The sequence below is a fragment of the Pseudomonas sp. KK18 genome, assembly GCF_037094675.1.
GTDB lineage: Bacteria > Pseudomonadota > Gammaproteobacteria > Pseudomonadales > Pseudomonadaceae > Aquipseudomonas.
On sequence record NZ_CP146605.1, the window covers coordinates 2390964 to 2501155 of the forward strand.

The 110192-nt window shown below is 58.5% G+C and carries 121 protein-coding genes, 1 tRNA gene and 5 pseudogenes (2 of these 127 cut by a window edge); 53 read left to right on the plus strand and 74 right to left on the minus strand.

The features are described from left to right. The 5 genes from V6607_RS10870 to V6607_RS10890 form a co-directional block, all read right to left on the minus strand. Positions 1-1211: the 5' portion of a heavy metal sensor histidine kinase gene (locus tag V6607_RS10870; RefSeq protein ID WP_134326088.1), read on the minus strand. Its footprint begins 202 nt before the window's first position; only the first 1211 of its 1413 coding nucleotides appear in the window; its start codon is at positions 1209-1211; its stop codon lies off the left edge, out of view. Next, entirely contained in the window at positions 1208-1879 is a 672-nt protein-coding gene (locus tag V6607_RS10875) for a heavy metal response regulator transcription factor (RefSeq protein ID WP_003219986.1), read from the minus strand. Before V6607_RS10875 ends, V6607_RS10870 begins: the two co-directional genes overlap by 4 nt. A 51-nt stretch (positions 1880-1930) precedes the next feature. Beyond that, the gene (locus V6607_RS10880; protein ID WP_003219985.1) at positions 1931-2188 is read right to left on the minus strand and encodes a DUF2790 domain-containing protein; all 258 of its coding nucleotides are present in this window, start codon (positions 2186-2188) and stop codon (positions 1931-1933) included. Between the two features lie 111 nt (positions 2189-2299). Next, positions 2300-3070 carry an alpha/beta hydrolase gene (locus V6607_RS10885; RefSeq protein WP_102368533.1) on the minus strand — a complete coding sequence of 257 codons (771 nt, stop codon included), beginning with the start codon at positions 3068-3070 and terminating at the stop codon, positions 2300-2302. A gap of 161 nt (positions 3071-3231) precedes the next feature. After that, the gene (locus tag V6607_RS10890) at positions 3232-3444 is read right to left on the minus strand and encodes a phage infection protein (protein ID WP_134326089.1); all 213 of its coding nucleotides are present in this window, start codon (positions 3442-3444) and stop codon (positions 3232-3234) included. 243 nt (positions 3445-3687) lie between these two features. Between V6607_RS10890 and V6607_RS10895 the strand changes: the two genes are divergently transcribed. Continuing rightward, positions 3688-4362 carry an HAD-IA family hydrolase gene (locus V6607_RS10895; protein ID WP_134326090.1) on the plus strand — a complete coding sequence of 225 codons (675 nt, stop codon included), beginning with the start codon at positions 3688-3690 and terminating at the stop codon, positions 4360-4362. A 16-nt stretch (positions 4363-4378) separates the two neighbouring features. Here the strand turns inward: V6607_RS10895 and V6607_RS10900 are convergent, their stop codons facing one another. Further along, positions 4379-4693, minus strand: a complete 315-nt coding sequence (locus V6607_RS10900) for a hypothetical protein (RefSeq protein WP_008438700.1) — start codon at positions 4691-4693, stop codon at positions 4379-4381. A gap of 159 nt (positions 4694-4852) precedes the next feature. Next, positions 4853-5113 (minus strand): hypothetical protein, encoded by a 261-nt coding sequence (locus tag V6607_RS10905; RefSeq protein WP_003219977.1) that lies wholly within the window; start codon positions 5111-5113, stop codon positions 4853-4855. Between the two features lie 170 nt (positions 5114-5283). On the opposite strand from V6607_RS10905, the gene V6607_RS10910 reads away from it, so the two are divergent. After that, the gene (locus tag V6607_RS10910) at positions 5284-5742 is read left to right on the plus strand and encodes a DUF2214 family protein (RefSeq protein WP_102368535.1); all 459 of its coding nucleotides are present in this window, start codon (positions 5284-5286) and stop codon (positions 5740-5742) included. A gap of 120 nt (positions 5743-5862) precedes the next feature. Here V6607_RS10910 and csrA read toward each other — a convergent pair whose 3' ends face one another. Continuing rightward, positions 5863-6057 (minus strand): carbon storage regulator CsrA, encoded by a 195-nt coding sequence (csrA, locus tag V6607_RS10915; RefSeq protein WP_003192511.1) that lies wholly within the window; start codon positions 6055-6057, stop codon positions 5863-5865. A gap of 263 nt (positions 6058-6320) precedes the next feature. Here csrA and V6607_RS10920 point away from each other — a divergent pair, with 263 nt between their 5' ends. Continuing rightward, positions 6321-6698: a hypothetical protein gene (locus V6607_RS10920; RefSeq protein ID WP_032899812.1), complete on the plus strand. Its 378-nt coding sequence runs from the start codon at positions 6321-6323 to the stop codon at positions 6696-6698. Between the two features lie 43 nt (positions 6699-6741). Here the strand turns inward: V6607_RS10920 and V6607_RS10925 are convergent, their stop codons facing one another. From V6607_RS10925 to V6607_RS10935, 3 genes are all read right to left on the minus strand, one after another. Next, positions 6742-7431 (minus strand): endonuclease I family protein, encoded by a 690-nt coding sequence (locus tag V6607_RS10925; RefSeq protein WP_134326091.1) that lies wholly within the window; start codon positions 7429-7431, stop codon positions 6742-6744. A 4-nt stretch (positions 7432-7435) separates the two neighbouring features. Beyond that, positions 7436-7687, minus strand: coding sequence for a DUF1654 domain-containing protein (locus tag V6607_RS10930; protein ID WP_023659007.1), 252 nt, complete (start codon positions 7685-7687; stop codon positions 7436-7438). A gap of 230 nt (positions 7688-7917) precedes the next feature. Continuing rightward, positions 7918-9006 (minus strand): asparaginase, encoded by a 1089-nt coding sequence (locus V6607_RS10935; protein WP_003219965.1) that lies wholly within the window; start codon positions 9004-9006, stop codon positions 7918-7920. A 566-nt stretch (positions 9007-9572) separates the two neighbouring features. On the opposite strand from V6607_RS10935, the gene V6607_RS10940 reads away from it, so the two are divergent. Genes V6607_RS10940 through V6607_RS10970 form a run of 7 tightly spaced genes read left to right on the plus strand, consistent with a single transcriptional unit; the run spans position 9573 to position 16541 of the window. Further along, complete coding sequence (locus V6607_RS10940) at positions 9573-10532, plus strand: sugar ABC transporter substrate-binding protein (protein WP_003219963.1); 960 nt, start codon at positions 9573-9575, stop codon at positions 10530-10532. A 58-nt stretch (positions 10533-10590) separates the two neighbouring features. Beyond that, positions 10591-12144: a sugar ABC transporter ATP-binding protein gene (locus V6607_RS10945; RefSeq protein WP_008438693.1), complete on the plus strand. Its 1554-nt coding sequence runs from the start codon at positions 10591-10593 to the stop codon at positions 12142-12144. After that, a complete protein-coding gene (locus V6607_RS10950) occupies positions 12141-13118 on the plus strand; it encodes an ABC transporter permease (protein WP_003219960.1) in 978 nt (325 codons plus the stop codon). The genes V6607_RS10945 and V6607_RS10950 overlap by 4 nt, the downstream gene beginning before the upstream one ends. Before the next feature lie 3 nt (positions 13119-13121). Beyond that, positions 13122-14144: a LacI family DNA-binding transcriptional regulator gene (locus V6607_RS10955; RefSeq protein WP_003219958.1), complete on the plus strand. Its 1023-nt coding sequence runs from the start codon at positions 13122-13124 to the stop codon at positions 14142-14144. Positions 14145-14167: 23 nt separating this feature from the next. After that, on the plus strand, positions 14168-15085 hold the full coding sequence (gene rbsK / locus V6607_RS10960; RefSeq protein WP_008438691.1) for a ribokinase: 918 nt from the start codon (positions 14168-14170) through the stop codon (positions 15083-15085). After that, positions 15082-15486, plus strand: a complete 405-nt coding sequence (gene rbsD / locus V6607_RS10965) for a D-ribose pyranase (RefSeq protein WP_008438690.1) — start codon at positions 15082-15084, stop codon at positions 15484-15486. Before rbsK ends, rbsD begins: the two co-directional genes overlap by 4 nt. Before the next feature lie 26 nt (positions 15487-15512). Next, positions 15513-16541, plus strand: a complete 1029-nt coding sequence (locus V6607_RS10970; RefSeq protein ID WP_003219953.1) for a nucleoside hydrolase — start codon at positions 15513-15515, stop codon at positions 16539-16541. A 33-nt stretch (positions 16542-16574) separates the two neighbouring features. On the opposite strand, the gene V6607_RS10975 is transcribed toward V6607_RS10970, so the two are convergent. Beyond that, positions 16575-16787, minus strand: coding sequence for a hypothetical protein (locus tag V6607_RS10975; RefSeq protein WP_003219951.1), 213 nt, complete (start codon positions 16785-16787; stop codon positions 16575-16577). Between the two features lie 142 nt (positions 16788-16929). On the opposite strand from V6607_RS10975, the gene V6607_RS10980 reads away from it, so the two are divergent. Continuing rightward, complete coding sequence (locus tag V6607_RS10980; RefSeq protein WP_008438689.1) at positions 16930-17235, plus strand: hypothetical protein; 306 nt, start codon at positions 16930-16932, stop codon at positions 17233-17235. A gap of 147 nt (positions 17236-17382) precedes the next feature. After that, complete coding sequence (locus tag V6607_RS10985; RefSeq protein ID WP_008438688.1) at positions 17383-17703, plus strand: I78 family peptidase inhibitor; 321 nt, start codon at positions 17383-17385, stop codon at positions 17701-17703. A 73-nt stretch (positions 17704-17776) separates the two neighbouring features. Here V6607_RS10985 and V6607_RS10990 read toward each other — a convergent pair whose 3' ends face one another. Beyond that, positions 17777-17989 carry a cold-shock protein gene (locus V6607_RS10990; protein ID WP_003179963.1) on the minus strand — a complete coding sequence of 71 codons (213 nt, stop codon included), beginning with the start codon at positions 17987-17989 and terminating at the stop codon, positions 17777-17779. A gap of 289 nt (positions 17990-18278) precedes the next feature. Continuing rightward, complete coding sequence (locus V6607_RS10995; RefSeq protein ID WP_080673250.1) at positions 18279-18593, minus strand: hypothetical protein; 315 nt, start codon at positions 18591-18593, stop codon at positions 18279-18281. A gap of 364 nt (positions 18594-18957) precedes the next feature. On the opposite strand from V6607_RS10995, the gene thrS reads away from it, so the two are divergent. The 17 genes and pseudogenes from thrS to V6607_RS11080 form a co-directional block, all read left to right on the plus strand. Further along, positions 18958-20880 carry a threonine--tRNA ligase gene (thrS, locus tag V6607_RS11000; protein ID WP_003219944.1) on the plus strand — a complete coding sequence of 641 codons (1923 nt, stop codon included), beginning with the start codon at positions 18958-18960 and terminating at the stop codon, positions 20878-20880. Then, complete coding sequence (gene infC, locus V6607_RS11005) at positions 20880-21431, plus strand: translation initiation factor IF-3 (RefSeq protein WP_169875357.1); 552 nt, start codon at positions 20880-20882, stop codon at positions 21429-21431. Before thrS ends, infC begins: the two co-directional genes overlap by 1 nt. A gap of 59 nt (positions 21432-21490) precedes the next feature. Next, complete coding sequence (gene rpmI, locus V6607_RS11010) at positions 21491-21685, plus strand: 50S ribosomal protein L35 (protein WP_002553160.1); 195 nt, start codon at positions 21491-21493, stop codon at positions 21683-21685. Positions 21686-21713: 28 nt separating this feature from the next. Continuing rightward, a complete protein-coding gene (rplT, locus tag V6607_RS11015; protein WP_003219940.1) occupies positions 21714-22070 on the plus strand; it encodes a 50S ribosomal protein L20 in 357 nt (118 codons plus the stop codon). Between the two features lie 109 nt (positions 22071-22179). Further along, a complete protein-coding gene (gene pheS / locus V6607_RS11020) occupies positions 22180-23196 on the plus strand; it encodes a phenylalanine--tRNA ligase subunit alpha (RefSeq protein ID WP_003219939.1) in 1017 nt (338 codons plus the stop codon). Positions 23197-23222: 26 nt separating this feature from the next. After that, positions 23223-25601, plus strand: a complete 2379-nt coding sequence (gene pheT / locus V6607_RS11025; RefSeq protein WP_003219937.1) for a phenylalanine--tRNA ligase subunit beta — start codon at positions 23223-23225, stop codon at positions 25599-25601. 3 nt (positions 25602-25604) lie between these two features. Continuing rightward, positions 25605-25907, plus strand: a complete 303-nt coding sequence (gene ihfA / locus V6607_RS11030) for an integration host factor subunit alpha (RefSeq protein WP_002553164.1) — start codon at positions 25605-25607, stop codon at positions 25905-25907. Continuing rightward, complete coding sequence (locus V6607_RS11035; RefSeq protein WP_003219935.1) at positions 25888-26244, plus strand: MerR family transcriptional regulator; 357 nt, start codon at positions 25888-25890, stop codon at positions 26242-26244. Before ihfA ends, V6607_RS11035 begins: the two co-directional genes overlap by 20 nt. Before the next feature lie 90 nt (positions 26245-26334). Further along, positions 26335-26411: transfer RNA gene (locus V6607_RS11040), tRNA-Pro, on the plus strand. A gap of 238 nt (positions 26412-26649) precedes the next feature. Continuing rightward, complete coding sequence (locus V6607_RS11045; RefSeq protein WP_338743782.1) at positions 26650-26847, plus strand: hypothetical protein; 198 nt, start codon at positions 26650-26652, stop codon at positions 26845-26847. Positions 26848-27500: 653 nt separating this feature from the next. After that, positions 27501-28487, plus strand: coding sequence for an ATP-binding protein (locus V6607_RS11050; protein ID WP_338743783.1), 987 nt, complete (start codon positions 27501-27503; stop codon positions 28485-28487). A gap of 25 nt (positions 28488-28512) precedes the next feature. After that, the gene (locus V6607_RS11055; RefSeq protein ID WP_338743784.1) at positions 28513-30939 is read left to right on the plus strand and encodes a S8 family peptidase; all 2427 of its coding nucleotides are present in this window, start codon (positions 28513-28515) and stop codon (positions 30937-30939) included. A gap of 334 nt (positions 30940-31273) precedes the next feature. Then, the gene (locus tag V6607_RS11060) at positions 31274-32653 is read left to right on the plus strand and encodes an alpha/beta fold hydrolase (RefSeq protein ID WP_338743785.1); all 1380 of its coding nucleotides are present in this window, start codon (positions 31274-31276) and stop codon (positions 32651-32653) included. Between the two features lie 86 nt (positions 32654-32739). Then, positions 32740-33171, plus strand: coding sequence for a pyrophosphatase (locus V6607_RS11065; protein WP_338743786.1), 432 nt, complete (start codon positions 32740-32742; stop codon positions 33169-33171). A 21-nt stretch (positions 33172-33192) separates the two neighbouring features. Next, positions 33193-34338, plus strand: coding sequence for a hypothetical protein (locus V6607_RS11070; protein WP_338743787.1), 1146 nt, complete (start codon positions 33193-33195; stop codon positions 34336-34338). Then, a complete protein-coding gene (locus V6607_RS11075; RefSeq protein WP_338743788.1) occupies positions 34338-36545 on the plus strand; it encodes a hypothetical protein in 2208 nt (735 codons plus the stop codon). Before V6607_RS11070 ends, V6607_RS11075 begins: the two co-directional genes overlap by 1 nt. A 543-nt stretch (positions 36546-37088) precedes the next feature. After that, positions 37089-37226 (plus strand): annotated as a pseudogene (locus V6607_RS11080) (transposase); the annotation flags it as partial. 268 nt (positions 37227-37494) lie between these two features. Here V6607_RS11080 and istB read toward each other — a convergent pair. Both istB and istA read right to left on the minus strand, forming a co-directional pair. Next, entirely contained in the window at positions 37495-38250 is a 756-nt protein-coding gene (gene istB, locus V6607_RS11085; RefSeq protein WP_027976742.1) for an IS21-like element ISPsy14 family helper ATPase IstB, read from the minus strand. A 20-nt stretch (positions 38251-38270) separates the two neighbouring features. Then, positions 38271-39785 carry an IS21 family transposase gene (gene istA / locus V6607_RS11090; RefSeq protein WP_338741807.1) on the minus strand — a complete coding sequence of 505 codons (1515 nt, stop codon included), beginning with the start codon at positions 39783-39785 and terminating at the stop codon, positions 38271-38273. A gap of 207 nt (positions 39786-39992) precedes the next feature. On the opposite strand from istA, the gene tnpB reads away from it, so the two are divergent. Then, complete coding sequence (tnpB, locus tag V6607_RS11095; protein WP_338743789.1) at positions 39993-40328, plus strand: IS66 family insertion sequence element accessory protein TnpB; 336 nt, start codon at positions 39993-39995, stop codon at positions 40326-40328. Between the two features lie 61 nt (positions 40329-40389). Continuing rightward, positions 40390-41958, plus strand: a complete 1569-nt coding sequence (locus V6607_RS11100) for an IS66 family transposase (protein WP_338743790.1) — start codon at positions 40390-40392, stop codon at positions 41956-41958. Between the two features lie 340 nt (positions 41959-42298). Here V6607_RS11100 and V6607_RS11105 read toward each other — a convergent pair whose 3' ends face one another. Next, positions 42299-43747 (minus strand): SulP family inorganic anion transporter, encoded by a 1449-nt coding sequence (locus tag V6607_RS11105; protein ID WP_338743791.1) that lies wholly within the window; start codon positions 43745-43747, stop codon positions 42299-42301. A gap of 939 nt (positions 43748-44686) precedes the next feature. Here V6607_RS11105 and V6607_RS11110 point away from each other — a divergent pair. Beyond that, entirely contained in the window at positions 44687-46174 is a 1488-nt protein-coding gene (locus V6607_RS11110) for a SulP family inorganic anion transporter (RefSeq protein WP_338743792.1), read from the plus strand. Between the two features lie 153 nt (positions 46175-46327). After that, positions 46328-46813: a hypothetical protein gene (locus V6607_RS11115; protein ID WP_338743793.1), complete on the plus strand. Its 486-nt coding sequence runs from the start codon at positions 46328-46330 to the stop codon at positions 46811-46813. A 593-nt stretch (positions 46814-47406) separates the two neighbouring features. On the opposite strand, the gene V6607_RS11120 is transcribed toward V6607_RS11115, so the two are convergent. Together V6607_RS11120 and mobH are read right to left on the minus strand one after the other, a co-directional pair. Further along, positions 47407-47907, minus strand: coding sequence for a hypothetical protein (locus tag V6607_RS11120; protein ID WP_338743794.1), 501 nt, complete (start codon positions 47905-47907; stop codon positions 47407-47409). A gap of 88 nt (positions 47908-47995) precedes the next feature. Further along, complete coding sequence (gene mobH / locus V6607_RS11125; RefSeq protein ID WP_338743795.1) at positions 47996-49747, minus strand: MobH family relaxase; 1752 nt, start codon at positions 49745-49747, stop codon at positions 47996-47998. Positions 49748-49985: 238 nt separating this feature from the next. Between mobH and V6607_RS11130 the strand changes: the two genes are divergently transcribed. Continuing rightward, complete coding sequence (locus tag V6607_RS11130) at positions 49986-50183, plus strand: hypothetical protein (RefSeq protein ID WP_004407526.1); 198 nt, start codon at positions 49986-49988, stop codon at positions 50181-50183. A gap of 115 nt (positions 50184-50298) precedes the next feature. Beyond that, positions 50299-50664 carry a histone-like nucleoid-structuring protein, MvaT/MvaU family gene (locus V6607_RS11135; protein ID WP_338743797.1) on the plus strand — a complete coding sequence of 122 codons (366 nt, stop codon included), beginning with the start codon at positions 50299-50301 and terminating at the stop codon, positions 50662-50664. Positions 50665-50747: 83 nt separating this feature from the next. On the opposite strand, the gene V6607_RS11140 is transcribed toward V6607_RS11135, so the two are convergent. The 3 genes from V6607_RS11140 to V6607_RS11150 form a co-directional block, all read right to left on the minus strand. Beyond that, entirely contained in the window at positions 50748-51680 is a 933-nt protein-coding gene (locus tag V6607_RS11140; RefSeq protein ID WP_338743798.1) for a zincin-like metallopeptidase domain-containing protein, read from the minus strand. A 98-nt stretch (positions 51681-51778) separates the two neighbouring features. After that, complete coding sequence (locus V6607_RS11145; protein ID WP_338743799.1) at positions 51779-52081, minus strand: hypothetical protein; 303 nt, start codon at positions 52079-52081, stop codon at positions 51779-51781. 462 nt (positions 52082-52543) lie between these two features. Then, a complete protein-coding gene (locus V6607_RS11150) occupies positions 52544-52906 on the minus strand; it encodes a DUF3085 domain-containing protein (protein ID WP_338743800.1) in 363 nt (120 codons plus the stop codon). Between the two features lie 427 nt (positions 52907-53333). Between V6607_RS11150 and V6607_RS11155 the strand changes: the two genes are divergently transcribed. Continuing rightward, positions 53334-53711: a hypothetical protein gene (locus tag V6607_RS11155; protein WP_338743801.1), complete on the plus strand. Its 378-nt coding sequence runs from the start codon at positions 53334-53336 to the stop codon at positions 53709-53711. Positions 53712-53717: 6 nt separating this feature from the next. On the opposite strand, the gene V6607_RS11160 is transcribed toward V6607_RS11155, so the two are convergent. From V6607_RS11160 to V6607_RS11175, 4 genes are read right to left on the minus strand one after another with little or no spacing between them, the layout of a single operon-like run. Continuing rightward, positions 53718-55262: a conjugal transfer protein TraG N-terminal domain-containing protein gene (locus tag V6607_RS11160; protein WP_338743802.1), complete on the minus strand. Its 1545-nt coding sequence runs from the start codon at positions 55260-55262 to the stop codon at positions 53718-53720. 11 nt (positions 55263-55273) lie between these two features. Beyond that, positions 55274-55576, minus strand: coding sequence for a hypothetical protein (locus tag V6607_RS11165; RefSeq protein ID WP_338743804.1), 303 nt, complete (start codon positions 55574-55576; stop codon positions 55274-55276). Beyond that, on the minus strand, positions 55576-56958 hold the full coding sequence (locus V6607_RS11170) for an integrating conjugative element protein (RefSeq protein WP_338743806.1): 1383 nt from the start codon (positions 56956-56958) through the stop codon (positions 55576-55578). The genes V6607_RS11165 and V6607_RS11170 overlap by 1 nt, the downstream gene beginning before the upstream one ends. Next, on the minus strand, positions 56955-57926 hold the full coding sequence (locus V6607_RS11175) for a TIGR03756 family integrating conjugative element protein (protein ID WP_338743807.1): 972 nt from the start codon (positions 57924-57926) through the stop codon (positions 56955-56957). Before V6607_RS11175 ends, V6607_RS11170 begins: the two co-directional genes overlap by 4 nt. 518 nt (positions 57927-58444) lie before the next feature. Here V6607_RS11175 and V6607_RS11180 point away from each other — a divergent pair. Genes V6607_RS11180 through V6607_RS11190 form a run of 3 tightly spaced genes read left to right on the plus strand, consistent with a single transcriptional unit; the run spans position 58445 to position 60323 of the window. Next, a complete protein-coding gene (locus V6607_RS11180) occupies positions 58445-58738 on the plus strand; it encodes a metal-sensing transcriptional repressor (protein ID WP_338743809.1) in 294 nt (97 codons plus the stop codon). Between the two features lie 7 nt (positions 58739-58745). Further along, complete coding sequence (locus V6607_RS11185) at positions 58746-59873, plus strand: nickel/cobalt efflux protein RcnA (protein ID WP_338743967.1); 1128 nt, start codon at positions 58746-58748, stop codon at positions 59871-59873. A 9-nt stretch (positions 59874-59882) separates the two neighbouring features. Continuing rightward, a complete protein-coding gene (locus tag V6607_RS11190; RefSeq protein ID WP_338743810.1) occupies positions 59883-60323 on the plus strand; it encodes a YqaA family protein in 441 nt (146 codons plus the stop codon). A 47-nt stretch (positions 60324-60370) separates the two neighbouring features. Here the strand turns inward: V6607_RS11190 and V6607_RS11195 are convergent, their stop codons facing one another. The 3 genes from V6607_RS11195 to V6607_RS11205 all read right to left on the minus strand — a co-directional run bounded on the left by V6607_RS11195 (position 60371) and on the right by V6607_RS11205 (position 63802). After that, on the minus strand, positions 60371-61402 hold the full coding sequence (locus V6607_RS11195) for a YncE family protein (protein ID WP_338743811.1): 1032 nt from the start codon (positions 61400-61402) through the stop codon (positions 60371-60373). 104 nt (positions 61403-61506) lie between these two features. Then, positions 61507-62865: a chromate efflux transporter gene (gene chrA / locus V6607_RS11200; protein ID WP_338743812.1), complete on the minus strand. Its 1359-nt coding sequence runs from the start codon at positions 62863-62865 to the stop codon at positions 61507-61509. Continuing rightward, entirely contained in the window at positions 62858-63802 is a 945-nt protein-coding gene (locus tag V6607_RS11205) for a chromate resistance protein ChrB domain-containing protein (RefSeq protein ID WP_338743813.1), read from the minus strand. The genes chrA and V6607_RS11205 overlap by 8 nt, the downstream gene beginning before the upstream one ends. 119 nt (positions 63803-63921) lie before the next feature. On the opposite strand from V6607_RS11205, the pseudogene V6607_RS11210 reads away from it, so the two are divergent. Together V6607_RS11210 and V6607_RS11215 are read left to right on the plus strand one after the other, a co-directional pair. Beyond that, positions 63922-64168: pseudogene (locus V6607_RS11210) on the plus strand (site-specific integrase); the annotation flags it as partial. Between the two features lie 209 nt (positions 64169-64377). Further along, a complete protein-coding gene (locus V6607_RS11215) occupies positions 64378-64701 on the plus strand; it encodes a chemotaxis protein CheB (protein ID WP_338743814.1) in 324 nt (107 codons plus the stop codon). A gap of 176 nt (positions 64702-64877) precedes the next feature. Here the strand turns inward: V6607_RS11215 and V6607_RS11220 are convergent, their stop codons facing one another. Next, entirely contained in the window at positions 64878-65771 is an 894-nt protein-coding gene (locus V6607_RS11220) for an AraC family transcriptional regulator (protein ID WP_338743815.1), read from the minus strand. 138 nt (positions 65772-65909) lie between these two features. On the opposite strand from V6607_RS11220, the gene V6607_RS11225 reads away from it, so the two are divergent. The 3 genes and pseudogenes from V6607_RS11225 to V6607_RS11235 all read left to right on the plus strand — a co-directional run bounded on the left by V6607_RS11225 (position 65910) and on the right by V6607_RS11235 (position 68039). Beyond that, the gene (locus tag V6607_RS11225; protein ID WP_338743817.1) at positions 65910-66653 is read left to right on the plus strand and encodes an SDR family oxidoreductase; all 744 of its coding nucleotides are present in this window, start codon (positions 65910-65912) and stop codon (positions 66651-66653) included. Positions 66654-66671: 18 nt separating this feature from the next. Beyond that, positions 66672-67073, plus strand: coding sequence for a VOC family protein (locus tag V6607_RS11230; RefSeq protein WP_338743818.1), 402 nt, complete (start codon positions 66672-66674; stop codon positions 67071-67073). Then, positions 67070-68039: pseudogene (locus V6607_RS11235) on the plus strand (saccharopine dehydrogenase NADP-binding domain-containing protein). The gene V6607_RS11230 and the pseudogene V6607_RS11235 overlap by 4 nt, the downstream one beginning before the upstream one ends. A 16-nt stretch (positions 68040-68055) precedes the next feature. On the opposite strand, the gene V6607_RS11240 reads toward V6607_RS11235, so the two are convergent. Continuing rightward, entirely contained in the window at positions 68056-68949 is an 894-nt protein-coding gene (locus V6607_RS11240; protein WP_338743819.1) for an AraC family transcriptional regulator, read from the minus strand. 178 nt (positions 68950-69127) lie between these two features. On the opposite strand from V6607_RS11240, the gene V6607_RS11245 reads away from it, so the two are divergent. After that, positions 69128-69877 (plus strand): glucose 1-dehydrogenase, encoded by a 750-nt coding sequence (locus V6607_RS11245; RefSeq protein WP_338743820.1) that lies wholly within the window; start codon positions 69128-69130, stop codon positions 69875-69877. 47 nt (positions 69878-69924) lie between these two features. On the opposite strand, the gene V6607_RS11250 is transcribed toward V6607_RS11245, so the two are convergent. Beyond that, positions 69925-70836: a LysR substrate-binding domain-containing protein gene (locus V6607_RS11250; RefSeq protein WP_338743821.1), complete on the minus strand. Its 912-nt coding sequence runs from the start codon at positions 70834-70836 to the stop codon at positions 69925-69927. Between the two features lie 149 nt (positions 70837-70985). On the opposite strand from V6607_RS11250, the gene V6607_RS11255 reads away from it, so the two are divergent. Continuing rightward, positions 70986-71735: an SDR family oxidoreductase gene (locus tag V6607_RS11255; RefSeq protein WP_338743822.1), complete on the plus strand. Its 750-nt coding sequence runs from the start codon at positions 70986-70988 to the stop codon at positions 71733-71735. A gap of 35 nt (positions 71736-71770) precedes the next feature. Here the strand turns inward: V6607_RS11255 and V6607_RS11260 are convergent, their stop codons facing one another. Beyond that, positions 71771-72370: a TetR/AcrR family transcriptional regulator gene (locus V6607_RS11260; RefSeq protein ID WP_338743823.1), complete on the minus strand. Its 600-nt coding sequence runs from the start codon at positions 72368-72370 to the stop codon at positions 71771-71773. A 172-nt stretch (positions 72371-72542) separates the two neighbouring features. On the opposite strand from V6607_RS11260, the gene V6607_RS11265 reads away from it, so the two are divergent. From V6607_RS11265 to V6607_RS11285, 5 genes are all read left to right on the plus strand, one after another. After that, a complete protein-coding gene (locus V6607_RS11265) occupies positions 72543-73283 on the plus strand; it encodes an SDR family oxidoreductase (RefSeq protein WP_338743824.1) in 741 nt (246 codons plus the stop codon). 205 nt (positions 73284-73488) lie between these two features. Then, the gene (locus V6607_RS11270) at positions 73489-73974 is read left to right on the plus strand and encodes a nuclear transport factor 2 family protein (RefSeq protein ID WP_338743825.1); all 486 of its coding nucleotides are present in this window, start codon (positions 73489-73491) and stop codon (positions 73972-73974) included. Between the two features lie 127 nt (positions 73975-74101). Next, a complete protein-coding gene (locus V6607_RS11275; RefSeq protein WP_338743826.1) occupies positions 74102-74356 on the plus strand; it encodes an SDR family NAD(P)-dependent oxidoreductase in 255 nt (84 codons plus the stop codon). After that, complete coding sequence (locus V6607_RS11280) at positions 74320-74829, plus strand: SDR family NAD(P)-dependent oxidoreductase (protein WP_338743827.1); 510 nt, start codon at positions 74320-74322, stop codon at positions 74827-74829. The genes V6607_RS11275 and V6607_RS11280 overlap by 37 nt, the downstream gene beginning before the upstream one ends. 372 nt (positions 74830-75201) lie before the next feature. Further along, positions 75202-75492 (plus strand): hypothetical protein, encoded by a 291-nt coding sequence (locus V6607_RS11285; protein WP_338743828.1) that lies wholly within the window; start codon positions 75202-75204, stop codon positions 75490-75492. 280 nt (positions 75493-75772) lie between these two features. Here the strand turns inward: V6607_RS11285 and V6607_RS11290 are convergent, their stop codons facing one another. The 28 genes from V6607_RS11290 to V6607_RS11425 all read right to left on the minus strand — a co-directional run bounded on the left by V6607_RS11290 (position 75773) and on the right by V6607_RS11425 (position 97047). Then, entirely contained in the window at positions 75773-78511 is a 2739-nt protein-coding gene (locus V6607_RS11290; RefSeq protein WP_338743829.1) for a conjugative transfer ATPase, read from the minus strand. Beyond that, positions 78511-78927, minus strand: a complete 417-nt coding sequence (locus V6607_RS11295) for a TIGR03751 family conjugal transfer lipoprotein (RefSeq protein ID WP_338743830.1) — start codon at positions 78925-78927, stop codon at positions 78511-78513. The genes V6607_RS11290 and V6607_RS11295 overlap by 1 nt, the downstream gene beginning before the upstream one ends. Beyond that, positions 78890-80401, minus strand: coding sequence for a TIGR03752 family integrating conjugative element protein (locus V6607_RS11300; protein WP_338743831.1), 1512 nt, complete (start codon positions 80399-80401; stop codon positions 78890-78892). Before V6607_RS11300 ends, V6607_RS11295 begins: the two co-directional genes overlap by 38 nt. After that, positions 80391-81206: a TIGR03749 family integrating conjugative element protein gene (locus V6607_RS11305; RefSeq protein WP_338743832.1), complete on the minus strand. Its 816-nt coding sequence runs from the start codon at positions 81204-81206 to the stop codon at positions 80391-80393. Before V6607_RS11305 ends, V6607_RS11300 begins: the two co-directional genes overlap by 11 nt. Continuing rightward, positions 81203-81844 carry a TIGR03746 family integrating conjugative element protein gene (locus V6607_RS11310; protein ID WP_338743833.1) on the minus strand — a complete coding sequence of 214 codons (642 nt, stop codon included), beginning with the start codon at positions 81842-81844 and terminating at the stop codon, positions 81203-81205. Before V6607_RS11310 ends, V6607_RS11305 begins: the two co-directional genes overlap by 4 nt. After that, positions 81841-82242, minus strand: a complete 402-nt coding sequence (locus V6607_RS11315; protein WP_338743834.1) for a TIGR03750 family conjugal transfer protein — start codon at positions 82240-82242, stop codon at positions 81841-81843. Before V6607_RS11315 ends, V6607_RS11310 begins: the two co-directional genes overlap by 4 nt. Positions 82243-82249: 7 nt before the next feature. Further along, complete coding sequence (locus tag V6607_RS11320; protein ID WP_236470415.1) at positions 82250-82627, minus strand: TIGR03745 family integrating conjugative element membrane protein; 378 nt, start codon at positions 82625-82627, stop codon at positions 82250-82252. Between the two features lie 18 nt (positions 82628-82645). Then, positions 82646-82885 carry a TIGR03758 family integrating conjugative element protein gene (locus V6607_RS11325; RefSeq protein WP_200656396.1) on the minus strand — a complete coding sequence of 80 codons (240 nt, stop codon included), beginning with the start codon at positions 82883-82885 and terminating at the stop codon, positions 82646-82648. Next, entirely contained in the window at positions 82882-83208 is a 327-nt protein-coding gene (locus tag V6607_RS11330; protein WP_338743836.1) for an RAQPRD family integrative conjugative element protein, read from the minus strand. The genes V6607_RS11325 and V6607_RS11330 overlap by 4 nt, the downstream gene beginning before the upstream one ends. Positions 83209-83327: 119 nt before the next feature. Further along, positions 83328-83576 carry a hypothetical protein gene (locus V6607_RS11335; RefSeq protein ID WP_200656394.1) on the minus strand — a complete coding sequence of 83 codons (249 nt, stop codon included), beginning with the start codon at positions 83574-83576 and terminating at the stop codon, positions 83328-83330. 124 nt (positions 83577-83700) lie between these two features. After that, complete coding sequence (locus V6607_RS11340; protein WP_338743837.1) at positions 83701-84162, minus strand: hypothetical protein; 462 nt, start codon at positions 84160-84162, stop codon at positions 83701-83703. 217 nt (positions 84163-84379) lie between these two features. Beyond that, positions 84380-85126: a TIGR03747 family integrating conjugative element membrane protein gene (locus V6607_RS11345; RefSeq protein ID WP_338743838.1), complete on the minus strand. Its 747-nt coding sequence runs from the start codon at positions 85124-85126 to the stop codon at positions 84380-84382. An 18-nt stretch (positions 85127-85144) separates the two neighbouring features. Further along, the gene (traD, locus tag V6607_RS11350; protein WP_338743840.1) at positions 85145-87268 is read right to left on the minus strand and encodes a type IV conjugative transfer system coupling protein TraD; all 2124 of its coding nucleotides are present in this window, start codon (positions 87266-87268) and stop codon (positions 85145-85147) included. A 10-nt stretch (positions 87269-87278) separates the two neighbouring features. Further along, positions 87279-87752 carry an integrating conjugative element protein gene (locus V6607_RS11355; protein WP_338743841.1) on the minus strand — a complete coding sequence of 158 codons (474 nt, stop codon included), beginning with the start codon at positions 87750-87752 and terminating at the stop codon, positions 87279-87281. Continuing rightward, positions 87749-88303 (minus strand): transglycosylase, encoded by a 555-nt coding sequence (locus tag V6607_RS11360; protein ID WP_338743842.1) that lies wholly within the window; start codon positions 88301-88303, stop codon positions 87749-87751. The genes V6607_RS11355 and V6607_RS11360 overlap by 4 nt, the downstream gene beginning before the upstream one ends. Next, positions 88285-88998, minus strand: coding sequence for a TIGR03759 family integrating conjugative element protein (locus V6607_RS11365; RefSeq protein ID WP_338743843.1), 714 nt, complete (start codon positions 88996-88998; stop codon positions 88285-88287). The genes V6607_RS11360 and V6607_RS11365 overlap by 19 nt, the downstream gene beginning before the upstream one ends. A gap of 9 nt (positions 88999-89007) precedes the next feature. Beyond that, positions 89008-89682 carry a hypothetical protein gene (locus tag V6607_RS11370; RefSeq protein WP_338743844.1) on the minus strand — a complete coding sequence of 225 codons (675 nt, stop codon included), beginning with the start codon at positions 89680-89682 and terminating at the stop codon, positions 89008-89010. Beyond that, on the minus strand, positions 89679-90200 hold the full coding sequence (locus tag V6607_RS11375) for a PilL N-terminal domain-containing protein (RefSeq protein WP_338743845.1): 522 nt from the start codon (positions 90198-90200) through the stop codon (positions 89679-89681). The genes V6607_RS11370 and V6607_RS11375 overlap by 4 nt, the downstream gene beginning before the upstream one ends. A gap of 172 nt (positions 90201-90372) precedes the next feature. Beyond that, positions 90373-91089 carry a hypothetical protein gene (locus V6607_RS11380; protein ID WP_338743846.1) on the minus strand — a complete coding sequence of 239 codons (717 nt, stop codon included), beginning with the start codon at positions 91087-91089 and terminating at the stop codon, positions 90373-90375. A gap of 73 nt (positions 91090-91162) precedes the next feature. Continuing rightward, positions 91163-91720 (minus strand): hypothetical protein, encoded by a 558-nt coding sequence (locus V6607_RS11385; protein WP_338743847.1) that lies wholly within the window; start codon positions 91718-91720, stop codon positions 91163-91165. Positions 91721-91794: 74 nt separating this feature from the next. Further along, positions 91795-91917 (minus strand): hypothetical protein, encoded by a 123-nt coding sequence (locus V6607_RS11390; protein WP_338743848.1) that lies wholly within the window; start codon positions 91915-91917, stop codon positions 91795-91797. A gap of 21 nt (positions 91918-91938) precedes the next feature. Next, positions 91939-92082: a hypothetical protein gene (locus tag V6607_RS11395; protein WP_338743849.1), complete on the minus strand. Its 144-nt coding sequence runs from the start codon at positions 92080-92082 to the stop codon at positions 91939-91941. Between the two features lie 14 nt (positions 92083-92096). Continuing rightward, the gene (locus tag V6607_RS11400; protein WP_338743850.1) at positions 92097-92360 is read right to left on the minus strand and encodes a hypothetical protein; all 264 of its coding nucleotides are present in this window, start codon (positions 92358-92360) and stop codon (positions 92097-92099) included. A gap of 95 nt (positions 92361-92455) precedes the next feature. Next, entirely contained in the window at positions 92456-92944 is a 489-nt protein-coding gene (radC, locus tag V6607_RS11405; RefSeq protein WP_338743851.1) for a DNA repair protein RadC, read from the minus strand. 87 nt (positions 92945-93031) lie between these two features. Further along, positions 93032-93289 carry a hypothetical protein gene (locus V6607_RS11410; protein WP_338743852.1) on the minus strand — a complete coding sequence of 86 codons (258 nt, stop codon included), beginning with the start codon at positions 93287-93289 and terminating at the stop codon, positions 93032-93034. A 66-nt stretch (positions 93290-93355) separates the two neighbouring features. Beyond that, positions 93356-93859: an STY4534 family ICE replication protein gene (locus V6607_RS11415; RefSeq protein ID WP_338743853.1), complete on the minus strand. Its 504-nt coding sequence runs from the start codon at positions 93857-93859 to the stop codon at positions 93356-93358. Positions 93860-94618: 759 nt separating this feature from the next. Beyond that, on the minus strand, positions 94619-96601 hold the full coding sequence (locus V6607_RS11420) for a DNA topoisomerase III (protein WP_338743854.1): 1983 nt from the start codon (positions 96599-96601) through the stop codon (positions 94619-94621). Positions 96602-96702: 101 nt separating this feature from the next. Continuing rightward, positions 96703-97047, minus strand: coding sequence for a helix-turn-helix transcriptional regulator (locus tag V6607_RS11425; RefSeq protein WP_008374264.1), 345 nt, complete (start codon positions 97045-97047; stop codon positions 96703-96705). Between the two features lie 188 nt (positions 97048-97235). Here V6607_RS11425 and V6607_RS11430 point away from each other — a divergent pair, with 188 nt between their 5' ends. Beyond that, positions 97236-97493, plus strand: a complete 258-nt coding sequence (locus V6607_RS11430; RefSeq protein WP_008374261.1) for a DUF4880 domain-containing protein — start codon at positions 97236-97238, stop codon at positions 97491-97493. Positions 97494-97568: 75 nt separating this feature from the next. Here the strand turns inward: V6607_RS11430 and V6607_RS11435 are convergent, their stop codons facing one another. The 12 genes and pseudogenes from V6607_RS11435 to V6607_RS11490 all read right to left on the minus strand — a co-directional run. After that, complete coding sequence (locus V6607_RS11435) at positions 97569-98012, minus strand: single-stranded DNA-binding protein (protein WP_338743855.1); 444 nt, start codon at positions 98010-98012, stop codon at positions 97569-97571. Beyond that, on the minus strand, positions 98009-98518 hold the full coding sequence (locus V6607_RS11440; RefSeq protein ID WP_338743857.1) for a DUF3158 family protein: 510 nt from the start codon (positions 98516-98518) through the stop codon (positions 98009-98011). Before V6607_RS11440 ends, V6607_RS11435 begins: the two co-directional genes overlap by 4 nt. After that, positions 98515-99267 carry a TIGR03761 family integrating conjugative element protein gene (locus tag V6607_RS11445; protein ID WP_338743858.1) on the minus strand — a complete coding sequence of 251 codons (753 nt, stop codon included), beginning with the start codon at positions 99265-99267 and terminating at the stop codon, positions 98515-98517. The genes V6607_RS11440 and V6607_RS11445 overlap by 4 nt, the downstream gene beginning before the upstream one ends. Positions 99268-99526: 259 nt before the next feature. Then, entirely contained in the window at positions 99527-100711 is a 1185-nt protein-coding gene (locus tag V6607_RS11450) for an STY4528 family pathogenicity island replication protein (protein WP_338743859.1), read from the minus strand. 35 nt (positions 100712-100746) lie between these two features. Continuing rightward, complete coding sequence (locus V6607_RS11455) at positions 100747-101295, minus strand: DUF2857 domain-containing protein (protein ID WP_044321336.1); 549 nt, start codon at positions 101293-101295, stop codon at positions 100747-100749. Further along, the gene (locus V6607_RS11460; protein WP_338743860.1) at positions 101292-102869 is read right to left on the minus strand and encodes a ParB family protein; all 1578 of its coding nucleotides are present in this window, start codon (positions 102867-102869) and stop codon (positions 101292-101294) included. Before V6607_RS11460 ends, V6607_RS11455 begins: the two co-directional genes overlap by 4 nt. Before the next feature lie 12 nt (positions 102870-102881). Continuing rightward, positions 102882-103091, minus strand: coding sequence for a hypothetical protein (locus V6607_RS11465; RefSeq protein ID WP_157213084.1), 210 nt, complete (start codon positions 103089-103091; stop codon positions 102882-102884). A gap of 30 nt (positions 103092-103121) precedes the next feature. Next, positions 103122-103967 (minus strand): ParA family protein, encoded by an 846-nt coding sequence (locus V6607_RS11470; protein WP_338743861.1) that lies wholly within the window; start codon positions 103965-103967, stop codon positions 103122-103124. Positions 103968-103969: 2 nt separating this feature from the next. After that, positions 103970-104194 (minus strand): AlpA family transcriptional regulator, encoded by a 225-nt coding sequence (locus V6607_RS11475; protein ID WP_004407625.1) that lies wholly within the window; start codon positions 104192-104194, stop codon positions 103970-103972. Between the two features lie 122 nt (positions 104195-104316). Continuing rightward, positions 104317-105057, minus strand: coding sequence for a hypothetical protein (locus V6607_RS11480; protein ID WP_338743862.1), 741 nt, complete (start codon positions 105055-105057; stop codon positions 104317-104319). Positions 105058-105489: 432 nt separating this feature from the next. Further along, positions 105490-106650, minus strand: a pseudogene (locus V6607_RS11485) (IS3 family transposase). 82 nt (positions 106651-106732) lie between these two features. Continuing rightward, positions 106733-107059 (minus strand): annotated as a pseudogene (locus V6607_RS11490) (GNAT family N-acetyltransferase); the annotation flags it as partial. Positions 107060-107414: 355 nt separating this feature from the next. Here V6607_RS11490 and V6607_RS11495 point away from each other — a divergent pair. Beyond that, the gene (locus tag V6607_RS11495; RefSeq protein WP_338743863.1) at positions 107415-108461 is read left to right on the plus strand and encodes a hypothetical protein; all 1047 of its coding nucleotides are present in this window, start codon (positions 107415-107417) and stop codon (positions 108459-108461) included. Positions 108462-108804: 343 nt separating this feature from the next. Here V6607_RS11495 and V6607_RS11500 read toward each other — a convergent pair whose 3' ends face one another. Further along, a protein-coding gene (locus V6607_RS11500) for an NAD(P)/FAD-dependent oxidoreductase (protein ID WP_338743864.1) crosses the window boundary here: on the minus strand, positions 108805-110192 show its 3' portion. 301 nt of this gene lie beyond the right edge of the window; the window shows 1388 of its 1689 coding nt (coding positions 302-1689); the start codon falls outside the window, past its right edge; its stop codon occupies positions 108805-108807.

The following is a 110192-nucleotide window of genomic DNA, read 5'->3' on the forward strand; positions in this document are numbered from 1 at the left end:
GCCGGGATGGTCGCGCCGTGGTTGGTCACCGTCAGGTTGATGCCTTCGGCGCAGGGTGTGGCCTGGATCAGCAGTTCAGAGGCGGGCGCACCATATTTGATGGCGTTGGCGCACAGGTTGGCCAGGGCACGGCGCAGCAGCATCGGCTCGGCCCAGATCACACCGGCGCCCTGGGCGAGGATGCTGATGTCGACATCGCCCGCCAGGCCTTCGAAGTAGTCGGCCATGCGTTCCACTTCATCGGCCGCGTCCAGTTCCTGGCGCTGGCGCAGTGCACTGGCCGGGTCGGTGCGGGCCAGGAACAGCATGTTGTCGAGCATGCGCGCCAGGCGTTCGAGTTCTTCGACGTTGGAGGCCAGCAGTTGCTGGTAGGCCTCGATGCTACGGTGTTGCTGCAGCGCCACCTGGGTTTCCCCGAGCAAGTTATTGATCGGCGTGCGCAGTTCGTGGGCCATGTCGGTGGAGACCTGGCCCAGTTGCACAAAACCCTTGGCCAGGCGTTCGAGCATGGTGTTGAACGAATCAATCATCGGCAGCAGTTCTTTGGGGGCGCCTTGGCTGTCGAGGCGCGCGGCGAGGTTGCCGACGCCGATGCCCTGGGCATGCACGGCCAGGCGCCGCAATGGCAGCAGGCCGCGATGCACCATCAGGTAACCGACCACCGCCAGTACCAATGCCGCGATGCTGGCGAGGATATAGACACTCAGCCGGTAGCTGGCGAGCACTGCGGTGCGCTCGGTCATCAACCGCCCGGTAGTGACTTGCAGGCTGCCCAGGTCGCCTGAATCGATGGTGGCGGCGAGGGTGGAGAAGGGGACGCCATTGACGCCGGGTAAATGCTGCACGTCGGCGAATTCCAGGGCGTGGTCCCGGGGCACCGGTGCAACGTCGGGCATGTCGATGTTGCCGGGGTTCACTTCCAGCAGCGGTTTCTGCCCGGGTGCGGCGATGCTCAGCACCGATTCGCGGTTGCCCAGCATATTCTGGAACAGTTCGGGCTTGGTCTTGATCAGGTCCAGGGTGTTGCTGTCGTTCAGCAGGTTGCGCAGTTGGTCGACGCGGTAGATCAGCGCAGCGTCGTCACGGTGGATCAGTTCGCGCTCAAGGTCGCGGTACAGCGCCACGCCGAGGGTCGCCAGCAGGGCGAACGCCAGCAGGGCGAAGATCAGCGCCAGGCGCAGCGTCAGGGAGTAATGCCGGGGCTTGCTCATGGTTGCGTATCGAAGCGATAGCCGATGCCGCGCACGCTATGGATCAGCTTGAGCTGGAACGGGTCGTCGATTTTCAGGCGCAGGCGGCGCACGGCCACGTCGACCACATTGGTGTCGCTGTCGAAGTTCATGTCCCACACCCTTGAGGCAATCAGCGAGCGCGAGAGTACCTGGTCCTGATGGGTGGCGAACAAGTGCAACAAGGCGAACTCCTTGTTGGTCAGGGTGATGCGCACGCCGCCACGGCTGACGCGGCGCTTGAGCACGTCGATCTGCAGGTCGGCGATCTGCAAGTGTTCTTCTTCACGGCTTGGCCCGCGCCGGGTCAGGGTGCGCAGGCGCGCCACCAGTTCGGCGAAGGAAAACGGCTTGATCAGGTAATCGTCGGCGCCCAGTTCCAGGCCCTTGATGCGGTCGGCAATATCGTCCCGGGCGGTCAGGAACAGCACCGGCGTGTCGGCTTCCTTGCGCAGGCGACGCAGCACTTCCCAGCCGTCCATCTTCGGCATCATCACGTCCAGCACGATCACGTCGAACGGGGTTTCCAGGGCCTGGTGCAAACCGTCCACGCCATCGCGGGCAAGGCTCACGGAGTAACCCAGTTCCTGCAGGCCGTTAAGCAGGTAGTTGCCCGCCTTGGGCTCGTCTTCGACTACGAGGATATTCATGGGATTCGCCCTGGTGATGTGCAGTTCTTGCGTGGCGCAAGTGTAGCCCGATCAATTGTCATTGGGGCAGCCGATGCCCTGTACTTGATAGTCCAGCACGTGTTCGCGGCCCTGGCTGTCGAGGTAGTCGAGGCGCGCAGGGACAATGCCGCACTGGCCGTAGGTATCGGTGCTCGACAGTACTTTGGCCACGTCCATGTGCATGAAGAAGCCGGGGGTGTCATGGATCACCGAGGTGGTGGCGGTGGTATCGGCAAAGGCCGAGCCGGTGGCGAGGAGGGCAGCAAAGCCGAGGATAAACAGTTTCATGGCGGTATCTCTCTTTAAGGGTTGGCTGCCGGTATCCGGCAGTGAGTTCACAGTAACCAGGCGACACAAACAGCCAGCCAACAGGATGATGACAAGATAGTAATGAAGGGCTTAAGGCTGGCGGCCGGACGCTTCGAGGATCAGGTCGGTGATTTCCTTGGCGTGGGAAACCAGGGACAAGTGGCTCGATGGCACCTCGATGGTGGTGGCGTTCATGCGCTTGGCGAGAAAGCGTTCCAGGTCCGGGTTGATGGTCTGGTCATTGCTGGACACCGCATACCAGGACGGCTTGGTGTGCCACGCGGCGTTGACGGTGCGACCGCTGAACAGGGTCTTGGCGATCGGTTGTTGCACGGCGTACAGCTCCATGGCCTTGGCGTGGGGTACATCGGCGGCAAAGTACTTGAGGAAGGCGTCCTGGTTCAGGGTCAGGTAACCGTCGTGCTCCACCACACCGGCCCGCACGGGTGTGCTTGGGTACTTGGCGGACAGGGCGACGAAGTCTTCGTTGGCGTCCGGAGCGCGGGCGGCGACGTATACCAGGGAGCTGACCTTGGGGTTGACCCCGGCGTCGCTGACCACGGTGCCGGCGTAGGAATGGCCGACCAGCACGGTAGGACCGTCCTGTTGATCGAGTACGCGATTGGTGGCAGCGACGTCATCCGCCACCGAGGTCAGCGGGTTTTGCACGGCGGTTACATGCAAGCCGGCGGCCTGCAGGCGGGTAATCACTTCGGACCAGCTGGAACCGTCGGCCCAGGAGCCGTGTACCAGCACTACGTTATTGGCTTTCACCGGTGCAATCGGGCCGGCCACGGCGGCGCCGGTCCCCAGCATCAACAGGCTGGCGGCGATCAGGCAGAGTTTGCTTGCAGGTTTCATGGGCGGGCTCGCTTCATTTTCAGTGGGAAGTTGGGTCACCCGCTGTGGGTGACTGACGACTTCACTGTATGAAGTGAGGGTGAGGGCAACACTGACAGCTTGATGACAAGTTTGTAATGCAATGGGCAGCCGGAAGGCTGCCCTGGTTGGACGGTGACCCATCAGACAGTACGGGTTGCTTGCAGGCGTTCAGCGCCGCCTTCCGCCAGGCCGCGTTCGTGCAGGCGATCTGCGCCGCCCTCGGCGAGCAGGTGGGATGACTGGTCTTTGACCGCGCCAGCGTGGGTGTCGGCCGACGCCATGGATGACAGCCCGAGGCCCGCGATGACAGTCAGGCCGAGTACCAGGGACGAAGCTTTCGAGAGATTGAACATGATGAGGCTCCTACGCGTGAGTCAGCCGGATTGGCTGGTGGTCGTAGTTAATCGCCGGGGTGTATCTGCCATGTGTGCCCAGGCGTGGCGAAATGCGGGTTCGCGTATCCAGGCGGGGTTCCCATACAGTCCGATACAAACCACGGGAAGGTTTACAGCGTTTGGGCCGATCCGTAGATTGCACCAGGCAAGTGGTTCGTCAGCGCCCAAGACCGGGTGACGAAAGCAAGAGGAAGCCGAGCAGTGTCCACCCGCGATTCAGCTGTATTCGCCCACCGTTACCGCGCCTTTCTGTTCGATATGGATGGCACACTCCTGAACTCCATTGCCGCCGCCGAGCGCGTATGGGCCACCTGGGCTGAACGCCATGGGCTGGATGTCGAGGCCTTTCTGAAGACCATCCATGGTGCCCGGGCCATCGATACCATCACCCGCCAGGCGTTGCCCGGTGTGGACGCGCAGGCTGAGGCGCAGTGGATTACCGAGGCTGAACTTGAGGATGTGGAAGGGGTGGTGGCGATTGCGGGCGCAGTGGAATTCCTCAACGCATTGCCCGGCGATCAATGGGCGCTGGTTACGTCTGCCCCCAAGGCACTGGCTCTGCGCCGTATGCAGGCGGCCGGGATCAACCCGCCGGCGGTGCTGGTCACCGCGGAGGATGTTGCGAGCGGCAAGCCGGACCCTGCCTGTTATGTGCTCGGTGCGCAACGGCTGGGAGTACCGGTACAGGACTGCCTGGTGTTTGAGGATGCCAGCGTCGGGATTCGCGCCGGCGAGGCGGCGGGGGCCGATGTGATGGTGGTGACGTCGACCCACCTTGTGCCCATGGTCACCGCGCATCCGTCGATTGACGGGTATGAGCATCTACAGGTTCAGCGGGACGAAGCCGGGCTGTTGCATCTACAGCGCCTGGCGTAAAAAAAGGCCGACCCGGTTACCCGGATCGGCCTTCTTCGTATAGGGGCGGTTCAACGTTGGAGCCGTTTCCAGTCAGCGTCTGCAGGCGGTTGCCCTTGAGCCCCTGGCGGGACAAGACCATTTCCTTGAGGATTTCGCTGGCAAGCCTGGCAATCGCCTCCGGCCCTCGATGGTGGGCGCGGACGATGCCGGTCACTGCAAAGTGATCAGCTTCCGGGCCGCTGAGAATCGCGGAAAGCGTGCCATCGGCATGCAGGGTGCAGACGATTTTGTAGCTCGGCAGGCGCGCTGCCAGTGCTGATTCGATTTCGCTTTTACTCAGTGTGTCCATCAGCGCTACAACCTTTCACCGACCGTGCATGCCCAAGCATAGGTTGTGTCGCGCAGCTGTAAATACCGGCGATCTGATAGCAACTGCGGCGGCGGTTTCAACCCGCTTGCGGGATACACCGCGCTGGGGCAACGAACTTCAAGATGAAACCCAAAGCCGTCAGGATGAGGCTTTGCGGCGATCACTGTGAGGCGCGCGCCGGCACAGTCTGCGATGGACGGCGACCTGAATGGGCTTGAGGCAGAAGAAAAACAAGTACGCGCTCAGGAACAGCGTCAGGTCCAGCCATGAGTAGGCTTTGTCGGAGGAGCCTTCGATTTCGAACTTGAGGCCATACTCCAGCGCCACAAACGCCACGCTGATCAGCGTGACAATCAACCAAGACTTGGATAAGTAAGGCTGTTTAACGGTACGCCTCATCAACGTGCTCCTTGGCGCGCTGCAGACTGTAGGGGATTTGTCACGAGATTCGGCCCTGGAAAACTCCACAAGTTCCCTTTGTTTGCAGGCTGTTTCATGCGTTGAACGCAGCCAGCGACTATTACTGAGAAGTGTTCCTGCCATGTGTCATACAAAAGGGAGTACGCCTTATGTTGGTTCAGTGGTTTCTTGCAGCAGTCCATTTACTGGCATTCGCCATGGCTTTGTCGGCCGTGCTTGCGCGTGGCAAGGCATTGCGCGGTGTATCTGATAGTGACCCATCCACCCTGCGCCGCGTATTGATCGCGGACAACATCTGGGGAATCAGTGCCCTGGTGTTATTGGTAACCGGTGGCCTGCGGGCCTTCGGCGGCTACGAAAAGGGCAGTGATTATTACCTGCACCAGCCGTTGTTTCACGTGAAGATGACGCTGCTTGTATTAATTTTGTTACTGGAGCTCGCGCCGATGATTCGCTTTATCAAATGGCGCATCGCGTTGGCGCGTGGCACGCGCCTCGATTTGCACCAGGCAGGTCTTTTTGCGCGCATCAGCCATGTGCAGGCGTTACTGCTGGTGCTGATGATGATTGCAGCGAGTGGCATGGCACGCGGTATCGGCCTGGGATGACGCTGGCCTGACGCTGGAACAAGGGAATAGGGCGCGCTGGCCGCGGGAAGCCGCGAGCAGGCTGAAAGAGGTTTTCGCCAGCCGTTACAGTGAACGAAAGGGCTGGCTACTGGAGGCGCTTCAAGGTGTCTGGTTTTTATCCGGAGCCGTCAGGCCCGCCTGGATACGTTGGTAGATCTCCTCGCGATGCACGGCAACGTCCTTTGGAGCATTGATGCCGATTCTTACTTGCTGGCCGCTAACGCCCAGGATGGTGATCGTGATGTCATCACCGATGTTTATGCTTTCACCGACTTTGCGGGTGAGTATCAGCATGGACTTCTCCTTGATTGCTTTGAAGGACACATGTTTCAGACAGGGCAGATGTCGGATGTGTGTAGCTTACTGCGAAGCGCTTCCCTGTGGCTGCCTCTTTTAGGACGCATAGAGGCGGCATTAATTCCCATGCCGCCATCATACAGGTCTGCGATACATCATTCGCATTGTTTAAGCCAACGTTTATGACGGCCAGAATAGACAGTGAATGATAAAGTCGCCTCTTTGATCCTCTAAGGAGCAGGGTAGTGCGTAAAGTAGCGATGGCAATTGCGGTGTTGGCATTGGCCGGTTGCGGTGAAGGTAAAAGTGTCGACGCCCCCAAGGCCAGGCCTGCCGTTGCCGAGGCGCCCGCCCAGGCGCAACCTGCGGTCGGCGCGATCGCCTCTCAAGAATGGGATGTATGGGTGGGGCCGCCGGATCACAAGCTGCAGGCGATGACTGACCTGACCGCGTGGTTGCTGGAACACGGTTTCAGTTTCTATCTGGCGAAGGAAGACGGTAAGGACCAGGTGCTGCTGGGCCCATTCAGCACCAAGGCCGAGGCCGAGGCGAAACAAGCGCAGTTGACCGAGAAACTGGCCACTGCGAAGAAGAATGACACGGTGTCCGAGGTCATCGAACACAAGGTTGCGCAGTAAAGAGTCGACAAGCGGGAGGCCATGGCGCTCCCGCTTTTTTCGTTCAGCCGCAGGCTTTCAAGTTCACCGGGCCGACAAATTCATTGCCGCGCCCCATCACGCACGCCACGGTTTGATTGCGCTGGCGTTCCCAGGGCTGTACCGGGTAGGTCTTGTTCCAGGCTTCATACAGCTGGCGATCCTGTTTCGACAGGCGCAGGCCATACTGCTTACTCATATAGAAATAGGTTCGGGCGATCATGCCGCGAATGGAAGGGCGGGGCATGACCTTCTTGGCCTTGAAGTCCACCTGGGTCAGGCATGATCCATATTGGCCGCTTTGTACCGGCAGCCAGCCAAAACTGAAATTGTTTCGGTCGCCATTCACCTCGCCGATGCTCGGCACCAAGTTGTGCAGGTCGGCTTCGGCCCGCTTGTAGACCGCGTCCTTGCGGGTGCAGTTCTTGCGCCCGCCATCCTGCCAGCACTGGCGCTGATGGCCGATCTGCCAGGCCGGAACAATGTGTTCCCATTCAATACGTGCCGCCCGGTTGGCGTTTTTGCGCGGGATATAGCCGCAGGCTTTCAGGTCTACCCGGTTGCCGTTGTATTTGCAGCCGCAATAGAACTCCGTGGATTGCGGTTCATACAGTTTCCAGGCGATTTTCTTGGCTTCGCTGAACGTCCTGGGGGCTTGGGCTTGAGCGGTAACAGCAAAAAACACGAACAACACACTGATAAAACGGACACTCATTGACTCAATCTTCCTTCGGCACAACCCAGAAAATCTGCACGCCGCCGTCATCGCGATAAGCGAGGGTGACGTTATCGTTTTCTGCTATCTCTTCCAGTAGTCGTGCCCACTCGTCTTCCGGTTCCTCCGGCAAACGAAAAATCAACGCCGCCTTGTTTTTTTGGGCATTGGTGGAGTTGATGATTTTCTGCACACGAACGGCCAGTCGTTGGTAGGCATCAGGAGGTGTTGGTGCTGCGGAAGAGGGCTTTGCCACGGAGTATTCCTTATTAGGCTGTACGTGCATACAGTATTTAACTGTGGGCAATTTCGCAACTGCTTAAAATTCAAGAATTTCTTCTGACAGTGGTTTTGCCGATTTGGTGTAGGAACGCTTTGTTTTTCAAAGGTTTTTTTGCGCGGGGGATAAAGCGGGGGAAATCAGACCCGCTCGCGGTACGCCACGAGCGGGATGGCCCAACCGTTGCCGGCCGGGCCTGGGAGCGATCAATATTCCCAGAACATCCGTTGCAGTTCCTTGCTGTCCTGGGTCTTGGTCAGGGCGACCATGGCCAGGATGCGGGCTTTCTGCGGGTTCAGGTCATGGGCAACTACCCAGTCGTATTTGTCGTCTGGTTGTTCGGCGTTACGCAGAACGAAACCACCGGCATTCACGTGGGAAGAGCGAATGATCTGTACGCCTTGCTTGCGTAGTTCCTGCAGGGCAGGCACCACCTTGGACGACACCGAACCATTGCCGGTACCGGCATGGATGATGGCTTTCGCGCCGGCCTGGGCCAGGGCCTTGTAGGCGGTGTCGCTTACGTTGCCATAGGAATAGGCGATTTCGACGTCCGGTAGGCTTTTGATGGTCTTGATGTCGAATTCCGAGTTCATGGTGTGACGCTTGGCTGGCAGGCGGAACCAGTAGGATTTGCCTTCAACCACCATGCCCAGCGGGCCCCATGGGCTCTTGAACGCTTCAGTCTTGATGTTGATCATCTTGCTGACGTCGCGACCCGACTGGATTTCGTCGTTCATGGTCACCAGTACGCCTTTGCCGCGGGCGTCCTTGCTGCCGGCGACGGCAACGGCGTTGTACAGGTTGAGCATGCCGTCAGCCGACATGGCGGTGCCTGGGCGCATCGAGCCGACCACGACGATTGGCTTGTCGGTCTTTTCCACCAGGTTGAGGAAGTAGGCAGTCTCTTCCAGGGTGTCGGTACCGTGGGTGATCACGATGCCGTCGACGTCCTTGCTGTCGGCCAGTTCGGCGACACGACGACCCAGTTGCAGGAGGTTTTCGTTGGTGATGCTTTCGGAGGCAATTTGCAATACTTGTTCGCCGCGGACATTGGCGATCTGGCTAAGCTCAGGAACACCGGCGATCAATTGTTCGATGCCGACCTTGGCGGCCTGGTAGGTCGCACTGTTGGCCGCGCTGGCGCCGGCGCCGGCGATGGTGCCGCCGGTGGCAAGGATCACCACGTTGGACAGTTTTTGCTGGGTTTCAGCTTCTTTTGCCTGAGCGGCAACGGGGAACAACAGCAGGAGGGCTAACGCGCCCGGTACGAAAGTTTTCAACGCAGATTTCATTATTCTTCTCTCTAGTTTTGATGAGTGCTGATGCAGGTTCATCTAGAAACACCCGGGCGGTTCTGAACGCCACGAGGTGCTGAGTAAGAGCAGGATTTGTACCAGCGGGATTTTGTTGGGCAATAGAATTTAACCTATTGATTTATATCTATATTTGTTTGATTTGTAAGTAAATGGCTTGGTCTTCTGTCCGGCTTTCCGAACAAAGCGGTGCGCGGGTGTTCGGTTGTCCGAAAAGGATGACGGAAAAGTTTGGTTTTAAACGCAGGAGGCACGCCGCGACCTGTCGTTTCAGAGAACGATCCAGCAACGCGGATGTTTAAAGGGGGTACCGGATGGCTTCGAGGGCAGGGCGTAAAGCGGATTCATCAAAAGGCTGTTTTCTCCCGTTGACAAATCTCGACAAGCTTCTCATAGTTTGATCTAACGCAAACGTTTGCGAGATGTTTCACGGGGTGCTCCTCGAGTGTCGTGAAAGCTCGTATCAGCCGCCCGGGTGGGTTGGCTGCCGAAGCGTTCTTCGGTGCAAGCGTTGCTCACAATAATCATAAGATCGGAGTGAACCCATGAAGCTGCCATTTGCTGGACGTCTTCTTGCTGTCGCTGTGCTTGCTGCCGCATCCGCTGCCCTGCCTCTTTCCTCTGCATTTGCTGCCGAGACCGCCGCCAAACCCAAGGTCGGCCTGGTCATGAAATCCCTCGCCAACGAATTCTTCGTCACCATGCAGGACGGTGCCAAGGAATACCAGAAAGCCCACGCCGCCGACTTCGACATGATCACCAACGGGATCAAGAACGAAACCGATACCAGTGCACAGATCGATATCGTCAATCAGATGATCCTGTCCAAGGTTGACGCGATCGTCATTGCTCCCGCTGATTCGAAAGCCCTGGTCACCGTGCTGAAAAAGGCCTCCGACAAAGGCATCAAGATCGTCAACATCGACAACCGTCTTGATGTGGATGTACTGAAAAGCAAAAACCTTGATATCCCGTTCGTAGGTCCAGACAACCGCAAGGGCGCGCGCCTGGTCGGTGAAGAACTGGCCAAGCACCTCACCAAGGGTGACCAGGTTGGCATCATCGAAGGTGTGTCCACCACCACCAACGCCCAGCAGCGTACCGCTGGCTTCAAGGACGCGATGGATGCCGCCGGCATGAAGATCGTCTCCACCCAATCCGGTGAGTGGGAAATCGACAAGGGCAACGCGATTGCCGCTGCCATGCTCCAGGCAAACCCGAACATCAAGGCACTGCTGGCCGGTAACGACAACATGGCACTGGGCGCAGTATCCGCCGTACGTGGCGCCGGCAAGGCTGGCAAGGTGCTGGTCGTAGGCTACGACAACATCGAGGCCATCAAGCCGATGCTGCAGGACGGCCGTGTCCTGGCCACCGCCGACCAGGCTGCTGCCCAGCAAGCCGTTTTCGGTATCCAGAACGCTCTGAAGCTGGTCAAGGGTGAAAAAGTCGATGCCGTGGATGGCATGATCGAAACCCCGGTCGAACTCATCCTCAAGAAGTAATTCCCCGGCAGCACAAAACAGCGTCCGCTCACCCGAGCGGACGCCTGGAGACGTTCCTATGTCATCTTCCGCACCGAACGCTGTCCTCTCGGTCAGCGGTATCGGCAAGACCTATGCCCAACCGGTTCTGTCCGACATCACCCTGACGCTCAACCGTGGGGAAGTGTTGGCGCTTACCGGTGAGAATGGCGCGGGGAAAAGCACCCTGTCGAAAATCATCGGCGGGCTGGTCACCCCGACCGACGGCCAGATGCAGTTCAATGGCCAGGCCTACACGCCAGGCAGCCGGACCCAGGCTGAAGAGCAGGGCATCCGCATGGTCATGCAGGAGCTTAACCTGCTGCCAACCCTGACGGTCGCTGAAAACCTGTTCCTCGATAACCTGCCCAGCCACGGTGGCTGGATCAGCCGCAAGCAACTGCGCAAGGCCGCCATTGAAGCCATGGCCCAGGTCGGCCTGGACGCTATCGACCCGGACACCCTGGTCGGCAGCCTCGGCATCGGCCACCAACAGATGGTCGAGATCGCCCGCAACCTGATTGGCGACTGCCACGTACTGATCCTCGATGAACCTACGGCGATGCTGACCGCCCGTGAAGTCGAGATGCTGTTCGAACAAATCACCCGCCTGCAGGCCCGGGGCGTGGCGATTATCTATATTTCCCACCGGCTCGAAGAACTGGCCCGGGTTGCCCAGCGCATTGCGGTGCTGCGTGACGGCAAGCTGGTGTGTGTCGAGCCGATGGCCAACTACAACAGTGAGCAACTGGTCACGCTGATGGTGGGCCGCGAACTGGGCGAGAAAATCGACCTGGGCCCGCGCACCATCGGCGCGCCGCTGTTGACGGTAAAAGGCCTGACCCGCTCGGACAAGGTCCGCGACGTGTCGTTTGAAGTGCGTGCCGGCGAAATCTACGGCATCTCCGGCCTGATCGGTGCGGGCCGTACGGAGTTGCTGCGGCTGATCTTCGGCGCCGACCTGGCCGACAGCGGCACCGTGGCCCTGGGCACACCGGCGCAAGTCGTCAGCATTCGCTCGCCCGTCGACGCGGTTGGCCATGGCATCGCCCTGATCACCGAAGACCGCAAGGGCGAAGGCCTGCTGCTGACCCAATCCATCGGCGCCAACATTGCCTTGGGCAACATGCCGAAGGTGTCCAGCGGTGGCCTGGTGAACAGTCGTGACGAAACGGCCTTGGCCAAGCGCCAGGTGGACGCCATGCGTATCCGCAGTTCCAGTCCGGCGCAGTTGGTGTCCGAGCTGTCGGGTGGCAACCAGCAGAAGGTGGTGATTGGCCGCTGGCTGGAGCGCGATTGCGCGGTGATGCTGTTCGATGAACCGACCCGAGGCATCGACGTCGGCGCCAAATTCGATATCTATGCGTTGCTCGGCGACCTGACCCGCCAGGGCAAGGCGCTGGTGGTGGTGTCCAGCGACCTGCGTGAGTTGATGCTGATCTGCGACCGCATCGGCGTACTTTCCGCCGGGCGCCTGATCGAGACCTTCGAGCGCGACAGCTGGACCCAGGACGAATTGCTTGCCGCTGCTTTTGCCGGCTATCAGAAACGTGATGCGCTGCTCAACGACGCAGCGCCTAGGAATACCCCATGAAAACCACTTCCTCCCCCGCAAAACGTGGCGGCAACTTCTATGGCCTGGGCACCTACCTGGGCCTGGCCGGCGCCTTGCTGGCGATGATTGCGCTGTTCTCGTTCCTGAGCGACCACTTCCTCTCGTACGACACCTTCAGCACCCTGGCCAACCAGATTCCCGACCTGATGGTGTTGGCAGTCGGCATGACCTTCGTGCTGATCATCGGCGGCATCGACCTGTCGGTAGGCTCCGTGCTGGCCCTGGCCGCATCGGCCGTCAGCGTGGCGATTCTCGGCTGGGGCTGGAGTGTGTTGCCGGCAGCCGTGCTGGGCATGGGCTGCGCCGCGTTGGCCGGGACCATTACCGGTTCGATCACAGTGGCCTGGCGGATCCCGTCATTCATCGTGTCCCTCGGCGTGCTGGAAATGGCGCGCGGCGTGGCGTACCAGATGACCGGCTCGCGTACCGCATACATCGGTGATTCGTTTGCCTGGCTGTCCAACCCGGTGGCCTTCGGCATTTCACCTTCGTTCATCATCGCGTTGCTGGTGATCATCGCCGCGCAGCTGGTGCTGACCCGTACCGTGTTCGGTCGCTACCTGATCGGCATTGGCACCAACGAAGAGGCCGTGCGCCTGGCGGGTATCAATCCCAAGCCCTACAAGATCCTGGTGTTCAGCCTGATGGGCCTGCTGGCGGGTGTGGCGGCGCTGTTCCAGATTTCGCGCCTGGAAGCGGCCGATCCCAACGCCGGTTCCGGCCTGGAGCTGCAAGTGATCGCTGCGGTAGTGATCGGTGGCACCAGCCTGATGGGCGGGCGTGGCTCGGTCATCAGTACCTTCTTCGGCGTGCTGATCATCTCGGTACTGGCGGCAGGGCTGGCGCAGATTGGCGCCACCGAGCCGACCAAACGTATCATCACCGGTGCCGTGATCGTGATCGCGGTGGTGCTCGATACTTACCGCAGCCAGCGCGCCAGTCGGCGAGCCTGAGCCATGGCAACGATCAAGGATGTGGCCGCGCTGGCGGGGATTTCCTACACCACGGTGTCTCATGTGGTGAACAAGACGCGCCCGGTCAGCGAGCCGGTACGGATCAAGGTCGAGGCGGCCATCAAGCAGCTCGACTATGTGCCCAGTGCGGTCGCGCGCTCGCTGAAGGCCAAGACCACAGCCACCATCGGCCTGTTGGTGCCCAACAGCCTCAACCCGTATTTTGCGGAACTGGCCCGGGGCATCGAGGATTACTGCGAGCGTAACGGCTATTGCGTGATCCTCTGCAACTCCGACGATAATGCCGAAAAGCAGCGCAGCTACCTGAGGGTGCTGCTGGAAAAACGCATCGACGGCTTGATCGTGACCTCGGTGGGCGGCGACGACAGCGGCCTGGCGACAGGCCTCAAGGCGGTACGCACGCCGATGGTCATCGTCGACCGTGCATTGGACGGGATCGATGTCGACCTGGTGCGCATCGACCATGAACAGGGCGCTTACCTGGCGACCCGGCACTTGCTCGATCTGGGTCATCGCGACATTGCCTGCATTGGTGGCCCGAGTCATACCCGCGTGGCGCAAATGCGGATGGCGGGTTACTACCGTGCCCTGGCCGAGGCGGGGCTCGAAGTGCCGGCTGGTCGTGTGCTGGAAAGTGATTTCACCAGTACCGGTGGTTACGCGGCCGCGGCGCAATTGCTGGCGGATAATCCCCCCAGCGCGATTTTTGCCGGCAACGACATGATTGGCTTCGGCGTCTTGCGCGCCGCTGCGGAACGTAATATCCGGGTGCCCGGTGAGCTGTCGGTGATCGGGTTTGATGATATCCAGATGAGCCAGTACGTGTACCCGGCGCTGACCACCGTGGGCCAGTCGATCCTGCAGCTGGGAGAGATGGCGGCCGAGCTTTTACTGCGACGAATTGCGACACCCCAATTGCCGATCGATCAACGCATCGTGACGCCGAGTATTGTCCTGCGCGAGTCGACGGCGCCGTTGGCCGGTGTGTTTGCCCAATACCGCTGAACCGAATTGATGAGTACTGATGTATGCCAGCAAAAGTAGTGGTAATAGGCAGCCTGAACATGGACCTGGTCACCCGGGCCAGTCGGCTGCCCCGCGCCGGTGAAACCCTGATCGGCCAATCGTTTTCCACCGTTCCCGGCGGCAAGGGCGCGAACCAGGCGGTCGCTTCGGCGCGCCTCGGGGCTGAGGTCGCCATGGTCGGCTGCGTGGGCACCGATGCCTATGGCGCGCAATTGCGCGACGCGTTGCTGGTGGAGGGCATTGATTGCCAGGCCGTCAGCACCGTTGACGGTTCCAGCGGGGTGGCGCTGATCGTGGTGGATGACAGCAGCCAGAATGCGATCGTTATTGTCGCCGGTAGCAATGGCGAGCTGACCCCAGCCAAATTACAGGCATTTGACAGTGTGCTGCAGGCTGCCGACGTGATTGTCTGCCAGCTGGAAACGCCGATGGAGACTGTCGGCCATGCCCTCAAGCGCGGTCGCGAGCTGGGCAAGACGGTGATCCTGAACCCGGCGCCGGCCAGTGGTCCGCTGCCCGAGGATTGGTACGCCGCCATCGACTACCTGATTCCCAATGAAAGCGAAGCCTCGGCCTTGAGCGGCGTGGTGGTCGACTCGCTGGACAGCGCCAAGGCCGCCGCCACACGCCTGATCAAGGCCGGTGCTGGCAAAGTGATCATTACCCTCGGCTCCGAAGGCGCGTTGTTTGCCGATGGCCAAGGCTTCGAGCACCTGGTCGCGCCCAAGGTCAAGGCGGTCGATACCACGGCTGCCGGTGACACCTTCGTCGGCGGTTTCGCAGCCGCGCTGGCCAACGGCAGGAGCGAGGCTGAGGCCATTCGTTTCGGCCAGGTAGCCGCCGCGCTGTCCGTGACCCGCGCGGGTGCGCAACCCTCTATTCCCACATTGCATGACGTCCAAGGTTTTGTGCCCTCATGAAAAAGACTCCCTTGCTCAATATCGCGCTGTCGCGGGTGATCGCATCCCTTGGCCATGGCGACATTCTGGTGATCGGTGATGCCGGCTTGCCGGTGCCGCCGGGTGTCGAGCTGATCGACCTGGCGCTGACCAAAGGCATTCCGGATTTCGTCAGTACCTTGCGCATCGTCCTCAGCGAGATGCAGGTGGAAAGCCACGTGCTCGCGGAAGAAATCCTGCTCAAGCAACCGCCGGCCCTGGCGGATCTCAATACCCTGACCGAACAGGCCGCCCTCGGCGAGCGCCGCCTGGTCAGCCATGAAGAGTTCAAGCAGCTCAGCCGCAAGGCGAGGGCGGTGGTGCGCACCGGCGAGTGCCAGCCCTACTGCAATATCGCGCTGGTTTCCGGCGTAACGTTCTAGAATTCCCCAACGACAAGGAGTGCGTCATGCAACGTGGTACCCAAACCCTGCGACACCTGTTCCGGAGTGTGCTGCTTTTGTCCGTGCTAACTGCTGCAAGCGCCCACGCGGCGGAAAAAATCGACCTGATCATCGACACCGACCCCGGTGCCGACGACGTGGTTGCCTTGCTGTTCGCCATGGCTTCGCCCGATGAACTGCAGATCCGCGCGCTGACCACCGTTGCCGGTAACGTGCGCCTCGACAAGACCTCCCGCAACGCACGCCTGGCCCGCGAATGGGCAGGGCGCGAGGACATCCCGGTATATGCCGGTGCACCGAAACCGATGCTGCGCACGCCGATCTACGCTGAAAACATCCATGGCAAGGAAGGTATCTCCGGCGTCACCGTGCATGAGCCGAAAAAAGGCCTGGCCGAAGGCAATGCCGTTGATTACCTGATCAAGACCCTCAGCACCGCCAAGCCCCACAGCATCACCATCGCCATGCTCGGTCCGCAGACCAACCTGGCGCTGGCATTGACCCAGGCGCCGGAGATCACTCAAGGCATCAAGGAAGTGGTGGTGATGGGCGGCGCGCACTTCAACGGCGGCAATATCACGCCGGTGGCCGAGTTCAACCTGTTCGCCGACCCGATCGCGGCCGAGATCGTGCTCAAGAGCGGCGTCAAGCTGACCTACCTGCCGTTGGACGTGACCCACAAGGTCCTGACCAGCGACGCACGCCTGAAGCAAATCGCTGCGCTGAACAACAACGCGAGCAAGGTGGTGGGCGATATTCTCAATGAATACGTCAAGGGCGACATGGAGCACTACGGCATCCCGGGCGGCCCGGTGCATGACGCTACCGTCATTGCCTACCTGCTCAAGCCTGCGCTGTTCAGCGGCCGTGAGGTCAACGTGGTGGTGGACAGCCGTGAAGGCCCGACCTTCGGCCAGACCATCGTCGACTGGTACGATGGCCTGAAACAACCGAAGAACGCGTTCTGGGTTGAAAATGGCGATGCCCAGGGCTTCTTCGATCTGCTGACCGAACGCCTTGGTCGCCTGAAGTAAACAGCCTGCCGGTCGACGTTCGTCGGCCGGGTCTTATTCGCGCTCGGGGTCTGGCGCTCCCATGTGATCGGCCGGGTATTTCTCGAATACCTGGCCGATGAATGCCTGCGCGGCTTGTGTGCCCAGTTCCTTGACCAGCAGGTCGATACCGATGATTGCCAACTCCTCCGGGCTGCCCGGGCTGTAGGAGCTTTGCCCGTGGGGCCACTTGGCTTTGATGTCGGCGTGGATCGTGACGATGGTCATGGGTGTCTCGCGAGGCTGAAAGGCGGTTAGTGCGTTCTGCGTGTGGAGTTAACCATTTTGCGCCGTGTTTGGCACTGCTACTTAGGCATGAGGGGAGGGCTGTGCGACACTGTCCGCCTGTTTAATTGCCAGGGCAAACCGCGTGCAGATCGACTTGAACAACCCCGACAACCTGACGCTGGACGCTGTGCGGCAGCTGCTTGCGTCCGCCAGTGACAACGTTCACACCCAATTGCGCGTTACCAAGGCCGGTATTGCCTACATTTCTTCGGGCGTGGTGGGTGGCGTCGATATCGACGGCCTTCTGTTCCGCCTGGAGACCTGGGCGGCGGGTTCGGGTTATGTCGGCAACGTCGCAGCCAGCGACGAGGTGTGGGTGATGCAGATTTTCAACGCGCTCAAGCAGAACTGGCCAACGCCGCCGTTTGATTACATCGACATCTACTGAGTGCGTTCATATCTGGTGACGATTGATTCGCCAGCGCCCGGTGTCGACTCAGGCAGACTGGCCCACAGCCAATTGTGACAATTCTGAAACCAATCGGCCAAACCACGGTCGCACGATCTCTGTCCATTTTTTCTCAAAGGAGGCTTCATGCCTTGGAAGCTCGCATCATTCGGTACTTTGTTGGCTGCGCTCGCCTTGTCGGGTTGCAGCACCCCGGGTACCTCTGAGCCAGCCAAAGACACTGCCGTGACCGATGCTGGTCATAGCCGCTGTGAGGCGAAGGCTGCCGAGTTCGCAATCGGCCAGAAAGCTTCGCCACAATTGCTGGAACAGGCCCGTAGCCGCGCCGGAGCGCAGAACGCACGCATTCTCAAGCCAGATGACATGGTCACGCTGGAATACCGCTCCGATCGCCTGAACCTCAATACCGATGACAACCTTGTGATCAATCGGGTCAATTGCGGCTGATTGCTCCAGCGCTTTTCTCCAGGCCATAAAAAACCCCGTCACATGGACGGGGTTTTTTTAGTTCGGCGCAGAATTACTCTGGGCGAACCTGTGCAGCTTGCATACCCTTTTGGCCTTTCTCAGCCACGAAGGAAACGGTTTGGCCTTCTTTCAGGCTTTTGAAACCGTCGCTTTCGATAGCTTTGAAGTGTACGAACAGGTCGTCACCGCCACCTTGAGGAGTGATGAAGCCGAAGCCTTTTTCATCGTTGAACCATTTAACGGTGCCGGTTTGGCGATTAGACATGGTGTATCTCCAAGAAACATATATTTTCAGTAGTGCTGTGCTGCTCAGGCCAACTGGGCACACCGAGCTATCATAGTCGAAATGTTCGGCTTGGGAGCCCCCCCAAGGCATTGTTTGCTAATCAATCGCGTTGTGTTTCATGCCTTGGTTGGCTGAAAGCCCCGATCTACGGGGCTTTCAGGCGAAATATCAGCTGTTAAAAAAAGCCGTAAAAGCTGCGTAATTTGTGAGAAATGGCAGTTTTCATGGCGATTTCTGGTCCTTCAGCCGGTCTGGCAGGGTGTAAAAATTACTTTTTCTTCACGACTTTGCAGGACGAAATAGCCGTCACAGCTTTGGTCTTGAGCGCAGGATCTGCGTTCTGGTTGGTCATGAGTTCCTTGATTTCGGCACTGCTCAATTCGGCATTGATTTTGTCCGCGCCACATTCACAGTGGTCTTTGGCGGTTTTGGCATCAACACTTTGCTGGGCGGCTGCGCTGCAATCCTTGATGAAGCTGTCCCGCGCACCGGCAGGCCAGTTCGACGGGGCTGCGGCGTGCGCACCCAGGGACATGAGGGTCAGGGATGCAGCAAGGGCGAAAGTCGAGGTAAAACGCATAATCAAATGCTCCTGGAGTCGTGGACGAACGGCGATTCTCGGTGTGTTTGAGGGTTGCCGTACAGTTCAAGTTCACTTTTGCCCTTAAAAGCCGGGAATTTTCGTTTCCTGAAGCGGCTTCGGCGCCATGACCGTTCATCTGTGCTAGCATCTTTCGCTTGGCCATTTTCCGGCGCGCCCTATGCCGCCTTGCCAAGGTCTTTTTTGTTTAACTCCAGTCACTCTGGTTCGATTATCGGTTGGCCGAAAGGCTCCTGCCGCTGTAAGGCAGGCGTTCATCACTGAACGGCCTGGTATTGGATCTTGTACTGGCTCATCCCAACCCACGTGACCTTTGGTAGGGGTCACCACTAGGAGAGGAGGCGCCATGCCAACTATTACTCTTCCCGACGGCAGTCAACGTTCATTCGATCATTCGGTTTCCGTAGCCGAGGTCGCCGCATCCATTGGTGCTGGCCTGGCCAAGGCCACCGTGGCCGGCAAGGTCGACGGCAAGCTGGTCGACGCCAGCGACCTGATCACCGGCGATGCCAGCCTGCAAATCATCACGCCCAAGGATCAAGAGGGGCTGGAGATCATTCGCCACTCTTGCGCGCACCTGATTGGCCATGCGGTCAAGCAGCTGTACCCAACCGCGAAGATGGTCATCGGCCCGGTCATCGACGAAGGCTTCTATTACGACATCGCCTACGAGCGTCCTTTCACCCCGGACGACCTGGCGGCTATCGAACAGCGCATGCACGCGCTGATCGAAAAAGATTACGACGTCATCAAGAAAGTCACTCCGCGTGCCGAAGTGATCGACGTGTTCACCGCCCGCGGCGAAGACTACAAGCTGCGCCTGGTGGAAGACATGCCGGACGAGCAGGCCATGGGCCTGTATTACCACGAAGAATATGTCGACATGTGCCGTGGCCCGCACGTGCCGAACACACGCTTCCTCAAGTCGTTCAAGCTGACCAAGTTGTCCGGTGCCTACTGGCGCGGTGACGCGAAGAACGAACAGCTGCAGCGGATCTACGGCACTGCCTGGGCTGACAAGAAGCAGCTGGCGGCCTACATCCAGCGCATCGAAGAAGCCGAAAAACGCGACCATCGCAAGATCGGCAAGCGCCTGAACCTGTTCCACCTCCAGGAAGAAGCGCCGGGTATGGTGTTCTGGCACCCGAACGGCTGGACCCTGTACCAGGTGCTCGAGCAGTACATGCGCAAGGTTCAGCGCGACAACGGCTACCTGGAGATCAAGACGCCGCAAGTCGTTGACCGCAGCCTGTGGGAGAAATCCGGGCACTGGGCCAACTACGCCGACAACATGTTCACCACCCAGTCGGAAAACCGCGACTACGCCATCAAGCCGATGAACTGCCCGTGCCACGTACAGGTGTTCAACCAGGGCCTGAAGAGCTACCGCGAGTTGCCGATGCGCCTGGCCGAGTTCGGTGCCTGCCACCGTAACGAGCCATCGGGTGCACTGCACGGCATCATGCGCGTGCGCGGCTTCACTCAGGATGACGCCCACATCTTCTGCACCGAAGAGCAGATGCAGGCCGAATCCGCTGCGTTCATCAAGCTGACCATGGACGTGTACCGCGATTTCGGTTTCACCGAAGTCGAGATGAAGCTGTCCACTCGTCCGGAAAAACGCGTCGGTTCCGACGAGCTGTGGGACCGAGCCGAAGCTGCACTGGCTGCAGCGCTGGACAGTGCGGGGCTTGCATACGACTTGCAGCCGGGCGAGGGCGCGTTCTACGGTCCGAAGATCGAGTTCTCGCTGAAAGATTGCCTTGGTCGCGTCTGGCAGTGTGGTACCCTGCAGCTCGATTTTAACCTGCCGATCCGTCTGGGAGCCGAATACGTCTCCGAAGACAACAGCCGTAAACACCCGGTTATGCTGCACCGGGCGATCCTCGGCTCGTTCGAACGGTTCGTCGGGATCCTGATCGAGCACTACGAGGGTGCATTCCCTGCGTGGCTGGCTCCGACCCAGGCAGTGATCATGAATATCACTGATAAACAGGCAGATTTTGCCGCTGAAGTTGAAAAAACTCTCAATGAAAGCGGATTTCGTGCCAAGTCCGACTTGAGAAATGAAAAGATCGGCTTTAAAATCCGCGAGCATACTTTGCTCAAGGTTCCCTATCTTTTGGTTATCGGAGATCGGGAAGTCGAGATGCAGACTGTCGCTGTGCGTACTCGTGAAGGTGCTGACCTGGGCTCGATGCCCGTCGCCCAGTTCGCTGAGTTCCTCGCGCAAGCGGTTTCCCGGCGTGGTCGCCCAGATTCGGAGTAATTATTATTAAGCGTGAAATGAGACAAGATAAACGAGCTGCACCGAAAGCCCCGATCAACGAGAATATCTCGGCACGCGAGGTTCGGTTAATTGGCGCTGACGGCGAGCAGATTGGCATCGTCTCGATTGATGAAGCGCTTCGTATTGCTGAAGAGTCCAAATTGGACCTGGTGGAAATCTCCGCCGACGCAATCCCACCCGTTTGCCGGGTGATGGACTACGGCAAGTCGATCTTCGAGAAGAAGAAGCAGATTGCCGCGGCGAAGAAGAACCAGAAGCAGATTCAAGTAAAAGAAATCAAGTTTCGTCCAGGGACGGAGGAAGGGGATTACCAGGTAAAACTGCGCAACCTGGTACGTTTCCTGAGTGATGGGGACAGGGCCAAGGTATCCTTGCGATTCCGCGGCCGTGAGATGGCCCACCAGGAGCTGGGGATGGAACTCCTCAAGCGGGTTGAAGCTGACCTGCTCGAGTACGGTTCGGTCGAACAGCATCCTAAGATGGAAGGACGCCAGCTTATTATGGTCATCGCCCCGAAAAAGAAGAAGTAATCAATAGGGCACGGCAGGCCTTCTGATTATGTTTATCAACTGAATGCGGAGTACCGAACATGCCAAAGATGAAAACTAAAAGTGGTGCTGCTAAGCGGTTTCTGAAAACTGCTAACGGTATCAAGCACAAGCACGCTTTCAAGAGCCACATCCTGACTAAAATGTCGACCAAGCGTAAGCGTCAACTGCGCGGTAGCAGCTTGCTGCATCCGTCTGACGTGGCAAAAGTCGAGCGCATGCTGCGCCTTCGTTAATTTTAGTCAAGAATAGAGGAAGTAACTCATGGCTCGTGTAAAGCGTGGCGTCATGGCGCGTAAGCGCCACAAGAAAATTCTGAAACTTGCTAAAGGCTACTACGGCGCGCGTTCACGCGTATTCCGTGTTGCCAAGCAAGCGGTTATCAAGGCTGGCCAATACGCCTACCGTGACCGTCGTCAGAAAAAACGTCAGTTCCGCGCTCTGTGGATCGCTCGTATCAACGCTGGTGCACGTGTTAACGGTCTGTCCTACAGCCGTTTCATCGCTGGCCTGAAAAAAGCGTCCATCGAGATCGACCGTAAGGTTCTGGCTGATCTGGCAGTGAACGAAAAAGCGGCGTTTGCTGCGATTGTCGAGAAAGCTAAAGCCACCTTGGCTTAAGTACCCCCGACAGTCACCCTGGGTCGCTTCCGCGGCCCACGGTGTTAAACGTCTTAAATAGGGGAAGAGCCTTCAAGCTCTTCCCCTATTTTGTATCTGGAGTCTGTACATGGAAAACCTGGATGCGCTGGTCTCTCAAGCACTAGAGGCTGTGCAAAGCGCAGAAGATATCAATGCCCTGGAGCAAATCCGGGTTCACTACCTTGGCAAAAAGGGTGAATTGACTCAGGTGATGAAGACCCTGGGGAATTTGCCGGCTGAAGAGCGTCCGCAAGTCGGTGCGCTGATCAACGTGGCCAAGGAGCGTGTTACAGAGGTTCTCAATGCGCGCAAGGCGTCGCTCGAGGAGGCTGATCTTGCGGCCAAGCTCGCCGCCGAATCCATTGACGTGACCCTGCCTGGCCGTGGCCAGACCTCGGGCGGCCTGCATCCGATTACCCGGACTCTGGAACGTATCGAGCAGTTCTTCACCCACATCGGCTACGGCATTGCCGAAGGCCCTGAGGTCGAAGACGACTATCACAACTTCGAGGCGCTCAACATCCCAGGCCACCACCCGGCCCGGTCGATGCATGACACCTTCTATTTCAACGCGAACATGCTGCTGCGCACCCATACCTCGCCGGTACAGGTCCGCACCATGGAATCGCAGAAGCCGCCGATCCGCATCGTCTGCCCAGGCCGTGTGTATCGCAGCGACTCCGATATCACCCACTCGCCGATGTTCCACCAGGTCGAAGGCCTGCTGGTTGATCGCGACATCAACTTCGCCGACCTCAAAGGCACCATCGAAGAGTTCCTGCGGGTGTTCTTCGAGAAGGAGCTGGCGGTACGTTTCCGTCCTTCATTCTTCCCGTTCACCGAGCCATCCGCTGAAGTCGATATGGAATGCGTGATGTGCAGCGGTAAAGGCTGCCGCGTCTGCAAACAGACCGGCTGGCTGGAAGTGATGGGTTGCGGCATGGTTCACCCCAACGTGCTGCGCATGTCCGGGATCGACCCGGAAGAATTCTCGGGCTTTGCCTTCGGCATGGGCGTTGAGCGTCTGGCCATGCTGCGTTACGGCGTGAACGACTTGCGTCTGTTCTTCGACAACGACTTGCGGTTCCTCGCGCAATTTCGCTAGTCGTAACGGATCTTTAGGAGAGCAGGATGAAATTCAGTGAACAATGGCTGCGTGGCTGGGTAAGCCCGCAGGTAAGTCGCGACGAGCTGGTTGCTCGTCTGTCGATGGCCGGCCTTGAGGTCGATAGCGTTACGCCGGCCGCCGGTGTTTTCAGTGGTGTGGTTGTGGGTGAGGTGCTGAGCACCGAGCAACACCCGGACGCTGACAAGTTGCGTGTGTGCCAGGTCAGCAACGGCGCGGAAACCTTCCAGGTCGTGTGCGGAGCGCCAAACGTGCGCCCGGGCCTGAAAATTCCGTTCGCCATGATCGGTGCCGAGCTGCCAGGCGACTTCAAGATCAAGAAGGCCAAGCTGCGTGGCGTCGAGTCCAACGGCATGCTGTGCTCCCAGGCGGAACTGCAGGTCGGTGAAGGCAACGATGGCCTGATGGAACTGCCGGCCGATGCGCCAGTGGGCCAGGACATCCGTGTCTACCTGGAACTGGAAGACGCCAGCATCGAGGTCGACCTGACCCCGAACCGTGGCGACTGCCTGTCGCTGGCGGGCCTGGCGCGTGAAGTCGGCGCACTGTACGCCGCGACCGTGACCCGCCCGGTGGTTGCAGCGGTACCTGCCGTGCACGACGAAGTGCGTTCGATCGAAGTGCTGGCCCCCAATGCCTGCCCACGTTACCTGGGTCGCGTGATCCGTAACGTCGACCTGTCCAAGCCAACCCCGCTGTGGATGGTTGAGCGCCTGCGCCGTTCCGAAGTGCGCAGCATCGACGCTGCCGTCGACATCACCAACTACGTGATGCTGGAACTGGGCCAACCGCTGCACGCCTTCGACCTCGCCGAAATCAACGGCGGCATCCGCGTGCGCATGGCCGAAGAAGGCGAGAAGCTGGTACTGCTCGACGGCCAGGAAGTCAGCCTGCGTGCCGACACCCTGGTGATCGCTGACCATTCCCGCGCCCTGGCGATTGCCGGCGTGATGGGGGGTGAGCACAGTGGCGTGTCCGCAACCACTCGCGACATCTTTCTCGAAAGCGCTTTCTTCGATCAGATCGCCATCGCTGGCAAGGCCCGTTCCTATGGCCTGCACACCGACGCCTCGCACCGCTACGAGCGTGGCGTGGACTGGCAGCTGGCCCGTGAAGCCATGGAGCGCGCCACTGGCCTGCTGCTGGAAATCACTGGCGGCGAAGCCGGCCCGATCATCGAAACCGTCAGCGAACAGCACCTGCCGTCGGTTGCACCGATCATCCTGCGCGCCAAGGCCGTTGAGCAAATGCTCGGCCTGGTGATCGAGCCGGTTGAAATCGAGCGCCTGCTGTCGGCACTCGGCCTCGGCATCTCGGCCGGTGAAGCAGGGCAGTGGCACGTAGAAGTGCCAAGCCATCGCTTCGATATCAGCCTGGAAGTCGACCTGATCGAAGAACTGGCCCGCCTGTACGGCTACAACCGCCTGCCGGTTCGTTACCCGCAAGCGCGCCTGGCGCCGCAGCCGAAAGCCGAAGCCCGTGCACACCTGCCGGAACTGCGTCGCCTGCTGGTTGCCCGTGGTTATCAGGAAGCGGTGACCTACAGCTTCATCGATCCAAAGCAATTCGAACTGTTCAACCCGGGTGTCGAGCCGCTGTTGCTGGCTAACCCGATCTCCAACGACATGGCCGCCATGCGCTCGTCGCTGTGGCCGGGTCTGGTTAAGGCGCTTTCCCACAACCTGAACCGTCAGCAAGACCGCGTGCGCATGTTCGAAAGCGGCCTGCGTTTCGTCGGTCAGCTGGATGGCCTGAAACAAGAGCCGATGCTGGCTGGTGTGGTTTGCGGCAGCCGTCTGCCGGAAGGCTGGGCACAAGGTCGCGACACCGTCGACTTCTTCGACGTCAAGGCCGATGTGGAAGCGGTGCTGGGCTTTGCCGGTGCGCTGGATGCCTTCACTTTCACCCCTGGCAAACACCCGGCGTTGCACCCGGGCCAGACCGCCCGTATCGAACGTGAAGGTCGCCTGGTGGGCTTCGTTGGCGCGATTCACCCGGAACTGTCGAAAACCTTGGGGCTGGACCGTCCAGTCTTCGTTTTTGAGCTAGTCTTGGCTGAAGTGGCCTCGGGCAAAATGCCTAAATTCAGCGAGTTGTCGCGTTTCCCTGAAGTACGACGTGATCTGGCGCTGATTGCCGATCAAGGTGTTGCGGCCAGTGCTGTTCTGGACGTAATCCGTGAAAATGCAGGGGAATGGCTGACAGACCTCAGGCTATTTGACGTCTATCAGGGTAAAGGCATTGATCCGCATAGAAAAAGCCTTGCAGTTGGCTTGACCTGGCAGCATCCATCGCGCACTCTTAATGACGATGAGGTGAATACGACGACGCAAAATATCCTCACCTCGCTCGAACAAAGGTTGAACGCCACGTTAAGGAAGTGACGTATGGGGGCTTTGACGAAAGCTGAGATGGCGGAACGTCTGTATGAAGAGCTGGGCCTGAACAAGCGCGAGGCCAAGGAATTGGTCGAGCTGTTCTTTGAAGAAATCAGGCACGCACTTGAAGACAACGAACAGGTCAAATTGTCCGGTTTCGGCAATTTTGACCTGCGGGACAAACGCCAGCGGCCTGGCCGCAATCCAAAAACGGGAGAAGAAATCCCGATCACGGCTCGCCGTGTGGTCACCTTTCGTCCAGGGCAGAAGTTGAAGGCCCGAGTTGAGGCTTATGCTGGAACCAAGTCATAACGACGAACTGCCCGTCATCCCAGGCAAACGCTACTTCACCATTGGTGAAGTCAGCGAGCTTTGTGCGGTAAAGCCGCACGTGCTGCGCTATTGGGAGCAGGAGTTTCCTCAACTCAACCCCGTCAAACGCACCGGGAACCGTCGGTATTATCAGCGCCAGGATGTGCTGATGATCCGACAGATCCGTGCGTTGCTGTACGACCAGGGGTTCACCATCAGCGGCGCGCGCCAGCGTATGTCCGGTGATGAAGCCAAAGACGACACCACCCAATACAAGCAAATGATCCGCCAGATGATCTCCGAACTCGAAGATGTGCTGGTGGTTTTGAAGAAGTAATTCCGGCTTTTAAAATACTTCCACATTTCAAAAGCTTGCGGTATATTCCTGATCGCTTCGTTGCGAAGCGAACCCAGTAACACGCCTAGTCGGGGCGTAGCGCAGTCCGGTAGCGCACTAGCATGGGGTGCAAGGGGTCGAGTGTTCGAATCACTCCGTCCCGACCATTTATTCTAAAGAAATCCAAGAGCTTAGCGGTTCTTGGATTTTTTTATGCCCAAGCTTTCCTCCCCTCTCACGTTTTTGCCCCCACTTTTTGCCCCACCTAGATTTTCCTCCGTTCTAACGGCCCCCCTACGTATGTCCTAGCTTGCTCTGGAATCAACGCCAGTGGGTGCAAGTACTTTGCTGAGGTAATGGAATAGCGTATCTACATCACACCAGACGTGGGTCTGCAGTGATCTAATGAAACCTGGCATCGTCGGCTGTGCGAGGTTGATCAGGAGATGGTTGCCGCAGGCTAGGTGTACCGATACGCACAAGGCCTTGATGAGCGAGATAGCGCAGCTTCGCAAGGAACTGGGTTTCCTGATTGACGCGGACAACTTCTATCGCAAGCTGAAAATCTTGATCGATGTGATGAGCTGGCTGCGCAGCGGATGAACCTTCCATATATAGGCAGACCGGGGGCCGGATCACCGATTCACACACCAGGAACACGCTAATTCACATCCACCGATGTGGGCAGATCAATTGCGGCGAACCCATTGCCCCTAATACCGCCCCGGCTGATAGCTCACCACAAACGCCCCTGCGCTGCGAATCCCCGCCCTTCGAAAGTCAAGTTGGTACAGGCGGCGACCGTTCGTCGGGGACATGCCTGCGACGGAATCCTCGTATGCATATTCAGAAAGGGAGCAAGATGCAACGCACACGGCGTGCAGCCGCTCGTGAAGCCCTAGTTACCCCACGGACGCCCCAGCATTTTCGTTCTGACAAGCGCCAAATGGGCACCGCCTGAATGCACAGCTAAGCCGCCAGACCTAGCGATAGCAAAATGACACCAGCCTAGCTTCGTGTACTGGACAAAATGCCACCATTTCGATACCCTATTTTCAACAATAAAGGGTGACATTCAGAAGTTCATCAGTAGGTTAGCGGTGCTACCTTAAACGTTGTATTTGGAATGGAGTCCACGATGATGTTCGCTCAGACCTGTCTATCCTGTTAGCGCATTACTGCTGAGATCAATTTTGATCAGGGATTAGTTTCATGAGCCAACGGCTCAGAAAACTCTCTACTGCAGGAAACAAAAAATGGCTAACGGAAAAATCCTCAGGCAACTCTTCAAAGCTGGCACCCTAGGTGATCCAGCGGCGTTTCGCCTCGCATCCGAAGCGATTATTGAAGAAGAGCGCCAGAAGCAGCATCACCTGCTTGCTAACGATCTGGAACAGATTCTCTACGGCGGAGACCTGCACAAGCAGTCTTCCCCCAGAAAACCAAAGTTTGAGTTCGATATTCCTACGGATAAAGAGCGCGGGCTTCCTCTGCTCGACATTCGTCCTCCCAAGCGTTCGCTGGAAGAAATCATCCTCCCAGAAACCAGCTCTGCAATGGTTGAAGAAATGCTGGAGGAGCATCGTCGTTCGGACATCCTGCGCAGCTACGGTATGAGGCCTTCGGGTAAGGTCATCTTCTTCGGCCCTCCTGGTTGCGGTAAAACGCTCGCAGCCGAAGTGGTGGCTTTTGAACTGGATAGACCACTGGCGATTGTTCGCCTGGACGCGCTCGTTTCGTCGTTTTTGGGCGAGACCGCTGCCAACCTGCGCAAAGTCTTTGAATTCATTGCCGACCATTCGCTGGTCGTACTTTTCGATGAGTTCGATGCCATTGGTAAGGAACGCGGCGACAGCGCGGAGCACGGCGAGCTTCGCCGTGTAGTCAATGCGGTGTTGCAGATGATGGATGCCTATGACGGCAAAAGCTTGATCCTTGCTGCGACCAACCATGAGAACATCCTGGACTCGGCCATCTGGCGTCGCTTTGACGAGGCGATCGAGTTCCCGCTCCCGAACCGCGCACAATTGACGCTGTTACTTAAGCTCAAACTGAGGGGCATTCGGCGGCAGTTTGAATTGGACGACGACGAGCTACTCGCAGAGTTTGAAGGGAAAAGCGGGGCCGACCTAGAGCGTGTGGTTCGCAGGGCCGTTAAAAGAATGATTTTGAGGGGCCAAGAATTCCTTACTATCAAAGAACTGCGCAGCGCTCTTGTTCGCGAAGGACTTCGAAAACATTAACCACCTGAAATCAGGGATGATGTAATTGGCTACCTACCAACACCTCACGATCAATCGTGAGCAGCTTAATAATGCTCGTCGCACGAGACAAGCGCCTCCCCCGCGAAAGATTGATGACCTCAGAGGCCATGGGCAGAAGCTCAATGGCTATTTCGCGACCGCCAAAGCTGAAGTCCAAAAGCAGAACGCCTCCAAAGACAGCGCCACCTATATCTTGAAGATCCGCTATGAGGGGGCATTGAACTTCAAGCACCTCAACATTCATGGCCTAGAATTTGTAAGCCATGAGGGCAAGGAATTATGCGTTGTCTTCGCTACCGAAGAAGGGCTCGCTAAATTCCAGGAGCATCTGAACAAGTTGGGGGTTTCAGGCGAAAGCCTCACCTACAAACAGGTGCTGACCGCGATTGAAGGCATTGACAGCTGGTCTGCCGAGGATCGGATGAGTTGGGCACTTCAGAACAAAGGAATGCCTCAAACGCAGACATTCAGTCTGGATGTGGAGCTCTGGCCGTATCACACTGCCAACCATCCTGTCCGGCTCAGAACCCACATCAATTTTGAAGCCTGGCTGGCTAGTATCGGCGCGAGCCAAATTGATCGCATCAACCTGGACAGCCTCCTCATGTATCGGGTGGAGGTTAACCAGGAACAGGCCGATCAGTTGTTGGATCATCGCGACGTCCGCCTGGTAGACCTCATTCCTCAGACCGGTATCAACTTTCCCCAACTGAACCGTGATATTGCTGAGCTTCCGCTCAACATTCTCGCACCGCACGCAGATGCTGCCCGAGTATGCATCTTGGACAGCGGCATCAACACCAACCATCCGCTGCTGCGCTCCGCTATCGGTGAGAGCCACTCGTTTGTTCGTGGTCAGGATGAATTTGATGAGGCGGGCCACGGTACAGCGGTGGCAGGAATCGTGCTGTATGGCGACGTTGAAGCTTGCGATCAGAGCAACTACTGGCATCCCGCATTTTGGCTGTTCAACGCCAAAGTGATGCGCAAGTGTGAGCACTCAGACGAGGCAGTGTTTGATGAACACTCGGTCGAAACAACGCTCACCAATGCCATCGAACATTTCATTGACCTAGGCTGCAGAATTTTCAACCTGTCGCTAGGTAATTCAAACGCGCCCTACGACGGTATGCATGTCCGAGGACTGGCGTACATCCTCGATGTTCTTGCACGCAAACATAACGTTCTGTTCGTGGTGTCGACCGGAAACTTTCGCGGATCAATGAATCCGCCCGTTCCCGTGAATAGCTGGCGAGAAGAGTACCCGGAGTATCTCCTGAACCCGCAAAGCGTGATCATCGATCCAGCCCCGGCGCTGAACGTGTTGACGGTGGGGAGCGTTGCTCGCCATAACGCCACCGTGGATAGCCAGAAATATCCCGACATCCATCAGCTTTCGCCGGCTAGCGAATCACAGCCATCCCCTTTTACACGGCACGGCCCCTCTGTGAAAGGCGCACTCAAACCTGAGCTGGTAGCAGCTGGCGGCAATCTCGCCAGTCCGATGCGGCGCGATGGGGAGCAATGGGATCCCAGCACAAGAGGACTTGGCGTACTCACGCTCAATAATGCGTTTCAGGGCAACACCGTCTTCAAGGAAATCAGCGGAACGAGCTTTTCGGCCCCATACGTCACGCATTTGGCAGGGCGCTTGCTGAACGAATACCCCGAGGCGTCGGCAAATTTACTTCGAGCGATGCTTGTCAATCACGCTTATTTCCCGGCGGAAGTTGAATCAACCTTCACTGACGAAATGAAGAAGGCTTACCACAAAGACAAGGCGACTTGGCAGCGCGAAATCGCCCGAGACGTAGGTGGATATGGCCAAATCAGCGACAACGATCTTTTCCGATCTTCCGACCATTGCGTCGTGCTGATGTGTGAAGAAGCCATTGAGCGCGATTCCAGCCAATTCTATGAACTCCCTCTTCCTCCCTCATTCCTTCGCGCGTCACGCGGGCAGCGAGAGCTCAGCATCACCTTGGCTTACACGCCGGCTGTTCGAACAACACGGATCGAGTACGTCGCCACTCAGATCAGCTATCGACTGGTAAAAGGGGATTCCCTGGAAGCGGTGCAGAAGTCCTTCAATCACGCCTACCAGAAGGACGAAGCGACTCGCAACGATGACATGACCGGAAATCGTGACATCTCGGCGCAGTTGCGTAGTAAAGGCACTGTTCAATCCTCAAGGTGGACGTTCAAACAACGCAACCCCAAAGAAAAGTGGTTCGTCGTTGTCACCCGATCAGACAGAGACTGGAATCACCCCGATGTTCTGGACAAGGAACAGTACGCACTCGTGGTGACTGTCGCCGATCGGGACAATGAAGAAGCGCAGCTTTACACACAAATTGAGACCGTCCTTGCTGCACAGGTTCAAGCACGCAATCAGGCACAACTGGAGGCCCGTCAACGCGCAACGAGCTGAGTCGAGATTTGAGGTCGGAGAACGCGCCATAAGCCAGGTGCCGTATACGTTTCACACTGATACCTAGCCTGTCGTCCAGACCAAAGCCAATACCGGACACGGACAGGCAACCGACTCTCGCAACGGCTCACGCATATATTGGCTGGATCGAGCACCGGTCAGGCAGTGTACAATTCGCCATCATGCCAATGCGCCAAGCTCAAACCCAGCTGTGCGGTCGATGGCGAATAGAACAGGATTGTCAGGGAACGAAATGAGGACACGAGAGGATCTGAAACTCGCAGCCGCAATATTGTGGCTAAACATTCATTCCGCTAGAGCCACTGATAGGATTGTGAGCTCTATTGGGGTCTATCGTATCTGGCAAAACGCACCTGCCGACGAGTTTCAGAACACGCTTGTTTTCAGCTTAAAAACATCCAGCATGATGGTTCTAGAGCGTCTGTTAGCACATCTGCAGGATCTCAGACTGAGCCCTCAGTCTGACGAGCTGCTGCTTCTGCTGAACAGCATGTCAGAAGCTCAGTTTTCCAGCTACGCCAGAACCCACAGCTTCAAACAGGTGGTGAGGGACTCCATCACATTGCCATCTGAGATGGTAGGCAGCTTGGGCATCGACACCGCTGACAGCTACCACTCCGAACCCAAAGCCGGTCGACCGACTGCAGGCCCAGAAACTCCAGACATCCGTGTGAAACCTTTGAGCCAGATCCACCCGGCTCCGTTCACATCGCAGGGATTTGGAGTGACTGCGCCGAACGCGACGACCCATAGCGTCTTTTTTGGGACGGACAGGAACCATATCTCCAGCCACCTAAAATCTGAGTTTGGCGACGCGCGAAACGAAGCCGGCATCACCTATGGCGTCGCAGAGGTTTCGATCCCTCACGTTCATAGCGAAGGAAGCATCGAGCGCCCGAAAAAAAAGTTCAGGCTCTTCGCAACGGCTGAAAACCCCAACCTGCATATCGTCATCCACAAACTTAGCATCCGCACCCTACAGGACTGGATTGAGTCAGCGGAGATGACCGACGCTGATGGCCTGCTCTTCATACATGGCTTTAATGTCACCTTTGATGAGGCGCTTTGGCGCACCAGTCAGCTCTGCCATGACCTGAAGTTTGCCGGGCGCAAATTCTGTTACTCGTGGGCGTCTTGCGGCAGGGTTCTGAGCTACCCAACAGACGAAGCAACTATTGACTGGTCGGTGGCACACCTTCGCGAGTTCCTGCACACCATCACCCAAAACCTCGGCCTGAGGCGGCTCCATATCATCGCGCACAGCATGGGGAATCGAGCTCTGCTTGCCGTGCTTGAGAACTGGACGCATGTGGAGGGAGAAACGCCGATCAGCCAGATAGTCCTGGCTGCTCCCGATGTAGATACGGGGCGTTTCAAGCAAATTGCCAAGGCGTTTGGCCATTATGATCAGGTAACGCTGTACGCCTCGCGCGACGATAGGGCCATCAAAGTCTCCAGGGCTGTCAAATCACTGCCCAGGGCAGGAGATGCCAATCCCCCCATTGTCATGACAGGGCTGTCGACGGTCGATGTCACAGCCGTCGCCGGCGAGCTGTTCGGGCTTGGGCATAGCTACATCGCCGCTACCTCCCCCGTGTTCCGTGACCTGTATTACATCATCCAGGAGGGGTTGGCCCCGGAGAAGCGAGCCGGGGTTCGCAAATGCGATGACGGGTATTACATACTCAGCTAGAGAGGCCAGGCTAGAGGTTTGCTTTGTCGCCAAAAAAAAGCGTAGTGTCAGTCGCAACCCCAACGACCTGCTGCAGGAGAAATAGGATGGCGAAGACGTTCCGAGATCGAATCCAGTCGATGAATGAGATGTACAAGCTGCCCGTCCACGACTCGCCGCACCTCTTCGAGGGTACCGACGAGCGTCTGTTGAAGTTCAAGAAGACACTGCTGGATGAGGTTCACGAGATCGATGAGATTGTCGCGAGCATCAAGGAAGGAGCAAATCCTCTGGACATACAGGTCGCGTTGGCCGACCTCTTGGGGGATGTGATCGTGTACTGCCGCTCTGAGGCCATGAAATACGGACTTCCGCTGGAAGAGGTCTTGGACGTCATCATGGATAGCAACGAAAGCAAGCTGGGTGCTGACGGAAAGCCTATTTACGACGAGAATGGAAAATTCCTGAAAGGCCCTGCGTACTGGAAGCCGGAACCACGGATCAGAGACCTTCTAGCAGGCTACACGCCCAAAAAATGATTCCGTCACCGAGGTGATTCGTTGGCCACAATTCATGTAGGTAAATGCCGCAGCCTGGCTGACATCGAACGCGCTATCAGCCAGATGGACAGCCAGCCCCAGGATGACAGGTTTGTTTTTCCTCTGGACTTTTTCAAAGGTCGTCATAGCCCGAGCTACGACGCTTCGAGACTGCAGATGGTCGTTACGCTGGCTCGGCATCGGCTCAAGGATGGGTATTTAGACATTCATCAGAATGCATCCCCTGAGGACGCCAAAAACGCCGTTTGCAGTTACTCACCAGGCATCGCGGGTGCGCGCCTAACGCGAGGCATTCGCCTGGGCGACCAGGTGCTTGATCGGCGTGATGTGCTGACAGCTGCGGCGGAAAAAATGCAGAACACCGATGCTGGAAATTTCCGCGATGTCATTCGCGGCAGATCGTTGGATCTCATCTGTGTTGCAGCCTCCAAAGTCCAATATCTTCGGCCACTGTTCGCCTCCGCCCAGGTGGCCAAGAAACAGAGGGAAATGCGGGACTCGATGGCCGAACTCGTTGCCTTCGTAAACCAGCAAAGCCGTGAAAGCGTGCCTGAATCCCTTATTGATGCCTTGGGATCGTTTTCAAGCGAGCTTCTTCAGAATACCCAAGACCACGCTGTCACCGATCATGAAGGCACTGAATATCTGTCGCACGTTGAAGGCCTGATCTTGGGATGGACACGTCTGAGTGAAGAGCTATTTGCCGAAGACTTTTCGGGGAACGACAAGCTGAAAGGCTACTGGGCTACCGAAGCAGGCGAGACAGAATCCGGGCTTACAAGCCTGCGCGTTTTTGAGATCAGTTATTTCGATTCGGGCCCTGGGCTTGTCAGTCGGTACACCGGCAAATTGGTTACCGAAATGACAATTGAGGAGGAAAAGCACGCTCTGCTTCGATGTCTTCAACACACTGTTTCATCGAAACCCCAGGATGCTGCAGGCGAGGGTTTGCCACTTGTTCTTAACGAGTTGAGCAAGATCGGAGGGTTGATCAGGATAAGGTCAGGTCGCTTGTCGGTCTTCAACGTGTTCACCAAAGGTGATACCGAGCGCAATCATTTCGACTTTGAGGACTGGGTTCCCCAGCCTCTCGCCCCGGTAGAAGGCGCGGTTGTGTCTATCCTCGTGCCATTGAGGGCAGAGTAATGGAAAGATTCTACTCATGGCGGCATGTGAAACACTGCGCTGTTCAAGGCTCGGTTGAGGTTTTGAGCCTTTGCTACAACCGGTGCGACCTTAGCCCTAGCGATGTCTATGACGACGTTGATTTTGCGCTCAAACGCGAAGCCAACCTCCCGGATTGCGTTTATATCTTCGGCAACAGCAACCAGCTTCGGGCATTCCAGCAGGCATGGGCAACTGACAGCCCACAGCGCACCACAATGCTTAAGCGCGGTGAGAAGCGTCAGATAGATTTCGTACGTCAATACGTGTTCAACGAGTGGCAAGGCGCCGGCTTCACAATGCACTCGCTTGGGGACGGTGCAGAGAATTTCCAGTTTTCGGCAAACGACTTGCTCGAGCGCGGTGTTTTTTCGCTACTCCAGCGTAACAATGCCATTCACAAAGCACCGTCTGGCCATATTTTCAAGCACCCTTCAGGCACCAAAAACCGCGTATTTATTCAGGCTAGGGATATCGCCAGCGGTGAGGCTGAGCTGTTTGTGGTGGGTTACTGCATTGCCCACAGGCACAGCTCGCGCCTGCGCGTCGCCAAAAAAATCTACATCGACACCATGGGTATTTACGCGTTTGTGAAAAATGCACTGAGCCTGTGTGGTGGCGATGCGGAGATCCACAGTTTTCACTCATACGATGAACTAGAGAAGCTCATCCCTCCAAGCTTTCCTTACTTCTGCGTCGTATCCGCCTCCACTACGGGACGGATGGCTGCAAAAATGCGGGAGCGCTGGTTCTCCGATGATTGCATCCTGACGATGGTGGACGTCACCAAGCAAAGCCGCGACGGTGATGTCTTGGTCTCGCTAAATGCGATGGGGCTGAGCCTGCCCGAGCTCGGTGAAAAAGAGGGAACGCTGATCGAAATTATTGGGGAAAACTTCTCCTCCAAGGCTAAACCGCCTAGAGCTGTCGTTATCGGCACGAAGCATGCTCCGGACACACTGGACACAATCCACGAGCATTTCGGGTTCACAATTCCGCCCTTGAATTCTCGTGTTGATGGTGGCCGCTCCAAACTGATCCAGCTCGACCCTCAGCACGTTTTCGAAAACCCTGATTTCATTGAATGGCTGGATGATGAGATTAGCTGGCGATTCCCCATCGCGACCAACCTCGTCATCCACGCTGCCGACGACAACTCGTTGCGATTGGCGCAGGCAGTCGTCGAAAAGCTCAGAGAGAAGCGTGAAAGTGATAGGCCGATGCGACTGATCACGTCTGCAGATCTCCTCGCAACCGACTGCAGCGATGTAACCGGAGTGGTAGTGGTGTCAGCAGTCTCGCGAGATGGAGGCGTGCTCAGGGAAATCAGCCGGGATCTGCGTACGCGCATCTTGAGCAATATACCCAGACAGTACCTAACGCCAATCGGGATCCCGCAGAGCGCCAGCGCGTGGAAGCAGCTGGAAATTTTCCTGGCACGAAATCCAACGGATCGCCTGTACGGCTTTTCCAACTGGATCAACATGCCGATTGGGGAGGACATGGAGCAAAGCTTTTGGTCTCAGCTCACCGCAATGGGCTCGCTGGCACAGACGCTTACCATGCATGAGCTAGACCCTGGGGGTGGGATCACCCCCACTGTCGTGACTCAATCAGTAGATTTGGCCATTGACGAAATCGAGGCGGCCCGCCAGGCGCTGATGCGCTCGCCGCGAGCAGCGCCTCTCAAGCTGTCAGAGGGTTTTCTGTTCTTCAAAAAAGATTCTGATATCTCCACAGGGTACGAGCGCGTAAGCCAGAGCACCGTGTACCTAACCCTATCGGCGGTACTTCAGTACGCTCGTGAGCATGAAAACCCCAGTTTGCGACTTTGCCCTAACGGCTATGAATCTGTGGTACTCGGCCCCGAATGCTTCTTGCGATTCAATGATTCGATTCTCCAGGCGTGCTTGCTGAGGGCGAGTCTTCCTTCAGAGCTGGATTACTCTGCCAGCCCTGAATTGAGCAGGCTCATGCGAGAATTCCTATCGAAGGTGTTCATTCGCTGCAACGAAGAGTATGGCGATGCCGGCCTGGAATTCGCTGCAGCGCTCGCCATCGGCAGGTTGCGGTTGGTGAAGAAAGACATCGACGATCTGCTGGCTGAAAACTTTCAGAAAGCACATGGGGTGAGTCAGCCGTCCGCGCTGCTAGGGATGCTGATTCTCGCAAAGTACCAACTCGGATGAGTTAGCTACCGCTAGACCGCTCAGGGATACGGCATAAGCCCAAGAAAGATCGATGCAGATCGTCTGAGGTTATCGGTTTCCTGATCGAGATCAAGCGGTCGATTCACCAGAGCGGTTTGCCACAGGGTGACTCATATTTTCTGCTTCGCATGTACTCCGACAAACGCCAGGGGTTAGCTCATACCGCTGACCAATGGCGAATGGCGAATGGCGAATGCGCGCACGGATTCTATCCGTGACCTCACATACTCCGCGGCCAAGGCTTTGCCTTCGGCAACCCGTCGCTTGCTGTTCAGCCATCGTGGCGACTCAGGAGTACCCAGGCGCACTAGAAGCACGATGATAGTCGCGAGTTTAGGGTTACTAGGGGCTTCCTGAATGAACCCCATGAAAGACAGGTGAACGAGCCCAGTTCAAGCACCCTATATCCTTCTTCATGCGTATGCGTCCGGCCAAGTCATCTACCCAACCCCGATAGGACAGGACATGGTGTGCACTTAAATTTAGGTGGACATCAGTTCTAGCCTTTTAAACGGGTATTTCATGCAGCCAACACGCCGTTCGTATTCCAAGTCCTTCAAGGCCCGGGTCATCCAAGAGTGTGTCCAACCCGGCGCCTCAATCGCCAGCGTAGCCCTCAGCCATAGCCTCAACGCAAACCTCGTCCACAAATGGATTCGGATGCAGGCGCAGAGAAGTACGGCGCTTCAACCCGCCTTCATCCCGCTGCCTATACAGACAACGGTGCCAGTATCCTCAGCGAATATCAGCGTTGAAATTCTGCACCCGCGCGGCACCGTCAAAGTGAACTGGCCTACTGCAAGTGCTGCTGCCTGCGCCGCATTTGCGCATTCCACGCCATCCGGCCACCCAGCCCGCCAACATCCGGCCACCTATTCCACGCTCATCCGGCCAGGCAGTCGGAGCGCAGCGACGCAGGTTCGCATTGTTAGTCTGAAGTCCCTGCCGTCGTCAATTTCGTCGCGCGTCTGCGCATCGACTCGCCCTTCAGTTCGATCCGATAAGCGTTGTGCACCAGCCGGTCGAGGATCGCGTCGCCCAAGGTCGGATCACCGATCAGCGCATGCCATTTGTCCACCGGCATCTGGCTGGTGACCAGTGTCGAGCGGTTGCCGTAGCGGTCGTCCAGCAGCTCAAGCATGTCGCGCCGTTGCGCGGCGGTAAACGGCGCCAAGCCCCAATCGTCCAAGATCAGCAGGTCGGTCTTGGCGTAACCGGCCATCAGTTTGGCGAAGCGGCCGTCGCCGTGGGCCAGGCCTAGTTCCTCCATCAAGCGCGGCAGGCGCAGGTAGCGCACGCTGTAGCCGTCGCGGCAGGCCTTGTGGGCCAGCGCGCAGGCGAGCCAGGTTTTGCCTACGCCAGTTGGCCCGCCGATGATCAAGTTCAGGCCATCACGCAGCCACTGGCCACTGCCCAGCTGCAGGATCATGGCCTTGTCCAGGCCACGCGGGCTGCGGTAGTCGATGTCTTCCAGGCAGGCGTTGTGGCGCAACCGCGCCGCTTTGAGGCGAGTGGTCAGGCGGGCGTCTTCGCGCTCGGTCACCTCACGGTCGACCATCAGGCCGAGGCGTTCATCGAAGCTCAGATCATTGATATCGGGCGTTGCGTGTTGCTCGCCCAGCGACTTGATCATGCCGTGCAGGCGCAGGGTTTGTAGCTTGTCCAGGGTCGGGTTCGGTAGCATTTCGAAGCTCCTTTTTCAGGTCAGTGGTAGTAGCCCGGGCCACGCAGGTTGATGTGCTCGTCGGGCAGTAGCGGCAGGTTCTGCTGGGCCAGCGGCAGGCGTTCCAGCCCTTGGCGCAGGATCGATTCGAGGCTTTTGTAGCTGCATGCGCCCAGTGCCAGCGCCCGCTGGCACGCGGCTTCCAGCCGCGCTTCGCCGTGCTGTTTACTCAGGCGCAGGATGCCCAGGCAGGCGCGGAAGCCGTGCTGAGGGTGGATTCGGCGTTCGAGGATGTAGGCGATGACGCCAGCGGTGTTTGGCCCGGTCTGCTCTGCCCAGCGGATCAGCCGTTGCGGTGTCCACTCGGCGTGTTCGCGGTGGCTCTTGGGCATGTGCTCGGTTTGGGTGGTGTGGCGGCCTTTGTGCAGCGAGCGCAAGTGGCTGGCCACGCGCTGGTTGGCGTGGAAGCACTCGACGGTCTGGGCGGTGAGTCGTACTTCGAGTTGGTGCTTCACCAGCTGGTACGGCACCGAGTAGAAGTGGCCATCGACCTCGATGTGGTAGTCGATATGGACGCGTACCTTTTTCCATTCGGCGTAGACGTAAGGGTGTTCCGGCAGCGGGTGCAGCGCCGGTTGGTCGAGGGCCTCGAAGGCTGACCGGCGGGAGCCGGGCAGCTTTTTGAAGGGCTTGTGATTGACGCGATCCAGCAGCAGTGCGATGGCGGTATTGAGTTCGCCGAGCGAGAAAAACTGGCGGTTGCGCAGCACCGCCAGGATCCAGCGTTCGACCACTTGCACGCCGACTTCGACCTTGGCTTTGTCCCTTGGCTTGCGCGAGCGAGCGGGTAATACGGCTACGCCGTAATGCTCGGCCAGGTCGCGGTAGCTGGGGTTGATGTCGGGTTCGTAGCGATGAGCTTTGGTGACGCCGCTGCGTAGGTTATCCGGCACCAGTATCTGCGTTGTGCCGCCGAGAAAAGCGAAGCAGCGCACGTGCGAGCCTAGCCAGTCAGGCAGCTTTTGCGACCAGGTGGCCTCGGCAAAGGTGTAGCTGGACGCGCCAAGCACGGCGACGAAGATCTGAGCCTGACGGATCTCGCCGGTTCGCCGGTCAATGACCGGCACGGTCTGCCCGGCGTAATCGACGAAGAGCTTTTCGCCAGCACGGTGTTCCTGGCGCATCACCACATCGACCTTGGCGGCCCAGAGGCGGTAGTGCTCGCAGAACCAGCTGTACTGGAAGCCTTGCGGGTGAGCGAGCCGATATTCCTGCCAGAGCAGAGCCAGGGTTACGCCGGGACGGCGCAACTCGGCATGGAAATGAGCCCAGTCAGGCATCGGACGTTGATCACTGGGCACAGCGGGCGGCGGCGGAAAAAGATGCCGTTGCAGCTCGGAGTCGGTCAGCACCGACGGCCAGCTCAGGCCGCTGGCAGCAAAGCGATTGAGGTATTCACCGACGCTGGCTCGACCTACTTGCAAGCTGGCAGCAACTTGGCGGGCAGATAGGCCGACCTCGAATTTGAGACGTAGCACTTCTCGAATCTTACGCATGGATAACCGCTCCACGACGACCTCTCTGCTTCGATAAAAGAGGTCGATGGTAGTGAATTAATCCTGCGTTGCCGCCTGCCTTATGGGCGGCCGGATAGCCGTGGAATGGGTGGCCGGATCAACGTGGAATCAGTGGCCGGATGTTCATGGAATGGGTGGCCGGATGGCCGTGGAATCCGCAGCCGCATTCCTTCGAGACCTACTGCAATGATCCGCATCGATGCCATCTGGCTCGCCACCGAGCCCATGGATATGCGCGCGGGCACTGAAACCGCGCTGGCCAGGGTGGTCGCAGTGTTCGGTGCGGCGAAGCCGCACTGCGCTTATCTGTTTGCCAATCGCCGCTCGACTCGGATGAAAGTGCTGGTACACGATGGGATTGGCGTCTGGTTGGCTGCACGTCGATTGAACCAAGGAAAATTTCACTGGGCAGGCGTTCGACAAGGCAGCGAAGTGCAGCTGAATACCGAGCAGCTCCAGGCTTTGGTACTCGGTCTGCCTTGGCAACGTGTTGGCGCTGGCGCTGCAATCACGTTGCTTTAAAAACCGTAATTAATGCCTTGGCTTGCTGTAGAGGATGGCGGGCTTTGGTAAAATCAACGCCATGACTTCTTCGTCCGATCTCGCTCAAATGCCCCCCAACCAACTGCGTGTGTTCGCTGCGCAACTGCTGTCGCAAGTCGAGACCATGGGGCATACGGTCGAGACCATGAGCAAGACGGTCGAAGCGATGGGCAAGAAGATCAACCGCGATCAAACACTGATCGAGAAGCTGACCCACGAGATCGCACAGCTTAAGCGTTTGAAGTTTGCCAAGCGCAGCGAGCAAATGAGCCCTGAGCAGGCGAGCCTGCTCGATGACCTGATCGATACCGATATCGCAGCGATTGAGGCCGAGCTTCAAGCGTTACAAATAGCGCCAGTTGCGATCGAGCAAAAGCAAAAGCCGAAGCGTACGGCCTTGCCGGCAGAGTTTCCGCGTACGTTGATCCATCACGAACCGGACAACACCCACTGCCCATGCGGCTGTGCCCTCAAGCGCATCGGCGAAGATGTCAGCGAGAAGTTGGACTACACACCGGGCGTGTTTACCGTCGAGCGCCATATTCGTGGCAAGTGGGTGTGCGATGACTGCGAAACGCTGATCCAGGCGCCGGTACCTGCGCAAATTATCGACAAGGGCATCCCGACTGCCGGGTTGCTTGCCCACGTCATGATCGCGAAGTTTGCTGATCATCTACCGCTTTACCGGCAGGAATCGGTTTTCGGTCGAGCAGGCTTGGCGATTCCGCATTCGACATTAGCCCAGTGGGTTGGGATGACATGTGTGCAGTTGCAGCCCCTGGTCGATGCCCTGCGTGACGTGGTGATCGGGCAACAGGTCGTGCACGCGGACGAGACACCGGTACAAATGCTCGCTCCGGGCTCGAAGAAAACCCACCGTTCTTATGTTTGGGCGTACGCCACCGGCCAGTTCTGCGAAACAGCTGCTGTGGTCTGCGACTTTAGCCCTAGCCGAGCTGGTGAGCATGCTCGTAACTTCCTGCACGGCTGGAAAGGCAAGCTGGTCTGCGACGATTTTGGCGGTTACAAGGCAAGTTTCGAACTCGGCGTGACTGAAATCGGCTGCATGGCCCATGCCCGGCGCAAGTTCTTCGAATTACACGCCACCAACAAGAGCCAGATCGCCGACCAGGCCCTGCGCTACATCCAGTTGCTGTACGAAATCGAAAGCGAAGTGCGCAACCTGGAGCCGAATTTAAGGTGCCGAACACGGCAAGAAAAAGCCGCGCCGGTAATGGATAGGCTGCATGCCTGGATGATCGCCCAGCGTGATGCTGTGCCCGAAGGTTCGGCTATCAGGAGGGCGCTCGATTACAGCTTAAAACGCTGGGCAGCGCTGTCGCGCTACCTTGATGACGGCACCGTTCCCATTGACAACAACTGGGCCGAGAACCAGATCAGACCGTGGGCACTCGGGCGCAAGAATTGGCTCTTCGCTGGGTCGCTGCGCAGCGGAAAACGCGCTGCGGCAATTATGAGCCTCATCCAGTCAGCCCGGCTGAATGGTCATGACCCGTATGCTTATCTGAAAGATGTTCTGATACGGCTGCCGACGCAGCGGGCCAGTGAGATTGGCCAACTATTGCCGCATCAGTGGGTATCTGCCTGAATCACGCAAGGCGACTTCGCGGATGCTGCATATAGTCAGCAATGCAAAGAAGCGCCGCTGGATTGAATGCCTCAATCACAAACGCTGCTATAGCATCGGGGATAAAGCCCTTGACTCCGGCATTGAAGGCGAGCTTCGTTACCAGATTGGCAAGAGCACAATCTATCCATCCCACGAGGACATCCGACGGGTACAGGTCTTCGAGCGATATCCGATAATGACTAGGGCGAACTGCGTAAACCGAAAGACGTGATGCCTAGAGGCACAAGATCTACTGACTATGCGCCACTGCGGCAAGCGCCACTCCGGGACTTGCCGAGCTTTAAGGCATAGCCACTGATTATGCGGTCTTTATGCCTGCCTTGGCTAACAAGCTCGCACAGCGAGGGGAAAGGTGGCTGAGTTCGAAGCGTTTGCCAAACTTCTCGTAGCGCGCAGCTAGGCTTTCCAAAGAGGCAATCGCCGAATGGTCGACTACATGCAGAAAGCGACAGTCGACGATGACCGTGTCGGGGTCGCGCTGCGGGTCGAACAGCGCCTGAAAGTGCGTGGTCGAGGCAAAGAACAGCGTGCCATAGGGCCTATACACCATACGTCCGGAAACGCTTTCATCAGTTTCGGCGCGCATATCTCTGGAGTGCTGCCACGCAAACGATAGAGCGGCGATCACAATCCCGCATAGCACAGCGGTTGCCAAGTCAGTCAACACGGTGATGATCGTTACTGCAATCACCACCGCCGCGTCATTCATAGGAATCTTGCCTAGCACCCGTAATGATCCCCAGGCAAAGGTCTGCTGAGCCACTACAAACATGATCCCAGCCAGGGCTGCCAAGGGGATACGCTCGATCAGGGGCGATAGAAATAGAATGAACAGCAGGATCATTACCCCGCTTACCACACCAGAAAGTCGGCCTCGGCCTCCAGAGCTGAGGTTGATTACCGTTTGGCCGATCATCGCGCAGCCTCCCATTCCGCCGAACAATCCGGATACCACGTTAGCAGCGCCCAAGGCGACGCATTCACGGTTGGGCTGGCCACGGGTTTCGGTTAATTCATCGGTTAGGTTGAAGGTCAACAGCGTTTCTAGCAGCCCGACCATCGCCATCAATGTCGCGTAAGGCGCGATAATCTTCAGCGTGTCCATGTTGAATGGTACGGAGGGCCAGTGAAAGCTCGGCAAACTGCCGGCGATGGTAGCCATGTCCGCTAAGGTGCGAGTCGGCAAGCCTGCGAGCGCCACCAAAACGCTGATGCCGACGATGGCTACAAGCGCTCCGGGAACGGCCTTTGTTAGGCGGGGCAACAAGTAGACAATCATCATCGTCAAAACTACAAGGCCAAGCATAACTGCTAGCGCGTTGCCGTGAAGCCATTGCCCATCCGGTGTCTTGAAGTGATCCAACTGAGCCATGGCGATGATGATCGCCAGCCCATTGACGAAACCCAGCATAACCGGATGGGGCACCATGCGCACCAGCTTGCCTAGCCGAAGTAGGCCGAATAGCACCATAATCAATCCGCCAAGCACCACGGTCGCCAGGAGATACTCGACCCCGTGCTGAACTACCAGTGCAACAATGACAACCGCCATCGACCCGGCTGCCCCAGAGATCATTGCAGGTCGACCGCCAAACAGCGCGGTCAGGGTACAGATGATGAAGGCGCCATACAGTCCCATCAGCGGATTGAGTTGGGCCACGAGCGCGAAAGCGATGCATTCTGGAACTAGGGCAAACGACGAGGTGAGTCCCGCCAAGACGTTACTGCGTATTGAAGACAGGGTCATAGTTACCTTCTCAGACAGCGAAAAGACCTCGCCTGCCATTGAGGCACGCAAGGGGTTTTTATAGGAAGCGGATGGCCAATGCTAACAGAATTGCAAGCGGATGTGTCGGCAGATAGCAGCGGGTTGGTACGACACCTCTCAGTGCCTTGGCTATCTGAACACCGAAATTTCTATACTCGCCCTACCAACCTGTCACCAATCCCCATTAATCGATACCATTACCAGAGCCGAACTCTTTGGGGATCGATATTTCGAAGCGCTGTACATAGGCAGCTTGTTCTTATGCTCGAAAGCGATTGCCGGACTGCGTAACGCGGTTTCTCCATCCGGTGCGCCTCAAAATCAGGCCTGATCGTCTTCGCGAAGCGCTTTCCATGCCATTGTTTGCGGGTAGCGTTCCAGTGTGGTCACCAACTGCAAGCCGATCTGGCGAGTAACAACCATGCTGACCTGGTCGGCAGTCGCGAATGACTTCCGTAACGTTACGCTCCGGATCTCAACAGCGCAGCACCTATCCGACGGAAGTTTTCACGCCGTCTTCCAGCCCAGGGCGAGTGAAATCTCAACGCTTTTGCCTCATAAATGGAGCACGGCCTGAGCGGGTTTATCTTTTGGGCAGGCTGCGGAAGGAGAGCTTCGAGTTCAGAACTGGGGTCGTCTATCGGCTTACGGTTGTCTGAGCCTACGGCAGGCGGTTATTATCCCACTGTCGATTTACGACATATCAAAGGAAATACCTTGCCTCGTTCCAACTGGCTGCCTACGCCGCCATAGCGCTACGCCCCCTCGCGACACCCTGATCGCCTCCTAGCTGCGGTCGAACTCTGCTGCGCTCACGTTTTGGCCGCCGCTACCCTACAACTCAATTGAAGACAGATGCACCTGCATTGCTCAGCGCGCGCCGCTGCGCGTCATGCCGTGCCTGCTATGGGTGAATCCATGCTTGAAAAGATCAAAGCCGCCTGGCTATCAAATGTCCGAGCGGATGTTCTCGCGGGTCTCGTTGTCGCATTGGCACTTATTCCCGAGGCCATCGCGTTCTCTATCATTGCCGGACTCGACCCGAAGGTTGGCCTCTATGCATCCTTCTGTATATGTACCGTAATCGCCTTCATGGGCGGCCGTCCCGCAATGATTTCCGCCGCAACCGGTGCCATGGCGCTGCTGATGGTAAATCTGGTGAAAGATCATGGCCTCCAGTACCTTTTGGCTGCCTCTTTGATGTGCGGAGTGCTACAGATCATCGCAGGCTATCTGCGCCTAGGTGAGCTGATGCGCTTCGTATCACGCTCAGTCGTTACAGGTTTCGTTAACGCTTTGGCGATTCTCATCTTCATGGCGCAACTGCCGGAACTCACTGGAGTGACCTGGCCCGTTTACGCCTTGACCGCAGGAGGGCTGGCAATCATCTATCTGTTCCCACGGCTCCCGGTAGTTGGCAAGCTGCTCCCGTCCCCTCTTGTATGCATCATCGTCCTTACAGCGATCTCCATATACATGGGTCTGAAAATTCATACCGTCGGCGACATGGGTTCTCTGCCCGACAGTCTGCCGATTTTCATGTGGCCAAGCGTACCGCTGAACTTCGAAACCCTTCTGATAGTGCTTCCGTACTCTGCTGCGTTGGCGGTGGTTGGTCTGCTGGAGTCGATGATGACCGCGACTATCGTGGACGACCTGACAGACACTACCAGTGATAAGAACCGGGAGTGCAAAGGTCAAGGTATCGCTAACATCGCCACAAGTCTCATTGGCGGTATGGCGGGCTGTGCAATGATCGGGCAGTCAATGATCAACGTGAAGTCCGGAGGGCGGACTCGCCTATCGACGTTGAGCGCAGGCGTATCGCTACTGATCATGATGATTTTCTTGGGTGACTGGCTGGCTCGCATTCCAATGGCTGCCCTCGTTGCTGTCATGATCATGGTATCGATCAGTACCTTCAGTTGGGGATCTATTCGCAATTTGAAGGAATACCCGCTTTCTACGAACATTGTGATGGTCGCTACCGTGGTCGTGGTCGTCGCCACTCACAACCTTGCCTTCGGTGTGATTGCGGGAACGTTACTGGCCGCTATGTTCTTTGCAAACAAAATCGGGCACTACCTGGACGTGATTTCGAAGCATGACCCCGAGCATAGCCACCGGACTTATTTCGTCTCAGGCCAAGTGTTCTTTGGTTCTGCGGATCGATTCACGAATTCGTTCGATCTCAAGGAAAAACTCGATACCCTCACCGTTGATCTACGCGATGCTCATTTCTGGGACATCACAGCCGTGGCGGCACTCGACAAGGTGGTGCTGAAACTGCGCCGGGAGGGTGTTCAGGTTGATGTGATTGGAATGAATGAAGCGACCACCACGCTCGTGGATCGGTTCGGTGTGCACGACAAACCTAATCGTATCGACACCTTGATGATTCACTAACAACAGATCTGGCGGAGCACCCCGTCCAAAGGCACGCCCCGCTTCTAAACCTCACCATCTGCGTCCGCACCGCCGGATATCGAACGGGAAAGGGTGCGCCGGGGCACTGGCCATCTTTTCCTGGGGTCAGATCCATCATATCGTCTAGGTGAGTTGGCCGGACGCTTACTCATCAAGCACAATGTGGGATGGCGTCTGAACAGCAAGAGCCAGCTGGAATCTGCGCTGCCCAAGGATCTCGCCGATCGCATGGATGGCGTCGAGGCGGAACTCGATAAATTTGAAGCTGCACGAGAGCACTTCGGCAAGGCCAAGCGGTATGCATTGGGCACACACCGGGATTGCGAAAACTCGATCAAGGAATCGGTGAGCGCTTTTAAGAGCGTGGGCAAGGTTCTGCATGATCGAACTGCAACGCTGGGGGACGTGCTCAGCCGCATGAAAAAAGACGGCTCCGTTCCCCCAATGCTCGTGACTGTCATGGAGAAGTTCTACGCGTATGCCAACGCAGAACCAGGCGTGAGGCATGGCGGAGTTCAGAAGCCCAAATCGGGAGACATGGACGCGGAATTGGCTTTACACCTCAGCGGCGCCTTCATCCGCTATATCATTGAAGTCCAAAGCCAGGAAACACAGTGAGACCGAAGCGCCTTGAAGAAGCGCCGTCAGCAGTCAAACGCTGTTCGCGATTGGATCACGGAGCTGTCCGAAAAGGCGCGGCGCTGACGAGCAGGCTGCCCCGGCTCGCGGTTGACATCGCCTGAACATTGCCTGATCTGTACTTTACTCTCAGTCAGTCACGTCCTCCCTAATTCTGATCGATGACCAGTCACGCAAACTGGGTGAGGTCTCGGATTTTGCCATCCCTGTCACACCTCGGCGAGTCTCCGATCATGAACACGCGGCCCATGTGGCTACGGGTGCGTTTGTAACGATGATAATTTATCGGGCGGGAAATTTTTTCCGCCCATCTCCCGCTGGCGCCAAAAAGTGGAACAGCTTAATTGAGGAGGCTAGGTGGAATGGCGTCGGCAGCAATACGCCTGCATTGAACGAAGATGCGCTGCGCATCGGCACTGGATGTTGCTAAAAAATCTAATATCCCGCGTCGACTTCAATTTCGATGGAGATTCCATGTGATTCGGAGATACCTTCCATTCGCTCTGCCACAAGATCGCTCAAGTTGTCAAAAAAGCGTTCGCCCTGTTCGGAGTTAAAATCGGCAAACAACGTCAAGTCAGCCCCCCCTTAAAAGGCCGATGCTTGTGCAGGTGAGTGAGTATTCCCGCGACGATTTGTTCTGCGAGCGCTTCGGACAAGACTTCGCCAAAGCCAAGCGAATGATAGCGTGGCCTAACGAAAACGGCGTCCAAAGTTACAAAAAATGAAAGGGTGTCGTCATCGGGTTCGTCAGACGGTTCAGGCCTCACATTTCGATATCGGCACAGCCCGGCTAGCTGATTGTTGACCCATAATTCGATATTTTCAACGGCAAGGAAATATCTATGGTTCAGCGGTGATCCCGATGCCGAAATCTCCTCGACGAGTGGACACTTTTCGGCGTCTGTGGCAAGGCCGATAGAAGTCATGACATGCCAGTGGTCTTGTCCATCGTATGACAGATGTGGCCAAGCGGCCAAACACCGCGCTTGTGATCCGAGGAAGTCATCTTGGTGTTTCTGGTCCTCATCAGGCTCATCGACTAACGCAATGGCGCCTAGCTCTGTCTTCATCGTCATCTGCCCGTGTTGTGGTGGGACTGCATCTTTGAACTCGTAAAAAATAAGGCGACTCGAGCTCCGTGCAGATGACACCCGATCCTCAGCTGTCGGTCAATCTAAGAAATGGATTGTTTGTAAGCCCGTCTTGGTTGAGTTCTAGTGGATCTTTCATCAGGTAGCCGTTCAGTTTTCCGCGCTTGCGGGGACCTTGTACATGGCAGGCCCAGATGTTCTCGCCGTTTGGCCTGCGCTGGTGAATGTTCATTCTCTCAAAGCTTTTCTGCACGCTTGGCCAGGCTTCTGTACTGTCGATATGAACTACTTGCTCCTGGCACTCCATGGCATAGCGTTGGAATATACCCGGGGTTACCAAGAAGTAAGTGTCGCCGACGGTATGCACCTTGGCTCGGCTGTCATTGATGATCAGCGCGTGGCTCTGCAGACCTGCCCGCAACCACTCCAGGAAATTTTTGCCGAGATCGTTGTTGTCTTGCTCCTCGGCGATCGGGGTTTTGGACAGCGCGGTACCCTGATCGAGATCGGGCGTCTCGAATAGTCCGAGTACTGGCGCTAGATAGTCACTGTCATCCGCTTCGGGCGGATACAATCCCGGCGGCTCCGAACTCCGCGGATTGTGGGACGAAGTTTCGTAGGCCGCGGGTGGGGAGGGAACGTTAGTGACAATTGGTGCCAGTGGTAGAGTTTGGTCACGCTCGATATCGAGGACTGGGTCCACCGTACCGAAAAACTCCGGTGGCCGGGTTTCATCCGCCCAAATGAGCGATGGCTGCAGTCGCAGGAAGGTGAATTGCTGCTGCCAATCGCCTTCGACGACAACTGCCTTCCAAACTGCCTTGCCTTCGCTGTTGCCCTCAACCAGTCCATGGGACTGGAGCTCGTCGAAGAGTGCGATGTTGGATGAAGGCACGCCATCAATGGATTGTGCCAGCAGGTAGGCTCTGATCTTGTCTGCGGCTACCTTACTGACCAGCCACAGCACGTCTGCTGTCAGCCACCCAGCAGCGCCGACCTGGTTGAGCTTCAACTCATTCTTCAGCAGATGGCGCAGTGCGCTAAGCAGATGATGCTGCAGCGACGTTACAGGCGCCAGCAGCGCCTTGGCGGGATTTCCACCTATGTTCTGTGCGGTGGAAATGCGATCAGCCTGCGTGACCAGCTCGCCGAGCACGCCGGCATGCTCGTACTGGCCGGCAAGCACGTAAAGCAGGCTGCACCAGGGCGTAGGGTAAGCGCTGAGCCAGTCCAGAATGTCCCGATCGAGTATCTGGGTGAAGACCAGGCCGGCAGCCGCATTATGCAGTTTGTAGTCGCGACCGGTGACATAGCGAAAGCGGTAGGGATGTTCCAAGGGGCCATGCCACGGGTGCCACCGTTGGCCGGTGAGGTACTCCACTTCCAGATCCACGGCCACCTTGCCGATGTCGTGCAGCAGTGCCCCATAGGCGATGGCTGCCGACCAGGCATCCGCTTGCACGGCCTGATCCTCGGGTGCAGCCGTGGCAGGGAGGAGGTGGGACTGACGCAACTTCAGCGCGGTGGCCACCAGTTCCAGGCCATGATCGAGCATGCCGCCGGCATAGGCGTGGTGATGGCTTTCGCTGGCGGGGAGCAGTTGGACGTATTCGGCATAGCGTAATAAAGGCCGGCGGTAGAGCTGCTCGAACTGTTCCGGTGACAAGGCGGTGTATTGCCAGATGCGTTCCATCAGCCGTTGACGGTGTGGTTCAGCCAACAAATGGGTAGGAGGGTGCACCGGCGTCCAGCCTACCGGTACCCCATGAGCAGGCTCTGACGGTATAGGGCCCTTTTTCCGTTCAAACAGCTTGCGCATCAAGCCTCCACCGTTTTGGCAGGGCAGGGCCTTTTGGGCTTTTCGCGGATAGGCCTCTTACCCTTGATCCCCGTTCCCTTCATCCATTGACTCTTTGCCATTCCCTTTAACATGCTGGCCCCTTACCTTTTTAGTGCTATATCGGTATGCATTCCGTCATTTTAAAAGTTGAACCACCTATGGGCGGCTGTTTCCTTTTCGGCGTAGAATCGTCCTATTCAGAAACATGAGCGCAGTTGTGACGCTGAGTGATGCTACATTGATCCTGTTGCTGGCCGATCGCATTCACGGTACCGATGAGGCGATCCGGGCAGCCGCGAAGCGTTGCGTGAAGAAGTTGCCGCGCAGCAAACGTGAACTGATCTACAAGGTGATGGATAGCTCAGCGCCCCGTGAGCTAGTCGCGCATCTGTGTGCGACGCTTGATATCGAGTAACGTTAGGCGCGTATGCGGAGCCATCGCCACTAGTCACGAACGTGTTGTCTCAGGATTTGCTCCAGATCTGTAGATTGTTATCAATTAATTAATTAATTGAGTATGAGGATTCATCATGTCGAAGCTGGCAGAGTTCAAAGCGCTGGAAGCACAACTGGCGGCGCAGTTGCAGCAGCTGGACCAGATGAAAAATGATTCGGGCCTCAAGCGCGAAATCGAGTTCGAGACCAAGCTTCAGGAGCTGCTCGCCGAATACAACGTCGGTCTGAAGCAGGTGATCGCAATTCTGGATCCGCACTACCGTGCAGCCCCGGCTTCGTCGACCGCTTCGGCCGTCAACTCGCGCAAACCGCGTGAGCTTAAGCGCTACAAGAACCCGCACAGCGGTGAAGTGGTCGAGACCAAGGGTGGCAATCACCGCACCCTGAAAGCCTGGAAACAGGAATTCGGTGGCGACACGGTTGAAAGCTGGCTGGAGTGATCCGGTAAGGCGCTCTTTTGTGAACCGCATGAACAACAAAGCCCAGCAACGCTGGGCTTTGTTGTTCATGCGGCACTTATCCTTCAAGCGCTTTGCGGCAGTTCCTCCTGTTTGCGGTGTTGCAGTTCAAGCAGAAAGTCTGCGGCATCACGGGCATGGCCGCTGGCGCGGAAGATCGCTCGCTTGTCGTCCTTGAGCAGTTTCAACCACGAGGCGATATAGCCCTCATGCCGCAGTTCTCCCTGGATGCCGGTCAGGGCGCATAGAAACGCTGCGCCCATTTCCGCCACCAGTTCCTCGAAGGCATATTCGGAGGTGCCGAAGCGGTGCTGGCCGACGATGCCTTCGCGTTTGAGCCTTGAATGGTGACCCGTCCAATGGGTCAATTCATGGAGCGCCGTGGCGTAGTAATCGCCTTCAGTGTTGAACTGCGGTTTGGTCGGCAATTGTATGCGGTCGGCGATCGGCTGATAGAACGCTTCATCACCAGGACGGTGATCAATCCGAGCCCCCGAGTCGATCAGTAGTTGCTCTGCCAGGTCGTGGTTCACGAACGGCGAGCCTTCATCGGGGGCGATGGCCTCAACATCCAGGTTCTCGGCATTCTCGGTCTGCTCGATGTTGAACAGGCAATGCGTCTTCAGGATCGCGAATTGCACCTGTTTGGCATTGCCCTGTTCATCCAGTAACGGTTGGCCGGTGTCGTCCTGCTGCTCGCGGCTCATGGGTTTGTACAGCACGGCCAAGGTCGCATGTTCATCCTTGCGGATGTGTCCGCCGGCCTTGCGCGCCTGGTTGAAAGTGAGCCATCGATCCTGCGTGTAGCCCTTCAGGCGTGCTTCAGCCCACAGCAAGGGGATGTTGATGCCTGAGTAGGCGCGGCCAGTGACGGCGTTGACAGGGAAGGGCTGGAGCGCCCCGTGGTGTGCGGGTGACCACGGCTTGATCCACGGAATGACTCCTTGATCGAGCGCGGTGACGATTTTCTGTGTGACGTCGAGGTAGATATCAGACATGGCGTTCTCCAGGATTGAAGAGGGAACGCCTCCCGCTCGGGAAGTGTTCCCGAGCGGGTGAGGGTGGTGCAGTCGGTCAGGCAGAGCCTGGGGGTGGGTCAGTGATGCTCGTGGTCGAGGGTAATCAGCAACGCAGGGTGCCGCGCCGGCGAGTGGATGACTTGCAGCAGCATGGAGAGCGCCCGCGGTGGTTGGTTTCCCGGCATCGGCAACAAGACGTCGAAGCGAATGCTGGAATCGTCAGGCCTCAGTTGATGCAGTTCCAGTGCGGTACGGATCAACGAGCTCAGCCTCTGCTCCTGCAGATCGCTTTGCTCGCGCGGTGGATCAAGCAGAACGGCTTGCTCCCAGGTTAGAGCGGAGCAGACGACCGAGGGGGCAGGGGTGGTCTTCATGAGCATGGTGTGGCTTCCTGAAATGACCCTGCGCAGCTTCGTCCGCGAAGCCTGTCGCAGGATGATGAACAGATACGCGCGATGGGGAGGGGATCCCTGGACGCGGAGTGGGCAGTACCGTCAGCAGACGCGAAGGGTAAGTAAGCGCTCATCACCGCGGGGTGACCGTGCGAGCTTCCGAACGCGAATCGCACTTGGGATGAACCGGTCACCGGGGTGACTCAACCTTGAAGGTTCGGGCTGTCTGGCTGCGGTTTGCAGCAGGGTGCAATCGAGTATTTAACGTTAAGCCGTGGGAGGGTCAACGCCATTGAGGCGAGACAAAAGGCCTTACGTTCTACCGGATTCCATTGGCGACATTTATCGGTAATTGGCCGACAAAAGGTCCATGCCCACGCACCGCTTTAGGTATTGGGTGCTGACCACCGTTCAAAGAAAAGCCCCTCGAAAGAGGGGCTGAAAAACACGCTAGCGTTTTTTAGATGGCGTATTTTCCACCGCCAGGGTGATGTGTGGTTCGGTCGCTTCCAGGACCAGATCGCCGCCTGTTTCCCAGGCTCTGGCAAGGACGGCGTCCTGCGGGTCAAAGTACTCGGCGAAATCATCACCACCGAGTTCGGCGCGTGCTCTGCTCCACCAGTCGTCAAAGGCATCGACCTCTGGGTTACAGCCTACGGCATACGCCAGATGCTTGCGGGGGCCGTTGGCTACTTTCTCGCCGAACTCGGAGAGCAGGTACACGCCTTGATCCTTGGCTAGGACGATACGGCATTGATGGGTGCGCGCCTCGAGCAGAACCGCGCGCAAGTCGGAGCCTTTGAATTTCAACATGACGGATGTCCTCGATAAAGTCGCGAGGGCATCTGTCCCATGGGGGGAGAAGATCCCTCGCATGGAGTGGGTGGTGTGATGTGGCATGGTCGTGGACAAGCTAATGCCCACCGGGGGTGCAGTTAGCGTTCATCACCTGAAGGTGACCGTGCGAGCTACCGAACGCGGATCGCACTTGGGCTGGACCATCACGTACGTGACGTAACCTTTCAGGTCGTGGTTACATTTCGGGGCTTAAGTAAGCCATTAAAATCACAGTTAATAATCGACCTATGTGGCAGTCAACATACTGGCAATGCCCATCGATAAATGCGCATCTACTGTTGTCTTCTCCTGTCTTAGGTACAGCCTTCAAGTGATAAACGGTCATACCAATCACGCTTGGAGGAGTAGTATTCAATCGTGGATCGTTTTCGAGGTGTTGATCATGCGTAGCGACCATCGTCCTATGTCTCCAGCTTTTAGGCGCGCTCATGCTTGCGGTATGGTCTTGCGTCATGCCATTGGCCAAGTGAGAGCTTTCGAGGCACGGCTTCTCGATAATGTTGCCCGATTGACCGGTTCTGCATGGCACAAAGTCGCAAAGCTCTTGTTGGACGTCCTGAAGGTTATTGTTGCCGCGTGTCTGTTGCTCATGGGCGGATGGGTACTTAGCTGTGTGGCTATCCTGGCGATCCTCTACACAGTCATCGGCTCATACCGAATCACTAGAGGGGCTGATTATCTTTGGTATGAAGCTTACGGCGACCCCTACGGCGAGTACGAACTTAATCGTGCAGCTGGTCAGCCAGACATTGAAAAATGAGCGGTATTAGCGCTTTTTTGACTTTGCCACGGACGAGACCAGCGCGTCTGTTCCTTTCGAAGCGGCGTTTTGACTGGCGATGCTTCCTTTACCCATCATCCCCTCTGCCATAGAGCCAAAGTTGTAACCAGCCCAGCTCATTGCTGTTAGGAATAGGGCTGGCAATACCAAAAACATCGCCCCCATGACGTACTCGATCACCTGTGCAGTAACTGTCCCATCCATCACCCCGGATGTGGGAAGGGACAACAGTACTTGATCCGTCGTCGAAACCTGGTTGTACAGGGCATCAAGCATGCTCGAGTCGATCCACCTTGCAAGCTCCCACCAGAAGGTCAGCATGTGCAAGGTGAACAGCGCAAACGTCACCGTCATCACGGTCTTGAGCTGAAAGGCGCTGATTAAAAGCACCAACGGCAGGCTGATGACCGTTCCCATGATCAGGAACGCTTGAATCATCGGCAGCGCCGAACGCAGTGCGTTCATCGCTGGGAAGTTGCTGAAAGATCCCAACGCTAAGCCCGTGTTCGTTGCCAAATTGTTAAGTCCCTGGTTCACGGAACCACCACGTGCGCTCGCCCCATAGCTTTGATAGAGCTGTCCGGGTGACATGGTCAGCGACTGTTGTTGCGGGCTCACAAGCTGGCGAAGCGTCGCGTCCTCGACTTCGCTCGCTGAGCTACCCGAGAGCCATCCTTTCAGGGATGTCCATAGCGTCGCATCGACCTGGTTCACCAGGCGATCACGAAGCCCGATTTCGGGGTCGCTCCACCATTCACGACACCTCGGGTAGCCTGCACCGTTGGGAAGGCGAGCCAGTGAAGTGTCCCGTACGTCGTCATAGGGCCAATTCACCCGCGGCGTTCTCGACCGGTCGGTGTCGTAATAACCCGCGGTGTTCAGCAGGTAACTCGAGCCAATCCACGCAGCGTCGTAGCTTTGGGTTTTGTCCAGATTCGGCCGGTTCGTAAACATCCTCGACCTGGAATAGCCGTAGCAATCACGGGTAAAGTCGGCGACCTCCTGGAGCAACACTTGGTCATCGATGCGCGTGGCGTCGATGTCCATGCGCATCTGGCGAATATCGGGGGCACAGGGAATCGATGCGGTGGCCGCAGCCGTCACCCCTTTACTCAGGGTATGCACCAGGAACCACCAGATCGGTACGGTGGCGGATTTATCACCGATCGTATTGAACGTCGCGCCCCATGCGGTTTGTGATGGTGTGGACAGCGATACACCGCAGCGCTGACTGTTCGACGCATCCAGTGCCATCGATGCCAGATTGATCGGAAGTATCGGCATGCAAGCAAACATCAGCGTGACATAGGCAAGCCACAATCGATTCTCTATTCGCGGGATTGAAAGCAGGCCCTTGTTGCCTTCGTCAGCGCCTTGCTGGCGTGCCGAGAGCCATTCCTGAAGGATGATGGCAGCAAAGGGGGCCGCATAGAGGCCCGTATCGACCAGCGTGTTCCAGATCCCGTTGTTGATGATCCAGGCCAGTAACGACAGGTAGAACTCGAGATAGCTGTTGGTACTCATGGTCATGGCGTCACCCCCTAGATTCGATTGAGCTCAACGAGCAGGATGCTGGCGAAACCCGCTAGGCCGGTGCGATCGAGCAATCGGCGCCGGGCAGGGTTTTGTTGTCGCTTCCGGTTCGCCGACCAGCCCGTGAATAGGGCGCTGTAAAGCAGTGCCCGGCCGATAGTCAGTCCGATCTCGAAACGCCTGGAGAACTCGCTCCAGCGGATGGCATCGCCAACGGTGCTCAATACGATCCACGCAATAAAGATGGCGCTTACGGAGGCTCCAATGGTGATGAGCACGGCGAGTAGCAGTGATCGTAGCGATGAGCGCATCACGGCCTCCCATTGGCTTTATCAGCTTGTTCCAGTCGACCGGGTTCTGGATCACGCTGCTCAATGGTTCGAGAACCGTCGGCGCCTCCGGCATGCCGGTCGAGCACCAGGCTTGCGGTGTTGGTGGCCAGCGACTGTCGGACCTGCAGCTCTGTCTGCAACATCTGCACCTCTCGATCCAGCGCGGAGATGTTCTTCTGCAGGGAGTTTTGGGCCGGTGCGGCCGAAGCGACGTTAGGCTCGCGGCTGCCCGCGGCCAATGTGCGTTGGAGCAGGAGGGCTTCGTAGATCACCTTCGAGAGTGCCGTCTCACTGGCCAGCCGGCGCGCCAATACATCCTGGTCAGGATCGTCACGCAACCCCTCGATGACGCCGCGGGACACTGGCAACATCGGACTGGAGACTTTCGCAAGATTTTCAGGAGACGGGTCGTCGCCTCCGGTGAGCAGTTGTTGGAGGCCTTCCAGATGCTGTTCGTAGGTCTCCTGAATCAGGGGAGAAAGACCAGCACCCGCCGTGCTGCGCAAGGTTTCGCAGTCATCGCAGGTGGCCACTTCCGTTTCGCCCAGCACGCGCGTCGCCCATTCCGACGCTTGTACTGGGGATGACCAAGTTTGGCAGATGGCCCCGCCCTGGCAATTGCCCATGCTCGAGGTATCCTCGACCGATCGGTTGTGCAGCAGGTTGTAGCCTGCCCTGACCACGTCGGCAGTGACATGGATCGCGGTTTGCGCATTGCCTCCGGCGCGCTGTCCGCCGACCCAGCTCACTCCATTGTTGCCATTGCGGGTCTCGGTGTTGCGTACCGCCGTGACGGCGTCGCCGCCGCTCTGCTCCAGGTTGCTCTGCATTTCCTGATTCTTGGCTAGTGCGCCCCAGCCCGCCTGATCGACCTTGTCGGCCATCTTTTCAGCCATCGCCTGACAGGTAAGTTTCGAGCGGTCAAAGTCGATTCGTCCCTGCATGACGCCGTTGCTGAGCAACTCATAGAGCCCTGGATTGGCGCGCTGAATGATCAGCGCCGGTAGGGACATGACCGCCTGGGTGGCGTTTTGCACGACGCTGCCCATGATCTGCTGGAACCCCTCGGTGGCGCCGTTGAGTTGGTTCTGCAAGGTGTTCGACAGGTTCATGTTGCCGCACATCATGTTGGCCCGCCACGAGACGCCCACCCCGAGACCACTCGGGCGAAACAGCGAGGTCGGTGCGCCAGCTGCCGAGCCGCCACCGACCGTGTACATGACGCGGTCGTCAATGATTTCACCCTGATTCCCCAGTCGATAGTCACCCTCAGCCGCATGCGCGGAACGCTCGACGCCAATGCCGGCACACCCAAGCACAGTCGACAAAAACAGCCTCTGAGCGATCAAGCAAAGGCTCATGAGTCGCCTCCTTCGAATTCGATACTGAACAGGAAGGTCTGTCCCTCGCGCTTGCAGCAGCTATAAGGACGCCACAACGACCAGGCGTAGCCACCGTCTTCGCTCTGTAGGGCTTCGCTGGGGAAGACTGCGCAGGTCATTTGCAATTGCGGGTACAGCAACTGCCACTTGTGCGTGGTGATGTCGTTTTCCTGAATCGGCCCGGGAGGCCAATATCCGTCACGAGCGGCTGGCGTGAGTGGCAGGTAAACATGCGGCTGACCGCTTCGGGTGATGAAGTCGCCAGCGCGCTGGGCCATGACCGCCCCAGCCTTGAAGTCGTCGGGATGCACCAGGAAGCCTTGGCGGGGATAGACATTCCCCCACATCTCACCGTTTGCCTCGCTGCCGATTTCGCGCATGCCAGGGAGCAACGACTCGGGGTACACCGACTCCGGGATGCCGTAGCGCCAGCCCAATGGATCCAGCGTACTGAGGTAATAGGGTATGAAGGCGGTCGCGCCGCTTGGGCAGGCGTAACCGGACTGGGATGCCAGTTGAGTCGCTGCTGCTCCGCCGGGATGACCAATGCCGTCGACATTTTTAAAGCGGGGGAGATTGTCGCGTAATGGATTGGGTGTTATCACGCTTCCGCCACCCTCGGAGCCGGCTATTGGGTTCGACAGCGCCGCCAGCTCGGCCCATGGGTTGCCGCCGGTATCGGCATAGCTCGACACCACCAGTTCTGGAATGAAATGTCTCACTTTGGTGGACGTGCGGACTTCGCAGCCAAAGCTCGTGCAAAACAACCAGAAGCAGATCCCGACGACGCGGTACTCCAGGCATTGCAGAGATGCCACAGACGAAGTAATTCCAGCGGTCGCAAGCGCAATGGCCCTACTGCTAAAGGCGAGCAGTAGTAACGCGCTGGCTTGGCCGAGTGCACCGTGGTTTCGGAGTTTTGTCTGTAAAGGAGGCTGAGCGTGCATTGACTGACATCCTCAACAGCGGGTATTGAAAGGCGTCAGCATCCACGGAGGTGGAGCACGGAGAAGGATTTAAATTGAAAACGCGGACCCCGATTATCTGGGCAGGGATGCTCGTTGGACGTCGCGGCACAGAATTACTGAACGCGCGTAACTCCAGCCACCATGTTTACGCGGTACCGTTGTCAGCTGTCATTTAGCCGCGGAACGCCCTTAAGCCGGCGTTGGACGGATTACCTACGCGATGAGGATGTCGCTAGAGACTGCTTCCGATTGCTGCCTGTCGACGGGCGAAATCTCTCAGGATCTCCTTCACATACTTGGCTACAGAGGACATCAAACGTACCTAGGCGAACTTATCAGGCCCAAGAGGCCGGTAGGCTACAAAGGTCAAAAGGGGCTGTATAGCTGAGCCTGGTGCTGGATAGATGATTGAAATAACAAATCGATAGCTGTTTGACCCTATCCCCCCCTAGGGGATAGCATGTTCGCCACATTCGTCGTAGAAAAAGGCTCGAAACATGGCGGAGCACGATCATCCTCACGGACACACGCATCAATCTCATGAGGCCATTATCAAGCGACTCAAACGCGCCGATGGCCACCTGCGCAGCATCATCACGATGATCGAAGAGGGCCGCGAATGCGTGGACATCGCCCAACAGCTTCACGCTGTCGAGAAGGCGGTATGCCAAGCCAAGCGCACTTTGATCCAGGACCACATCGATCACTGTCTTGAAGACACGGTGGACTCGCTCGCAAAAGGTGAGCGCGCTCCATTGGAAGCATTCAAGCAGATCACCAAGTACCTCTAGGTCCATGATGCCCAACTTTACCGAGCTGTTGCAGCAAGGCGGTTCACACGCCTGGCTTTATTTCCCCAGCGCCATTTTGCTGGGCGCGCTACATGGCCTTGAGCCCGGCCATTCGAAAACGATGATGGCTGCGTTTATCGTCGCCATTCGTGGCACCGTCAAGCAGGCGGTGATGCTGGGGCTGGCTGCCACGCTTTCCCATACCGCGGTCGTCTGGCTGGTCGCGATGGTAGGTATGCATCTGGGCCAAGGCCTGGACGTCGAAACCACCGAGCCTTACTTTCAGATCGCATCTTCTGCGCTGATCATTGCCATCGCCCTGTGGATGCTCTGGAGAACCTGGCGTGGCGAGCAACTGTACAAGTTCGAGCAAGCAAGCGAGGAGCACGGCCACTGCCATGATGAAACTCACCGCATCAATACCGGCCACGGCATGGTCGAACTGTCGATCTTCGAGGAGGGCATGCCGCCTCACTGGCGCTTGAAGACGTTGAGTGGGCATGCTTGGGCGGCGGATGAAGTGGTTGTTCGTACGGCCCGTCCTAGCGGCGCGATGGGACAATTCGCGTTCGTACAGCAGGACGGCTTCCTTCAGTCGCGCGACGCCATTCCAGAACCTCATGAGTTCAGCGCCAGGTTGAGCCTGGGACACGCGGGGCATAGCCATGATTACGACCTGGATTTCAAGGAGCACGACCACGGGCACAGTCACGACCATGCTGAACTCGGTGGGCTTGATTTGACATCGGAGGGATACCAGGACGCTCACGAGAAAGCCCACGCCAATGACATTCGCAAGCGCTTCACCAATCGCCAAGTGAGCAATGGCCAGATTCTGATGTTTGGATTGACGGGTGGACTGATCCCTTGCCCTGCAGCCATCACCGTATTGCTGCTCTGCCTCCAAGTGAAGCAGGTTGCGCTTGGAGCTGTTCTGGTGCTGTGCTTCAGCATAGGCTTGGCCATTACGTTGGTCACGGTTGGAGCCGCTGCCGCCATAGGTGCTCGGAAAGCATCCAGCCGTTTCCCTTGGCTGAGCATGTTGGCGCGCCGCGCCCCGTACCTTTCCAGCGTATTGATCATCTGCGTAGGGCTGTACGTTGGGATCAATGGCTGGATCGGCTTGCACCCATGAGATGAACAAGTGTTCGAGATGACGAGTTATTTCGGGCTGTTCGTGGTGGCATTGGGTGCCGCCACGCTCCTGCCGCTTCAATCGGAAGCGGTGCTGGTCGGCATGTTGCTTTCTGAGAGCTACTCGACCAGCTGGCTGCTTGTCGTGGCCACCACCGGCAACGTCTTGGGTTCGGCGATGAACTGGTATATCGGCCGCTCCCTCGAACGGTTCCGCCACCATCGCTGGTTTCCGGTGAGCGACCGCCAGCTAGGCAAGGCGCAGGATGTTTACAGCCGCTATGGCCGCTGGACGCTTCTGCTCAGTTCGGTGCCGGTGGTTGGCGACCCTATCACGATGATCGCAGGAGTGATGCGTGAGCCGCTCTGGAGCTTCCTGATAATCGTGACGATTGCAAAAGGTGTCCGTTACCTGCTGCTGACGTCGCTGACACTCGGCTGGTTAGCCTAGATGAAAGACTCACCTGACGCCTTCGACCGCAATACGGCGAACGTGGGCTATCGCGGCGCCATGATTCGCAGGATGGGATGTCCGTTTATATCCTTGAGCGGAAAATATGAGCGATGGGTCGCCTCATCCACAGCAACCACATGCGCGTGCGGGCCGACGTTGCCGCTGCCGATTTTCGTTACGGTTTTATCGTTGATTTTGAACATCGACACCGTACCGGCCTCCCCAGCCACATAAAGCGTTTTCAGCACTGAATCAAACGCAAGTACGTCAGGCGTCCCGCCCGTATCGAACGCCTGGATCACCTTCATGGTTTCCATGTCCAGCACCAGAAGCTTGTCGTTGCCCTCGCACGCGATAAAGGCAAGCCGGTCATCCACATCTATCAGCAGACCATGGTTACCCTTCGCACCAGGAACATCGATGCGTGCCACAATTTGATCCTTCGCTGGATCTATCTCGATCAGCTGCCGGCGAGACTGGACATTGACGAAAATGTGCCGTGAGACCGGATCATATTGTGTATTGCCAACCTCACCTCCCAATGGCAGCGTGGCAACACGAGTGTTGGTACGCACATCGATGACCGTTTCGGTTTCGCCCGTTTCGTCTGACACGTAAAGTTTGTGCGCGTCGGGCGCGTAGGCCATGCCGTCCGGGTAGGTGCCACCGGGTATGCGGCTGACGACTTTCAGCGTCGCCTCATCAATCACCGCGATCTCGTTCGTGCCAGTGGCGGAAGCGTAGACACGGGAAAGTTCGGGAATAGCGAGCACGCCATGTACCGACGAGATATCGGCAATACGGCCCGTTACGCGAGACTCACGCATGTCGAAGATGATGATTTCGCTATCACCAAGATGAGCGATGAAAAGCAGCTTTCGACCAGGGTCGAAGCTTTGGTAATCAAGGCGCGTAGCGTTGCCGGGCAACGGAATATCGGCGACATGTTTTAGGGGTAAGTCGCCAGTCGTGATCGCGTCCGCCGCCTGGGAACAGCGATTAATGCCGACGCCTAACCCAATCAACAAGATCACAAGGATCGCTGGTGTAAGGCGCCGATTCATTCGTTTGTTCATGAGGCTCTCTTTTGCGTTGGCAAGGCCAGCTTCTGGTTGTGCTTCCGCCCGTATGGGACTACTCACGCGACCACCCAAGGCCCGTGACGCTTGCGACTCGGCGCCTAGCGGAGCAGGTGAACGATCAAACCCATCAATGCGCAGGCCATCAGTACCTGAATCACCCCACGTTTGAATCGAAACAAGGCAATCGCTGCGGCAATTGCAATCAGTGCGCTGGGCCAATCCAAGGCGCCACTGAAGCCTTTTGGCCATAGCACGTGATAGCCGAAAAACATCGCCAGATTGAGAATAACTCCGACCACCGCAGCCGTAATTCCGGTAAGCGGAGCGGTAAATTTCATTTCGTTGTGGGTGGCCTCCACCAACGGACCACCCGCCAGAATGAAGATGAATGAAGGCAAGAAAGTGAACCAGGTCACTAGCGTGGCCGCGAGGGCTCCGGCCAGAAAAACATGGTCGCCTCCAAACACCTGAGAGACATAAGCTCCCACGAACCCGACAAACGCTACTACCATGATCAGCGGCCCCGGCGTCGTTTCCCCGAGTGCCAGGCCATCGATCATCTGCGTGGGTGTAAGCCAGCCGTAATGACTCACTGCGCCTTGGTAAACGTACGGAAGTACGGCATAGGCCCCTCCAAATGTCAGCAGCGCTGCCTTGGTAAAAAACCAGCCCATTTGGGTCAGTGTCCCGTCCCATCCAAACAGCCCGGTCAAAATTGCCATTGGCAATGCCCACAATGCAGCGCCTACCAATACCAACAGCATCAGTTTCAACCAACTGAATTTGGCATGGGTCGGGGACGGAGTGTCGTCATCTATCAGGGCCGGCCCAAATGCTTTTTTGGTGCCGCTATGGCCGCCTGTCCTGAACTTCTCCGGTGCCCAGCGTCCTCCGATATATCCGATTAGGGCGGCCCCTAGCACGATCAGTGGGAACGGCACGTTGAACGCGAATATCGCAATAAACGACGCTCCCGCCATTGCCCAGAGCCAGTTGTTTTTCAGCGCGCGCGAACCGATTCGGTAAGCTGCCTGCACCACGATTGCGGTGACGGCGGGCTTGATTCCATAGAAGAGTCCAGCCACAACAGGCACTTCGCCAAAGGCGATGTAAAGCCATGACAAGACGATCAGGATGAACAGTGAAGGCAATACGAACAGGAGCCCCGCGACCAGTCCTCCCCAGGTTCTATGCATGAGCCAGCCAATGTAGGTGGCCAGTTGCTGGGCCTCTGGCCCTGGGAGCAACATGCAGTAATTCAGTGCGTGCAGGAACCGGCGCTCGGAAATCCACCGCCGTCGCTCCACCAGCTCCTGGTGCATGATCGAGATCTGGCCAGCCGGCCCGCCGAAACTGATGAAGCCGAGCTTCAGCCAGAACCAAAATGCCTGCCGCAAACTGATTGCTTGCGGCCTGGACAGCGCCAGCTCCGGCGTAGGTGCAACAACCTTATTCATTGGGTCGTTCCTCTTTCGCATACTCGGTGAGCAGCCCGTCGAAAATGGCGCTTGCGGCGGCCAGCAATGAGTCATCGTGGGAGATGGTTTCGCGCAGCCCCGCCAGTACCCGCTCAATGCCCACTGCTTCAACCGGCTGTATTCCCCCTACATCCAGGTAGTGAACCAACGCAGCCATCCTGCCAAGGCCGGGCTCTTGCAGCTCAAAGCTGGCTTGAAGGGTTTCGAAGGTGACGCGATCTCCCACATGGCTGAACGTCGCTTCATCGAAGTCAAACCCCAGTGCATCCGGGGGACAGTCGCTCGGCGTGTCCAACCAGATAATCTGAGCATCGGGGTCAATGAAACGCTGGATCAGCCAGGCGCACGCCAGGCGGTCAACCCAAGGGCGCTTTCGGGTTGCCCAGGTTCGCCCCTGATAATCGCGGAGGTTGAGTGCGGTAATTGTCTGGCTGCGGCTGTGGGGCTCATTTGGCGATAGAGCCCTGCTCACGGCGGTCTCAAGCCCTTGCAACGCCAGATCGAGTTGCTGCTTGGGTTTGCCTGGGAAGTAATCGACACTGGTTAGTTGGTCGTAAGACTTGCGCAGCTTGCGGATCTGTTTGGTCGTGACCAGAGCATTTTCGGCGGTGAGCTGGGCACGACATGCTTCGATCTCGGCACCCAACTGTCCGTAGTCCTCGCGGCGGTCGAACATTTCGATGAAGCGCCCATCGTCAGCCTCGACGACTGACAGCACGTAAGCGGTGCCGTTGATGGCGAGAATGTCACGCTCTACAGCCGAGAGTGCATCTCGGCAGCTAGGGAGGTCTGGCAGCAAGTAGGCGCCATCGCGAAGTACTGCCGCGCCGCAGGCCTTCAGTGCACGCCAGGCGCGCATCCGCTCGGTGGCGTGGGCCGTCGGTAGTCCCAGAATCAGAATAAGCCAGCTATTCATGTAGAGTCAGCTATGTATTTTGTAATGACATTTACTATAGCTGAAGTTCCGGCATTAAAAATAGCGAAACAGAAAGGCGATAGAGAATTTGCCTATGGCGCTTTTTCCTTGGAAAATCCGAGGCACCGCATTTTCTGCCACTGCGCGGTCGTAAGACCAATACTGGCATCACGGCTAACGGCATCTATGAGATGGTTGGAGCATATGCCAAAGCCGTAGACGTCTAGGTCGACAGGTTAGGTGTACATGTTCTGCGGGACACGGCTGCAACCAATGCCTTGGATCACGACGCTGACATCGCAAAGCTCCAGGCTTGGCTGGGTCATGCACATCAGTAAGACCAAGATCTATCACCGCCGACAATGACCGCCGGCAGACTCGCGGACCTACAAGGGCCGATATTGATCTCGCCTGACGGCCGCTGCTGGCGAGCCTGGAGCGGAAGGAGCGTGCCTCACCAATGCAACGCTGCAGCGGGATACATCAACTCTTAGCTTTTGCATAAGCCTGCTGTTTAACCGTTAATGTATTGGTAGCTGATATTTTTTGCCAGCATCAGGCCATCAAGGATAGACATGCAGCATACCGCCGAGCCGTCTCCCAATATCCCTCAGGAGCCGACTATTGCCCCTAGCCATCTGCCATTTCCAGTCGTGGGAATCGGCGCCTCGGCAGGAGGCTTTCAAGCGGTCAAGACGTTCTTCGCCAACATGCCCCGTGATAATGGTATGGCCTTCGTGGTCATCTTCCATCTGAACCCGACCCACGAAAGCATTGCCCATCAGATCATCCAAGAATCGACCCAGATGTCGGTGACGCAAGTCACCTCCACAACGCCGATCGAGTTTACTAGGGCGGTTTTACACACTCTGGGTCGAAAGCAGTCTGTCGGAGGATAGCGTTTGGAGGCATCACCAACGTGCTCACTTACGGGTAGCGGCTTCCCTATTATGAAAGCCGCTATCTGGAAGGAGCCAGGAGTGGCTTGGCGGATTGCCAAGTTGTAAAGCCGCTACTTGCAAGGTGTTTGTTTTTGGTTGGCCAATAACTGACCTTTATCCAATCCGCCCACCGACTAGCGTCCGATACCTCTCGTATCCCCAAGGATCCTTCCCGCGTCTTGTGCGGGAGGGAGCCCGAAGACCCGCGCATAATCTCGACTGAACTGCGTGGCGCTTTCGTAGCCAACCTCGAAGGCCGCAGCCATGACACTTTTGGCGCTCGCTACCATCAATGTTCGTGCCTGGAGCAGGCGCACGCGTTTCTGGTATTGCAAAGGGCTCAAGTTGGTCACTGCCTTGAAGTGGCGATGAAATGCCGAGACGCTCATCGACGCGCGTTCCGCCAAACGTTCTACGCCGATGGGTTCGGCGAAGTCGCGGCGAATCCACTGGATCGCCATATTCACCCGGGCCATGGCGGTATCGGGCGCTGCGATTTCCCTCAGCATCCAGCCATGCGGCCCCTGGAGGACACGGAAAATAATCTCGCGCTCGTAAACCGGCGCTAAAGCCGCAATGGCATCCGGATCGCCCATCAGCCGGAGCATGCGCACCCAGGCATCCATCAGGTCAGTGGTGACTGCAGCGACCGAAAAGCCTGGGTTGCTCTCCACGCGGCAGGCAGGTTTGGGCAGGTCGGCGAACAACGTCGACAAGACTGCCGGATCCAGCGTCAGGCTCACCGCCAGATACGGCTCGCCCGACGAGGAGGGATGAACCAGACCCACCGCTGGCAAATCGATAGACATGACGAAGTAGGTCGCCGGGTCATAGCGCAGCGTCCTGTCCCCGACCGTCATGCTTTTGCTGCCTTGCAGGATCACGTTCATCATTGGGTCATAGACCGCTGCGAGCAGGTGCTCGGGGATCTTGCCCTGCACCATGGCCACGCGCGGAATGCCTGTTTCAGTGCGGCGATTTTCAGCGCCGGCCGCTAGCGATCTGAGTTCTTCGAGTTGATTGTCCATGCCTCGCATGCTGAAGGTAGAACGGTTGCTCGCGCAAGCGAAAAGCAGAAACAGGCAGGTTTCGAGCAGGAACGGATAAGACCCGCCCGGCGCTGATTATTACTGTGGAAGCACATTCCAACCACAGGAGCAACGAACATGGGCGTCATCGTGATCACCGGCGGCAGTCGCGGTATCGGTGCCAGTGCGGCCAAGCATATCGCCAAGAAAGGCTTGGGCGTCATCCTGACTTATAACGCCAACCCCCAGGCTGCGGCATCGGTCGTGGAGCGTATCGAGCAAGCGGGCGGCAAGGCCGTAGCCCTCAAGCTTGATGTGTCGAACGTGGGCGGTTTCGAGGCATTTCGCGAATCGGTCGTGGTGGCCTTACGGGAAATATGGGGCGCCACTTCGCTGAGTGGCTTGGTCAATAACGCCGGCTATGGCCTGTTCAACCCGTTGGCCACCGTCAGCGAGGCGCAGTTCGATGACTTGTTCAACGTGCACCTCAAAGGCCCGTTTTTCCTCACCCAGGCATTGCTGCCGCTGCTGGCCGAAGGCGCCAGCATTGTCAACCTGACCAGCGCAACTACCCGCGTAGCCACCGCAGGCGTTGCGCCGTACGCGGCGTTCAAGGGTGGGCTGGAAGTGCTCACCCGCTACATGGCCAAGGAGTTTGGCGAGCGGCGCATAAGGGCCAATGCCGTGTCACCAGGTGCCATCCGTACCGAGCTGGGCGGCGGCTTGAACGATGAGTTCGAGGCGATGCTGGCCGCGCAAACGGCGCTCGGCAGGGTCGGCGAGCCCGAAGACGTCGCGCGGGTCATCACCATGCTGCTGTCCGAGGAGGGCGCCTGGATCAATGCCCAGACCATTGAAGTGGCCGGCGGCTACAACATCTGAACGCGCGAGGACTACCCCATGCTCGATCATCTATTTTTGTCGGTCAGCGACATCGCACGCTCCATCGCTTTCTATGAAGCTGCCCTAACGCCGCTGGGCATCACCGCGCGCCTGGACTACGACGGGAAGGACGGCCCACCGGGGCATCCCGATCTCAAAGGCTTTGGCGCCAACGGGCGGATGTTTTTCTGGTTGCGCGAAGGTGTCGTCGAAGGGCGCGCGGTACACGTGGGCTTCGTCGCGAACAACAAGGCAGAGGTCGACGCTGCCTATGCCGCTGCCATAGCGCAGGGCGCCGTCGATAACGGCGCGCCCGGTGCGCGCTTGCATTACGATCCCGATTACTACGCAGCCAATGTGCTGGACCCGGATGGGTACAGTCTGGAATTCGTCTATAAAAAATGGCAGCACGTCCAATGAGCACACTTCTGATCTACGGAGCCACGGGCTATACCGGTCGTATGGCGGCGGAGCGGGCAAAAACGCTCGGCCTGAATTTTGAAATTGCCGGGCGCAGCCAGCAGCGGCTTGCCACCCTGGCGGCGCAACTGGACGTGCCCTATCGAGTATTCGATACCGACGCGGCTATCGAGACCTTTCTGTCGGGAATCTCGGTATTACTCAACTTCGCCGGACCGTTCGCGCAAACCGCAGAGCCATTGATGCGCGCGTGCATCAACGCCGAGGTCGACTATCTGGACATCACCGCCGAGATCAACGTATACCGGCTGGCTGAGAGACTAGGCACTCAGGCCGCTTCCAGTAAGGTCATGCTGTTGCCAGGCGTGGGTTGGGATGTCGTTCCCACTGATTCGCTGGCGGTGCAGGTTGCCAGACGCGTGGAGAAGCCACTTGCGCTGAGCATCGCGCTTCAGGTGCCCGGATCGATGTCTCGTGGCTCGGCCATGAGTGTCAGCGAAATCATCAATGCGGGCCTGCTGGCAAGGGTCGATGGCGAACTGGTCTCGACCCCTGACGCGGCACTTTGACTTTGGCCAAGGGCCGGTCCTTTGCGTACCGCTGTCTTTCGGTGACCTGATCACCGGTTGGCATTCAACTGGCATCCCTAATATCGCCATGTTCGTGCATATCGCTGGCGATGCGTTTCCAGAGGGCGATCTGTCGCAGGTGCCTGACGGGCCTACGCAAGAGCAACGGGACGCGTACCGGGCACGTGCAGCAGTGGAAGTTATGGGTAGCGATGGAACCACAGCAAAATCGGTGATTGAAACCGTGAACGGCTATTCCTATACGCCGTTAGCAGCGGTTGAAGCGGCGCGTCGGGTTTTTAACGGGGAGCGGCAGCCGGGCTTTGCGACACCGGCCAAGGTCTTCGGGGATGGATTCGCCGAGAGCATTACCGGAACAGTCATCACCGACTTCTAGCGGTGGCTTTGGCCGCTCAAGAGGCTGCGGTCAGCTGTGTGCCGGGGGCAGGGGGCCTGAACCTCGCTGCATCCCGCGCAGGTGGCAGGCCAAACAGGCGGGCGTATTCGCGGTTGAATTGCGAGGCGCTTTCATACCCGACTGTATAGGCAATGGACGTCGCGTCCAGCGTATCGAACAGTAGCAGCCAACGAGCCCTCAGCAAGCGCAGGCGCTTCTGATATTGAATCGGTGTCATGGCCGTCACCGATTTGAAGTGCCGGTAGAACGCGGCAACGCTCATGTCTGACATCAGCGCCAATGGCTCGACGCGAAAAGGCTCGGTGTAATGCTCGCGAATCCACTGGGTGACACGACGAATCTGCGTCATCCGCCCATCCGGCCGGGCAACGTCGCGAAGAATGCCGCCCAGCGGCCCCAGCAACGCGCGAAACAGAATCTCCCGTTCGATCATCGGTGCCAGCACCGCAGCCTCATGCGGGCGATCCATGAGCCGCATCATGCGTAACCATGCATCGATCATTTCTGGCGGCGCGTGCACGCCCTGGAAACACGTGTTTTGTGGCGCCCTAGGCGCCTTCCCCTCATCCATCAGCAAGGTAGCGACCACATCGGCGTCCAGGGTAAGACTGACCGCCAGATAGGGCTGATCCTGAGCGTGCGCATGAATCTGACCCGTCGCGGGCACGTCGACGGGTACCAGGAAATAGCTACCAGCCGTGTACCGAGAAACCTCTTCCCCAATCGACAGCGTCTTGGTGCCTTGAAGCACCAGATGCAGCATCGGCTGATAGACCTGATCTGCACACGCCTCGGCGCGGACCATAGCCACTCGCGGCAATCCGGTGTCGGTCCACTTGTCTTGTGCGCGCATCACGATACGGCGCAGTTCTTCGATTGGTTTTTCCATGCCTGCCACCGTGAGCCATATCCGAATGCATGGCAAGCCTGCTGAGAAGAATAGGCAAGGATGTGCGAATAACCGGCAAACGCCGCTGCCTTCGCTGCCTGAATACTGGTGACACGCGGCTCGTTGCAGTTCGATTAGTCAACGAAGCCACATATCGCCCCACTCAATAGGTCATGTCATGAAGCTCGAAGGAAAATTAGCGGTTGTAACAGGCGCCTCAAAAGGTATCGGCGCCGGGATTGCCCGGGCGCTGGGTGCGCAAGGCGCTACCGTCATCGTCAACTACGCCTCCAGCAAGGCCGATGCAGATGCTGTGGTTGCCCAGATCGTCGACCAAGGCGGCTCAGCGTTGGCCGTACAGGCAGATATGAGCCAGGCAGCTGACGTCGTGCGTTTGTTCGAAACGGTGCGAACGAACTACGGCACCCTGGATGTTCTGGTCAACAACGCCGGCGTAGCCGTGTTCCAAATGATCGATGACCTGACCGAAGACGCCTTCCACAAGCAATTCAACCTGAATGTGCTGGGCTATTTTCTCGCGGTACGCGAGGCCGTCAAGCTCTTGGGTCACAAGGGCAGCATCATCAATATCAGCTCTATCCTCAGCACCGATCCCTACTTGGCGTCGAGCGTGTACTCGGCGACCAAGGGTGCGGTCGATACCTTGACCTTTGCATTGGCCCGGGAGCTGGGAGCGCGTGGCATCAGAGTCAACTCCATCTTGCCAGGGCATACCAACACACCCGCCACCGATGGCAATTTCGCTGGCGAACTGGGTGAGAAAATTCTTGCAGGAACGCCGCTGGGGCGTTTCGGCGAGCCGGAAGATATCGCACCGTTGGCGGTGTTTCTTGCCTCCGAGGATTCGCACTGGGTGACAGGCGAATCCATTCGCGCTTCGGGCGGCGTGCGTGGGGTCGGTTACTGACCGTTGCGGCGAGAGGGCAACACGTGAGGCCGTGTTGCCGGTGTCATTCAAGTAATCACGTGCGGGTGCGTCGCAAAATATTCGGCCAGCCAATCGACAAATGCCCGTACTCGCACGCTCAGGTGCCGATTGGGCATGTACACCACCGAGAGCGTATTGGCGTGCGCCGACCAGTCTTCCAGCACGGGAACCAGTTCGCCTGAATCCATGTGAGACTGGACCATGAAGCGCAACGTATGGAGCACGCCCAACCCCGCAAGCCCGGCAGCCACGTAGCCGTTGCTGTCGTTGACGGCCACCACATAGGTGCCGTCGATCACTATCTGCTCGTCACCTCGCTCGAATTCGACCCGGTTGTGTTTGCCCGAGGAAGGGAATACGTACCGCACCACCGGGTGAGTGTTCTCCAACTGCGAGGGATGGCAGAGCGGTTCGCGCGCAGCGAGATAGGTAGGGGTCGCGCAGGTGACGAATTCCACGCTGCCCAAGCGACGAGCGATGAGGGAAGAGTCGCGAAGATCGCCGCCGCGAATGACACAGTCGATGTTTTCGCTTGCCAGGTCTGCCGTGCGGTCGCTGGCACCTATTTCGATGTGGATGTTGGGGTAGCGAGCGTTGAAGGCTGCCAGTGCCGGTATCACCAGATGCGTGGCAATGGTCGTGCCCATGTCTACCCGTATCCGGCCTTTGGGATTGGCGTGGGTAAGGACTATTTCCGATTCGACCTCCAGCCATCGGTCGAGCACCCGGCTCATCCGTTCATAGTAAACATCGCCTTCGCTGGTCAGTGTCACGCGGCGGGTCGTTCGGTTAAGCAGCCTGACCCGCAAGTGCGACTCCAGGCTCTGGACCAGCTTGGTCACAACGTTGGGATGCAAGTCGAGTTGCGTGGCGGCCTTGACGAAGCTTCCTGTCTCCACGATGCGATTGAACGCTGTTACGGCGAGAAAATAGTCCATGGGCAATCCGCAGCGATGAGAGTCATTGATTATCACCCGTCCAGGGATTGTATATACCTTTTTGATCGGTTTATCCCGCATGAGATGGCGCTTACTGTGATTGCTCTGGCCTGCGACCCGCAGCGCTAACGCTTCATAAAGGAAATCCCATGAGTCAGTTGTTGAAAGGTAAAGTCGCGCTGATTACCGGCGCATCACGCGGAATCGGTGCCGCTATTGCAAAGCGCCTGGCGGTGGAGGGGGCCGATATCGCTTTCAGCTATGCCAGCTCGCCTGAACGTGCAAAGGCAGTGGCCAGCGAGATTGAAGCCCTAGGCGTGAATGTATTGGCGGTTGCAGCGGATCAGGCAGATAGCGATGCCGTCGCTTCGTTTGTTCGCAAAGCACACGAGCACTTCCGGCGGCTGGATATCCTGGTCAACAATGCAGGCGTCTTTGTGACGGGTGTGATTGGAGATTCTCAAGCGGATATCGCCGAGCTGGATCGCCAGCAGGCCATCAATATCGGCGGTGTCGTCGCAGCGGTGCGCGCTGCAGTGCCCTTGCTCGCAGACGGCGGCCGTATCGTGTCGATAGGCACCATGTTCGCCAGCCGCGCTCCCTTTCCCGGCATTGGCGACTACGCGGCCAGCAAAGCCGCTGTTGCCGCGTATGGCCGGGCTTGGGCTCGGGATTTGGGGTCGCGTCATATCACCGTCAATACCATCCAGCCCGGTCCCATCAACACCGAGCTGAACCCTGAGACCAGTGGCATGGCGTCGATGGTCAAGCAGATGACAGCTTTGGGTCGATATGGCCAACCTGAAGAAGTCGCCGGCGCCGTAGCGTTTTTAGTGGGGCCGGATGCCGCTTACATCACGGGCGCGACGCTGAATGTGGATGGTGGGCAAAATAGCTGAGTTCGGAATGTGCAACACGGTGGTAGGCGTGCGCGTTAGCGGTTTATTTGCTGCGCTTTATCCAGCTCATGAGCAATGAACCGACCCGCCGTCTGCGCGGCCTCGATCAGCCGTTTGCGCGGCATGCCGTTACACGCCGCAGACGATAGCCCGCGCAGGGTAATCGAAAGGTAGTCGGTAAGGCATTGGGCTTTTTCAGGAAGTGCCTGATCAAGGTAATCCCGAATCACTTTGATGCCTCCGTCCGCCAACGTTTGCGCCATCTGGCCGGCCACCTCGTCGTCCGCGCGCATGCCCTCAGTGATCATGCAGCCTCGCAGCACACTGTCCTTTCCATACTGCTTTGCCGCCGCGACCAGCAAAGCGGCCAGCGCCTCAGGTACTGGTCGATCCGGAGCGAGTAGCTTGTCCAACGGCAAAGCGTGCTCGCGGGCGTAGCGCAGCATGGCCTTCTCGAACAACTCAGCCTTGCTGCCATACGCGGCGTAGAAGCTGGGCGGCTTGATATCCATGGCTTCGACCAGATCCGTGAGGCTCACCGCGTCGAAGCCGTGTTCGTGGAACATGGCTTGGGCGATGGCGACTCCAGCCTCTCTATCGAAAGCAGGGCGGCGTTGGCGGATTTTGTCGGTCATGGTGATCTCGTGGGTGTGGTCGCGATTGTAGCGACCGCTATATGCCGGGGCAACTGTGCTGAGCTGAATGGTGGATTTATATAGTGACCACTAAATATCTTGCGTCATTTGCTTGCGCTATGTAGTGTCCGCTATATAAATTCATTCCTCCTCTGCACACAGGAGCATCAGCATGCAGTTTCAAGACAAAGTCGTTCTCGTCACCGGAGGGTCCTCAGGATTGGGGCTTGCCATCGCTCGAGAGCTGGCAGGGCAGGGGGCCACGGTGGTGATTACTGGGCGGCGGCAAGAGCAACTGGACAATGCATTATCGACGCTCGGGGGCCGAGCCAGCGCGGTGGTCGCGGACGTCTCGGTGATAGCCGATCTCGCTGTGCTGTTTGACAGAATCAAAGCCCGCCATGGCCGAATCGATGTGCTCGTAGCCAACGCAGGTATGGGCGAGATCGCTCCACTCGGCAGCATCACCGAAGCGTATTTCGATCGGGTATTCAGCACTAACGTAAAGGGCGTGACCTTCACCGTTCAAGGCGCGCTGCCGCTCATGGGCAAGGGCAGCAGCATTGTCATCATCGGCTCCACCGCCTCCATCGATCCCGGCCCTGGCCTGAGCGTATACGGTGCAACCAAAGCGGCACTGCGCACGCTGGTCAGAAGCTGGACGCTCGATATCAAAGGCAGCGGGGTGCGCATCAACCTCTTGAGCCCGGGCCCTGTAGATACTCCTTCGCTGCGCCATATGCTCGCGGAACACGCTGAGGCGGTGATCGAGTCCTTGAGTGAGAAAAGCACCATCGGGCGTATCGGCCAAGCCCATGAGATTGGCGCTGCCGTGGCTTTCCTGGCCAGTAACGCCGCCAGCTATATCAATGGTGTCGAGCTGTTCGCGGATGGCGGGGCGTCGCAGTGCTAGATTTTTGGGTCGCTGCTCACCCGGAGGTTCAAGCGCAAGTGTCGATCCCATTCCGTCGCCCGCCACAAGGCTGACAACTCGTTTATCAAAATCATTGCCCGTCTGACGCCATATTGGATTGCCTCCACGGTCGTCTGCCGAGCGCATCAAACGTATGGCCGCCGCTATACACCATTCCTTTGTGGCCTAAGGCCTGGAGAGAGTCATGACCAATTCACCCGAAATACTCGCACGTCTTGCCGCCGAGAGCGCCATTCACCGTCTTCACGCCACCTACATCCATCGTCTTGATAGCGGAGATTTCGCGGGTGTCGCCGAGGTGCTTCAGCATGCGGTGATTGATGTGCTTGGCAACGAGGCCTCCTCGGTTGAGGGGCTGATGGGTTTCTTCGAGGCGGGCCTTCAGATACATGCCGACGGTACGCCCCGCACGTGGCATTCGATCACCAACGTGCTGATTGATGTCGCTCCGTCGGGCGATAAGGCCAGTTCGGAAAGCTACTACACCGTGCATCAGCAACTCGACGGCTTTCCATTGCAGCCTATCTGCGCCGGCAAGTACCACGACCAGTTCGAGCTGCATGATGGGGAATGGCGGTTCACTCGTCGTGAGGTGACTTTGCGTTTTGCCGGCGACCTAAGGCACCACGTCAAGGGTGCTCAAAGTGATGCGGTAGCCCAGCCCGCCTGACAGGACAAACAGGCTCCATGCCCAGCTCGCGAGACGGCTCGGGTATGGGGTTCTGGCTCTTCACGTCGGCAGCCCAGCGCCTTTAAACGTACAGAAAAAGCATCTTTCAATTCCGAGGACTTCCACGATGACTATCAAACGACAGGCGCTCGTCACTGGCGCAAATAAAGGCATCGGACTCGCGATTGCCAAGGGACTTGCCGAGGCTGGGTTCTTTGTCTGGATCGGTGCTCGTGATCGGAACCGAGGCGAGCAGGCCGTTGCTCAATTACGTGATGCCGGTCTCGGAGCAGGTCTTCTTGAACGGACGTTGCGGTCGAAGACGGTGTGTATCGAGCGGCAGCGGTGCTGTCCAAGCAAATCGGTGCACTGGATATCCTGATCAACAACGCCGGGATAGCGGCTGACATGACCAAGGCACCCAGTGAAGTTCGTATGCAGGACATGAAAGCCGTTTACGAGGTCAATCTGTTTGGCCCGGTGCGCGTCACGCAGGCCTTCCTGCCCTTGCTGAAAAACGCCGACCAGGCCCGGATCGTCATGATGAGCAGCGGCGTCGGTTCGCTCACTTTGGTAACAGATCCGACATCCATCTATTCGACTGTCAACCTTCTCGACTACACCTCGTCAAAAGTGGCCTTGAATGCTGTTACGGTCTCTTTCGCGAAAGAACTAGAGCCGCTGGGTATCAAAGTGAATGCGGTCGAGCCTGGGCATGTGCGGACCGATCTTAATGGCAACTCGGGCGTATTGACGCCTGAAGAAGGGGCGACAACAGTCATCAAGATGGCGTTGCTGGGTCCCGATGGTCCTACCGGTGGTTTTTTTGGAAGTCACGGTCGGCAACCCTGGTAATCACATGGAGGCCGGTCCCTTGCGCATTGATCGTCAACACGCGCCGTGCTCGGTGGCTTCGACTGTCTGCTTACCTTAGCCGCCGTTCGCTTTTGGCTGAAAGTGGATGTTCCCTTAGCGCAATGCTGTCTCGATTAGGCCGAACGGTCTGCCTCAATGGCCGAGCTTGCTTGCTATTGCCCATGAGGGCACTCGGCCACCGCAAAGGCAATGTCTTGAGTTGGCCGTATTCCGATGAATGCCACGCTTGAAGCCAGTAACAAGCGCGCCGGGAACTCGGGCTCCTTCGGCGCCGGTATTCCCAACGCTTACCTCCTCGCGTAGCATTATCGGCCTCACGGCTTTTAGCGCACTGGTTACCTAGGAGGCCCTGTGTCGTTACCTATCACTGCACGACAGTTGAACGCCCTCCGCGCATTGCAGCGGGTGAATCCGGACCTCGGAGATTTAGCCTCGGCCGTGGCGCTCGCTTTTGATGCGTCAAAAGTCGATAACCCTGAATTGGCACGTCTCATTCTGGAGAAGACGTGCCGCAGGATGGCGGCGGGGCAGATAGGAAGTTCGGAAGCGCTGATTCACCATCTAGAACACTTTGCGACGCTTCGGTGTCTATCTTCCGCTCAAGTGAGCGAGTTCTCTGAACGTATACGAAAATTGGCTTAAGCCTGGCCCCAGCTTACTTCTAGTCTGCCGATCATTCCAAACTCGTCCGAGGTTGACCGAGGATACGCTCCCCTCAGGTGGCCGAAGCGATCCCCCCAGGCAGCCCTTCCACGATGAACACGCGGTATTCTGCACTTTTCATCGATGCTTCAGCGCCGCTTGGTACAGAGGACGCTTGGCTTTGCCGTGCTCACTCGGGAGGGGCGCTTTTGGCCGATAGCCGCCTGTCGCAATCCTCTACGAAGCGCCCTCGATTCTTTTGCCAGAACTAATCCGGCCGCTAATAGATACCACGGGCTGTATCGATTTTCCCCGCGATGCGGATGGCCGCGCTAAGTTCGGAGCAGTGCATCGCCTGCATTTCCTGCCAACGCTGTGCTTTTTCCTCCGGCTCCGTCATAGCTAAAGCCAAGTACAAGCTCGGTGGCACTACGCGGAATAGAGTCTCGACTTTCTTCGATAAGATGACGCCTTCGGTGTACTTGCCGGACGCTTTACTTGCGGTTAGCAAGAGCGCTTTCTGTGCGGGCGTAAGCTTCTTGAAGCGCGCGATCTCCTCAATTTCAGCCGGCGGCATGTTTAGGCATACCCACCATTCGATCATGTTGAGCATGGTCTGTGCGGCATTCGGAAAGTCTGAGAGATTCTGTGTGGCGAGCCAGAACCAGGCGCCGAGCTTTCGCCACATTTTGGTACCCTTCACCACGAATGGAGCGAGGAGGGGATTCTTGGTGATGATGTGGCCCTCGTCAGTCACCATGATGATCGGGCGGCCAAGGTATTGGTCACGCTCGGCGAGGTTGTTCACCGTGTTCATCAGACTGATATAACTGATCGACATCTGTGCCTCGTAGCCCTCCCGAGCATAGGTCGCAAGGTCGACGATGGTCACATCACTTTCGGGCCACGGTGTGCCTTCGCGGTCAAACAGCTCACCTTCGAATCCCTGACAGAACAGATCGATCGATTCAGCCATCTCCTGAGCTCGGTCACGGCGTTTGTCAGGCAAGTGCGTGTTGCCGGCAACGTGTTGCAGTGCATCACGGATATGCCGCGTTCTGACAGATGTTCGGGTGACCTGGCAAGCCCTCGCTGCATCCAGAATGCATTCACGGATAAGACTGCGATCGGCGCGGGTGAGCCGAGCATCTTCCTTGGCTTCACCGCCAGTGATCATTAGCCGCGCGGTGATCTCCAGTTCGCCCAGGACATCGCGTTGTTCATCGCTGTCATCCTCAGCTTCGTCCAGATCTTCAACTGCCAGGGAGGCCACCTTGTGCGGTTCCTCGACCAGTCGCCGCGCATCAGCGAAAGGCGCCAGGCTGACGCCGGTACCGGGCTTGAGCTGGATCTTGTTGACCGACAGGCCGAGCGTCGCGAAGTAATCACCCTGCAGCCCAAAGGAATTGCCCGCCTCAACGATGAACAGCCGCGGACGGTAGATCGCCATGACCTGCATCAGCAGCGAGACGAGAGTGGCCGACTTGCCAGAGCCCGTTGGGCCGAACAACAGCAGATGAGCGTTCATGGCACGGTCGTGGCGTGACAACGGGTCCACGGTCAGTGGTGCGCCGCCACGATTGAAGAAGCTCATGCCGGGGTTGCCGGTACCAATGCTACGGCCCCACAGGGGCAGCAGATTGGCCAGGTGCTGGGCAAACATCAGCCGGGTATACCAATTGCGTTTGTCCTGGATGGGGTTATAGCTCATGGGCAGCCAGCGCAGATAGCTGTTACAGGCGGCCACCTCGTCACCTTCGCGCACAGGTTGAAGCCCAGCCGCGAGTAATACGTTAGCCGCCTGAATCGATCGCTGATGCAGTTCGCGATCGTCTTTACCTCGGAGGTAGAGCGCCAGCGTTCCCCGGTAGAGTTTGTGTTGTCGGCCGATGATCGCCCGCGCTTGTTCAACGTCCTGTCGCGTCTGAGTGGAGGCGAGGTTCTCGCCAATGGCCTTGTGAGACAGGCGATTGAGCTGCTCTTCGAGCACGTCCTGCGGCGTCACCACCATGGTCAAACTCATGATGGTGTCTTCGGGCAATTGATCGAAGAGCGCGTTCAAGGCTTCGCCTTTGCGAGTCTCACCAGTGACCTGGCCGATGTGTGGCGGCTTGCGAAGTTTGTCTACCACCATGACCCGGTGGGGCTGATTGTCGAAGTACCATCGTCCGTGATCCACATCAGACCGAGGTTCGTTGTAGAACAGTCGCTCAGTAAAGTCATGATCGAAGGGCAATTCTAGGGATTCGCCATCAGACGTCTCGGGATAGGGCACACGGGCGTAAAAGTCAGCGGGCGCCTCATCGGTCAGCGTCGGTGCGGGATTGAACCAAGGCAGAAGCCAGGCGTAGAAAGCTTTCCCGTCCACACGTCGTGGTGCAACACCGCAGGCCTGCAGCGATGCCGATATGCGCTCCCAAGCACGCTCCAGAGCCGCCACAGGCGATCTTGCGTCATCGTCTGAGCTATGCAAGCGGCGGTAGATCACCAAGCGAACGCGACGATTGCTGCCTCGCCATGGCAGGTGCGAGACCACCGTGTCCTCGAACAGTCCTCCGGGTTTGGCAATGGCTTTGAGATGTTGCCGGGTCAGTTCAAGGTAGGCTTCGGTGAAGGCGGTTCCGCGGGCGCTCGGCTGGATGTAATCCGACAGCCTTTGCAGGTACGGCGAGAAGTCGCTGTCGTCCTGGCAAAAGAACTGCACCACCCATGGCGCACGATCCAATTCCTCGAAGCTGTCCTGCAGGGCATCTTCGAGGGCATCACGCGCGGTCATTAGCCATTCTGGTTCTCGCCCCTCTGTGCCAATGGGCGTCAGTTCGAACGCGGCACCGACGGAACGGTTGTCGTCGAGCAAAAAGCATTGGCTTTCCTCCAGGTATTCCACCCAGGGAAGATGATCCGTGAAGCTGGGATTAGGATCATATAACTTTGACTCGTCGGCTTGGGTCGCGCGGCGACGTCGGTCATCGCGCCATGGCGTCCAGAAGGAGCGAGGGTCCGCTTGATCTTCCGGCATCACAGGTCATCCACGCGTTCGCCGGGCTGTGCATATTGAACCGTGCGATAGAGCGGAAACACCGTCGAGTACCCCGGCACCGGCGCCTGCTCGGAGCCGCTCAGGTGCGGGTAGACATAGAGCACGAGGTCCGGATTAGGCAGTCGAGGGAACAAATTATAAATCTCGGTTTTAGCCGTGCGGGTGTAACTGGCCTGCTCACCGGCATTTGAGGAAGGATCCACCAGCGGGCGTCTTAGCACGCTGCGTGCATCGAACAACTGCTGCGGGGTGCCGACAGATCCAGCACTGTTCCAGATATCCATCATGGTCTGCTCTCCGTGGGGCAGCATGGCTTCCTTGTCGGTAGAGCAGCCAGCCAAAAATACCAGCAGCAGGCTAGTCGAGATCCAGTGACGAAACCGATGTGCTTTCATGGTTCACCCTCCGGCCCTTGGGCTCGTAGTCGATTGCGATCTCATGGTCCAGGTGCAGCGCCACCTTGGCCGACGGCGGCACATAAACCGCGGCAAAGGCTTCGCCATAGAGCTTGTTGACCCACTCGCGAATATCGCTGATGCCACCGCTGAGCACCGAGTTCAAAGCGCTGTTGCCGTTGCTCTGAGACATGCCCAGCGCCGTGCTGCCTGAACTGATCACGCTGGTGCTGTTCTGCTCATTGCTCAGCACCGAGGCCAGTCCGGCGCCGGCGGCGGTGATCAGGCTCTGACTGCCCAGATATTGCTGCGCGTTGGAGCGGCGCTCGCCGGCGATGCAGGGGATGCCATAAGGATCCGAAATAAAGCCCAGGCCGCCGCGAATTTTTTCGGTGCTGCTGGACTGTGTTGCGGCCGTGTTGCGGTTGACCACTGCTTGCGGCTGCGGGACGGTGCGCACCGTCCCGTCTTGGAAGATGAAGGTAATCGACTCGACCTGTCCGCGTACGCATGAAAGTGTCCAATCACCCGAAGCCGTCCCGCTCATGACCGCCCCTGCCACGTCGGGCAGATCGATGCCATTGGCGGTGAGGTTCTCCGGACCGATCAGCACCTTGAAGGGGTAGGGGTCGTTGACGGTACCGTCCACGGGCACTCGGCCGATCAGCGCTGTCATCGCCACCGACCCCATGAGGGTCGAGTTTTCTGGGATGGTGTAGACGGGGCGGGCCCCCTCGGTGCGGTCGGCCTTGCCGTCCAGATCGCGTTCGCCCTTCGAGGTGGCGCGGAGTTGTTTTTGGCCACGACCGATGGCGTTGTCTTTCAACCCGTCTAGCTTGAACTGCGAGGGAAGGTTGGACAGCGCAGTCGAGCCCTCGCTGGGCTTGGCGGAAGCGGCTCTGTCCGAGGGTTCGACCCAGCGCATGGCATCATTCTCGCTGGCCGCTGACTTGAATCGGTCCCCATCGCCGGGCTCGAGGCCGAATCCCACTGGCAGATCATCGTTCTTTCCCCCCAATCCGGAGAGTTGATCCTTCAACTGGGACAACAAGGACTTGGCCTCGCGGTTGTCCTGCTCGGCTTTCTGGCGTGCCGCATCGGCTTGCTTGCGCTCCTCGCTGACCTGCTGTGTCACGCTGCCGAGTGCTGATTGAATACGGGTATCGATGCTCCCTTCGCGTGTGCGCAGACGATTGTTCTCCGATTGCAGGGAGTCGTTGCTTTTCTTCAGTGACAGCATCTCGGTGCGCATCGCTTTGACCTGTCCCACCAGCGTTGCGACCGTGTCGCGGGGGGTGTCACCGGCGATGCCCAGGGACTTCGCTTGGTCAGCGGTCAGCTGCACCGGCTCCGCTTCCGCTGAGACGGTAGAGCTGAAGGTTGGGGCATCGCTGACCCAGGAGCGGAGAATAATCAGCACCACGGCCACCAGGGCGCCCGGTACGAGCCACTTAAGCAGTGCATTAGCCTTCATGGTCGTCACCTGCAGGCAGGGCCGGTGGCAGCAGAACGGCTTGATCCAGGCCACTGCCGCGCGTAACCAGATAGGCGACGGTGGTATCTTCGGCGGTCCCGGATCGACCCAGTGTCGAGTGTTGGAAAGCAGCGCCGAACAATTCAGCTTGCAGTTCGCGAGGATCCAGCTCGATAACCTGAAGGCTTAGATTCTTGATCTTCACGGCGGTTACCCAGAAGTCATCGAGTTGCCAGGCGGACAGCGGGGTGATCGCAACGTGTTGGGTGGGAAGCAAATGGCGCAAATCGGTGGGGACCTTCAACGCCATACGTCGAACGCCGGGAAGCGGTTCGACTGTGCGCAAGGGCGCATACAAGTTTTGGGCGGCGTAACGGGTCAGGGCGACGGGAACGGGCGTACGCTGCGGTGGACGTTCGGATCTACCTGTTCCATCGGCTTCAGTGGCCGAAGATGTGGTCGCGATTTGAATGGGTTCCAAAGCGCGCTCGCCGGGTTGAGCGTCCACATCCAGCAAAATGATTTCGCCAGTGCTGATCGATTGCAGCTGGAGCCGCGTCGGCCCGATCGAGTCAGACGGCAGCAGATACACGGTGCCTCCGATCGACTGCACTCGCAGCTTGCCGGCAATGCCCCCCGGTATGCCGACTCGGACGTCCTGGTCGACAAAGATAATGCGTTCCTGTCCAACGATCAGGGGTACGGCGATCGGTAGGCGGTCCCAGTGTTTGACCTCGACGGCCTGGGCGCCAGTGCTGATCCCCAGGCACAGCGCTAGCACAGTGCGCCACGAATGTGGGCTCATGAATCACCTCCCGGCAATATCAGCTTCTGTGGTGTGCCTTGGTAGCAGTCGAGCGCCAGGCCCCACTTGTTCCGCTCCGGATCAATGTCAAAGCGGATGACCCGCAATGGATAACGCACCACAACGCGCTTTACCGGTTCCGCGGCGTAATACTCGTCGGCGTTCAGATCCAGTTTCACCAGCCAGGAATCTGCATCGAGTTGGGCGACACGCAACTCGGGGTCGTCGCTGTACCCGCGGCCCAGTACTTCATACACGCCGCGGACCCGATCGCGCAGTTCGCCGGCGGCCTTGCGAAACTCGAAGTCGCCTTCCAGAAATGTTCTGCACGAAGGGGTCAGATAGGACTGCAGGGCATAGATGGCGCGTTGATAATCAGCTTCGCCATCGGTGGGCCAACGGTTGAGCTGGCCGAAGATGTACAGCGCAAACGAATAGATGTTCTCGGGAGGCACGTCCCACCATTTACGCGTGCTGCCTGAGCGCAGGTCCGGTGGCACATGTACCGTCAGCGAGGTCGGCGCAGACTGCCAGCCATACCACAGGCCGGCGCACACGAGGGTCAGCGCAACCACCCCCATGCGTAGACTGATGATATGGGCCTGCTGGGCATCCACCTTGTTGCGGAATCGGCTCATGGTCTGGGTCCTCGCAGGCGGCGCGTACGGCGAACCGTCCAAGGGCCGGAATGGATTACCAGTGCCTCCCGGCCGATGTGCCAACGAATTGCCAACTGCCATTGCAGGTTGCGGTACAGCCAGGTCTCAGGGCGCGCACGCTTGGCGCGGCGCAGCAGGGTGCCGCTGACCAAGAGGATGATCGCCATGCCGACGATCATTCCCGTAGGCGCCACGGCGATCGACGCCGTGACGATCGCCAGCGGCACGCCGAATACAAGGCCGATCGCTGCGCCGGCACCCAACGACACCCACATTTCGTCGTTGGTGAGCCCGCGCAGTACGGCAGGATCGCGGTTCAAACGCTCTGGCAGGAAGCTCAAGGTGCCATCTGCCAGGCGAGCGATATCGTCACTCATGTGGGCCTCACAGAATGGTGGCGGCTTTGTCGAGGAACCAGAGAATGATCACCACCAACAGAGCGCCGATCCCGACCACCGCGCCCAGATCCTTCCAGGTCTTGCGCTGGTTTTGCACATCGGCGTAGACCGTCAGGGAGTGCCAGGCGACCCCCAGAAAGGCCAGAACGGCAATGAGCAGCCCGATCATGATGCCGCCGTCATAGGCGTAGTTCTTGATGGTCTCGATCAGGCCGCCGCCTTCGCCGCGAGAGGGCGCTTCCATGGCGGGCAACTCGGCCAACGCCATACCCGGCCCCAAAATCAGGACCAGACCGAAAGCCTGCTGCTTGGCTTGTGTGTAGCGGGATTTGATCAGCGCAGTGTTGAGGACGGTGGGGATCATGGCATTACCTCCAGGGCATCAGGACAACGTGAAAAACATCAGGACCAACAATGCGACGGACACCCGGGCGGCGCTGCCACCCAGTGCCCCGAAACTCACATGACCCGCCGCCCAGCCTCGGTAGCCGGTCCACAACGCCCAGCTACACCACAACAGCGCGATCACCAGCGTCAGCGAGATCCAGAGCCCAGAGCTCAGTTGTGGGGTATAGCCGGCGGCGCCCTGAAAGGCTGCGGTTTGCGCCTCAGTCATGCTCATGGCGGTGACTCGCGGGCGGGTTCGGCGGCGTAGTCGCCGATCAGTTCGGTGGGATCGGCAGGTTGGGCACGGCGAGGGGACAGATAAACCTGGAGGCCCGCCTCGATACGCTGAAGGTCGTGGCGGAGCCTGGGGTAATCAAATTGGTAGCGCGCAGTTGAGTTCGACGATTGGTCGGCACGCTGCGCGATCTGATTGATCGCTCGGATTTGCTGAATGATGAGATCCAGCTCTGCGCGTTCATCGCCGGCATACGCCAGCGCATTGAGCGATGCCATCGCGAATAGGCTGAGCAAAACGGTTTGGCGCTTCAGAGCAGACATGAGACTGATCTCAGATAAGACTGGGACCTAGGCTCTTGGAATGGGAAGTCGCAAGCATTCGTTTAATCGAATACAGGGCTATCGAATTGGAGGCAGGGCTTTCGGTGTAGCGGTGATGCTCAATGGAGAGTCGGCAGCGGGGGCAGACGGGAGACCATCCGATTAAGCAGCCCCACAGGATCATCCGGGACGATTTCCATGAACTGCCGCAATTCCCTGAGCGCGAGCCGATGGCGGTCATCCTGACGCAACCAAAGCCTCAACGACTTGAGTCGCCGACGATCACCGGGCGCCTGCAGCACACCATCGCAAAGTCGCATCGCACGATCTCGCATGCTATCGGTGACGCGTTCAAACTCGTCGCTCATCGTAATGAATTCCAGCAGTTGCCCAAGGCGGCCCAGTTACTAGAACATTGAACCATAGGCGAATGGCCGATGGTACGCGAGTATCAGCCCCCTCCGGCTAGCATCGATGTGGGACGCCTTTCAACTACCGCGAACCAGGGCTGCAAGGCCGATGATTTGCATCCGTAACCAGTGCTTTGGCGTTGTCACCGGACGCGATAGTCGTCGCGTAATCCATCATGACAGCTTCCACCCGCACGACTTCGACACAACTCACGTTGCGGTCTCGGATTGACGTCACTTTTTCAAGAGGGCCAATGCTTTGGCCTCGGTTTATGGGCCCCAGAATTTCGATACTTTCGTCCGCCATGCTCGCCTTCGTACCGTCCGTAGTGTACGCAGCCACGAATGCGCGCAGCGTCTTCAGGGTTCGCGGAAAACTGTTCTTGATCGTGATGTGCACCTCCAACTGTCCGCTCGCAGGGGCGACGCTGGATGTCAGCTGTGTGATCGCGACCGGGAACGCCGCGGAGGTGCCTTGCGGGATGGACTGGCTGGCGCACGCGCCTAGCAGCAAGCAGCTGATCGTCGTCAGGATGTGTTTCATGTGAGCCTCTGTGATGGATGCTGTGTGAGTCCTCGATGGCTAACAAGGGAAGGTGGATGCTGAAAAGCCTAGCACCGCGAGCTCCGTGGGGACGTCGGGCTGATTTATCGACTAGCGTGCTGAAACCTTTAAGTTAAATTCGAGATAAGGGTCGATGGGCACATACAGTGGAAAAGCTCATGTGCCGCAATCCTTGGTGAGGGGCCTGTGAGGGGCTTCAAAGATACTTTTTGAATGTCGAGGCAGTGATGGCAACCATGATCCCTAGCAGAGCTGCGCAGGGCATCAGCACCCACAGAGGATTTAACGTGATGGGCAATGACAAATAGACAATCCAAGGTAGGAACATCAGGGGGATGAGCGATCGCTTGGCGCGATGGTAGATAAAACTACTTTCGCGTGCGGCGCCGAACTTTCTCAAGTCCCGGCGCATCAATCCGTCGACCAGCCCCGTCAGCGTCGCAAGCAAAAACAGCGGTGCCGCCAAGGTCAGCACCGCTAGGCGCACCGCAAAAGTCATCGTCGTGTAGACCGCGGCGAGGATGTAGTCCTTGGTGAGCACATATACGCCACCGACCCACGCCCAGAAGCTATCGGATTGCCCGATCTCGCTGGCGCGAGCGTCCAGGCGCGCTAGCCCGGTTCCCTCGATGAGCCACTCCTGCAAAAGCGTCAAACCCTTCAGCGTCGCTGCACCCGGTTGCTCAACAATGAGCGAGTTTTTGAAGTGGCTGCTGAGCCACGCGAGCTCGCTGTCGAGCATCGCATAACTGTGGTGCCAGCCTTGCTCCGCCCAGAACCAGATCAGCCCTATGTATTCCATGATGATCGACGCCAGCAGGGACATGAAGAGCAGTCCGATGACCTTCAGCACGCCGGCAATGAACGACATGATCAGGCCAGGACGTTGCTGCGGTGGGGCCTGCCGCGGTGGATCGGCGCTCACAGCACTAGCCGCTCGCATAGGGACTTTGCAATACAGCTATCCACGGCGACGTCCTGGCGGGGGTTGCTCTGGGTCATAGTCCACCGTCGGACCGCCGCCGCTGGCGGTCCACCACTTGTTCGCGTGGGCGTTGTACGCCGCACGCATGCGGGTGGCCAACTCCTGCAGGTCCTTGGGCATGGCATCGTCATCCGCCGGTTTGGGCAGGGGCATCCGCACCTTCCAGAGCTGTCCGCCTTCCTGGAAGGAAAACATTTGGCCCTTGGGCAGACTGACGATGTGCGCGGGCTCGATCAGCGGTACGGCAGTGGTGCTGACGCGATCCTGGGATGAGGACGTGAAATCGGTATGGGCATCGGGATCCGCGGTATCCGTGGCGCCCGAGACCAGGGTGCGTGTCTGCACATTGACCTTGGGCAGTTGGTGCGTGAGCAGCTCGGCGGTCGCGGTCTCGCGCACACGAAGCATCTGCAGCGTGTTGAAGTTGCCAATGACCTGACCGGCCTTGGCGCGGTTGCCGATCCTGGCTTCGATATCGCTCAATGTCTGGGTATAGGCTGTCACCTGGATACCGGCGCCACCACCCTTGTTGATCAGCGGAATGAACTCGTCGCCCATCAGCTCGTTGAACTCATCGGCGTGCAGATTGATCGGGAGTTTTTGCCCGGAGGCATCGGAATCGGGGAGTCCATGGTCGACGCCATGTTTGTAGATATGACCCGCGACCGACACCAGGTCGGCGAACATGGAGTTACCGACTGCCGCAGCCACTTCGGCGTCGGTGAGGGCATCCAGGCCAACGTAGACGATGCCGCGTTTGCGGATGATCTGCATCCAATCGAAGATCGGCCGCGGATCTTCCAGGTCGGTGTAGTTGGGGGCCAGCAACTGCGCGGTCTTGCCGCTGGTAAGCTTTTCCAGCAATGGCAGCAGGGAAGCCACGATTTTGTCGAAGTAGGTGCGGTCATAGCGTACCGCCGAGCGCAGACCATCCATGACCGGATCAAATATGCGCTTGGCGGCCAGGTATTGCTCGATCGCTACCACACGCTTTACGCGCCCGACCATGTGCCGCGGGATGTTCTTCTCGTTGAGCTTGCCCTCGATCTGCACGATGGCTTCCCAGGCACTGGCATCATGCCGGGCAAAGAACTGCTGGGCGTATTCGATGAACAAGGCGTCGATGTTCACCACGTGCCGCTGGATCTGCAGATAGTCCGGCCGGCGGCCCAGCTCGACCAGCGCGCGGGCGATGATGTTGACGAAGCGCCAGGCAAATTCGCGAAACGCCGCAGAGTTACCTTCGCCACTCAGTTGGCCAGCAATGCGGGTGGCCACTTCAGAGATGCGGCCGAAACGACCGACTGCGTTGTAGCGCGCGGAGATGTCTGGCCAGCCCAGGTGAAAGACATAGAATTCCTTCTCGCGACCGGCCCTTCGCGACTCGACGTACATGCGCTTGAGCAGATCGGCATCGCCCTTGGGGTCGAACACGATCACCACTTCGGGCGCTTTGCGGTGGATATCCTGGGTAATGTACACCTCTGCCAATCGCGTCTTGCCGACCCGGGTGGTGCCCAAGACCAGGGTGTGTCCCACGCGTTCACCCAGCGGTAGGCTGACTTCGGTTTCGTTGGGTTCGACCCCATGCAGCAGCGGCGAGCCACCCACCGGCGGCAGCGGCCTGACGGGGTTGAAGGCGCTGTCCCAGGCAGTGGCGCGGCCCAGCAGAGTGAGCGGGTAGGGCGCCCATTCCAGGCGCCTTTCGAGGTGCCGGGCCATGCGATGGGGCAACGATTGGTTCACGTAACGGGCGACATCCGGATCCTGAGCTTCGACCAGGCGCTGTGTGTGCAGGCGGGTCCAGCGAAAGCCCCTGCCCATGAACAGCCGTTTACGGCTCACCGGTATTTGGCGGCTGGTCAGCTCGTAGCGGGGCAGGCGCCGGATATTGCGCCGGTAGCGCAGCACCATGCGCGCCTCATTGAGCCGCTTGAGGCCGAAGGCTGTGTAGGCCATGGCCATCCCGGCGCCGATCTCCGGGGAGAGCGCGACAGCCCAAGGGGAGTGCAGGCACAGCGCAGCGGCTCCTCCGCAGACCGCCACGGTGTACAGCTCAACGGCAGGGCGTAGCAACGACTCCATCACGTGATCGGCCATGACGGGTACCTTACTGTTCCAGGGCAGTGGCGGTGATCAGTACCGGGTAATGGGAGAGCTGTAATCGCTCCGCAATATCATCGCCACTCACCGGCATGACGGTCAGCTCGGGTACCAACGACTGGATGCGTCGCAGCGAGCCGGCATCAGTCACGTCCACCACGAGTCCGGCGGCGCCAAGCTCTGTCAGGCGGGTGGCATTGCTGCTCAGCCACTCCAGTGAGGTCGCATCCTCCCCGACCAGGAAGAAAGGTTTGAGGCCTAGCATATGCAGTGTTCTGGCATCAACACGGCCTGGGCTCAGCTTCGGGCTACGTACCGGCAGGATCCATTGCAGTCCCGAAGGGAGGGACATGTCGGTATGAATGATCGACGGCGACACCGGGTTGAGCTTTCCGGTGTTGTCCTGGGCCGCCGCGGGTGCAGCGCACAGCGCAGCGATAGCCAGCGACAGCAAAAGGCGATTGAGGTCATGTCCAATCATGGTGAGGATTCCAAGGTGGGAGAAGTCGAGGCCTGTAACTGCTGCAGCTGCTGCCGAAACTGGGCGCGGTAGCGCGCGGCGATCGCACCACCCGCTGGGCGGTGGTAGCGGCCGGCCGCTAGGACCCAATCGCCGGTCAGATCGTAGTGCTCGCGCAGTAGCGTCGCGGTCACGATGAGGTTTTGCTGCGGATCCAGGGCGGCACATGGGGATGAATAGCGTGCGCCGTTATGGCCCAGGTTGGTTTGCCCCAGGCCGACATCAATACGTTTGAGGTCGTGTTGCCTCGCAGCCTCGTGTATCCCTTGGCAGGCTGCGTCACGCGTGGGATAGCGTTGCCCCTGGCCGGCAATGTTCAGTGTCCAGGGCCAGGGGATGCGCTGACCGCGAAGCAGCGTCCCGCTCTCCTGCAGCGCCACCGCGAACAGCACGGTCGCCGGGACGCCGGTGCGCTCTGCGACGAGTTGGTAAGCCGGCGGCGGGATGCTCTCGGCAAGCACGAGACGCACCGGCAGCAGCACGGCCAGCCAGGCTATTCGATGCGCTGCCATTGGCCATTGACCTGTTCGAAGCGGGCGGGGAGCGAGCCAAAGGCACCGAGGCTGAACCAGCGACCGCGGTCATGATTGAGGGTGATCTGCCGACGTTGAACATTGGCAGGGACAATCCCCGCTGCCTTGGCCCAGCGCCGCACTGAGTCATCGTCACCGTCGCTACCCACTAGGTACAGATCGAACGCCGTACCCTGGTCCTGCAGATGCTTCGCCGCATTCATGCAACTGTCGCAATCGACTTTGACAAAGAGCGCGCTGCGAGTGGCGGTTTGAGAGGCGGTACTGGCAGTGGTCGCCATCCCCTGGATTGGCATCAAATCGGGGTACAGCTTGGCCCACGCCTGCGTGTAGGCCTTCTGATAGGCCAGCTCGCGTTCGGCACGCTTGGCCTCAAGGCGAACCTGCAGCTCAGCATAACGCTGGCGTTCCTGGTCCGTCTCGGCCTCGACGCCGAGGGTGGTCAGAGGATCGAGCTGCGGGCTCCAGTAGCGGCGCGGACCCACTTGCAGCGATTCGAATTTGGCCCATTCCTGTTCGGTGAGCCCCCATATCTCCTGGGAGTGCTGGGCTGAAGCCCGCAATGCTTGCCGCTCAGGTGCAGTGTGGTCTGCGGTCGAGATGTCAGGGGCGGCCAGGGCCAGGTGGCAGAAACAGCCCATCGACCAGGCGGATAACGACACGAAGGTTTTCATGGCGCCTCCCTATGGGATTGGTAGGGTTTGAGCCTGGCCGGCGATCGAGAACACGGCAGTGCTCGTGTTCAGGTTGTCCAGTCGCCATCCGCCAAAGGTCTCGCCAGTTTGAATCAGGCGTACCGAACTAAGCGTTCGGTCGCCCAGTGGCAAGAGCGACAGAAAGCGCTCTGGCCCGCGAAGCTCGCTGCCCATGATCGAGAAGGGTGGCGTTGGCGGTTGTGGGCGTGGGCGTGGGACGGCCGGCGACTTGCTTGAAACGCTGGCGGGTCTCGCCTTCGGCGGAGGCGCCGCTTGCAGACGGACTTGAGCCAGTTGCTCCTCGATGAGCGAGAGCCGTAGCTCCAAAGGCTGCAGGTCGAGATTGGCAGTTGGTGCCTGCTTGGCGACCCTAAGGGATTCGATGTCGCTGGCCAGTTGCACCGTCTGTTCACCGTGCTCGGTTTGTGTCGAGGCCAGCTTGGATAACGTGCTTCGCAGTTGCGCGATGGCGGTATCAGCCAAGCCTTGCTTGTTGTTCAGCTCACTCCATTGGCGTTGGTACTCGGAGACCGTCATTTCGTTTTGCGGTTTGGCCTGTAACGCTTGTAGCTGCCGATGCTGATTAACGGCCACCGCCGCGAGTCCCGACGTACACAGGCACAGGGCGCCGACAACCAGCGCCTGAAAGGAAGTCGATTTCATGGCTGGCCCTCGGCCGTTAGCGATGGGTCGTTGGTAACGACCTGCCGCTGGGTAAAACACACGGTGCGCAGCACCGGATCCGTCTGCAATTGCCAGGCCTCGCCCCCCAACACGTCCAAGGTGTCTATCAGCGAGATGGGCCCCAACTGGTAGTGCACTGACGGCAGTGGACGACTGAACAGCATCTGGACCCCAGGGGTAGCGGCGCACAGGGAGTACCCGGATCGTTGCAGGATGAAGTGCAAGGCATCGGCGACCGTGGCGTTGAGCGTCGGCGTGATATGGACGTCGATGATCTGAAGCAATGGATCACGTTGTTCCACGGTTGGCTGGGTGCTCACCAGGCCGTAGCGCCCTTGGGCGATTTCCTGAGTCGACTTCGGCTTGAACCTGGGATCGATCGCGCTGGATACCACAGGCTTTGTCGTTCTGGGCACAGGCGGAGCGTCAGTGCGGGCGGTGGCGCACCCGGTCAGTGCGAGGGCCAACGCGAGACTGATGGGAAGATTCAGGTTCATGATGAACTCTCGGCATTTGCGAGGGCTAACCATGGCAGTCAGGATGACACAGCACTTACCAGAAACCCGAATTCAACCTGGCCACTTTTCTGAACTCCAGGATGCGTTAGCCTCAAGTGGTTGCCGGTGCGCCACGCAGAAAAAAAGCGCCCGTATCAAGGGCGCCTTTGGTTCAATCATCAGGGAAGATGGGCAATCCAGGCACTGCCGCAGCGTCAGGATCAAGGAACAAAAACCGCACATCAGCCTCACCTGCCAGCATCAGAATCCTGATCAGCGCCTCGGGCACACCTTCACCGCGCATGCGCGCTTCGACGTCGCTACTGTTGGCATCGAACGAACGTCGAGAAGGATTTGCCGACCACGGAGTCGAGTAGAGCTTGAACCCGACCGCGGTACTGCCCGGCAGGCTGAAGCACTCGAAGTAGCCCATCGATCGCCCGCTGCTGGCCGGAAAGCAAAAAGTCCACAGGTCCGGCTGAGGCACGTGGGCACTGCTGATTTCCCAGCTGCGGCTGTAGTGGCCGGTCTCAAACGCCATCTGCAGGATCGCCGATTGCGCAGCAGCCTCGGTGGGGAAATCCCCAAGGTGCACAGCGCTACCGAAATGGTCAGCCGTCACCTGGTAGATCACTGCCGCGACGGTGCCTTCGGACATGTATTGCGCTTCCAGATCAGGGTCTGGCTTTGGATCAGTACCGACCCATACCATGTCGTCGTTGAAACGGCAGGCAAGGTGCTCGATGTGCTCGTCGCTCAGATGAATCTGCGACGGGTGCAGCGTGCGGTAGCAGGGCGGCTGCTTGTCGTCGTAGATGATCATCAGCACGCGTTCGCTGACCATGGCCAGGTAGCCGCGGGCGAAAGGGTTTTCAGGTGTGGTGTTCATGCTCGGGTTCTCCACAAGGTGAGGAGGGCCCAGCCCCAAGGGGGAAAGGCCCCCAAGGGATGTGCATCAATAGTTAGATGTTCAGCAGCTTCAGCACGTGCGGCCGCCAGCGAGTGGGGATAATGCGGGCCTGGAGATGGTCTGCCTGACGCCGCAGGTTTTTTGCGGTGCTGTGGTTGTCCCAACGGTCTTCGTCGATGGCTTCTGCCAACAGGCGCCTTATTTGCGCTTCGGCTAAGAGCAATTCGTCACCGGTGCGGTAGGGCGACAACCAGGTCAGCGCGGACTGCCTGACGAGGCCTGACAGCACGGTTTGACCGCCGCGATCCTGAACTGAGATACGCTCCGGCCGAAAGTCCAGCACCGCATCGTCGATGAAGCCAGCGTTGCCCGAGACCAGATAATGCAGGGCCTTGAGCAGGCATTGCTCGAGCAAGCCGCACTGTGCGAGCTCGATTGTCAGCGGCATCCAGAAGGTGTGAGCAAAGCCATCATCATCCGCGAGTTCTGCCTGGCCGTGGGCGAGCACCCGGAACTGACGTTCGAAGATGTCCTGGCGCAGGGCTGTTCCAGCGAGGTAGGGGTTGTGAACGAAAGCGACGCCATCGAAGTGCTGTATATGAAGGTTCATGCTGTCTCTCCAAGGTTATCGAAAAACCGGGAGAGTCCGCCCGATGGGGAGGTTACTCCCCGGTCGGGTCTGGGTCAGTGCGAGAGCGCTTGCAGCGCGTGAGGTATCCAGTGTTCGGCGATCATCCGGCCTTGCCACTCTTCGGCCTCGGTGCGCAGTTGCCGGGCGGCCTCGTGCAGACCATCGTGGGTATGCACTTGTGCCCGATTCAACAGAACCTAAGCGGTCAGTCTGGCGTACATCCGTTCGGTTCGAGTCACACAGGGCGACAGCCACTCGATGCTTGCTTCACGGACAACGCCCGACAGCACGGTACGGCCCTGCAGGTCGACGATGTTGACCTGATGGATTCTGAAATCCACCGCGCGCGCCTGCTCTAATGCACGCAGCCCAAAGGTGTCGCTAAACAGGCAATCGTGAGCAGTCGCCATGCCTCGGTGATCAGGCCACAATAGCCCAGCACCACCAGCGCTCGTTCCTGAAAGGCCTGGGAGCAAAAGCTGCTTTTGGAAAAGATCATCTCGCCGTGACCCATCACCACGAATTGACGCTCGAACACGTCGCGTCGCAGCAGGGTGTCGGGTGCGTACGGGTTTTCCAAAAACTGAACGCCCGCCAGATCATTGATGGACAGTTCCATGGTGATTCTCCTGTTTCGGTTGAGTGAAACCGGAGTCACCGCCTCCCCAGCGGGGAAGAGATTTCCCCGGCAGGGTGAAGCGTTTGCACGTGAAGTCAGAGCCAACCCATCTCGGCGAGCGACACGGGTCTTCCCTCACCCACCACGAAGTGATCCAGAACGCGGACTTCCACCAACGCCAGGGCATTCTTGAGCTGTGCGGTGAGGTTGCGATCGGCCTGGCTGGGTTCGGCACACCCTGAAGGATGGTTGTGGGCGAAAATGACCGCGGCGGCATTGCAGGCCAAGGCGCGAATCACGATCTCTCGCGGGTACACGCTGGCACTGTCAATGCTGCCGAAGAACACTTTTTCAAAACTCAGGGTCCTGTGACGTGCGTCCAGGCAGACCATGGCGAAGACCTCCTGGTGATGCCCGGCCAGTTGTAGCTTCAGGTAGTCGGCCACCGCAGTCGGACTGAACAGGCATTCACCACGGGTGAAGTAACGCCGATCCAGCAGGTTGAGCGCTTCGGCAATCATTTGGTCTTCTGCACCGCGGCGGGTGACATCGGTACCGTCGATCAAGGTGAGGGGAGCGTGCATGGTGTGATCCTCCAGTCGCAAAGGGGCGCACCCCAAGGGCGTGATGGCCCCTGATGGGTTGGGTGAAAGAGCTTTGGATTTCAGTAATCACAATCGGGTGAAACGGTGGCGGGTGCCGTGAAGTGAGCAGTGACACGCATCACAAGGTGACGTGGAAAAGTGGTCGATGCCTAGGCCGGTCTCTGAGTCGAAATCAGCGCTCAGGGGCATCAGTTCCCGAGCACCCGCATGGATTGCGGCCATGCGCTGCTCGAGTTCCTCATCGGTGTAATACAGGGACAGCGCGCTGAAGTCGTCATAGGCGACGGCAAACAGGCAGGTTTGGCAGAGCCAGAAGGATTCCATCGGAGCCTCCTGTGGTGGAAGAAAAGGCGCTCGGGGGAGAGCGCCTGTTGCGGGATAGCGGACGGATCAGGCGGTTTGTCGTGCCTGCGATTCGTCCTGATGCTGTGCGTGATCTGCATCAGCGGTGGGTTGCTCCGCATCGGCGGCAATGGGCGTGCGGGCCGGGGCCTTGTACACCAAGGTGCCGTCGACCTTGATCCACTCGATGAAGATCAAGCGGCCTTTGAGACTGGCGCCGGGTTGACCCTGGCGTTCGCCTTTTTCGTAGATGAATGCATCGGTCCACAGATCACCGATACGAAAGCCCAAGAGGACTTTGCGTTCGGCCTGGACGTCGGCCATGTGTTGGCGGATCAGCCTTTCCGCTTCACCACCGGCGACCTTGCAGTCGAAACGGGTGTATTCCACGTCATCGCTGGCGCCATGCAGGGCAGCGATATCACAGGCCATGAACGGCTGGCCGCGACGAACCGTGACTTCACGCACGCGGTTCAGATAGCCGATGCCTTGGGTGTGCAGGTTGAAGTAGCTGCTAGCTTGGGTTTGGTTTTGGGCAGTGGACTGAGTCATGGTGAATCTCCTGTTTGCAAGAAACGCGGAAACCCACCGTCCCGGCGGGAGGTGAATTCCGCAGGGGGATGGCAAGTAGGCCCAGAAGGGCTGAGAAAACAATCAGCGATCATCACCGACGAATCGATGACCGTGCGAGCTGCCGAACGCGAATCGCACTTGGGAGAACCACCATCGAAATGGCGCAGCCTTGAAGGTTCAAGCTGCCTGGGCGCTGTCATCGACAGCAAGTGCAGCCCATCTATAAAACGCGATCAATGGGACGTCAACAGCCGATCGAACAGAGGCTGTTGGCGCAGATTCGAGCGGCACACAGTGGAAACGTCGCGGGCGAAAAATAGCCCGACGGTCATCGGGCTGGGGACAAAAAGGACCACCTTTGGCCAATCGCGACAACGTTGCTCCTCGTGACAAGCACACGTTGGCAGGACCTGACTAACCGACCCTTGTCGTGGCCTGGGTCGGAATTTTCTGGCACGCATCCGCGCACAAAAGGCGCCCAGTGTTTCGCCGGCGGGCACCGGAGCTGATCGTCATCGCCGAAGCGAATGACCCCTGCGGCCTGGTGAAAAGCGGCACGGGTCATTCGCTGCAGCGATATGCAGGGCGGTGAAGGGCAACCAGGTTGCAGGAAGAAGTGGCTCCGAACTCATGGAGTCCGACCGAACTGCCCGGAGCGAATCGGTCTTGGCTCGCCAATGGCGAAGGGCGTCCTCACTACAACAGCCCCGACCAGACCCGTCAAGTGCACGGTGAGGGTCACGGTCCCTTGGATTTGGGCTTCGACGCCTTGGGCTTGGCCAACGGCTTGGTGCCCTTGCAGTCGGGATAACGCGAGCACGACCAGAAGGTGCCGGTCCGCCCGGTGCGTTTGCGCATCACCGTCTTGCAGATCGGACAGCCTGGGCCGCGCGCCGCCGGCACATTGAGTTTGAGTGTCGCGTGGTGCTTGATGAGTTGGCTGAGCCATTCGCCCTGCTTGAAGAGAAAGGCGTCCACGGTCAGCCGGCCGGTTTCGATATGCTCCAGCGCCTGTTCCCACAACGCCGTCATCACCGGATCAGCCACCTCGGGCGGCACGGCCTCGATCAGCGTGTGACCGGCCGCCGAGGCCGACAGGCTGCGCTTCTTTTTCACCAGGTAACCGTGATCGATCAGCCCCTGCAGGATCGAGGCCCGGGTGGCTTCGGTGCCGATACCGATGCTGTCCTTGAGGCGTTGGCGCAGGCGCGGATCCTCGATCTGATTGGCGATGGATTTCATGGCCCTGATCAGCGTGCCTTCGGTGTAGGGCTTGGGCGGTTGTGTGGTGCGGGCATCGACCTTGGCCGAGCACACGCTCAGGGCATGGCCTTCGTGCAACGCGGGCAGCGCCTGTGAGGCGTCAGCCGGGCCAGTGGGGTCGGCTTCGCTGATCCAGGGCTTCCAGCCAGGTACCAGAATCTGCTTGCCCGTGGCCATGAAGGTTTCACCGGCCCCGATGAACAACGCTTCGGTCTTGAGGTACTCGTGCAGCGCGCAGAACTGCGCCAGGTAGCGGGCGCGGATCAACGCGTACACCGCACGTTCACGCGGGGGCAGGCTGTCGATCCGGAACGCCACGGCGGTCGGGATGATGCCGTGGTGGGCGGAAATTTTGGCGGTGTCCCAGGCGCGCGAGCGCACGGACAGGTTCAGGTCCTGAAGGCGATCCCGAAGCGCCGGATCGGCTTGAGTGAGCGCCTCGAGCACGGCTGGCGCGTCGTCGATCATGCTCTCAGGTAGGTAGCCGCAGTCGCTTCGAGGATAGCTGGTGACCTTGTGGGTCTCGTACAAGGCCTGGGCGCATTCCAGTGTTTCCTGAGCACCCAGGCCGAGCCGGGCCGAGCAGATTTCCTGCAGCGTGCCCAGGTCGAACGGTAGCGGGGCGGACTCCCGTACCCGCTCGGTTTCGACACTGTCGATGTGCACCTGTGCGGCCTCGAGCACCCCCTTCAGCACCTGCCGCGCGACACTTTGGCGGGTACAACGGCCTTGGTCATCGCAGACCGTAGGGGGCGGTTGCCAGCGAGCCTGAAAATCTGCGGTCCCTGCGGCCAGGCGAATATCCAGCGTCCAGTACGGCTGCGCCACGAAGCTCGCGATGGCCCGATCGCGGGATACCACCAGCTTCAGTGTCGGCGTCTGCACGCGCCCCACCGGCAGAACTCCGTCATAACCCGCGCGGCGACCAAGCAGGGTGAACAACCGACTGAGGTTGATGCCCACCAGCCAGTCGGCCCGCGAACGGGCCAGAGCGGAGTGATACAGCGGCAAGGTTTCCGCACCGGACTTGAGCGCCGCAAGCGCCTGTCGGATCGAGGCGTCGTTGAGCGCCGACAGCCACAGGCGCTGCACCGGCCCGCGGTAGCCTTCCAGTTCCAGGATCTCGCGCGCGATCATCTCGCCTTCGCGATCGGCGTCGGTGGCGATGACCACCTCGTCGCACTGGCCCAGCAAGCCGCGAATGACCTTGAGTTGGGAAGCGACCTTGGGCTTTGGCAGCACCTTCCACTGCCGGGGCAGTATCGGCAGGTCTTCCAGGGCCCAGCGTTTGAGGTGGCTGCCATAGGCTTCAGGTGGCGCAGTCTCCAAGAGGTGCCCGACACACCAGGTGACGGTGACCCGTTCGCCCACCAGGCAGCCCTCGGCACGCCGGCCGGCCTGCAACACGCGAGCGATGTCGCGCGCCTGGGAGGGCTTTTCGCAGATGAACAATTGCATGGCTTCGCTCCAGTCGGATGACTGAAGCAGGGTGACGCTCAGGGGGGAGGGCGCCAGCTTAAAACTGAAGATGCGGGGTCCAATTGGACGGTGGCGGCAGACTAACGCTGCTTCAGGTGGGCAATCAGGTGCTCGGTCGAAGACAGGATGAACTGCCGATCGGCATCGGACAGGGGCGCCAGCAGCAATCCGATCTTATGGCCTTGGTCACTGGGGCGTGGGCTGAAGTCGGTCACCAGTTCAGCCAGCCCGCAATCCAGCGCGCCCGACAGCTGAATCAGCTTGGGGACCGACAGCGACGTCTTGCCCAGTTCGAGCCGGGAATAGGCCTCACGACCCATCGACAGGCGTTCGGCCAACTGGTCCTGAGTCAGACCCAGGGCGCGGCGACGCTTGGCGATCATTTGGCCAATCTGCTTATCGGCGGCGGCGATGATTTTCGGCAACTGTGCGGGTCTCCCATTCAACCTGAATGGTCGAGCAAAGACCTCGCAAGATGAACAACCCATCGGGTTGACTCTGGGCGATATGGGTTGTATTTGTTCAATTGAGTGTGTGGATTGCTGAAAATGGGCAAGAATCAGTGGCGGTCGCTGCGCGCGCGAGGCGTGTATTGACGTACAAGGAAACTCACGTGGATACAGCGGACGATGGGCTGATAGGCCAGGTGCGGTTGCAGGCGCTTCGACGCTTTCTGGAGATTCATCGATCACCCGATGACAAGGACAAGCTCAGCGCCTTGGCGCAGTGGTTGGAACAATGCCCTACGCACCGGCAGGCGTTTCGGGAACTGGGGCAGGCGCTGGCGAAAGTCGCTGAGGATCCGGACGTGCTGGAGACGGCACTGGAGGCGATGTTGTTGCAATACAGTGCGGGTTCGACACGGCATTGAAGTGACGCGCGTCGATGGCCCAGGGTTTGGATGAGCGCCGCGCAGTGAGGCGCTCCTTCCACTGAGGTCCACTGATCAGCTCTTGGCACGACCGCCTTTGCGGGCAGTGCCGGGGCTCGCTTTGTCGGCCGGGCCCGATGGCGCGGCGTCGGGGGACTTTTCACGCATGCTCACGCTGGCCAGCCGATGCGGCAGGATACCGATGCGCCGCGCCTCGACCTTGAAGGTCACCCGCGCGTTGTCCTCGCTGTCCTCCCATTCATCGCGCACCGTGCGCCCCTCGACCAGCACGCGCATGCCTTTTTGAAACAACGTGCTCCAGTGCTCGGCATCGCGGTGCCACAGTTCAACCGGGGCCCAGTATCCACCTCGGTCTTCGTAGCCGCCCTCACGCGGTACCGGGTTGTCGAAGTAGACATTCAGGCGCAGCAGACGCCGCGGCTCATCATTGCCCGAGGTGAATTCCTGAAAGTCCGGCGCGCTGCCGATGTTGCCTTCGCCGACAAAAAAAGTGCTCATGGTGATGTCTCCGTTCCGGATGGGGATTGGCGCAGCACGCCTTCGGCGTTGGCCATCTTGTGGCTGCAGTCGAGCGCCTGGCGCTGCAGGGAATGCAGCACGCTCATCTGCAGGTTCAGCGCGATGCGATTGCATTCGAGCTGGAACAGGGCAGTGCGCAGGTCCGGGGGCAGGCGCGGATTGCGCATCAGCCGTTCCCAGACCAGGGCGCCCATGCGGGAAAAGTCCTGGGTGCGCCAGCGCAGAAAGGTGGTGCCGGCGCCGGTGTTCTGCAGCACCAGGCGAATGCCCAGCAACGACAAGGGCGGCAGCGCCATGATCGCCGCCTGGGTGCCCATGAGCTGCGCCACACGCTGTTCAAGCTCCCTCGTGACGTTCGTCAACTGGACCAGCTCCCCCTTACCCTTAAAAGGCTTTAAAAGGCCTTTTAGGGAGGCAGCGTGTTCGATGTCCCGATAGGCAGTGGGTGCGAGGGTCAGATCGTCGGGGAAGTCTTGTGGGGTCATGACGGCTTATCCGTCGCGTCAGCCTCGTCGTCCGCCGGAACGTCATCACTTGCACTGGCCGGCGCACGCTCCGTCGATCCCGCCACCGCGATGATGGGCGGGGCGAACTGCGAGCGGCGCTCGCCATCGAGCACATCCTGAGGCGGGAGACCGTATTTATCGACCGCTTCCTGAAAGCGAGCATTGTCGGCGGCCACATCGCTGCGGGTGACGCCGGACACGCGGCATCGATGGGCGATACCAAACAAGCTGCGCACCTGGTGGGCGCCCTGGTCGATCCAGCCCTCCATGTCCGGCCGGCCGATCAGCGCGGTGTGATGGGCGAGCAGCACACGCCTGACCAAGGTGTCGTAATCGGTGAGCAGGTACACCGCCAGAAATCCCAGCTGGCTGGCGATGAACAGCGGCAGGGTCACGGGGTGAATATTAAGGTTGTCACCGACGTCGATTTGCGAGGGCAGCAGTTTTTCAAGATGGCTGACCTGCTCCATCAAGTGGCCCATCTGTGCCTTGGCCCGCAGCACCTTGTCCTCGAGCATCAGCATGAACCAGTCGGCGAAGGGGTCGTCCTGCGCCGCCGCTTGCTTGAGGATATTGGTGATGTTGATGTAGGCCGCCATGCTCATGATCGGATGGCTGCCCTCGCGGGCCAGGCGGCCCTGCCACAGCCGAGCGGCGTGATGGGTGTGCAGGGTCAGGGTGATGGTGCTGCGCAGCGAGCCCAGGTTGAGCTGGAAATGGTCGGCCATGGGCAGGTCCTCAAGTCGGCGGGTGAGGACACAGTGCCGGGCAAACACCGGCGTGACTGCCGAAAACCTGAAGGACCTGTGTTCGGATAAGCTATGGCAACTGGAACAGTATGGATTTGATGCCTGAGGCATCAAATCCACTGAAGGCTGGTGCTCATTACCGCAAGTGCGTGAAGCCGGGCTTCAGGTTCGATCAACGCCCGTGGCTGAACAGAGCGACTGGACGTCCATGGATTTGATGCCTCAGGCATCAAATCCATTAAGCGCTACTCATCAGCCCACATTGTTGGCGCAGTTGATCCAGGCAGGCCCTTGCCACGGGGGACGCCGATCGCGGCGCGCCGCTGCGTTCAGCGCTCTTTGGCTCTGGCACCGCCTGCTGGACCCGCACGGCTTTGGGCGGCTGCGCTTTGGTCGCGATGTCCCTGGCGGCCCACAATCGAAAGTCTCCCTCGATCGCTTTCCTGATCAACCCCATCAGGTAAGCGGCGGGGCGCCGCACGGCCCCCGTGGTGCACCGGGCCACAGCCTCCTGCAGCACGGCCACCCTGGCCTCATTTGGCAATGGGGTCATGGCCTGCAAGGCGATCTGCCGATCACTTGCGCTGATGGGCAGGTTCGCCGGCCATTCGAGTTCGGATTTTCCCCCAGCCCCTCGTACCGTACTCTTTTGCTCTATACGCTTTTGTACAGTACTAGGGGGATTCGGAATCCGAACCACCGCTAAATCCGAGGCTTTCGCCGGCAGTTCGGATTGATGTTGTGCCGCGTAGGGCAAGGAAGCGACATCCAGCGAAGGCTGTTCGGATTCGTGAGCAGGTGAGGGTGACTCGAGCTCGAGTGAGTGTTGCTCAGGCGCCAACGGCACCAGGGCCAGCACCTTGGGTACAAAGGCCGCCGGTACCGTTTGGTCGCGCCGCAGTTCCCCCAACACATGTCCGGCGGTGATGCGTACGCCCTTGGCAGCGTGCTTGAGGCTGCGCTTGATCAGATCTCCGTAACCCTCGTCCAACTGCAGTGCTTCGGCCGGCGTCAGCGGCTCGTCGTGCAGGACATAGATGGGGGCTCGCAACCGACCTTGATCGTCGCGAAGATGCGTGACCAGGCTGAGCCAACGGGTCAGCCGCAGATTCTGCAATACACGCGCGACTGTCTCGCGGGAAGCTTTCTCGCCGCAGGGGACGGCGGACAGATACGGCTGCAAGTCCTCGTAGCGGGGGTATTTGAGCCCGCGCTCTACGATCATGAAGTGCAGGGCCTGCCAGGCGTTACGCTCCAGCGGTGTGAGCCGGGTATCAAGTAGCAGAGAGCGGGGCATGATGTTCTGGGGTTTGCCGATGTAGCGAAACTGGATCGAGGTGTCGGGCGGTGGCTTGGGTTTGGGCGGCGACGGGAGGGGAAACAGGTGAGGGTTGTCCTGCATGTATTGGGCGCACTGGCGCATGGCCCGTTTTAGATCCTCCAAGCTGAGACCGTGCCTCATAGCTGCTCTCCGTACAGGTGCAACTGTTGCCAGACCATGGTCAGAGTGACGCCCTGTTCCTCGGCGAGCATCATCATGGTGTCGAGCTTGTCGGCGGTACCGTCCTGCTGTCTCAGCTGACGCCAGCGCTGCCACAGCGCATGTTCCTGGGCTTCGGTCAGACTCTGTGGGCGACCGCGGCTGACCTCGATCTTCAGCAGCCGGCGGCGCATGGCGGTTTCGGAGTGGTCCAGGCCAAAGCACTTATTCATGATCAGCGAGCTCGCGCCGAGCTTGAGTGCGCGATTGATCAGGCGTTCGTTTTGCTCGTCACGGTCTGCCTGCTCGATCAGCCGGCGCATCACCGCGGTATCGACCTTGATTTCGACCCACGGGACTGCGGCATGGGCTAAACGAGAGAGGGTGGTGGGTGGCAGGGACTGCAGGATCTCCAGGTCTTCTTCAGCCAGGCCCAACGCGCGACAGCGCTGAAGGTGGCCTTGGCGCAGCTCATGCAACACCTGGTTGAGCATGGTGTTATTCAGCAAGGCGAAGATAGCGTTCATGAGAGTGTCTCCGAATCGTCCTGCGATGTGGCCTGGCTCAGGTCCACGATACGTCGTGCCAGCACCACCAACTGGACCCACTGATTCAGTTGCGCGTCGGGAAGGCGCTGAAGTTCGAACGTGAGTCTGGAGTTGCCCCCGAGCGGGGTCAGATAGTCACCGACCAGCAGTTGGCCCACCAGTGTTGGGGGGAGCTGCTGCTTGAGTTCCCATTCGACCCCGTCCTGCGCGCGCAGAATAGAGGTGAGCAGCAGCTGCACCGCGACGCCTTGGGAGTCGGTGGCCTCTGTGGCCTGCCAGTTGAGCGTGAATCCAAGACCATGCTCTGCGCCCATGACAAAGTTTGGCAGCGCCGCGTAGTGGGCCAATGACTGCGCCAATTCGGCGGCGAGGCTGCGCAGTTCGGCGATGGCCAGTGGCGCGATGAAATCCATCAGCTGTGACAGAGAAGGGAGCGATGAGGTACTGGTCGTCTGTGCTTCGATCACCTCTGTGCTACCTGGGCGCAGACCACCGAAAATATCGTCCAACCGTAGCGGGTCCTCGACGACCGGCCCGTCATCGTCCCGGACTTGATCGGTCGGATAGGGAGGAGGCGGTGTCTGACTGTGAACCAGCGGGGGCGCGCTTGCGGGTTTGGCGCCGGCATCTAGCAATTCGTTTACCGTCGCAGTAGGCCGCTCCTTGGTGGAGGGTTCACTCGGCGGCGTAGTGTGAGAGCCGCTCTGCGTCAGTTCCAATTCCATCAGCCGTGGCGTGATATCCAGCACCTTGGCCATCTGCGCCAACAAGGCGCCGCGCACCTCGTCCCAGTCGAACTCGTCGGACGTCGTGTCGAAGTTGGAAAGCGTCTGCTGCCACAGCACAAGCAGTTGATCGAGCGGCGCCAGCAGGCGGTTCCAGACTTGCTCAGCCCGTTTGCGCAGCAGAATGAGGCGCTCGATCTGAGGCTTCGGTAACCCTGAACACAGGGCATTGGGCAGACTGGGGAGTAGGTATTCGACGGTGTCGAACATGCGGCTGATCTGCGATTGCGAGACCGGATACCCGCCCGATGCCAACGCCTGGGCGAGTTCGCGTTGCGAAAGGGACGTGCCGTCATCCTCCAGCAATGCCTTCACGTTGACCACCGCCAGCGCGCGTTCAATGAATGCCAGCTGTCCGTGCAAATCGCTTTCAGCCAGATGTCCGAGCAAGGCATGGGTTTCGCTGGTCCAGGGGCGGTAGCGGCAGGCGATCCGGAAGTAACGCTCGTCGCGCGTCTCTTTCCACAGTTCGTTCAGAATGGACAGGCGCGTGTTACCCCCATTCAAGATGATGAAATACGTCTCGCTGGGTCTTCGGGTGATGGAAGGCGCCTGGTCCAGCCCGCGTTCACGAATCGACGACTTGATGTCGTCATACAGAGGGTTGCGGATGAATCGGGGATTGCGCTCGTAAGGCCGTAATTGCTCCAGGGTAACCACGATCTCTGACTCCTGGTCGAACTCCGGCGCTGCGCTTTCGCCTGGACTGCGCAGCAACATGTGTGGGCGCAGTCCGGCGCTGATCTGTTCCTGGGTGGGTTTGATCATGATGGGCCTCAATTACGCCTGCGGTAGCTTGTCGCCGACTTCAAACTTGACCACGAAGGCTGTGCCCGGCAATTCGAAGTGCTGGCTGAGCTCATGCAACAGCTTGGTGATAGCGGGGTGACCGCCCGGGAGGTCGAACACCACGGTGCAATAACAGGGTTCTGTTACCTCGCGGTGGGGAGAAGCTGATGGCGATGGGATCACGCAGCGTGGCTCATGCATGGCGAGCTCCAATAAGTTAGTTGGAAGATTTCAGTAGCGGGCACAGACGTCCGGTGCTGACGCCGGGTCGATGAGTCGGTGCCATTCGGGAAACAGCTCAAGCGCTAGCTGCCGCATCGACTGCGCCGCGCTCAACCCGCCAGAGGGAGAGGGGCGATAGTCGATCCGGTGCACGGGCAGGCCCAGCGAGGCCGCGTTCAGATAGGCCACGCGATCCAGCACCACCGCGGAACACAGGGTGACCCCGTTATGTGCGACAAAGTCTGCAGACAGGCTCTGAATGATCAACCGCGTATCTCGACGACTCAGATTGACCTGGTTCAGCAGCAGACGTGCCGGGGGAGGGCGGACGCCCAACTGCTCATAGGGCGCCAAGCTTTGCAGCAGCGCAAGCGTGCCGCGGTGCAGCTCCCGGGCCGCGAGCATTTCGGGTGGGATGGGGCTAAGCATCATGTCGGAGGCCAGCACGGACATCTCGACGATAACGCTGCGCGCGCCCTGTGTGTCGATCAGCACCACATCGTAAAATGTCTCGAAGACATGGAGCAGATTTTTCAGGCGCAATCGGCCATCTGGGGCGTGCAACAAGAGGGTATTCAACTGGCCAAGCGGATCATTGGACAGGACCACGTGCAAGCCTTCGACACAGGTCCGTGAAACGATCTGATCGAGATCTATTAGGCGATGGCCGATCAGCTCAACACTGCCCGCAGTGCCGGCGCAGGTGATCGGGTAGTAGCTGGACAGCGTCGGTTGGCTGTCCAGATCGATCATCAACACCCTCAAACCGGCATCGGCCAACAGGCCGCCCAGATTGGCCGTGACGGTTGTCTTGCCAACGCCGCCTTTGGTCGACACTACGGAGAGCACCTTCACCGTCACGCCTGCGCGCCGAGGCGTTCGGCGATCCACCGGTCGATCTCGGCAGAGTCCCAGCCCACGGCGCGCATACCAATGCGTCGGGCCAGGGGGAACTTGCCTTCCTTCATCAGGTTGTAGATATGCGCCCGCTTGAATCCAGTACGTTTCTCGACCTCATCACGGCGCATGATGTAGCGGTCAGTTCGGGCAGGGCTTGCGGTCACGTCGGTCTGGGTTTGCATACGTGTCACTCCTTGGCGCCAGATGGCTTGCGATGGGAAGTGACATGAGTCAACACCAGGAAATCGAGCTTGTCATTGCAATGCAATCGCGGACGATTGCATTGCAATTTGCTACAGGCGCGCTATTTGAATCGCTTGTTTGCGTCCGCAAATCGTTGATCCAGCGTCCGTTTTTTGAAGCCTGGATGATCGGGGTATTGCTGCTGGATAGCGGCAACGATCGCGTCCTGGCTGGCAAAAAAAGGCTTATTTTTTTCTCCGGGACTTCCGTTGAGCAAAAGCCTCAGCAGGACGCCAATCAGATCCAGCAAGCCAGCTTCGGTACGTGCATCCGCAGGCTTTTTCTCCTCGGCGGATGAGCGAAGCTGCTGCACCTCGACCCCGAGCGTGGCGAGTTGCTCCACCACTTCAGCGTGAGACTTCGTCAGCCGACTGCACAAAACTTGAAGCGTGTCCCTGTCAGCCTTCAGTACCAGATAGTGCCCCCATTTAACCGAGCCCTCCGCGTCCGCTGCGTAGGCAAACAGGAAGGGCGGTTTCTGGTCTGGGTGGTAAAGGCTCATCCAGGCTTTCAGTTCGCCGTGGCGGATGCGCAGCGACCTTGGGCCCAGGTTGGCATCAATCCCGGTGAATAACGCCTGCGGGTGACTGCGCAATTCTTGGTGCTGCACGGCATCCAGGATCATGCCGACATGTGTCGCCAGGCAGGGCCATCGGGGAAAGAGTTTGAGCAGTTGTTCGGGGTACAACCAGTTTGCCTGGCAGATCTGAGTCTCGAACGCTTGAAGCCCACACCAGCGGAGTGCTGCTTCGATAGGGGTGTAAAGCAATTTGAAATGCGGATCCGAGCATTGTCGGCACATGGGACCTCCTATTCCTTAGGATGGCCTCTCGCATTGGTCATGTGGATTGGCCGCACAGAGAGTGGGCGAAATCCCATATTGTTATCGCTCAGCGAGATGGCGTTAGATGCAGCTTGAACAGCAATAAGGCCCTTGCTGAACTGCTCCCAGGCGATGAGCGAATCCATATCAGACTCAGGCGTCCGTAATAAACTCCATTCAGGAGGGGTAAGCGTAGGGAAAGCAAGAGCTTGGAGCAAGTGCTCTAGATCGATGCTCTCACCGAGAGGTGTCAAGAAATCGGACAGGTAAGATGGGTGTTTCTAGATTGTCCTTTATTCATGGGGCCGGCCGAGTAGCGTAATTTTCTTGACAGTTCTGGGTCTGAAATAAAATGTAACAAACTCAGCGCTTCTAACGTTGGCTTTGCTGTACCACTTGGTTGTGTAGTGGTCAACTGATCCCGGACACCGCGTTAAGTTTTTCCTCGGCAACGGCAGGCGCTAAGCCTTCGTTGAACTGATGCGGTCGCCGCCAGTTGTACCGCTCCATCAGGAAACGACCGATATCTTGTTTAGCCAATGCGGCGCTCATGTAGCCCACCGTCGGTATCCATTCAGTTTTCAGGCTGCGAAATAGCCGGTCCATTGGGGCATATCATGGCAGTTGCCGCGCCGACTCATGCTCTGTGTGAAGCAGTATCGCCATAGTCTCTGGCGGAAACTCCGGCTGCCGTATTGGCTGCCCTGATCGCTGTGAAAAAGCACATTCTGAGGCCGACCACGCTGCTCATAGGGCATATCTAATGCCTTGATCACCAGGTCCGCGTCGGGTTTGGCTGAGAACGCCCAGCCCACAACCCGGCGCGCATAGAGATCGATTGCGGCCGCTAGATAGTGCCATCGACCTTCGGCTCAAACGTACGTAATGTCACCGCACCAGACCTTGTTCGGGGATCTAGCGTTGAACTCTCGATCAAGCGCGTTCGGGATATCAAGTCGCTCCACGGTCGCCTTTTTGTAGGCATGGGAGCCCGGCTGTTTGCTGATCAAGTTCATCTCGCGCATCAACTTACGTACCTTGAATCGCCCGATTTGCATGCGGTCCTCTTTCATCATCAGCATGATGCTTCGACTGCCCGCAGCGCTTCTACTTTGAGTAAATAGCCCGTTCACACGGCTGCGCAAAACCACCCGCTCTGCATCCGGAAATCGACGCTTGCGGCAATGGGCGTAGTAGCAAGACCGGGTGACTTCAAATACCGAGTACAACAGATCAACCGGCTCCTCGGAGCGAAGCTGATCGACTAACGCGAGCGCTCGTGCTTCTCGGTCATCAAGAGCGCGGTAGCCTTTTTTAGGATCGACTGTTCCCGTTCCAGACGATTGATTCGGGCTTCCAGTTCTTGGATTTTTTGCTGCTCAGGTGTTAATGCCTTGCTGGTCGGGGTGACACCGCCACGCGCCTGCTGGAGCTGGCTGACCCACCGCCGCAATGCTGATTCAGCTAACCCGAGCGACTGGGCTGCCTCAATGTGGCTGTAGCCCTGGTCAAGCACCAGGCTGGGGCTTTACGTTTGAATTCGGGGGTAAAGGTACGTCGTTGCTTGGTCATCACACACCTCTCTGTGGCGAGCATTCTCGCCTAAATGGGTCTCCGGTTTCATTCGACCACTACACTCTTCAGAGAATGTTGCTCAGCGTTTTCTGATGAATTGTTGCTCAGTGACCACCGTACCCCATTGGTCGCCTTGCGCTTCGTGAGTGAGCTCGAAACCCATTGATTCGTAGAGGCGTCGGGCAGCTTCCAAACCTTCGAATGTCCAAAGTTGAATAGCTCAGAAATTCTGTCTGTCGCAGAAATCTACTGCTTCGGTGAGAAGGCGACGACCTATACCCCCGCCACGGCAGCCATCGTCAAGGATAAACCAGCGCAGGTGGGCTTCATTGTTTCCTACATCCTCCGCGTCGATAGCCACCGATCCCACGATCCGTCCCGCGCTCTCAGCGACCCAAATGGCATTACGTGTATTGTCCAATCCTCCCGCAAGAACGGTGCCACCAAGGTGGTGTAGGACAGGCTCAGGTGGGCACGCTGTTGCATGGCCTCGGCGTGCAGCACCTCGGCCAACGCCGCACTGTGTTGCGCCCCCAATATGTCCAGCTGCTTGGCCGCGGCGTTGATGGCCGCGCGGTGCTCTGCTTCCAGGGCCTTGGCCGTCTGCAAGCGGCTTACCGCGACGGTATTTCTTCCTACCCTCACCCGCGCTTGATGGGCGATTTCTGGCAATTCCCCACCGTGTCCATGGGACTTGGCCCCAGGAGGGAGCGACCGAAACCACTAGTCGGCTGCAAGGCATACGCCTGGGCGAAAGGCTGGTGTTGCTGGATACTCCTGGCCTGCATTCGATGACGCCTGAGAACGCCGCGCTGACCCGCCGCTTCACCGACAGCGCCGATGGAGTCCTGTGCCTGACCAGCTCCGCCTCGCCAGGGCAGGTGCAGGAACTGGATGAATTGGCCCGCGAACTCCATCGTGACAAGCCGTTGCTGCCTGTGCTGACCCGCAGCGATGTGTACGAAGAAGACGAGGTCGACGGAGAAATCGTCAAGCTGTTGTGCAACAAAGCCGAGGAAAACCGGACACTGCAGGAGGCCGATGTAGCCAAGCGTGCCAGGGAAAAGCTGGCGATGCTGGAAGTGAACACCGAACTACTGGAAAGCCCGGTATCGATTTCCGCCTACGTCGCACGCCAGGAGGGGCAAACGCGAGAGGCAATGGAGGCCGCCGGCTTCGAACGGCTGTACGCTGCGCTTATGGCCATTACCGAGCCCGCGTTGGCATACAAACGGTTCAAATCGGCAGCCGTGCTTCTGCATCATCTGGAGGAGAACATTGCCGGCGACTTTAGAAACAGGCTGCAACCGTGCTTGGCTCAGTTGCAGCAGACGTTGCTACAGTGGGATAACGCGTTGGGGCGGCAACGCGATCAGTTCATTTCCGTTGCATGGCGCAGCATCGTTCCGGCATTGCCTCAGTTGTTGGAAAGCCATGCCGGTACGGAGGATGCCGGGGCCGCCCGCGCGCAAGCCGCGCAATTACTCGGCAAAGCCGTAGCGAAGGCAATCGACGAGGCGTTCGCTGATTTCGATATGGCGCTTGATCCAGCATTGACTGCGCCGAAGATCAATGGCCAGGCCGTCTACGGGACTCAGGCAGGGATGGTGGACTATGCACGCCTGCATGCCGAGCTGAAGGAGTCCATCCATGCGAACTTGCTCAAGATCACGAATGCAGCGATCAGTCATTGCCACCGCACCATCGATCCGCTACGCGCGGACCTCGCGCAACTGCAAGACGCCTTCTCTGCTCAGGAGCGCGAACTGTTCGAACTCAAGGCGTTGCTGGTGTGTCGCAGGCGGTAGTTATCAACGCTCGCGAAGAACGCATCCGAAAAGTCATCCGCAGCCTTCTGGCAAAATGGGCAGCAATGTCGGCTCGGCAGAGGGTCCCGTTCATCATGGGGGCGACGCTAAAGGGTTCAGCGATATGCCGGGCATTGAAATCTCGGCGTTGGGGGGGAAGGGTATGTTACACCGTCGAACCCCATCGGGAACCGGTAGGTTGCGTTGGTAGATGCAATTCATGTGAGTCGGAAAGTTTTGAAGGAAGTATTGGATAAGTCCTGAATCCTACGGTTTTAGACATATACAACATTCTCTGCATGAGCAAGGGGCAGAGCCATTAGACTCTCCCCATGCGTGTTTTTCAAATAGCCATGTCCGCCATGCTTGCGATCGCGAAGCCGCTATTTATGGATTTCTCAAGGGTAAAGCCGTTGTAACCCGAGTTGGCAATGTCGGTAATAACCTGTTTGTAATGTTTGCCGCCGCCCAGATACACCATGAACACTTGCGGTTTGCCGGGAATGTTTGCCCCAGAATACCATGAGGTGGCGTGTGGCAGAAGCGTCGCATCGGCGACCTCCTTGACATGGGCAATCCAGTTATCTTCGTCCTGAAGATTGGCTTCGATACTGCCGAAACCGTTCAAGTTCATGTAGTCGATACACTCGGCAATCCATTCGCAATGCATTTCGATACCCAGCGGCATGTTGAACAGCACCGAGGGACTCTGCGGTCCGGTGATGGTGAACATGTTCGGGAAACCATGGGCCGACAGGCCAATCAATGTGCGTGGGCCGGCAGACCAGTAGTCCTGCAGGGTCTGGCCATTTCGGCCGCGTATATCCATCTTGAATAGGGCGCCGGTAAAGGCATCGAACCCGGTGGCGTAAACGATGCAATCGAACTCGTACTGTGCTTTGGTGGTGGTGATTCCTGACGCTGTGATTGCATCGATAGGGGCTGCCTTGATATCGACGAGTGTCACGTTATCGCGGTTATAGGTTTCGTAGTAGTTGGTTTCACAAGGCTGGCGCTTGGTGCCATAGGTCTGTCCAGCGGGCGGGCATAGCAGGTCGGCGATCGCTGGATCAGTGACGCGCTGGCGAATTTTCTCCCTGACGAACTGCGCTGCTGTCTCGTTTGCTTGCTTGTCGAACAAAATGTCTTGATAGCTGCCAATCCACAAGCTGAAGCCGCCATCTTCCCAGCAGGATTGATAATGCGCCTGGCGTTGTTCAGGCGTCTCTTCAAGAGCCGAGGGTTTCAGGTTATTGAATGGGACCCCTGCGAACGTTTCCCAGGCCTGCAGACGAAGTCCATGATAATTGTCTTTGGCTCGCCGGTCGGTATGTTCGTCCATCGGAGCATTAACCAGCGGAGCGGCATAGTTGGGCGTGCGCTGGAATACGGTGAGATGCGCGGCCTGTTCGGCAATCAGGGGAATCGCCTGCATCGCGGTGGCACCGGTGCCGATGATGCCGACGCGCTTGCCGGTGAAGTCAACGCCGTCCTTGGGCCATTGGCCAGTGAAATAGACATCGCCGTTGAAGCTGCCGTGTCCCTTGAACTTCGGAATATTCGCCGACGATAGGGTGCCGACGGCCGGGATAAAATACTTCGCGCTCACGTGTTCGCCGGTGTCCGTGTCGACCAGCCAACGCTGCGAAGCCTCGTCATAATGCGCAGAGACGACCCGGGCCTGAAAGGTTATGTCCTTGAGCAGGTCGAAACGCTGGGCCACGTGATTAA

Bases quoted from the DNA above. Each gene is read 5' to 3' on its own strand.
- V6607_RS10875 (WP_003219986.1), bottom strand. From the start codon at position 1,879: ATGAATATCCTCGTAGTCGAAGACGAGCCCAAGGCGGGCAACTACCTG.
- V6607_RS10880 (WP_003219985.1), bottom strand. From the start codon at position 2,188: ATGAAACTGTTTATCCTCGGCTTTGCTGCCCTCCTCGCCACCGGCTCG.
- V6607_RS10885 (WP_102368533.1), bottom strand. From the start codon at position 3,070: ATGAAACCTGCAAGCAAACTCTGCCTGATCGCCGCCAGCCTGTTGATG.
- V6607_RS10890 (WP_134326089.1), bottom strand. From the start codon at position 3,444: ATGTTCAATCTCTCGAAAGCTTCGTCCCTGGTACTCGGCCTGACTGTC.
- V6607_RS10900 (WP_008438700.1), bottom strand. From the start codon at position 4,693: ATGGACACACTGAGTAAAAGCGAAATCGAATCAGCACTGGCAGCGCGC.
- V6607_RS10905 (WP_003219977.1), bottom strand. From the start codon at position 5,113: ATGAGGCGTACCGTTAAACAGCCTTACTTATCCAAGTCTTGGTTGATT.
- V6607_RS10910 (WP_102368535.1), top strand. From the start codon at position 5,284: ATGTTGGTTCAGTGGTTTCTTGCAGCAGTCCATTTACTGGCATTCGCC.
- csrA (WP_003192511.1), bottom strand. From the start codon at position 6,057: ATGCTGATACTCACCCGCAAAGTCGGTGAAAGCATAAACATCGGTGAT.
- V6607_RS10920 (WP_032899812.1), top strand. From the start codon at position 6,321: ATGGCAATTGCGGTGTTGGCATTGGCCGGTTGCGGTGAAGGTAAAAGT.
- V6607_RS10925 (WP_134326091.1), bottom strand. From the start codon at position 7,431: ATGAGTGTCCGTTTTATCAGTGTGTTGTTCGTGTTTTTTGCTGTTACC.
- V6607_RS10935 (WP_003219965.1), bottom strand. From the start codon at position 9,006: ATGAAATCTGCGTTGAAAACTTTCGTACCGGGCGCGTTAGCCCTCCTG.
- V6607_RS10940 (WP_003219963.1), top strand. From the start codon at position 9,573: ATGAAGCTGCCATTTGCTGGACGTCTTCTTGCTGTCGCTGTGCTTGCT.
- V6607_RS10945 (WP_008438693.1), top strand. From the start codon at position 10,591: ATGTCATCTTCCGCACCGAACGCTGTCCTCTCGGTCAGCGGTATCGGC.
- V6607_RS10950 (WP_003219960.1), top strand. From the start codon at position 12,141: ATGAAAACCACTTCCTCCCCCGCAAAACGTGGCGGCAACTTCTATGGC.
- V6607_RS10955 (WP_003219958.1), top strand. From the start codon at position 13,122: ATGGCAACGATCAAGGATGTGGCCGCGCTGGCGGGGATTTCCTACACC.
- rbsK (WP_008438691.1), top strand. From the start codon at position 14,168: ATGCCAGCAAAAGTAGTGGTAATAGGCAGCCTGAACATGGACCTGGTC.
- rbsD (WP_008438690.1), top strand. From the start codon at position 15,082: ATGAAAAAGACTCCCTTGCTCAATATCGCGCTGTCGCGGGTGATCGCA.
- V6607_RS10970 (WP_003219953.1), top strand. From the start codon at position 15,513: ATGCAACGTGGTACCCAAACCCTGCGACACCTGTTCCGGAGTGTGCTG.
- V6607_RS10975 (WP_003219951.1), bottom strand. From the start codon at position 16,787: ATGACCATCGTCACGATCCACGCCGACATCAAAGCCAAGTGGCCCCAC.
- V6607_RS10985 (WP_008438688.1), top strand. From the start codon at position 17,383: ATGCCTTGGAAGCTCGCATCATTCGGTACTTTGTTGGCTGCGCTCGCC.
- V6607_RS10990 (WP_003179963.1), bottom strand. From the start codon at position 17,989: ATGTCTAATCGCCAAACCGGCACCGTTAAATGGTTCAACGATGAAAAA.
- thrS (WP_003219944.1), top strand. From the start codon at position 18,958: ATGCCAACTATTACTCTTCCCGACGGCAGTCAACGTTCATTCGATCAT.
- rpmI (WP_002553160.1), top strand. From the start codon at position 21,491: ATGCCAAAGATGAAAACTAAAAGTGGTGCTGCTAAGCGGTTTCTGAAA.
- rplT (WP_003219940.1), top strand. From the start codon at position 21,714: ATGGCTCGTGTAAAGCGTGGCGTCATGGCGCGTAAGCGCCACAAGAAA.
- pheS (WP_003219939.1), top strand. From the start codon at position 22,180: ATGGAAAACCTGGATGCGCTGGTCTCTCAAGCACTAGAGGCTGTGCAA.
- pheT (WP_003219937.1), top strand. From the start codon at position 23,223: ATGAAATTCAGTGAACAATGGCTGCGTGGCTGGGTAAGCCCGCAGGTA.
- ihfA (WP_002553164.1), top strand. From the start codon at position 25,605: ATGGGGGCTTTGACGAAAGCTGAGATGGCGGAACGTCTGTATGAAGAG.
- V6607_RS11035 (WP_003219935.1), top strand. From the start codon at position 25,888: ATGCTGGAACCAAGTCATAACGACGAACTGCCCGTCATCCCAGGCAAA.
- V6607_RS11045 (WP_338743782.1), top strand. From the start codon at position 26,650: ATGAAACCTGGCATCGTCGGCTGTGCGAGGTTGATCAGGAGATGGTTG.
- V6607_RS11050 (WP_338743783.1), top strand. From the start codon at position 27,501: ATGGCTAACGGAAAAATCCTCAGGCAACTCTTCAAAGCTGGCACCCTA.
- V6607_RS11065 (WP_338743786.1), top strand. From the start codon at position 32,740: ATGGCGAAGACGTTCCGAGATCGAATCCAGTCGATGAATGAGATGTAC.
- V6607_RS11075 (WP_338743788.1), top strand. From the start codon at position 34,338: ATGGAAAGATTCTACTCATGGCGGCATGTGAAACACTGCGCTGTTCAA.
- istB (WP_027976742.1), bottom strand. From the start codon at position 38,250: ATGCTACCGAACCCGACCCTGGACAAGCTACAAACCCTGCGCCTGCAC.
- istA (WP_338741807.1), bottom strand. From the start codon at position 39,785: ATGCGTAAGATTCGAGAAGTGCTACGTCTCAAATTCGAGGTCGGCCTA.
- tnpB (WP_338743789.1), top strand. From the start codon at position 39,993: ATGATCCGCATCGATGCCATCTGGCTCGCCACCGAGCCCATGGATATG.
- V6607_RS11100 (WP_338743790.1), top strand. From the start codon at position 40,390: ATGACTTCTTCGTCCGATCTCGCTCAAATGCCCCCCAACCAACTGCGT.
- V6607_RS11105 (WP_338743791.1), bottom strand. From the start codon at position 43,747: ATGACCCTGTCTTCAATACGCAGTAACGTCTTGGCGGGACTCACCTCG.
- V6607_RS11110 (WP_338743792.1), top strand. From the start codon at position 44,687: ATGCTTGAAAAGATCAAAGCCGCCTGGCTATCAAATGTCCGAGCGGAT.
- V6607_RS11120 (WP_338743794.1), bottom strand. From the start codon at position 47,907: ATGAAGACAGAGCTAGGCGCCATTGCGTTAGTCGATGAGCCTGATGAG.
- mobH (WP_338743795.1), bottom strand. From the start codon at position 49,747: ATGCGCAAGCTGTTTGAACGGAAAAAGGGCCCTATACCGTCAGAGCCT.
- V6607_RS11135 (WP_338743797.1), top strand. From the start codon at position 50,299: ATGTCGAAGCTGGCAGAGTTCAAAGCGCTGGAAGCACAACTGGCGGCG.
- V6607_RS11140 (WP_338743798.1), bottom strand. From the start codon at position 51,680: ATGTCTGATATCTACCTCGACGTCACACAGAAAATCGTCACCGCGCTC.
- V6607_RS11145 (WP_338743799.1), bottom strand. From the start codon at position 52,081: ATGCTCATGAAGACCACCCCTGCCCCCTCGGTCGTCTGCTCCGCTCTA.
- V6607_RS11150 (WP_338743800.1), bottom strand. From the start codon at position 52,906: ATGTTGAAATTCAAAGGCTCCGACTTGCGCGCGGTTCTGCTCGAGGCG.
- V6607_RS11155 (WP_338743801.1), top strand. From the start codon at position 53,334: ATGCGTAGCGACCATCGTCCTATGTCTCCAGCTTTTAGGCGCGCTCAT.
- V6607_RS11160 (WP_338743802.1), bottom strand. From the start codon at position 55,262: ATGACCATGAGTACCAACAGCTATCTCGAGTTCTACCTGTCGTTACTG.
- V6607_RS11165 (WP_338743804.1), bottom strand. From the start codon at position 55,576: ATGCGCTCATCGCTACGATCACTGCTACTCGCCGTGCTCATCACCATT.
- V6607_RS11170 (WP_338743806.1), bottom strand. From the start codon at position 56,958: ATGAGCCTTTGCTTGATCGCTCAGAGGCTGTTTTTGTCGACTGTGCTT.
- V6607_RS11175 (WP_338743807.1), bottom strand. From the start codon at position 57,926: ATGCACGCTCAGCCTCCTTTACAGACAAAACTCCGAAACCACGGTGCA.
- V6607_RS11180 (WP_338743809.1), top strand. From the start codon at position 58,445: ATGGCGGAGCACGATCATCCTCACGGACACACGCATCAATCTCATGAG.
- V6607_RS11185 (WP_338743967.1), top strand. From the start codon at position 58,746: ATGCCCAACTTTACCGAGCTGTTGCAGCAAGGCGGTTCACACGCCTGG.
- V6607_RS11195 (WP_338743811.1), bottom strand. From the start codon at position 61,402: ATGAACAAACGAATGAATCGGCGCCTTACACCAGCGATCCTTGTGATC.
- chrA (WP_338743812.1), bottom strand. From the start codon at position 62,865: ATGAATAAGGTTGTTGCACCTACGCCGGAGCTGGCGCTGTCCAGGCCG.
- V6607_RS11205 (WP_338743813.1), bottom strand. From the start codon at position 63,802: ATGAATAGCTGGCTTATTCTGATTCTGGGACTACCGACGGCCCACGCC.
- V6607_RS11215 (WP_338743814.1), top strand. From the start codon at position 64,378: ATGCAGCATACCGCCGAGCCGTCTCCCAATATCCCTCAGGAGCCGACT.
- V6607_RS11220 (WP_338743815.1), bottom strand. From the start codon at position 65,771: ATGGACAATCAACTCGAAGAACTCAGATCGCTAGCGGCCGGCGCTGAA.
- V6607_RS11225 (WP_338743817.1), top strand. From the start codon at position 65,910: ATGGGCGTCATCGTGATCACCGGCGGCAGTCGCGGTATCGGTGCCAGT.
- V6607_RS11230 (WP_338743818.1), top strand. From the start codon at position 66,672: ATGCTCGATCATCTATTTTTGTCGGTCAGCGACATCGCACGCTCCATC.
- V6607_RS11240 (WP_338743819.1), bottom strand. From the start codon at position 68,949: ATGGAAAAACCAATCGAAGAACTGCGCCGTATCGTGATGCGCGCACAA.
- V6607_RS11245 (WP_338743820.1), top strand. From the start codon at position 69,128: ATGAAGCTCGAAGGAAAATTAGCGGTTGTAACAGGCGCCTCAAAAGGT.
- V6607_RS11250 (WP_338743821.1), bottom strand. From the start codon at position 70,836: ATGGACTATTTTCTCGCCGTAACAGCGTTCAATCGCATCGTGGAGACA.
- V6607_RS11255 (WP_338743822.1), top strand. From the start codon at position 70,986: ATGAGTCAGTTGTTGAAAGGTAAAGTCGCGCTGATTACCGGCGCATCA.
- V6607_RS11260 (WP_338743823.1), bottom strand. From the start codon at position 72,370: ATGACCGACAAAATCCGCCAACGCCGCCCTGCTTTCGATAGAGAGGCT.
- V6607_RS11265 (WP_338743824.1), top strand. From the start codon at position 72,543: ATGCAGTTTCAAGACAAAGTCGTTCTCGTCACCGGAGGGTCCTCAGGA.
- V6607_RS11270 (WP_338743825.1), top strand. From the start codon at position 73,489: ATGACCAATTCACCCGAAATACTCGCACGTCTTGCCGCCGAGAGCGCC.
- V6607_RS11275 (WP_338743826.1), top strand. From the start codon at position 74,102: ATGACTATCAAACGACAGGCGCTCGTCACTGGCGCAAATAAAGGCATC.
- V6607_RS11290 (WP_338743829.1), bottom strand. From the start codon at position 78,511: ATGCCGGAAGATCAAGCGGACCCTCGCTCCTTCTGGACGCCATGGCGC.
- V6607_RS11295 (WP_338743830.1), bottom strand. From the start codon at position 78,927: ATGAAAGCACATCGGTTTCGTCACTGGATCTCGACTAGCCTGCTGCTG.
- V6607_RS11300 (WP_338743831.1), bottom strand. From the start codon at position 80,401: ATGAAGGCTAATGCACTGCTTAAGTGGCTCGTACCGGGCGCCCTGGTG.
- V6607_RS11305 (WP_338743832.1), bottom strand. From the start codon at position 81,206: ATGAGCCCACATTCGTGGCGCACTGTGCTAGCGCTGTGCCTGGGGATC.
- V6607_RS11310 (WP_338743833.1), bottom strand. From the start codon at position 81,844: ATGAGCCGATTCCGCAACAAGGTGGATGCCCAGCAGGCCCATATCATC.
- V6607_RS11315 (WP_338743834.1), bottom strand. From the start codon at position 82,242: ATGAGTGACGATATCGCTCGCCTGGCAGATGGCACCTTGAGCTTCCTG.
- V6607_RS11320 (WP_236470415.1), bottom strand. From the start codon at position 82,627: ATGATCCCCACCGTCCTCAACACTGCGCTGATCAAATCCCGCTACACA.
- V6607_RS11325 (WP_200656396.1), bottom strand. From the start codon at position 82,885: ATGAGCATGACTGAGGCGCAAACCGCAGCCTTTCAGGGCGCCGCCGGC.
- V6607_RS11330 (WP_338743836.1), bottom strand. From the start codon at position 83,208: ATGTCTGCTCTGAAGCGCCAAACCGTTTTGCTCAGCCTATTCGCGATG.
- V6607_RS11335 (WP_200656394.1), bottom strand. From the start codon at position 83,576: ATGAGCGACGAGTTTGAACGCGTCACCGATAGCATGCGAGATCGTGCG.
- V6607_RS11340 (WP_338743837.1), bottom strand. From the start codon at position 84,162: ATGAAACACATCCTGACGACGATCAGCTGCTTGCTGCTAGGCGCGTGC.
- V6607_RS11345 (WP_338743838.1), bottom strand. From the start codon at position 85,126: ATGCGAGCGGCTAGTGCTGTGAGCGCCGATCCACCGCGGCAGGCCCCA.
- traD (WP_338743840.1), bottom strand. From the start codon at position 87,268: ATGGCCGATCACGTGATGGAGTCGTTGCTACGCCCTGCCGTTGAGCTG.
- V6607_RS11355 (WP_338743841.1), bottom strand. From the start codon at position 87,752: ATGATTGGACATGACCTCAATCGCCTTTTGCTGTCGCTGGCTATCGCT.
- V6607_RS11360 (WP_338743842.1), bottom strand. From the start codon at position 88,303: ATGGCAGCGCATCGAATAGCCTGGCTGGCCGTGCTGCTGCCGGTGCGT.
- V6607_RS11365 (WP_338743843.1), bottom strand. From the start codon at position 88,998: ATGAAAACCTTCGTGTCGTTATCCGCCTGGTCGATGGGCTGTTTCTGC.
- V6607_RS11370 (WP_338743844.1), bottom strand. From the start codon at position 89,682: ATGAAATCGACTTCCTTTCAGGCGCTGGTTGTCGGCGCCCTGTGCCTG.
- V6607_RS11375 (WP_338743845.1), bottom strand. From the start codon at position 90,200: ATGAACCTGAATCTTCCCATCAGTCTCGCGTTGGCCCTCGCACTGACC.
- V6607_RS11380 (WP_338743846.1), bottom strand. From the start codon at position 91,089: ATGAACACCACACCTGAAAACCCTTTCGCCCGCGGCTACCTGGCCATG.
- V6607_RS11385 (WP_338743847.1), bottom strand. From the start codon at position 91,720: ATGAACCTTCATATACAGCACTTCGATGGCGTCGCTTTCGTTCACAAC.
- V6607_RS11400 (WP_338743850.1), bottom strand. From the start codon at position 92,360: ATGGAACTGTCCATCAATGATCTGGCGGGCGTTCAGTTTTTGGAAAAC.
- radC (WP_338743851.1), bottom strand. From the start codon at position 92,944: ATGCACGCTCCCCTCACCTTGATCGACGGTACCGATGTCACCCGCCGC.
- V6607_RS11410 (WP_338743852.1), bottom strand. From the start codon at position 93,289: ATGGAATCCTTCTGGCTCTGCCAAACCTGCCTGTTTGCCGTCGCCTAT.
- V6607_RS11415 (WP_338743853.1), bottom strand. From the start codon at position 93,859: ATGACTCAGTCCACTGCCCAAAACCAAACCCAAGCTAGCAGCTACTTC.
- V6607_RS11420 (WP_338743854.1), bottom strand. From the start codon at position 96,601: ATGCAATTGTTCATCTGCGAAAAGCCCTCCCAGGCGCGCGACATCGCT.
- V6607_RS11435 (WP_338743855.1), bottom strand. From the start codon at position 98,012: ATGAGCACTTTTTTTGTCGGCGAAGGCAACATCGGCAGCGCGCCGGAC.
- V6607_RS11440 (WP_338743857.1), bottom strand. From the start codon at position 98,518: ATGACCCCACAAGACTTCCCCGACGATCTGACCCTCGCACCCACTGCC.
- V6607_RS11445 (WP_338743858.1), bottom strand. From the start codon at position 99,267: ATGGCCGACCATTTCCAGCTCAACCTGGGCTCGCTGCGCAGCACCATC.
- V6607_RS11450 (WP_338743859.1), bottom strand. From the start codon at position 100,711: ATGCGCCAGTGCGCCCAATACATGCAGGACAACCCTCACCTGTTTCCC.
- V6607_RS11455 (WP_044321336.1), bottom strand. From the start codon at position 101,295: ATGAACGCTATCTTCGCCTTGCTGAATAACACCATGCTCAACCAGGTG.
- V6607_RS11460 (WP_338743860.1), bottom strand. From the start codon at position 102,869: ATGATCAAACCCACCCAGGAACAGATCAGCGCCGGACTGCGCCCACAC.
- V6607_RS11465 (WP_157213084.1), bottom strand. From the start codon at position 103,091: ATGCATGAGCCACGCTGCGTGATCCCATCGCCATCAGCTTCTCCCCAC.
- V6607_RS11475 (WP_004407625.1), bottom strand. From the start codon at position 104,194: ATGCAAACCCAGACCGACGTGACCGCAAGCCCTGCCCGAACTGACCGC.
- V6607_RS11480 (WP_338743862.1), bottom strand. From the start codon at position 105,057: ATGTGCCGACAATGCTCGGATCCGCATTTCAAATTGCTTTACACCCCT.